101 protein-coding genes, 1 tRNA gene and 1 pseudogene (2 of these 103 running past the window's edge) are annotated in these 114,325 nt (G+C 65.7%); 43 read left to right on the plus strand and 60 right to left on the minus strand.

What is annotated here, in order from left to right; all coding sequences use genetic code 11:
* The 4 genes from pyk to ASF61_RS02140 all read right to left on the minus strand — a co-directional run.
* Window positions 1-119, minus strand: partial view of a pyruvate kinase gene (pyk, locus tag ASF61_RS02125; protein ID WP_056150647.1) — the 5' end (the start) only. It extends 1,336 nt beyond the left edge of the window; only the first 119 of its 1,455 coding nucleotides appear in the window; the start codon lies at window positions 117-119; its stop codon lies beyond the left edge, outside the window.
* Between the two features lie 209 nt (window positions 120-328).
* Window positions 329-1,546 carry a phosphoglycerate kinase gene (locus ASF61_RS02130; protein ID WP_056150650.1) on the minus strand — a complete coding sequence of 406 codons (1,218 nt, stop codon included), beginning with the start codon at window positions 1,544-1,546 and terminating at the stop codon, window positions 329-331.
* 92 nt (window positions 1,547-1,638) lie between these two features.
* On the minus strand, window positions 1,639-1,968 hold the full coding sequence (locus tag ASF61_RS02135; RefSeq protein WP_056150651.1) for an AzlD domain-containing protein: 330 nt from the start codon (window positions 1,966-1,968) through the stop codon (window positions 1,639-1,641).
* Window positions 1,961-2,695 (minus strand): AzlC family ABC transporter permease, encoded by a 735-nt coding sequence (locus ASF61_RS02140; protein ID WP_056151220.1) that lies wholly within the window; start codon window positions 2,693-2,695, stop codon window positions 1,961-1,963. The genes ASF61_RS02135 and ASF61_RS02140 overlap by 8 nt, the downstream gene beginning before the upstream one ends.
* 134 nt (window positions 2,696-2,829) lie before the next feature.
* Between ASF61_RS02140 and ASF61_RS02145 the strand changes: the two genes are divergently transcribed.
* Genes ASF61_RS02145 through ASF61_RS02160 form a run of 4 tightly spaced genes read left to right on the plus strand, consistent with a single transcriptional unit; the run spans window position 2,830 to window position 5,087 of the window.
* Window positions 2,830-3,033 carry a zinc-finger domain-containing protein gene (locus ASF61_RS02145; RefSeq protein ID WP_056150652.1) on the plus strand — a complete coding sequence of 68 codons (204 nt, stop codon included), beginning with the start codon at window positions 2,830-2,832 and terminating at the stop codon, window positions 3,031-3,033.
* Between the two features lie 33 nt (window positions 3,034-3,066).
* Entirely contained in the window at window positions 3,067-3,495 is a 429-nt protein-coding gene (locus ASF61_RS02150) for a nuclear transport factor 2 family protein (RefSeq protein ID WP_056150654.1), read from the plus strand.
* A 9-nt stretch (window positions 3,496-3,504) separates the two neighbouring features.
* On the plus strand, window positions 3,505-4,488 hold the full coding sequence (locus tag ASF61_RS02155) for a YheT family hydrolase (protein WP_056150656.1): 984 nt from the start codon (window positions 3,505-3,507) through the stop codon (window positions 4,486-4,488).
* A 5-nt stretch (window positions 4,489-4,493) separates the two neighbouring features.
* Window positions 4,494-5,087, plus strand: a complete 594-nt coding sequence (locus tag ASF61_RS02160; RefSeq protein ID WP_056150658.1) for a DUF2946 family protein — start codon at window positions 4,494-4,496, stop codon at window positions 5,085-5,087.
* Between the two features lie 941 nt (window positions 5,088-6,028).
* On the opposite strand, the gene ASF61_RS02170 is transcribed toward ASF61_RS02160, so the two are convergent.
* On the minus strand, window positions 6,029-7,750 hold the full coding sequence (locus ASF61_RS02170) for a M48 family metalloprotease (RefSeq protein ID WP_056151223.1): 1,722 nt from the start codon (window positions 7,748-7,750) through the stop codon (window positions 6,029-6,031).
* A gap of 163 nt (window positions 7,751-7,913) precedes the next feature.
* Here ASF61_RS02170 and moaC point away from each other — a divergent pair, with 163 nt between their 5' ends.
* Window positions 7,914-8,441: a cyclic pyranopterin monophosphate synthase MoaC gene (gene moaC, locus ASF61_RS02175; RefSeq protein WP_056150662.1), complete on the plus strand. Its 528-nt coding sequence runs from the start codon at window positions 7,914-7,916 to the stop codon at window positions 8,439-8,441.
* A gap of 152 nt (window positions 8,442-8,593) precedes the next feature.
* Here moaC and ASF61_RS02180 read toward each other — a convergent pair whose 3' ends face one another.
* From ASF61_RS02180 to recA, 5 genes are all read right to left on the minus strand, one after another.
* The gene (locus ASF61_RS02180) at window positions 8,594-9,091 is read right to left on the minus strand and encodes a pilin (protein ID WP_304438285.1); all 498 of its coding nucleotides are present in this window, start codon (window positions 9,089-9,091) and stop codon (window positions 8,594-8,596) included.
* A 230-nt stretch (window positions 9,092-9,321) separates the two neighbouring features.
* Window positions 9,322-10,203 (minus strand): succinate--CoA ligase subunit alpha, encoded by an 882-nt coding sequence (gene sucD, locus ASF61_RS02185; protein ID WP_056150663.1) that lies wholly within the window; start codon window positions 10,201-10,203, stop codon window positions 9,322-9,324.
* Between the two features lie 13 nt (window positions 10,204-10,216).
* Window positions 10,217-11,383, minus strand: coding sequence for an ADP-forming succinate--CoA ligase subunit beta (gene sucC / locus ASF61_RS02190; protein ID WP_056150665.1), 1,167 nt, complete (start codon window positions 11,381-11,383; stop codon window positions 10,217-10,219).
* Window positions 11,384-11,808: 425 nt separating this feature from the next.
* On the minus strand, window positions 11,809-12,264 hold the full coding sequence (gene recX, locus ASF61_RS02195) for a recombination regulator RecX (protein ID WP_056150667.1): 456 nt from the start codon (window positions 12,262-12,264) through the stop codon (window positions 11,809-11,811).
* Between the two features lie 179 nt (window positions 12,265-12,443).
* Window positions 12,444-13,538, minus strand: coding sequence for a recombinase RecA (gene recA, locus ASF61_RS02200; protein WP_056150670.1), 1,095 nt, complete (start codon window positions 13,536-13,538; stop codon window positions 12,444-12,446).
* A gap of 201 nt (window positions 13,539-13,739) precedes the next feature.
* Here recA and ASF61_RS02205 point away from each other — a divergent pair, with 201 nt between their 5' ends.
* The 7 genes from ASF61_RS02205 (at window position 13,740) to ASF61_RS02235 (ending at window position 23,683) form a co-directional block, all read left to right on the plus strand.
* Entirely contained in the window at window positions 13,740-14,450 is a 711-nt protein-coding gene (locus ASF61_RS02205; protein ID WP_056150672.1) for a response regulator transcription factor, read from the plus strand.
* Window positions 14,447-15,985, plus strand: a complete 1,539-nt coding sequence (locus tag ASF61_RS02210) for a sensor histidine kinase (protein ID WP_056150674.1) — start codon at window positions 14,447-14,449, stop codon at window positions 15,983-15,985. Before ASF61_RS02205 ends, ASF61_RS02210 begins: the two co-directional genes overlap by 4 nt.
* Before the next feature lie 2 nt (window positions 15,986-15,987).
* Complete coding sequence (locus ASF61_RS02215) at window positions 15,988-16,248, plus strand: DUF4212 domain-containing protein (protein ID WP_056150677.1); 261 nt, start codon at window positions 15,988-15,990, stop codon at window positions 16,246-16,248.
* On the plus strand, window positions 16,245-18,299 hold the full coding sequence (locus ASF61_RS02220) for a sodium:solute symporter family protein (RefSeq protein WP_056150679.1): 2,055 nt from the start codon (window positions 16,245-16,247) through the stop codon (window positions 18,297-18,299). Before ASF61_RS02215 ends, ASF61_RS02220 begins: the two co-directional genes overlap by 4 nt.
* 63 nt (window positions 18,300-18,362) lie before the next feature.
* Window positions 18,363-20,414: a S9 family peptidase gene (locus ASF61_RS02225; RefSeq protein ID WP_229205670.1), complete on the plus strand. Its 2,052-nt coding sequence runs from the start codon at window positions 18,363-18,365 to the stop codon at window positions 20,412-20,414.
* Window positions 20,411-22,429 carry a prolyl oligopeptidase family serine peptidase gene (locus tag ASF61_RS02230; protein ID WP_229205671.1) on the plus strand — a complete coding sequence of 673 codons (2,019 nt, stop codon included), beginning with the start codon at window positions 20,411-20,413 and terminating at the stop codon, window positions 22,427-22,429. Before ASF61_RS02225 ends, ASF61_RS02230 begins: the two co-directional genes overlap by 4 nt.
* A 39-nt stretch (window positions 22,430-22,468) precedes the next feature.
* The gene (locus tag ASF61_RS02235; protein ID WP_056150681.1) at window positions 22,469-23,683 is read left to right on the plus strand and encodes a 6-phosphofructokinase; all 1,215 of its coding nucleotides are present in this window, start codon (window positions 22,469-22,471) and stop codon (window positions 23,681-23,683) included.
* A gap of 47 nt (window positions 23,684-23,730) precedes the next feature.
* On the opposite strand, the gene purM is transcribed toward ASF61_RS02235, so the two are convergent.
* A complete protein-coding gene (purM, locus tag ASF61_RS02240; RefSeq protein WP_056150683.1) occupies window positions 23,731-24,774 on the minus strand; it encodes a phosphoribosylformylglycinamidine cyclo-ligase in 1,044 nt (347 codons plus the stop codon).
* 288 nt (window positions 24,775-25,062) lie between these two features.
* On the opposite strand from purM, the gene hda reads away from it, so the two are divergent.
* The 5 genes from hda (at window position 25,063) to panB (ending at window position 29,711) form a co-directional block, all read left to right on the plus strand.
* Window positions 25,063-25,749 (plus strand): DnaA regulatory inactivator Hda, encoded by a 687-nt coding sequence (hda, locus tag ASF61_RS02245; protein ID WP_056150686.1) that lies wholly within the window; start codon window positions 25,063-25,065, stop codon window positions 25,747-25,749.
* Window positions 25,746-26,420, plus strand: coding sequence for an HAD family phosphatase (locus tag ASF61_RS02250; RefSeq protein ID WP_056150687.1), 675 nt, complete (start codon window positions 25,746-25,748; stop codon window positions 26,418-26,420). Before hda ends, ASF61_RS02250 begins: the two co-directional genes overlap by 4 nt.
* Window positions 26,413-28,212 (plus strand): polynucleotide adenylyltransferase PcnB, encoded by a 1,800-nt coding sequence (gene pcnB / locus ASF61_RS02255; protein WP_229205672.1) that lies wholly within the window; start codon window positions 26,413-26,415, stop codon window positions 28,210-28,212. Before ASF61_RS02250 ends, pcnB begins: the two co-directional genes overlap by 8 nt.
* Window positions 28,213-28,226: 14 nt before the next feature.
* Complete coding sequence (gene folK, locus ASF61_RS02260) at window positions 28,227-28,739, plus strand: 2-amino-4-hydroxy-6-hydroxymethyldihydropteridine diphosphokinase (protein ID WP_056150689.1); 513 nt, start codon at window positions 28,227-28,229, stop codon at window positions 28,737-28,739.
* Window positions 28,740-28,829: 90 nt separating this feature from the next.
* Window positions 28,830-29,711, plus strand: coding sequence for a 3-methyl-2-oxobutanoate hydroxymethyltransferase (panB, locus tag ASF61_RS02265; RefSeq protein WP_200919783.1), 882 nt, complete (start codon window positions 28,830-28,832; stop codon window positions 29,709-29,711).
* A gap of 204 nt (window positions 29,712-29,915) precedes the next feature.
* On the opposite strand, the gene ASF61_RS02270 is transcribed toward panB, so the two are convergent.
* The 23 genes from ASF61_RS02270 to ASF61_RS02380 all read right to left on the minus strand — a co-directional run bounded on the left by ASF61_RS02270 (window position 29,916) and on the right by ASF61_RS02380 (window position 59,845).
* Window positions 29,916-31,316 carry an aspartate aminotransferase family protein gene (locus ASF61_RS02270; protein ID WP_056150691.1) on the minus strand — a complete coding sequence of 467 codons (1,401 nt, stop codon included), beginning with the start codon at window positions 31,314-31,316 and terminating at the stop codon, window positions 29,916-29,918.
* A gap of 29 nt (window positions 31,317-31,345) precedes the next feature.
* Window positions 31,346-32,716, minus strand: a complete 1,371-nt coding sequence (locus ASF61_RS02275) for a glutamine synthetase family protein (protein ID WP_056150693.1) — start codon at window positions 32,714-32,716, stop codon at window positions 31,346-31,348.
* A complete protein-coding gene (locus ASF61_RS02280) occupies window positions 32,716-33,492 on the minus strand; it encodes a gamma-glutamyl-gamma-aminobutyrate hydrolase family protein (RefSeq protein WP_056150695.1) in 777 nt (258 codons plus the stop codon). The genes ASF61_RS02275 and ASF61_RS02280 overlap by 1 nt, the downstream gene beginning before the upstream one ends.
* Before the next feature lie 84 nt (window positions 33,493-33,576).
* A complete protein-coding gene (locus ASF61_RS02285; protein WP_056150698.1) occupies window positions 33,577-34,422 on the minus strand; it encodes an ABC transporter permease in 846 nt (281 codons plus the stop codon).
* Window positions 34,419-35,312, minus strand: a complete 894-nt coding sequence (locus ASF61_RS02290) for an ABC transporter permease subunit (protein WP_056150700.1) — start codon at window positions 35,310-35,312, stop codon at window positions 34,419-34,421. The genes ASF61_RS02285 and ASF61_RS02290 overlap by 4 nt, the downstream gene beginning before the upstream one ends.
* 9 nt (window positions 35,313-35,321) lie before the next feature.
* A complete protein-coding gene (locus tag ASF61_RS02295) occupies window positions 35,322-36,449 on the minus strand; it encodes an ABC transporter ATP-binding protein (protein ID WP_056150702.1) in 1,128 nt (375 codons plus the stop codon).
* 131 nt (window positions 36,450-36,580) lie between these two features.
* Window positions 36,581-37,951 carry a glutamine synthetase family protein gene (locus ASF61_RS02300; protein WP_056150704.1) on the minus strand — a complete coding sequence of 457 codons (1,371 nt, stop codon included), beginning with the start codon at window positions 37,949-37,951 and terminating at the stop codon, window positions 36,581-36,583.
* Between the two features lie 152 nt (window positions 37,952-38,103).
* On the minus strand, window positions 38,104-40,860 hold the full coding sequence (locus ASF61_RS02305) for a nitrate reductase (RefSeq protein ID WP_200919784.1): 2,757 nt from the start codon (window positions 40,858-40,860) through the stop codon (window positions 38,104-38,106).
* A 31-nt stretch (window positions 40,861-40,891) separates the two neighbouring features.
* The gene (locus ASF61_RS02310) at window positions 40,892-42,142 is read right to left on the minus strand and encodes an NAD(P)/FAD-dependent oxidoreductase (RefSeq protein WP_056150706.1); all 1,251 of its coding nucleotides are present in this window, start codon (window positions 42,140-42,142) and stop codon (window positions 40,892-40,894) included.
* Window positions 42,127-42,474 (minus strand): nitrite reductase small subunit NirD, encoded by a 348-nt coding sequence (nirD, locus tag ASF61_RS02315; protein WP_056150708.1) that lies wholly within the window; start codon window positions 42,472-42,474, stop codon window positions 42,127-42,129. The genes ASF61_RS02310 and nirD overlap by 16 nt, the downstream gene beginning before the upstream one ends.
* 10 nt (window positions 42,475-42,484) lie before the next feature.
* A complete protein-coding gene (gene nirB, locus ASF61_RS02320) occupies window positions 42,485-45,034 on the minus strand; it encodes a nitrite reductase large subunit NirB (protein WP_056150709.1) in 2,550 nt (849 codons plus the stop codon).
* Window positions 45,035-45,051: 17 nt separating this feature from the next.
* The gene (locus ASF61_RS02325; protein WP_056150711.1) at window positions 45,052-46,356 is read right to left on the minus strand and encodes an MFS transporter; all 1,305 of its coding nucleotides are present in this window, start codon (window positions 46,354-46,356) and stop codon (window positions 45,052-45,054) included.
* Window positions 46,357-46,755: 399 nt separating this feature from the next.
* Complete coding sequence (gene cobA / locus ASF61_RS02330) at window positions 46,756-47,541, minus strand: uroporphyrinogen-III C-methyltransferase (RefSeq protein WP_056150713.1); 786 nt, start codon at window positions 47,539-47,541, stop codon at window positions 46,756-46,758.
* 145 nt (window positions 47,542-47,686) lie between these two features.
* Window positions 47,687-48,859 (minus strand): CmpA/NrtA family ABC transporter substrate-binding protein, encoded by a 1,173-nt coding sequence (locus ASF61_RS02335; RefSeq protein WP_056150715.1) that lies wholly within the window; start codon window positions 48,857-48,859, stop codon window positions 47,687-47,689.
* Between the two features lie 394 nt (window positions 48,860-49,253).
* The gene (locus tag ASF61_RS02340; RefSeq protein ID WP_056150717.1) at window positions 49,254-49,883 is read right to left on the minus strand and encodes an ANTAR domain-containing response regulator; all 630 of its coding nucleotides are present in this window, start codon (window positions 49,881-49,883) and stop codon (window positions 49,254-49,256) included.
* Window positions 49,884-49,978: 95 nt separating this feature from the next.
* Window positions 49,979-50,656: a carbonate dehydratase gene (gene can, locus ASF61_RS02345; protein WP_056150719.1), complete on the minus strand. Its 678-nt coding sequence runs from the start codon at window positions 50,654-50,656 to the stop codon at window positions 49,979-49,981.
* A 114-nt stretch (window positions 50,657-50,770) separates the two neighbouring features.
* Window positions 50,771-51,895, minus strand: coding sequence for a molecular chaperone DnaJ (gene dnaJ, locus ASF61_RS02350; protein WP_056150721.1), 1,125 nt, complete (start codon window positions 51,893-51,895; stop codon window positions 50,771-50,773).
* A 226-nt stretch (window positions 51,896-52,121) separates the two neighbouring features.
* On the minus strand, window positions 52,122-54,077 hold the full coding sequence (gene dnaK, locus ASF61_RS02355; protein ID WP_056150723.1) for a molecular chaperone DnaK: 1,956 nt from the start codon (window positions 54,075-54,077) through the stop codon (window positions 52,122-52,124).
* Between the two features lie 67 nt (window positions 54,078-54,144).
* Entirely contained in the window at window positions 54,145-54,684 is a 540-nt protein-coding gene (gene grpE / locus ASF61_RS02360) for a nucleotide exchange factor GrpE (protein ID WP_056150725.1), read from the minus strand.
* 274 nt (window positions 54,685-54,958) lie between these two features.
* On the minus strand, window positions 54,959-56,068 hold the full coding sequence (gene hemH, locus ASF61_RS02365) for a ferrochelatase (RefSeq protein ID WP_056150727.1): 1,110 nt from the start codon (window positions 56,066-56,068) through the stop codon (window positions 54,959-54,961).
* A 93-nt stretch (window positions 56,069-56,161) separates the two neighbouring features.
* The gene (gene recN, locus ASF61_RS02370; RefSeq protein WP_056150729.1) at window positions 56,162-57,808 is read right to left on the minus strand and encodes a DNA repair protein RecN; all 1,647 of its coding nucleotides are present in this window, start codon (window positions 57,806-57,808) and stop codon (window positions 56,162-56,164) included.
* A gap of 31 nt (window positions 57,809-57,839) precedes the next feature.
* Window positions 57,840-58,748, minus strand: coding sequence for an NAD kinase (locus ASF61_RS02375; protein WP_056150731.1), 909 nt, complete (start codon window positions 58,746-58,748; stop codon window positions 57,840-57,842).
* A 164-nt stretch (window positions 58,749-58,912) separates the two neighbouring features.
* Window positions 58,913-59,845: a DUF3667 domain-containing protein gene (locus ASF61_RS02380; RefSeq protein ID WP_056150733.1), complete on the minus strand. Its 933-nt coding sequence runs from the start codon at window positions 59,843-59,845 to the stop codon at window positions 58,913-58,915.
* A gap of 130 nt (window positions 59,846-59,975) precedes the next feature.
* On the opposite strand from ASF61_RS02380, the gene ASF61_RS02385 reads away from it, so the two are divergent.
* The 4 genes from ASF61_RS02385 to gloA all read left to right on the plus strand — a co-directional run bounded on the left by ASF61_RS02385 (window position 59,976) and on the right by gloA (window position 62,562).
* Complete coding sequence (locus ASF61_RS02385) at window positions 59,976-60,230, plus strand: hypothetical protein (RefSeq protein WP_056150736.1); 255 nt, start codon at window positions 59,976-59,978, stop codon at window positions 60,228-60,230.
* Between the two features lie 19 nt (window positions 60,231-60,249).
* Window positions 60,250-61,608: a sorbosone dehydrogenase family protein gene (locus ASF61_RS02390; RefSeq protein ID WP_156369434.1), complete on the plus strand. Its 1,359-nt coding sequence runs from the start codon at window positions 60,250-60,252 to the stop codon at window positions 61,606-61,608.
* A gap of 30 nt (window positions 61,609-61,638) precedes the next feature.
* Window positions 61,639-62,070, plus strand: coding sequence for an OsmC family protein (locus tag ASF61_RS02395; protein ID WP_056150737.1), 432 nt, complete (start codon window positions 61,639-61,641; stop codon window positions 62,068-62,070).
* Window positions 62,071-62,154: 84 nt separating this feature from the next.
* Window positions 62,155-62,562 (plus strand): lactoylglutathione lyase, encoded by a 408-nt coding sequence (gene gloA / locus ASF61_RS02400; RefSeq protein ID WP_082491179.1) that lies wholly within the window; start codon window positions 62,155-62,157, stop codon window positions 62,560-62,562.
* 80 nt (window positions 62,563-62,642) lie between these two features.
* On the opposite strand, the gene ASF61_RS02405 is transcribed toward gloA, so the two are convergent.
* From ASF61_RS02405 to ASF61_RS02420, 4 genes are all read right to left on the minus strand, one after another.
* Window positions 62,643-63,995: a TolC family outer membrane protein gene (locus ASF61_RS02405; protein ID WP_056150739.1), complete on the minus strand. Its 1,353-nt coding sequence runs from the start codon at window positions 63,993-63,995 to the stop codon at window positions 62,643-62,645.
* Between the two features lie 85 nt (window positions 63,996-64,080).
* Complete coding sequence (locus tag ASF61_RS02410; protein WP_056150741.1) at window positions 64,081-64,404, minus strand: rhodanese-like domain-containing protein; 324 nt, start codon at window positions 64,402-64,404, stop codon at window positions 64,081-64,083.
* 9 nt (window positions 64,405-64,413) lie between these two features.
* Window positions 64,414-65,067, minus strand: a complete 654-nt coding sequence (locus ASF61_RS02415) for a protein-L-isoaspartate O-methyltransferase (protein WP_056150743.1) — start codon at window positions 65,065-65,067, stop codon at window positions 64,414-64,416.
* Window positions 65,068-65,241: 174 nt separating this feature from the next.
* Window positions 65,242-65,886: a TetR/AcrR family transcriptional regulator gene (locus ASF61_RS02420; protein ID WP_056150745.1), complete on the minus strand. Its 645-nt coding sequence runs from the start codon at window positions 65,884-65,886 to the stop codon at window positions 65,242-65,244.
* Between the two features lie 473 nt (window positions 65,887-66,359).
* Between ASF61_RS02420 and ASF61_RS02425 the strand changes: the two genes are divergently transcribed.
* Window positions 66,360-68,141, plus strand: coding sequence for a methyl-accepting chemotaxis protein (locus tag ASF61_RS02425; protein WP_229205673.1), 1,782 nt, complete (start codon window positions 66,360-66,362; stop codon window positions 68,139-68,141).
* A 500-nt stretch (window positions 68,142-68,641) separates the two neighbouring features.
* Here ASF61_RS02425 and ASF61_RS02430 read toward each other — a convergent pair whose 3' ends face one another.
* The 3 genes from ASF61_RS02430 to ASF61_RS02440 all read right to left on the minus strand — a co-directional run bounded on the left by ASF61_RS02430 (window position 68,642) and on the right by ASF61_RS02440 (window position 71,692).
* Window positions 68,642-69,742, minus strand: coding sequence for a GDSL-type esterase/lipase family protein (locus ASF61_RS02430; protein ID WP_082491161.1), 1,101 nt, complete (start codon window positions 69,740-69,742; stop codon window positions 68,642-68,644).
* Between the two features lie 2 nt (window positions 69,743-69,744).
* Complete coding sequence (locus ASF61_RS02435; RefSeq protein WP_056150749.1) at window positions 69,745-70,182, minus strand: PaaI family thioesterase; 438 nt, start codon at window positions 70,180-70,182, stop codon at window positions 69,745-69,747.
* Between the two features lie 76 nt (window positions 70,183-70,258).
* Window positions 70,259-71,692, minus strand: a complete 1,434-nt coding sequence (locus ASF61_RS02440; protein WP_229205674.1) for a glycoside hydrolase family 105 protein — start codon at window positions 71,690-71,692, stop codon at window positions 70,259-70,261.
* Between the two features lie 174 nt (window positions 71,693-71,866).
* Between ASF61_RS02440 and ASF61_RS02445 the strand changes: the two genes are divergently transcribed.
* From ASF61_RS02445 to recQ, 6 genes are all read left to right on the plus strand, one after another.
* Complete coding sequence (locus ASF61_RS02445; protein WP_056150751.1) at window positions 71,867-72,883, plus strand: M14 family zinc carboxypeptidase; 1,017 nt, start codon at window positions 71,867-71,869, stop codon at window positions 72,881-72,883.
* A 4-nt stretch (window positions 72,884-72,887) separates the two neighbouring features.
* Window positions 72,888-73,664, plus strand: a complete 777-nt coding sequence (locus tag ASF61_RS02450; protein WP_056150753.1) for an alpha/beta fold hydrolase — start codon at window positions 72,888-72,890, stop codon at window positions 73,662-73,664.
* A gap of 12 nt (window positions 73,665-73,676) precedes the next feature.
* Window positions 73,677-73,991, plus strand: a complete 315-nt coding sequence (locus tag ASF61_RS02455; protein ID WP_056150755.1) for a YkgJ family cysteine cluster protein — start codon at window positions 73,677-73,679, stop codon at window positions 73,989-73,991.
* Window positions 73,992-74,043: 52 nt separating this feature from the next.
* Window positions 74,044-74,829 (plus strand): ABC transporter substrate-binding protein, encoded by a 786-nt coding sequence (locus ASF61_RS02460; protein WP_229205675.1) that lies wholly within the window; start codon window positions 74,044-74,046, stop codon window positions 74,827-74,829.
* 215 nt (window positions 74,830-75,044) lie between these two features.
* Window positions 75,045-75,884: an undecaprenyl-diphosphate phosphatase gene (locus ASF61_RS02465; protein WP_056150757.1), complete on the plus strand. Its 840-nt coding sequence runs from the start codon at window positions 75,045-75,047 to the stop codon at window positions 75,882-75,884.
* A 47-nt stretch (window positions 75,885-75,931) separates the two neighbouring features.
* On the plus strand, window positions 75,932-77,749 hold the full coding sequence (gene recQ / locus ASF61_RS02470) for a DNA helicase RecQ (RefSeq protein WP_056150759.1): 1,818 nt from the start codon (window positions 75,932-75,934) through the stop codon (window positions 77,747-77,749).
* A 7-nt stretch (window positions 77,750-77,756) separates the two neighbouring features.
* Here recQ and ASF61_RS02475 read toward each other — a convergent pair whose 3' ends face one another.
* Window positions 77,757-78,686 carry an AraC family transcriptional regulator gene (locus ASF61_RS02475; RefSeq protein WP_056150761.1) on the minus strand — a complete coding sequence of 310 codons (930 nt, stop codon included), beginning with the start codon at window positions 78,684-78,686 and terminating at the stop codon, window positions 77,757-77,759.
* A gap of 102 nt (window positions 78,687-78,788) precedes the next feature.
* Here ASF61_RS02475 and ASF61_RS02480 point away from each other — a divergent pair, with 102 nt between their 5' ends.
* The 3 genes from ASF61_RS02480 to ASF61_RS02490 are packed head-to-tail and all read left to right on the plus strand — an operon-like array spanning window position 78,789 to window position 82,145.
* A complete protein-coding gene (locus tag ASF61_RS02480; protein WP_056150763.1) occupies window positions 78,789-79,685 on the plus strand; it encodes a DMT family transporter in 897 nt (298 codons plus the stop codon).
* Window positions 79,686-79,704: 19 nt separating this feature from the next.
* Entirely contained in the window at window positions 79,705-81,576 is a 1,872-nt protein-coding gene (locus tag ASF61_RS02485; RefSeq protein ID WP_229205676.1) for an amidohydrolase, read from the plus strand.
* A gap of 56 nt (window positions 81,577-81,632) precedes the next feature.
* On the plus strand, window positions 81,633-82,145 hold the full coding sequence (locus tag ASF61_RS02490; RefSeq protein WP_056150765.1) for a hypothetical protein: 513 nt from the start codon (window positions 81,633-81,635) through the stop codon (window positions 82,143-82,145).
* Window positions 82,146-82,158: 13 nt separating this feature from the next.
* Here the strand turns inward: ASF61_RS02490 and trmB are convergent, their stop codons facing one another.
* Window positions 82,159-82,836, minus strand: coding sequence for a tRNA (guanosine(46)-N7)-methyltransferase TrmB (gene trmB, locus ASF61_RS02495; protein WP_056150766.1), 678 nt, complete (start codon window positions 82,834-82,836; stop codon window positions 82,159-82,161).
* Window positions 82,837-83,072: 236 nt separating this feature from the next.
* On the opposite strand from trmB, the gene ASF61_RS02500 reads away from it, so the two are divergent.
* Both ASF61_RS02500 and ASF61_RS02505 read left to right on the plus strand, forming a co-directional pair.
* Window positions 83,073-84,428: a GH1 family beta-glucosidase gene (locus ASF61_RS02500; RefSeq protein WP_056150768.1), complete on the plus strand. Its 1,356-nt coding sequence runs from the start codon at window positions 83,073-83,075 to the stop codon at window positions 84,426-84,428.
* A 101-nt stretch (window positions 84,429-84,529) separates the two neighbouring features.
* Window positions 84,530-85,918: an MFS transporter gene (locus ASF61_RS02505; protein ID WP_229205677.1), complete on the plus strand. Its 1,389-nt coding sequence runs from the start codon at window positions 84,530-84,532 to the stop codon at window positions 85,916-85,918.
* Here ASF61_RS02505 and ASF61_RS02510 read toward each other — a convergent pair.
* Both ASF61_RS02510 and ASF61_RS02515 read right to left on the minus strand, forming a co-directional pair.
* Window positions 85,906-86,169 (minus strand): hypothetical protein, encoded by a 264-nt coding sequence (locus ASF61_RS02510; RefSeq protein ID WP_056150769.1) that lies wholly within the window; start codon window positions 86,167-86,169, stop codon window positions 85,906-85,908. The genes ASF61_RS02505 and ASF61_RS02510 overlap by 13 nt on opposite strands.
* A gap of 113 nt (window positions 86,170-86,282) precedes the next feature.
* The gene (locus tag ASF61_RS02515; protein WP_162241964.1) at window positions 86,283-87,032 is read right to left on the minus strand and encodes an ABC transporter substrate-binding protein; all 750 of its coding nucleotides are present in this window, start codon (window positions 87,030-87,032) and stop codon (window positions 86,283-86,285) included.
* Between the two features lie 244 nt (window positions 87,033-87,276).
* Here ASF61_RS02515 and ASF61_RS02520 point away from each other — a divergent pair, with 244 nt between their 5' ends.
* Genes ASF61_RS02520 through crtB form a run of 5 tightly spaced genes read left to right on the plus strand, consistent with a single transcriptional unit; the run spans window position 87,277 to window position 93,599 of the window.
* Window positions 87,277-88,215, plus strand: a complete 939-nt coding sequence (locus ASF61_RS02520) for a polyprenyl synthetase family protein (protein WP_056150773.1) — start codon at window positions 87,277-87,279, stop codon at window positions 88,213-88,215.
* Complete coding sequence (locus ASF61_RS23850; RefSeq protein WP_229205678.1) at window positions 88,212-89,891, plus strand: glycosyltransferase; 1,680 nt, start codon at window positions 88,212-88,214, stop codon at window positions 89,889-89,891. Before ASF61_RS02520 ends, ASF61_RS23850 begins: the two co-directional genes overlap by 4 nt.
* On the plus strand, window positions 89,888-91,111 hold the full coding sequence (crtY, locus tag ASF61_RS02530) for a lycopene beta-cyclase CrtY (protein ID WP_056150777.1): 1,224 nt from the start codon (window positions 89,888-89,890) through the stop codon (window positions 91,109-91,111). The genes ASF61_RS23850 and crtY overlap by 4 nt, the downstream gene beginning before the upstream one ends.
* Entirely contained in the window at window positions 91,108-92,607 is a 1,500-nt protein-coding gene (locus ASF61_RS02535; RefSeq protein WP_056150780.1) for a phytoene desaturase, read from the plus strand. Before crtY ends, ASF61_RS02535 begins: the two co-directional genes overlap by 4 nt.
* A complete protein-coding gene (gene crtB, locus ASF61_RS02540) occupies window positions 92,604-93,599 on the plus strand; it encodes a 15-cis-phytoene synthase CrtB (protein ID WP_056150782.1) in 996 nt (331 codons plus the stop codon). Before ASF61_RS02535 ends, crtB begins: the two co-directional genes overlap by 4 nt.
* 40 nt (window positions 93,600-93,639) lie before the next feature.
* Here crtB and ASF61_RS24490 read toward each other — a convergent pair.
* Window positions 93,640-94,029: pseudogene (locus ASF61_RS24490) on the minus strand (sterol desaturase family protein); the annotation flags it as partial.
* Between the two features lie 51 nt (window positions 94,030-94,080).
* Here ASF61_RS24490 and ASF61_RS02545 point away from each other — a divergent pair.
* On the plus strand, window positions 94,081-94,524 hold the full coding sequence (locus ASF61_RS02545; protein ID WP_056150784.1) for a DUF2141 domain-containing protein: 444 nt from the start codon (window positions 94,081-94,083) through the stop codon (window positions 94,522-94,524).
* 12 nt (window positions 94,525-94,536) lie between these two features.
* Here ASF61_RS02545 and ASF61_RS02550 read toward each other — a convergent pair whose 3' ends face one another.
* Window positions 94,537-95,676, minus strand: coding sequence for an MFS transporter (locus ASF61_RS02550; RefSeq protein ID WP_056150786.1), 1,140 nt, complete (start codon window positions 95,674-95,676; stop codon window positions 94,537-94,539).
* A gap of 253 nt (window positions 95,677-95,929) precedes the next feature.
* Here ASF61_RS02550 and ASF61_RS02555 point away from each other — a divergent pair, with 253 nt between their 5' ends.
* Window positions 95,930-96,832 (plus strand): hypothetical protein, encoded by a 903-nt coding sequence (locus ASF61_RS02555; protein ID WP_056150788.1) that lies wholly within the window; start codon window positions 95,930-95,932, stop codon window positions 96,830-96,832.
* Between the two features lie 230 nt (window positions 96,833-97,062).
* Entirely contained in the window at window positions 97,063-97,227 is a 165-nt protein-coding gene (locus ASF61_RS22510; RefSeq protein ID WP_082491163.1) for a transcriptional regulator, read from the plus strand.
* Between the two features lie 28 nt (window positions 97,228-97,255).
* Here ASF61_RS22510 and ASF61_RS02560 read toward each other — a convergent pair.
* Window positions 97,256-97,329, minus strand: a tRNA-Gly gene (locus tag ASF61_RS02560).
* Between the two features lie 134 nt (window positions 97,330-97,463).
* On the opposite strand from ASF61_RS02560, the gene ASF61_RS02565 reads away from it, so the two are divergent.
* Both ASF61_RS02565 and ASF61_RS02570 read left to right on the plus strand, forming a co-directional pair.
* Window positions 97,464-98,582 (plus strand): glycosyl hydrolase, encoded by a 1,119-nt coding sequence (locus tag ASF61_RS02565; RefSeq protein ID WP_056150790.1) that lies wholly within the window; start codon window positions 97,464-97,466, stop codon window positions 98,580-98,582.
* A 101-nt stretch (window positions 98,583-98,683) separates the two neighbouring features.
* On the plus strand, window positions 98,684-99,979 hold the full coding sequence (locus ASF61_RS02570; RefSeq protein WP_056150792.1) for a M28 family peptidase: 1,296 nt from the start codon (window positions 98,684-98,686) through the stop codon (window positions 99,977-99,979).
* Between the two features lies 1 nt (window position 99,980).
* On the opposite strand, the gene ASF61_RS02575 is transcribed toward ASF61_RS02570, so the two are convergent.
* The 12 genes from ASF61_RS02575 to lptE form a co-directional block, all read right to left on the minus strand.
* Window positions 99,981-100,643 carry a DUF799 domain-containing protein gene (locus ASF61_RS02575; RefSeq protein ID WP_056150794.1) on the minus strand — a complete coding sequence of 221 codons (663 nt, stop codon included), beginning with the start codon at window positions 100,641-100,643 and terminating at the stop codon, window positions 99,981-99,983.
* On the minus strand, window positions 100,640-100,996 hold the full coding sequence (locus tag ASF61_RS02580) for a DUF4810 domain-containing protein (protein ID WP_082491181.1): 357 nt from the start codon (window positions 100,994-100,996) through the stop codon (window positions 100,640-100,642). The genes ASF61_RS02575 and ASF61_RS02580 overlap by 4 nt, the downstream gene beginning before the upstream one ends.
* Before the next feature lie 23 nt (window positions 100,997-101,019).
* A complete protein-coding gene (locus tag ASF61_RS02585; RefSeq protein WP_056150797.1) occupies window positions 101,020-101,703 on the minus strand; it encodes a CsgG/HfaB family protein in 684 nt (227 codons plus the stop codon).
* Between the two features lie 436 nt (window positions 101,704-102,139).
* Window positions 102,140-103,765 (minus strand): tetratricopeptide repeat protein, encoded by a 1,626-nt coding sequence (locus ASF61_RS02590; RefSeq protein ID WP_056150799.1) that lies wholly within the window; start codon window positions 103,763-103,765, stop codon window positions 102,140-102,142.
* A 15-nt stretch (window positions 103,766-103,780) separates the two neighbouring features.
* Window positions 103,781-106,006 (minus strand): bifunctional diguanylate cyclase/phosphodiesterase, encoded by a 2,226-nt coding sequence (locus ASF61_RS02595; protein WP_056150801.1) that lies wholly within the window; start codon window positions 106,004-106,006, stop codon window positions 103,781-103,783.
* 4 nt (window positions 106,007-106,010) lie between these two features.
* Window positions 106,011-108,278: an HDOD domain-containing protein gene (locus ASF61_RS02600; protein ID WP_056150803.1), complete on the minus strand. Its 2,268-nt coding sequence runs from the start codon at window positions 108,276-108,278 to the stop codon at window positions 106,011-106,013.
* Between the two features lie 136 nt (window positions 108,279-108,414).
* Window positions 108,415-109,695: a multidrug effflux MFS transporter gene (locus tag ASF61_RS02605; protein ID WP_200919785.1), complete on the minus strand. Its 1,281-nt coding sequence runs from the start codon at window positions 109,693-109,695 to the stop codon at window positions 108,415-108,417.
* A 30-nt stretch (window positions 109,696-109,725) separates the two neighbouring features.
* Window positions 109,726-110,928: a class I SAM-dependent RNA methyltransferase gene (locus ASF61_RS02610; RefSeq protein WP_373994518.1), complete on the minus strand. Its 1,203-nt coding sequence runs from the start codon at window positions 110,926-110,928 to the stop codon at window positions 109,726-109,728.
* Between the two features lie 36 nt (window positions 110,929-110,964).
* Window positions 110,965-111,390, minus strand: coding sequence for a CopD family protein (locus ASF61_RS02615; protein ID WP_056150807.1), 426 nt, complete (start codon window positions 111,388-111,390; stop codon window positions 110,965-110,967).
* A gap of 30 nt (window positions 111,391-111,420) precedes the next feature.
* Window positions 111,421-112,686 carry a glutamate-5-semialdehyde dehydrogenase gene (locus ASF61_RS02620; RefSeq protein WP_056151250.1) on the minus strand — a complete coding sequence of 422 codons (1,266 nt, stop codon included), beginning with the start codon at window positions 112,684-112,686 and terminating at the stop codon, window positions 111,421-111,423.
* A 129-nt stretch (window positions 112,687-112,815) separates the two neighbouring features.
* Window positions 112,816-113,832: a DNA polymerase III subunit delta gene (gene holA, locus ASF61_RS02625; protein ID WP_056150809.1), complete on the minus strand. Its 1,017-nt coding sequence runs from the start codon at window positions 113,830-113,832 to the stop codon at window positions 112,816-112,818.
* Between the two features lie 9 nt (window positions 113,833-113,841).
* Window positions 113,842-114,325, minus strand: partial view of an LPS assembly lipoprotein LptE gene (gene lptE / locus ASF61_RS02630; protein ID WP_056150811.1) — the 3' portion only. 131 nt of this gene lie beyond the right edge of the window; 484 of the gene's 615 nt are visible here — the last part of the coding sequence; its start codon lies beyond the right edge, outside the window — the gene reads right to left on this strand; its stop codon occupies window positions 113,842-113,844.

Consider the following 114,325-nt stretch of genomic DNA (forward strand, 5'->3'; position numbering starts at 1 on the left):
TTGCCGTGCGAGAAGTTCAGGCGAACGACATCGACGCCGGCGCGGATCATCTTGACCAGGACATTGAAATCGGTGGAAGCGGGACCGATCGTGGCGACAATTTTGGTGCTACGGGACATAGTATTCCTTGAGCGAGGTGGTCATGCGAACAGTTTCCGCACCGGGCAGAAACCAGAAAAATGCTGCGTCATCGACAATCAATGTAGCCAGACTACAAAACTTTGTAGCATTCTTACAAAAATCATTGTCAAACACTGACATAACAGCGATTTTACTGGTAAATCACTACACGCACGACCCTGCTATCGACGAAACTTTTCCGACTTATTTATTGCGCTGCAGCGCGCTGGGTCAGGATCTCGACCGCAGGCAAGGTTTTACCTTCCAGGAATTCCAGGAAGGCGCCGCCGCCGGTCGAGATATAGCCGATCTTGTCGGTGATGTCGTACTTGGCGATCGCGGCCAGGGTGTCGCCACCGCCGGCGATCGAGAACGCCTTCGAGTCGGCAATCGCCAGCGCCAGGGTTTTCGTGCCTTCGCCGAACTGGTCGAATTCGAAAACGCCCACCGGGCCGTTCCAGACGATGGTGCCGGCGGCGCCGATCTGGTCGGCCAGCATGGCGGCAGTTTTCGGGCCGATGTCGAGGATCATGTCGTCGTCCGCCACGTCGGCCACGTCCTTGACGGTGGCGGCAGCGGTGGCCGAGAATTCCTTGGCGCATACCACGTCCACGGGAATCGGCACGGTGGCGCCGCGCTTGGCCATGAGCTCGATGATCGCTTTCGCTTCATCGACCAGCTCGTTTTCCACCAGCGACTTGCCGATGTTCAGGCCGGTAGCCTTCATGAAGGTGTTGGCAATGCCGCCGCCGACGATCAGGTTGTCCACCTTGTCGGCCAGCGCTTTCAGGATCGACAGCTTGGACGACACTTTCGAGCCGGCGACGATGGCCAGCAGCGGACGGGCCGGCGCACCGAGCGCCTTGCCCAGTGCGTCGAGCTCGGCCGCCAGCAGCGGGCCGGCAGCCGCCACCGGGGCGAACTTGGCGATGCCGTGGGTCGAGGCTTCGGCGCGGTGCGCGGTGCCGAACGCATCGTTGACATAGATGTCGCACAGCTTGGCCATTTTCTGCGCCAGCTCGTCGGCGTTCTTCTTTTCGCCCTTGTTCACCCGCACATTTTCCAGCAGCACGACCTGGCCCGGCTGCAGATTGTCGAGACCGGCGCCATCGACCCAGTCCTGCTTCAATTCGACCGGCTGGCCCAGCAGTTCCGACAGGCGCGCGGCGACCGGCGCCAGGCTGTCTTCGGGCTTGAATTCGCCTTCGGTCGGGCGACCGAGGTGGGAGGTAACCATGACCTTGGCGCCGGCGGCAGCCGCAGCGCGGATCGCCGGCACCGAGGCGCGGATGCGCGTATCTTCGGTGATCTTGCCCGCATCATCCTGCGGCACGTTCAAGTCGGCACGGATGAATACGCGCTTGCCCTGCAGGGCATTTTGGTCGATCAGATCTTGCAGACGGATAAAATTGAGCACAGCGGACATGGCAACCCGTTAGTTGAGTGATAAGAAGGCGCTATTCTACCGCAAGGCTGGCGTGATTTAATTGTTATTGAAATACAGGAACAGCCCTCGACCTAAACCCAGAAAAGCCTTAACAACGTGAAACACACCATGCCGAAAATAATCGTTTCCAGCATATTGCGACGCAGCAAATAATAGAGTGTGGCTGCGATTCCAGACAGCAATTTGATATTGGTCAAATCAAGCACCACTTGACCGCCCGGCGCCAGCACCAGGTCCGGGCCGATGATGGCGGCCAGCGCGCAGGCCGGTGCGTACCGGAGCATGGCCTGCACCCGCTTCGGAATGTTAATGTGGTGGCCGATCAGCCAGAGCGAACTGCGCGCAGTCGCCGTGGCCAGCACCAGCGCGCCGATCACGATCCAGATCTCGAGATCAGACATGGCCGCTCCCCCGGCGCGCAGTCACGCTCTCGACCAGCATGGCCGCGCCCATGCCGGCCACCACCGCCACCAGCAGGCCCAGTTTATACGGCAGACCGAACGCCGCCACCGCCACCGCACCGGCCACCAGCACGCCGCACAGCGCGGGCACGCCGGCGATCAGGGGAATCATCACGCACACGATGGCCAGCGTGCCGGCAAAGCCGAGCCCCCACTCGGGCGGCACCGTGCTGCCCAGGCAGATGCCGGCGATGGAGCCGACCTGCCACGCCGACCAGTTCGGGTAGATCAGCCCTTTCAGATAGGACAGCTTGCCCGCCTGCGGCGCCGTGTCCGGGTATTTTTGCAGGAACAAGGCCACTGCCAGGTCGCCCGAGATATAGCCGAGCAGCAGGCGCTGGCGCCATGGCAGGTGGGCAAAGTGCGGCGCCAGCAGCGCGGAAAAGATCACGAAGCGCAGGTTGACCACCACGGCCGTCAGAAAGATCACCGAGACCGGTGCGCCGCTGGCAATCAGGGGCAGCGCTGCCAGCTGCGCCGAGCCGGCAAACACCAGCAGGGTCATGGCCAGCGCCTGCGGTACCGACAGGCCCGATTTGACCATCGCCACACCGACCACCAGGCCCCAGGCGGCAATACCGAACAGCGTGGGCAGGCCGGTGCGCAGGGCCTCGCGCCAGGCCTGCGGGTGGTGCCGGTCCAGGGCGTGCAAGGGAGTGTTGGGCATGAAAAAGGTGTGGCATTCCTGCCACATAGCAGGGTTCGCCAAGAAGGGAGAGGCGCTATTTTACCGATGATTTTTGCGCACTGCGCGAATCCGTTAAAATCGTGGTTTTCCCTTGCCTTCGGAGCCCGCATAACATGACCGCCCAACCCACCAACGCAGCCGCCGCAGTTGAACTCGACGGCAAGGACCTGCCGGCGCACTGCCCCAACCCGGCCATGCCGCTGTGGTCGTCGCACCCGCGCGTGTTCCTCGAATTCGACCACCACGGCAGCGCCAAGTGCCCGTATTGCGGCACCGCCTACCGCCTGAAACCGGGCACCGTCGTCGGCCACCACTAAGTCCCTTGTTGCCCATTGCCCGGAATTTGCAGCATGCCCAATAAACGTCTCAAACAGATGAACGGCAGCGCTGCCGAAACCGAAGCGGCGTTCTACGATGCCCTCAACCGGGCCGATGTCGATGCGCTGATGGCCCTGTGGGCCGACGACGACGAGATCGTCTGCATCCACCCGGGCGGCCCGCGCCTGATCGGCCATGCCGCCATCCGCACCGCGTGGGAGGCGATCCTGGCGCAGGGCGGCCTGCAGATCCTGCCGTCGCAGCTGCACGAAACCCACACGCTGATGAGTTCGGTCCACACGGTGGTCGAAGGCACGACTGCCGCCAGCGGCGAGCCGGCGCACCTGCTGGCGACCAATGTCTACAGCAAAACGCCGCGCGGCTGGCGCATCGTGCTGCACCACGTATCGATCGCGCCCGGCCCCGCGCCTGTCGATCCGCAGGCGCAAATCCTGCACTGACCGCCCGCAGTGAACTACCCCGCACCGTTGTGGCTGCCCGGCGGCCACCTGCAAACCATTTATCCCGCCAAGTGCATCGCCAGACCGGCCGTGCGCTACCGGCGCGAGCGCTGGGATGCACCGGACGGCGACTTTATCGACGTCGATGTGGTCGACGGGACGCCGGGCCAGCCGCTGGTGATCCTGTTTCACGGACTGGAAGGCTCGTCCGACAGCCATTACGCGCGCGCGCTGATGGCGGCCGTGGCCGCGCGCGGCTGGACCGGCGCGGTGCCGCATTTTCGCGGCTGCTCGGGCGAGGCCAACCGCGCGCCGCGCTTCTACCACTCGGGCGACGCCGCCGAGGTGGACTGGATCGTGCGCCGCCTGCACGCCCGCCACGCCGGACCATGCTACGCCGTCGGCGTCTCGCTCGGCGGCAACGCCCTGTTGCGCTGGCTCGGCGAATCGCAGCACCAGGCCGATTTCATCGCTGCCGCCTGCGCGATATCGGCGCCGCTGGACCTGGCCCAGGGCGGCGCCGCGCTGTCGCGCGGCTTCAACCGCGTGTACACGCGCATGTTCCTGCAAACGCTCAAGCCCAAGTGCATCGCCAAGCTCGACCAGTTCCCCGGCCTGTACGACCGCGAAGCACTGCGCGCCGCGCGCGACCTGTACGCGTTCGACAACGTGGTGACCGCCCCGCTGCACGGCTACCGCGACACCGACGATTACTGGGACCGCGCCAGCGCCAAGCACATCCTCGGCGACATCACCGTGCCCACGCTGGTGCTCAACGCGAAGAACGATCCCTTCCTGCCCGGCCGCCACCTGCCGCAACGTGCGGCGCCGAAGGTGGTGCTCGCGTATCCTGAACATGGTGGCCACGTGGGCTTTGCGGTGGGCGCACTGCCCGGCAGGCTGGACTGGCTACCGCAGCGCGTGCTGCAGTTTTTCGACGGCGCCGACGATCAACGAGACAGCGAACCTGAAGGACGGCTGAAACATGGGTGAGATGAATGGATGAGATAGTCCGGCAGGCACTGGCCAAGTGGCCCGACGTACCCCATTGCTACGGCTGGCTGGCGCTCGACGCACGCGGCCACTGGCGCATGCGCGACGAGCGCGCCCAGCACCTCGAGCTGCCCGGCGACAAGCTGACCAACGCTGCCCTGGTCGGCTTCATCAACCGCAATTACGCTGCCGACCAACGCGGCTGCTGGTACTTCCAGAACGGTCCCCAGCGCGTGTACGTGCAGCTGGCGGCAACGCCCTACATCGTGCGCACCGATCCTGCCGCCGGCTGGCTGCTGCACACGGGCACGGCGATGCCCGCCATTGAGACGGTGGCGCTGACCGGTGACGGTGCGCTGGTCGTGGCCGGAAACGATGTCGTGGCCCAGCTCGACGACCGCGACATCGCCCAGGTCTTGCCGCGCCTGCGGCTGCACGGCGTACCGGTCAGCGACGAGGCGCTGCTGGCCTGGCTCGACGATCCGGCGGCGCCGCTGATGCTGGCCGATGGCGACCGCCAGCTCGCCGTCGAACGCGTGCACGCCGATCAGCTGGGCCGGCGCTTCGGTTTCATCAGCGTGCCCACTGCTGCCGGCTAGCGGCGCGATGCTTGCCGAACCGGAAGTGCTGCAGCGCTGCGGTGCGCGGTCGGTGCGCGGTCGGTGCGAGGCCGGGCCTGCCGGCACACGTCCCCGTCGCTGCACCCTGCCGGCCTTCGAGGCATTGACACGTCTGCCGAGACTGTCGTCCACGACGGCCGTGGCCCGATGTCGCGCCGTCGCTGCCGCAAGCTGACCAGGCCAAGCGTCGCCTTCCTGCCGACACGGTCGCCTGTGTGACGGCGGTGACCTGACTTTCTGCCGCCGCTGGGCTACGCTGGTCTGCCGACACAGTCGCCTGCGTGATGGCGGTGACCAGACTTTCCGCCGTCGCTGGGGTATGCCGTCCTGCCGACACGGTCGCCTGGGTGATGGCGGTGGACCAGACTTTCCCCATCACTGGGGTACGCCGGCCTGCCCACACGGTCGCCTGCATGACGGCGGAAGCCAGACTTTCCGTCGTCGCTGGGGTATGCCGTCCTGCCGACACGGTCGCCTGGGTGATGGCGGTGGACCAGACTTTCCCCATCACTGGGGTACGCTGGCCTGCCCACACGGTCGCCTGCATGACGGCGGAAGCCAGACTTTCCGTCGTCGCTGGGGTATGCCGTCCCGACGACACGGTCGCCTGGGTGATGGCACTGGACCAGACTTTCCCCATCACTGGGGTACGCTGGCCTGCCCACACGGTCGCCTGCATGACGGCGGAAGCCAGACTTTCCGCCATCACTGGGGTATGCGGTCACGCCGAAACGGTCACCTGTTTGAAGGCGAGGCCGGACTTACTGCCGTCGTTGGCGTACGCTGGCCTGCGGGCACGGTCGCCTGCGTGACGGCGGCGACCGGACTGTCCGTCATCGCCGGGGGACGCAGGCCTGCCCACCTCGTCGTCTCTGCGAAGGCACGAACCGCCGACCGCCAGCGCCATGGCGACGGACGCTCTAGCGCGACCAGCCGTCGCTGTCCGGCCGTTGCCGCAGGCGCTCGAACGGGTCGCTGCGTTGATGCAGGCGGCCCGACGGATCGGTCCAGTCCCTGTCGCTGTCGCCGGCGGCGCCATTGAGACCGTTGGCACCGTTACCGGCGTTGCTGCCGCTGCCACCATTGCCGCCATTACTGCTGCGCAGCTCGGCCTTGAACGCCGGCTGCGACGCCAGGTCTTTCTTGGCCTTGTCGCCCATCGCCTCGCGCTGGCGCGCCTGCCACTCGCGCTCGCGCGCATCGATCAGGGCCTGGTCATAGAACGAGGCGTCGGGCGCCTTGCGCGCCAGACTGAGCTGGTCCAGCGCCGACAGCGTGCCCCCTTGCAGCATGTACGATTCGGCCAGCGCAATGTGCTGCAAGGCGATCTTGCCCTGCTTGGAATACACCTGCGCCAGGTAATCGAAGACTTCCGGTTCGTCGCGGTAAAGCTGGGCCTGGTCGCGCAGGTAGCTGTCCGCCTCGTCGTACTTGCCGGCAGCGATCATGGCTTCGGCATACAGGTGCGATACCGTGCGCGACAGCGGAAACTTCTGCTGCGCTGCTTTGGCTTCGGCCAGGCCCTGGGCAATCGAGGCCGGATCGTCGGTCTTGCCCAGCTTGATTTCGATCGAGGTGGTGACGAAGATCGCATCGGACGCCGGCTTGGGCGCGGCGCTGAACGTGCCGGCCGGCGGCGGCTTGTTGAAGGTACCGCGCGCCTTGTCCAGCCACAGCTGGGCGCTGGCCGGGTCGCCATTCTTGAGCGACCAGAACGCCATGCCATACTGGCCGGCCGTCAGCTGGTAGCGGTTTTCCTGCTTCATCTGCTGTTCGAAGAATTGCCTGGCCTCGGCCATGTCCTGCGCGCCTTGCGCCTGCAACACGCGCGCGCGCGAGCGCACCAGGTAAAACTCCAGGCTGTCGGCGCGCTGTTTATACGGCTGCTCGCGGATGCGCGCCTGGATGTCGGCGATGCGCTCGGTGGTCAAAGGGTGGGTTTGCAGATAGGCCGGCACCAGGTCGCTGTAATTGCGCGTGGCCGACTGCATGCGCTGGAAGAACGCCACCATGCCGGTCGTATCAAAGCCGGCTTCGCCCATGATCTGGAAGCCAATGCGGTCGGCCTCGCGCTCGGCATCGCGGCCGAAATTGAGCTGGCGCTGCATCGCCAGCCCCTGCCCGCCCAGGAACACACCCATTGCCGCATCGCCGCCAGCGCGCGAAGCCAGCGCGGCCAGGATCATGGCCGCCAGCGGGATCAGCGCATCCTGCTTTTGCTGGCCGATCGAGCGGGCAATATGACGCTGCACCACGTGGCCGATCTCGTGCCCCATCACCGACGCCAGCTCCGACTCGCTCTGCGCGGCCAGCAGCAGGCCCGAGTGCACGGCGATGAAGCCGCCGGGCAGCGCGAAGGCATTGAGCTGGGGATCGCGCACCGCGAAAAAGTAATAGTCGTAATTGGCTTCGCCGCGCGCGCCCGGGCGCGCCGCCACCAGCGCGTTACCGAAGTTGTTCAGGTATTCGAGGATGGGGCCGTCGTCGAGGAAATCGCGGTCACGGCGGATGTCGCGCATGATTTCTTCGCCGATCTTGCGTTCCGTAATCGGCGACAGGTCCTGGCGCTCGGCATCGCCCAGCGTCGGCAGGTTGGGAATCCTGGCCGGCGCCAGCGCGGTTTGCGCCAGCGCCAGCGGCATCGCGATCGACAAGGCCGCCACGGCCACGCGCAGGCTCAGGCGCAGGGGACGGCGGGCGCGGGGTAGGAGGCGGTGTTTTGATTTCACGGTGCTATGATACCCGCAACCGGGGCGCCGGCCCACTGCCGCGCCCATCCGAACATCCTCGCCACCGACGCCATCCATGACCGACACCGTATCGCACTCCCCTGCCGTTGCCCCCCTTGACCAGGCCGACCACCTGACCCACTTCGACGCCACCGGCCAGGCCCACATGGTCGACGTCGGCGCCAAGGAACAAACCCACCGCATCGCCGTTGCCTCCGGCACCATCCGCATGAAGCCGGAAACGCTGGCCATCATCCTGGGCGGCACGGCAAAAAAAGGCGACGTGCTCGGCATCGCCCGCATCGCTGCCATCATGGCGGCCAAGCGTACCAGCGACCTGATCCCGCTGTGCCACCCGCTGGCCCTGACCCGCGTGGCGGTCGACTTCGAGACCGACACCGCCCACGCCAGCGTCCATTGCCGCGCGCAGGTGGAGACCTACGGCAAGACCGGCGTCGAAATGGAAGCACTGACCGCCGTGCAGGTCGGCCTGCTGACCGTCTACGACATGTGCAAGGCCGTCGATCGCGGCATGGTGATGGGAGAAATCCGGGTCATGGAAAAGCACGGGGGTAAATCGGGGGACTGGAGTGTGACCAGCTGAGCCGGTCTGAAAGTGGCGCATTGCGCCCAGGAAGCTTGCGGGGAGAACGTACCCGCGATACAGCGACAGGGACGTTACAGCTTTGCCAGAAGGGGAAGTGATACGGGGAGGAACCGGCCTGCCGATCGTCCTCCTCCGTGCCTGTTACTAAATTAGTTGCTTGCAACTGCTGGAGGATTGTTTTTCGTCAGCGCGTCGGAGAATGCCGTATTGGTCACTGCGGTCGTCGCGGTCCAGGTCACACTGGAACTGCCAGCGGTGATGTTAGGCGTAAAGGTGACAGTCTGGCCTTGGGCACCGCTCGCCACACCGTCGGCCAACGTCAGCACGATGATGCCGTCCGTCACCGTGCCGGAGGCGATTTCCTTGGTCTTGTTAATGGTAGGAACACCGTTCGCGCCGGCGTTGCAACCGGCAGCTGAACCGCCAGCTTCCTGCGCGCACATGGCGACAGCGGTCTTCACAGGATCGGCAGCCGACATGATGTTAGCAACCTTGGCCTTGACCGTGTAGTTGCTGTAAGCAGGAATGGCCACGGCGGCCAGGATGCCGATGATGGCGACGACGATCATCAGTTCGATCAGGGTGAAGCCGGCTTGTGCCTGGGACTTCATCGATTGCATGGACTTCATGGATTTCAGCGATTTCATGGTTGCGTCTCCGGGTTGAGAGGGTTGGGTGTCACCACCGCTCTATCGCAAGCGCCGTGCCAGCGCCGCGCCCGGGTAAATCCTGTCACGGGCACGCCAAAACTGCCGTTTTTTGTCAGCCGTGCTGGCGCGATTTGTCAGGCCTGACAATTTTCGTCAATCCTCGTGCGGCCGACATGAAAAAAGGGAGCACGAGGCTCCCTTTTGTTATCCTGCAATCGCGCTGACTGTTACAGCATCGCTTTCAGCAGACGCGCCATTTCCGACGGGTTCTTGGTGACGGTGATGCCGCATGCTTCCATGATGTCCAGCTTGGCTTGTGCGGTGTCGTCGCCGCCCGAGATCAGCGCGCCGGCGTGGCCCATGCGCTTGCCTGGTGGCGCGGTGACGCCGGCGATGAAACCGACCACTGGCTTCTTCATGTTGTCCTTGATCCAGCGCGCTGCGTTGGCTTCGTCCGGACCGCCGATTTCGCCGATCATGATGACCGCGTCGGTATCAGGATCGTCGTTGAACATCTTCATCACGTCGATGTGCTTGAGACCATTGATCGGGTCGCCGCCGATACCGACTGCCGACGACTGGCCCAGGCCCAGTGCGGTCAGCTGGCCGACTGCTTCATAGGTCAGGGTGCCCGAGCGCGAGACCACGCCGATACGGCCCTTCTTGTGGATGTGGCCTGGCATGATGCCGATCTTGATTTCGTCAGGGGTGATCAGGCCTGGGCAGTTCGGGCCCAGCAGCAGAGTCTTGGAACCGGCTTTGGCCATGCGGTCTTTCAGTTCCATCATGTCGCGCACTGGAATGCCTTCGGTGATGCAAATGGCCAGGTCCAGGTCCGCTTCCACGGCTTCCCAGATCGCAGCTGCTGCGCCTGCTGGCGGCACGTAGATCACCGACACGGTGGCGCCGGTTTCTTTTTTCGCTTCGGTGACATTGGCGAAAATCGGGATGCCTTCGAAGTCTTCGCCGGCTTTTTTCGGGTTCACGCCAGCAACGAAGGCGTTTTTGCCGTTCGCGTAGTCGCGGCACATGCGGGTGTGGAACTGGCCGGTTTTACCGGTGATGCCCTGGGTGATGACTTTGGTGTCTTTGTTGATCAGAATAGACATAGTGGTTCCTTAATTATTTACCAGCAGCGGCTGCAACAACGCTCTTCGCTGCGTCTTCCATGGTGTCGGCGGCGATGATCGGCAGACCGGAGTCGGCCAGCATCTTCTTGCCCAGGTCTTCGTTGGTGCCCTTCATGCGGACGACCAGTGGCACTTGCAGCGACACGGCTTTCGATGCGGTGATCACGCCTTCGGCGATCACGTCGCAGCGCATGATGCCGCCGAAGATGTTCACCAGGATCGCTTTCAGTTCCGGGTTTTTCAGCATGATCTTGAACGCTTCGGTCACTTTCTCGGCCGTGGCGCCACCGCCCACGTCCAGGAAGTTGGCCGGTTCGCCGCCGAACAGCTTGATGGTGTCCATGGTGGCCATGGCCAGGCCGGCGCCGTTCACCAGGCAGCCGATGTTGCCGTCGAGCGAGATGTAAGCGAGGTCGAATTTCGATGCTTCGACTTCGGCCGGATCTTCTTCGTCCAGGTCGCGGTAGGCGACGATGTCAGGACGGCGGAACAGCGCGTTCGCATCGAAGTTGAACTTGGCATCCAGGGCGATGACCTTGCCCGAACCGGTCAGGATCAGCGGGTTGATTTCGGCCAGCGACGCGTCGGTTTCCCAGTAGGCTTTGTACAGGCCTTGCAGGTTAGTGACGGCATCGGCGATCGAGCCTTCCGGCACGCCGATCTTGGCGGCGATGTCGGCCGCTTCGGCGTCGGTCAGGCCGACGGCCGGATCGATGGCGATCGAGTGGATTTTTTCAGGGTGCGATTCAGCGACTTCTTCGATGTCCATGCCGCCTTCCGACGAGGCCATCAGCACGACGCGCTGCGACACGCGGTCGGTGACCAGCGAGACGTACAGTTCTTTCTTGATGTCCGCGCCTTCTTCGATCAGCAGGCGGCGTACTTTCTGGCCTTCCGGGCCGGTCTGGTGGGTCACCAGCTGCATGCCCATGATCTGGTCGGCGTATTCCTTGACTTGTTCGATCGACTTGGCAACTTTCACTCCGCCGCCTTTACCACGGCCACCGGCGTGGATCTGCGCTTTTACAACCCAGACCGGGCCGCCCAAGGTTTCAGCAGCTTTGACTGCCTCTTCTACGGTCATGCACGGAATGCCGCGCGGTACCGTCACTCCGTATTTCCGGAGGATTTCTTTGCCTTGATACTCATGGATCTTCATGCTGGCTTCCCTTCTGATGCTGATGTGTATAAATCGGTTAAGACTGCGGAATAGTGTGCTGCTCTAACGGTGAAGCTGTGTTCGGGGGGTGCAGGAGGGGGTGTAACCGGCATCGATACCATGGGGCCCACCACGGCGCAGGTACGCTGTAGCGACGATCGCGCGCGTGCAGGACGCACAACGGGAAACAGGAATCGACAATGACATAAGATGACTACCGCTCGCGCGGCATGATTGGTTAGCAGCCCTGTATATTCTCTTATAAAAAATATACGTTGCCGTAGCTTCTACGGACAACCACCGCACCCACGGTGCTGCAAAAACCGTAAAAGTGTAGCACACACCAGACCGAGTTGATACCGATCATTGCATCGAGCACGCAACCATGGTGGGCGGCGCGGTATACACGTCGCAGATGGCGGTCATCACTGGTCGAAATCGGCCGTGCCCTGCATGGCGGTGCGGATCGCGCGCTGGGAAAAGCCGCGCTGCAGCAGGAAACGCATCTGCTTGTTGCGCTGCTCGGGGTCGGTGGCGACCGCGCCGAACTTGCGTTGCCAGATCTCGCAGCAGCGCGCAGTCTCGGTATCGGCCAGGCCTTCCTTGAGTTCCTGCAGCGCCTCGCCCTGCACGCCGTGGCTTTGCAGTTCGGCCATGATGCGGGCGTTGCCGAAGCGGGCGGCGCGGCGGTGGATCAGCGATTCGGAAAAGCGTGCCTGCGACAGCCAGTTGTTTTTTTCGAGCAGGTCGAGCAGGGCCTCGACGTCGTCGCCGTCTTCCGCATAGCGCGCCAGCTTGCGCGACAGTTCGAGACGACTGTGCTCGCGCTGTGACAGATAGCGCAGGGCGCGGGCCTTGAGGCTGAGGGGAGGACGGGGCATGGTGGGGAACCTCTGCGACAGCAGTTGCGCCGTCGCCCTGCGCAGGCGGGAGCCCAATTGACGGCGTGGACAATTGGATCCCCGCCTGCGCGGGGGTGACGGGACGACTGCCAACGGTTACTACGATTACGACGATTACGACGATTACTACAGTTACAGCAAGACTTTACTGGCTTGGCTTACGCCGCGTCGGCCTCGCCCTTGACCGGCTTGAGCTTGACCACGGTTTCCGGCTTGTCGGCCGCCAGTGGCGGCAGTGCGCGCACGCCCAGCGATTCGCGCACGCGGTTTTCGATTTCCCACGCCAGCTGCGGACGCTCCTGCAGGAAGATGCGGGCATTGTCCTTGCCCTGACCGACGCGCTCGCCGTTGTAGCTGTACCACGAGCCCGATTTCTCGACGATCTTCGCTTCCACGCCCAGGTCCAGGATCTCGCCTTCGCGCGAGGTGCCGGCGCCGTACAGGATGTCGAAGTGCGCTTCCTTGAACGGCGGCGCGATCTTGTTCTTGACGACCTTGACCTTGGTTTCGTTACCGATCACCTCGTCGCCGGACTTGATCGAGCCGGTGCGGCGGATGTCCAGACGCACGGAGGCGTAGAACTTCAGCGCGTTACCGCCGGTGGTGGTTTCCGGGCTACCGAACATGACGCCGATCTTCATGCGGATCTGGTTGATGAAGATGACCAGGGTGTTGGTGCGGTTGATCGAGCCGGTCAGCTTGCGCAGCGCCTGCGACATCAGGCGCGCCTGCAGGCCGGGCAGCGAGTCGCCCATGTCGCCTTCGATCTCGGCGCGCGGCGTCAGCGCTGCCACGGAGTCGACCACGACCATGTCCACCGAGCCCGAGCGCACCAGCGCGTCGCAGATTTCAAGCGCCTGTTCGCCCGTGTCCGGCTGCGAGATCAGCAGTTCGCCCAGGTTGACGCCGAGCTTCTGGGCGTAGGTGACGTCGAGCGCGTGTTCGGCGTCGATAAAGGCGCAGGTGCCGCCCAGTTTTTGCATTTCAGCGATGGTTTGCAGGGTCAGCGTGGTTTTACCCGAAGATTCCGGGCCATAGATTTCCACCACACGGCCGCGCGGCAGGCCGCCGACGCCGAGCGCCACGTCCAGCCCCAGCGAGCCGGTGGAGACGACCTGCACTTCTTCGATCGGCGCACTGGAATCCATGCGCATGACGGAACCTTTGCCGAACTGCTTCTCAATCTGTGCCAGCGCGGCGGCCAGCGCCTTGGCTTTCTCGGATGCGGGTACTACAGCTTTTTTATCGTCCATAATGTGCTTTCAACCAGTGGAGTGGCGACAATGTGTCGGTACAGGCAGTACTGTATAAAAAAACAGTGCTGAGCGCAAGCGCGATTTGATTGAAATGTCGATTAATTTTGCCGGACCACGGCTGCGCGCAAAAATTCGCCATCGTGGGCAAAATCCCACACAATACCGGTTTCAGCTCTTGCAGGCGCCCGGAACAACCCCATGCGAATATTACTTGCCGAAGATGACAGCGTTCTGGCCGACGGCCTCACCCGCTCGCTGCGCCAGTCCGGCTACGCCATCGATTGCGTGCGCAACGGCCAGGAAGCCGACACCGCCCTCTCCACCCAAGAGTTCGATTTGCTGATCCTCGACCTCGGCCTGCCGCGGCTGTCCGGGCTGGAGGTGCTGCGCCGACTGCGCGCGCGCGGGTCGCTGCTGCCAGTGCTGATCCTGACGGCGGCCGACTCGATCGAGCAGCGCGTCAACGGCCTCGACCTGGGCGCCGACGACTACATGGCCAAGCCGTTCGCGCTGTCGGAGCTCGAGGCGCGCGTGCGCGCCCTGACCCGCCGCGGCGCCGGCGGCGGCGCCACCGTGATCCGCCACGGCCCGCTGTCGTACGACCAGGTGGGGCGCAGCGCCTACATCCACGAGCAGATGCTGGATCTGTCCGCGCGCGAGCTGGGCTTGCTGGAAATTCTGCTGGCCCGTACCGGCCGCCTGGTCTCCAAGGAACAGCTGGTCGATCACCTGTGCGAATGGGGCGAGGAAGTGAGCAACAACGCCATCGAAGTCTATGTCCACCGGCTGCGCAAGAAGATCGAGGTGGGCGGCGTGCGCATCGTCACCGTGCGCGGCCTCGGCTACTGCCTGGAAAAATACAGCGATGCGCGCGCCACGGTCGTGGAAGCCGGGGACGCCGTCAAGTGAAGCCTGCGGCGCCCGACGACACGCCGGAGTACCAGCCGCCGGCCGTCGAGCCCGACGAAAGCATGCAACGCTCGCTGTTCGGCGAGATCCTCGACTGGATGCTGGCGCCGCTGCTGCTGCTGTGGCCGATGAGCATCGTGATCACCTACCTGGTGGCCAAGTCGATCGCCAACCAGCCGTTCGACCACGCGCTCGAGGACAGCGTGACGGTGCTGGCGCAGCAGGTGCGCTCGGTCGACGGCAAGCTGATCCAGGGTCTGTCCAGCGCCGCGCGCGACATCTTGCGCGCCGACGATATCGACAATATCTATTTCCAGGTCCAGGACCCGCACGGCAACATCATCGACGGCGACCGCGACCTGCCGCACCCGGGCAGCGATCCCGATGAAGACCTGGTGCGCGCCGGCAGCGTACGCTTTCGCAACGACATCATGCATGGCACGCCGGTGCGCGTGGCCTCGATCCACCTGCGCCTCGAAGCGGGCGCCGATGCCGGCGCCGGCCATCCGCCGCTGGCGCTGGTGCAGGTGGCAGAGACGCTGGAAAAGCGCGCGCGCCTGGCCAACGAGATCATCAAGGGCGTGATCCTGCCGCAGTTCATCATCCTGCCCATCGTGCTGGCGCTGGTCTGGTTTGCGCTGTCGCGCGGCCTGTCGCCGCTGGCCCAGCTGCAGGAGCGGATCCGCGCGCGCGGCTCGGACGACCTCAGCCCCATCGCCGCCAACCTGGTGCCGGAGGAAATCTCGCCGCTGGTCGGGTCGCTCAACGAGATGCTGGAACGGCTAGGCCACACGATCGAGATGCAGAAACGCTTCATCGCCGACGCCGCGCACCAGATGCGCACGCCGCTGGCCGGCATGCGTATGCAGTCCGAGCTGGCGCTGCGCCAGACCGACAGCGGCGAAATCCACCGCTCGCTGGAACAGCTGGCCAAGAGTTCGCAGGCCGCCACGCGGCTGGTCAACCAGCTGCTGGCGCTGGCGCGGGCGGAGAACCAGCCGCAGTCGGGCGCCGCGCTGGTGCCGCTGGAACTGTCGGCGCTCGCGCGCAGCACCGTGCACGACTGGGTGCAGGCGTCGTTCGCCCAGCAGATCGACCTCGGCTACGAAGAACCGCCGGCGCCTGTCCACATCGCGGGCGACCCGACCATGTTACGCGAGCTGCTGTCGAACCTGATCGACAACGCGCTGCGCTACACGCCGGCCGGCGGCAGCGTCACCGTGCGCGTGCGGGCCGACCCCGAACAGCACGCGCTGCTGGAAGTGGAAGACACGGGACCGGGCATTCCGCCGGCCGAGCGCACGCGCGTGTTCGAGCGCTTTTACCGCATCCTCGGCAACACCGCCGAAGGCAGTGGCCTGGGCCTGGCGATCGTGCGCGAAATCGCCCACCAGCACGGCGCCGAGGTCGATGTGTTCAACAACCCGCGCGTGCAGCTGGCGCGCCTGCCGGGCAGCCTGTTCCGCCTGACCTTCCCGCTGCCGCCCGCCCCTGCCGCACCGGATGCGCCCGACGAACCGCCCCACTTTGGATAACCATGGATAAAGCCACCCGCCACCGCCACTGGCAGCAGACGCGCCGCCTGACGGCCGGCCTGTTGCTGCTGTGGCTGGTGACCACGTTTTGCGCGGCGTTTTTTGCACGCGAACTGAACCACCTGTCGGTATTTGGCTGGCCGCTGTCGTTCTACCTGGCCGCACAAGGCGCGTCGCTCGTGTACCTGGCCATCGTCGGCTTCTATGCCTGGCGCATGCGCCGCCTCGACCGCCAGGCGCGCGCCGCTGCGGAGGCGCGATGACGGAGCGCAGCTTCTTCGGCAAACTGCGCCGCTACTACCTGCTGTTTACGGCCGGCTTCGGCGGCTTCCTGCTGGCGCTGATCCTGCTGGAACAGGAGGGCATGCCGCGCATCTGGATCGGCTACCTGTTCATGTTCGCCACCATCGTGCTGTACGCCACCCTGGGCGTGCTCAGCCGCACATCGAATGTGCTCGAATATTACGTGGCCGGGCGGCGCGTGCCGGCCATGTTCAACGGCATGGCCACCGCTGCCGACTGGATCTCGGCGGCCAGCTTCATCAGCCTGGCCGGCGGCCTGTACCTGCACGGCTTCGACGGCCTGGCCTACATCATGGGCTGGACCGGCGGCTACGTGCTGGTGGCGCTGCTGATCGCGCCCTACCTGCGCAAGTTTTGCCAGTACACGATCCCCGACTTCCTGGCCATGCGCTTCGGCGGCGTCGGCGACGACGACAACCGCGCCGGCAGGCTGGTGCGCATCATGGCGGTGCTGGCCACCATCATCGTCTCGTTTACCTACGTGGTGGCGCAGATCTACGCGGTGGGGCTGATCACGTCGCGCTTTACCGGCGTCGATTTTTCGGTGGGGATTTTTCTCGGGCTGGCGTCGATCCTGGTGTGCTCCTTCCTGGGCGGCATGAGGGCCATCACCTGGACCCAGGTGGCGCAATACATCATCATCGTGGTGGCGTTCCTGCTGCCGGCGGTCTGGATGTCGATCAAGCTCAGCGACAACCCGGTGCCGCAGGTGGCCTACGGCAAGCTGCTGCCCAAGCTCAGCGCGCGCGAGGCGGTCTTGCAGGCCGATCCGAAGGAAGCCGAGGTGCGCGCCATCTTCCGGCAGCGCGCCGACGATTACCGCCAGCGCCTGGCCGACCTGCCCGCCTCGTGGGAAGCGGGGCGGCGCAACGCCGAGCGCCGGCTCGACCAGGTCAAGCGCCGCAACGCCTCGCTGTACGAGATCCGCAGCGCCGAGCGGGCGCTGATGGCCTATCCCAAGAACCCGGACATCGCCGCCAGCGAATGGGCCCAGGCGCTTGCCTACAACCTGGCCCGGGCCCGGCCGATCAACCCGCATGCCGAACCCTATGCGGGCGACGCCGCCACCTCCGCCATCAAGCGCAACAACTTCGTCGCGCTGGTGTTCTGCCTGATGCTGGGCACGGTGGCGCTGCCGCACATCCTGATGCGCGCCTACACCACGCCGTCGGTCCACGCCACGCGGCAATCGATGGTGTGGTCACTGTTCTTCATCCTGCTGATCTACCTGACCATCCCGGCCATGGCGGTGCTGGTCAAGTACGACATCTACACGGCGCTGGTCGGCAGCGATTTCAATCACCTGCCGGGCTGGGTATCGTACTGGGCCAACGTGGACAAGCTGACGCCGCTGTTCAGCATCACCGACGTCAACCACGACGGCGTGGTGCAACTGGCCGAGATCACCATCGATGCGGACGTGCTGGTGCTGGCCGCGCCCGAGATCGCCGGGCTGCCGTACGTGGTGTCAGGCCTGGTGGCGGCCGGCGGCCTGGCTGCCGCCCTGTCCACCGCCGACGGCCTGCTGCTGGCGATGTCGAACGCGCTGTCGCACGACATCTATTACAAGATCGTCGATCGCCACGCCTCGACCCAGAAGCGGGTGACGATTTCCAAGCTGCTGCTGCTGGGCGTGGCCTTCATTGCCGCCTACGCCGCCTCGCAGCGGCCGGGCGACATCATCACGCTGGTGGGCGCGGCGTTTTCGCTGGCCGGCTCCACGCTGTTCCCGGCGCTGGTGCTGGGCGTGTTCTGGCAGCGCGCCAACTACCAGGGCGCCGTGGCCGGCATGGTGGCCGGTTTCGGCGTCTGCCTGTATTACATGTTGCACGCCAACCCGGTGCTGGGCGGCAGCGCCGGCGGCCAGTGGTTCCACATTGCGCCCACCTCGGCCGGTATCTTCGGCGTGCCGGCCGGCCTGCTGGTGATGACAGTGGTCAGCCTGCTGACGCCGCCGCAGGATGGACAGACCGGGGCGCTGGTGGACTATATTCGTGCTCCTGAAAAATAATTTCATGGCTTTTGGCAGAGGCCGGTGCTATTGTGGAGCGCTTATCAATTCCACCATATTTTTATGGGCACGCCACGTTCGTTTGCACGGTTGTTCGGCTTCAGCGTCCTGATGGCGCTGGCAGCCGCCGGGTCTCCCCTGACTGCCGCGCAGGCAGCCGATACTGCGGCCACGGCACCGCCGCCGATTGCCGACTTCTTTGCCAACCCTGAATTCAGCGGCGCCCTGCTCTCGCCCAGCGGCAAATACCTGGCGGTCCGCATGGGCGCCAAGGACCAGCGCGACCGCCTGGCCGTGGTCACGCTGGCCGACAACAGCGTCAAGGTGGTGGCGTCGTTCAGCGACGCCGATATCGGTAACTTCCAGTGGGTAAACGACGAGCGACTGGTGTTTACCGCCACCGACCGCACCGTGGGCCAGGGCGATGCGCGCTACGCGCCGGGCCTGTACGCGATCAACCGCGATGCGACCAAGTTCGTCCAGCTGGCCAGCCGCAGCGCCAAACCGTTCATCACGTCCGGCGACAGCCTGGTACGCAGCCGAGACCTGCTGCCGTGGAACACCTACCTGCTGGGCCAGAAGTCGGCGCAGGACAGCGAGTTCGTGTACGTGGAACAGCCCGACATCACGGCGCCCGGGCAGGTGCGCAAGGTCAGGCTGCTGCGCCTGAACACGCTCAACGGGCGCTGGACGCCGGTGCACGGCGCGCCCGACGACAGCAGGCATTGGCTGCTCGACGACAAGGGCGAGCCGCGCATCGTCACCACGTTCAGCAAGGGCGTGGACACAATCATGTACCGCGACCCGGCCACCGATGCCTGGCGCGAACTGGTCCATTACAACGCCTACACCGGCGGCAAGGGCAGCTTCACGCCGCGCGCCTTCGGTCCCGACGGCACGCTGTACGTGGTCACCTACGCCGGCAAGAATACCGCGTCGCTGCGCAAGTTCGACTTCGCCACCAACGAGGTGGCGCAGCAGCCGCTGGTGGTACTCGACGGCTACGACTTCAAGGGCAGCCTGCTGACCGCCCAGGGCAAGCTGCTGGGCGTGCGCTACCTGACCGATGCGCGCGGCACCGCCTGGTTCGACGCCGACATGAAGGCGCTGCAGGCCAGGATCGACGCCATGCTGCCCAACACCATCAACCTGATCGACGCCCCGACCCGGCCCGAAGCACCGTGGATGCTGATCACCGCGTACGGCGACCTGTTCCCGTCGCGTACCCTGCTCTACAACAGCGCTACCGACAAGCTGACCATGGTCGGCATCAGCCATCCGAACATCAAGCCGGAACAGATGGCGCACCAGACCCTGGTGCACTACAAGGCGCGCGACGGCCTCGAGATACCGGCCTGGCTCACCGTGCCCAAAGGCAGCGGCAAGCACCTGCCGCTGGTGGTGCTGGTGCACGGCGGCCCCTATGTGCGCGGCAACAGCTGGGGCTGGGATGCGGCCGGCCAGTTCCTGGCCTCGCGCGGCTACGCGGTGCTGGAACCCGAGTATCGCGGCAGCACCGGCTTCGGCACCCGGCTGTTCCGCGCCGGCTGGAAGCAATGGGGCCTGAAAATGCAGGACGATATCGCCGACGGCGCGCGCTGGGCCATCGCCGAGGGCACGGCCGACCCCAAACGCATCTGCATCGCCGGCGCCAGCTACGGCGGCTACGCCACCCTGATGGGCCTGATCAACGACAAGGACTTGTACAAGTGCGGCATCGACTGGGCCGGCGTGACCGACATTAACATGCTGTACGACGGTCACTGGAACTTCACGTCCGACCTGGCCGAGGAGTGGAAACATTACGGCATGCCGCAATTGGTGGGCGACCAGGTCAAGGACGCCGAGCAGCTGAAAGCGACCTCGCCGCTGCTGCGCGCCGCCGAAATCACGCAGCCGCTGCTGCTGGCCTACGGCGGCGCCGACATGCGCGTGCCACTGCCGCACGGCACCAAGTTCTATAACGCGGTCAGGCAGACCAACCCCAACGTCGAATGGATCGAATACCCGGAAGAAGGCCACGGCTGGGCGCTGCCGAAGAACCGCATCGACTTCTGGGGCCGGGTGGAAAAATTCCTCGATAAGCAGATCGGCCAGGCCGGAGCTGCGCCATGAGGCCGCCGCGTCTCGCGCAGGCCCTGCGCATGGCGGGCGGCATCTGCGCCGCCGTGCTGGCGCTGACCGCAGCGCCAGCCGGCGCTGCAGCGGCAGCGGCGGCGCCGCCGCCGATAGCCGCCTTCTTCAGCAACCCCGCCTTCAATGGCGCCATGCTGTCGCCCAACGGTCGCTACCTGGCCGCGTTCATCGGTGCCGAAGGCCGGCATGACGGCCTGGCCGTGGTGGACCTGGCGGACATGCAGGCGCAGATGGTGGCCCAGTTTGCCGATACCGATATCGGCGAGGCGCGCTGGGTCAACAACGACAGGCTCGTGTTCAGCACGGTCGACAAGTCGCTGGGCCGGCGCGACGTGCGCTTTGCGCCCGGCATTTTTGCCGTCAACCGCAATGGCAAGCAGTTCCGCCAGCTGGCGATGCGCAACAACCAGTTCGTCCGCGACGGCAACGCAACGGAAATGCTGCCCTGGCACACCTACATGATGGACCAGGACGGACCGCAGGACAGCGACGATATCTACGTGATGGACAATGGCATCATCGCGCCCGGCATCCTGGTGTCGGTCGATCTGCTGCGGCTCAACACCAAGAACGGCACCTGGCGCGGCGTCGATCACCCGGGCACGGGGCGCGACTGGCTGCTCGACAACAAGGGCGAACCGCGCCTGATGCATACGCTGGACAAGAACATCCACGCGATCCACTACCGCGATCCGGCCAGCGGGACATGGCGCCAGCTGACCAGCTTTGACGCCTACACCGGCGGCAAGCAGGCGTTCACGCCGCTGGCCTTCGGACCGGACGGCACGCTGTACGTGGTGGCCAACAACGGCAGCGATCACAGCCAGCTGTACCGCTACGACCTGCAAAACAACAAGCTGGGCCAGAGCCTGGTGGCGCTGGACGGCTTCGATTTCCGCGGCCACCTGGTGATCAGCAGGAACACGCTGCTCGGCGTGCGCGTCAATGGCGACGCCGAGGGCACGACCTGGTTCGATCCGGCCATGAAGGCCTTGCAGCAGAAGATCGATGCGCGGCTGCCGGGTATGGTCAACCTGATCACTCCGCCCAAGGCGCCGGAAACCGCGTGGGTGCTGGTGGAATCGTACTCGGACCGCCAGCCGCGCCGTTTCCTCGTCTTCAATACCGAAACCGGCAAGCTCAGCGAAGTAGGCAACCTGGCGCCGGCCATCAAGCCTGCCGCCATGGGGCCGCGCGACCTCGTGTATTACAAGGCGCGCGACGGCCTGACCATCCCCGCCTGGCTGACCCTGCCGCCGGGCGGCAAGGACAAGAATCTGCCGATGGTGGTACTGGTCCACGGCGGCCCGTTCCTGCGCGGCGGCTACTGGAACTGGAATGCGGACGCCCAGTTCCTGGCCTCGCGCGGTTACGCGGTGCTGGAACCGGAGTTTCGCGGCAGCACCGGCTACGGTAACGCCCACTTTGTCGCCGGCTGGAAGCAATGGGGCTTGAAGATGCAGAACGACATTGCCGACGGCACGCGCTGGGCCATCGCCCAGGGCACGGCAGACGCCAGACGCATCTGCATTGCCGGCGCCAGCTATGGCGGCTATGCCACGCTGATGGGCCTGATCAACGATCCCGACCTGTACCGCTGCGGCATCGACTGGGTGGGCGTGACCGACATCGACCTGATGTACAACAGCGGCTGGCGCTACAGCTCGGACCTGTCGGCCGACTGGAAGCAATACGGCATGCCCGAGCTGGTCGCCGACCAGGTCGGGGACGCCGCGCAGATCCGCGCCACCTCGCCGCTGCGGCGGGCCGCCGAAATCCGGCAGCCGCTGCTGCTGGCCTACGGCGGCGCCGACGTGCGCGTGCCGCTCAGCCATGGCATCGAGTTCTACAATGCCGTGCGCAAGACCAATGCCGACGTCGAATGGATCGAATACCCGGAAGAAGGCCACGGCTGGGCGCTGCCGAAGAACCGCATCGACTTCTGGGGGCGGGTGGAAAAATTCCTCGATAAGCAGATCGGCGCAGCGCCCTAGGCAGGGTATAGTCGGGTTTCTTCATCACCGGGAGAGACCATGACTTCATGCAAAATTCTGGTAGCGCAAGGGGGCGGCCCGACCGCTGTGATCAACCAGTCGCTGGCCGGCGTGGTGCTTGAGGCGCGCCGCTTCGGCGACATCGGCCGCGTGTACGGCGCCCTGCACGGGGTGCGCGGCATCGTCGACGAGGACCTGGTCGATCTGAGCTGCGAAACCCGCCACAACCTCGAGATGGTGGCAGCCACGCCGTCGTCGGCGCTCGGCTCCACCCGCGACAAGCCCGATGCGGCCTACTGCGCCGAGATCTTCCGGGTGCTGCGCGCCCACCAGATCGGGCAGTTCTACTACATCGGCGGCAACGATTCATCGGACACCGTGCGCATCGTCAGCGAACAGGCGCAGCAGGCCGGCTATCCGCTGCGCTGCATCCATATTCCGAAAACCATCGATAACGACCTGGTCGGCAACGACCATACGCCCGGCTTCCCGTCGGCCGCGCGCTTTGTCGTGCAGGCGTTCGCTGGCGCCAACCTCGATAACGCCGCGCTGCCCGGCGTGTACGTGGGCGTGGTGATGGGCCGCCACGCCGGCTTTCTTACCGCGGCGGCCGCGCTCGCCAAGAAATTTCCCGACGATGGCCCGCACCTGCTCTACCTGCCGGAACGGGTGTTCTCGCTCGACCAGTTTCTGCTGGACGTCAAAGACGTGTATGCGCGCCACGGGCGCTGCGTGGTGGCCGTGTCGGAAGGCATCCACGATGCCTCGGGCGCAGCGATGGCCACCCTGCTGGCGAAAGAAGTCGAGCGCGATGCCCACGGCAACGTGCAGCTGTCGGGTACCGGCGCGCTGGCCGACCTGCTGTGCGACGCCATCAAGGCCAGGCTCGGCATCAAGCGCGTGCGCGGCGACACCTTCGGCTACCTGCAGCGCTCGTTCCTGGGCTGCGTCTCGGACGTCGACCAGCGCGAGGCGCGCGACGTCGGCGAAAAGGCCGTGCAGTTCGCCATGTGGGGCGGGCGCGACGGCTCGGTGGCGATCCGCCGCACGGGCGACTACGCGGTCGAGTACAGCCTGCAGCCGTTGCAGGACGTGGCAGGCAAGACGCGGGTGATGGACGACGCCTTCATCAGCGCCAGCGGCACCGATGTCACGGACGTGTTTCGCCTGTACCTGCGGCCGCTGCTGGGGTCGGGCATGCCCGATCCGGCCCGGCTGCGGCACGCGTCGGTCGACAAGATACTCAAGCGATAACCGTAAAAAAAGCACGCCGCAGCGTGCTTTTGTGTTCAACCGGGTCGTTACACGACGATGGTCTGGTGCTCGTCGCCGACGCGGGCGCGGATCTTGCCGATCGTGTACACGGTTTCGCCGGCCGCTTCGAGCTGGGCCACTGCTGCTGCCGCATGTTCCTGCGCGACGATCACGGTCATGCCGATGCCGCAGTTGAACACGCGGTGCATTTCGGCGTCGGCCACGCCGCCGTGCTGCTGCAGCCAGGTGAACAGCGGCGGCAGCGTCCACGATTTGCTGTCGAGCTCGGCCACCAGGCCGGGCTGCAGCACGCGCGGGATGTTTTCCACCAGGCCGCCGCCGGTGATGTGGACCATGCCCTTCACTTCCAGCGACGCCATCAGCGCCAGCAGCGGCTTGACATAGATGCGGGTGGGCTGCATCAGCACGTCGGCCAGCTTGCGGCCGTGGAAGTCGCCTTCCAGGTCCGGCTTGGCCACCTCGATGATCTTGCGCACCAGCGAATAGCCGTTCGAGTGCACGCCCGACGAGGCCAGGCCCAGGATTACGTCGCCGGCGGCAATCTTGGTGCCGTCGATGATCTGCGATTTTTCCACGGCGCCCACGGCAAAACCGGCCAGGTCGTATTCGCCGGCCGGGTACATGCTTGGCATTTCAGCCGTTTCGCCGCCGATCAGCGCGCAACCGGCCTGCTCGCAACCCTGCGCGATACCCTTGATGACGTCGGTGGCGATCGCCACGTCGAGCTTGCCGCAAGCGAAATAATCGAGGAAGAACAGCGGCTCGGCGCCCTGCACCAGGATGTCGTTGACGCTCATGGCCACCAGGTCGATGCCGACCGTGTCGTGGCGGTTCAGCTCGAACGCCAGCTTGAGCTTGGTGCCGACACCGTCCGTGCCCGACACCAGCACCGGTTCCTTGAACTTCTTGCTGATCTCGAACATCGCGCCGAAACCGCCGAGGCCGCCCAACACGCCTTCGCGCAGCGTGCGCTTGGCAAATGGCTTGATCGCTTCGACTAAGGCGTCGCCTGCATCGATATCGACGCCGGCGTCACGGTAGGACAGGGAAACATTTGAAGGTTGGCTCATGGTGTATTTCGCAGCGGAGGCGGTAAAATAGAAGGCGGAGACCGTTTTTACAGCGCGGTCGGTCCGCTATTTTATCAAACTGCCCCGTCCATCTGCCGTTTTTAACCGTCAACTTCCATTTTTATGCCCGGTGCGGCCGTTTTCCGGACCGATCGGGCGAAAACAGGCTGCGTTTCTGGCAATTCCGGGGGTTCTACCTTCTATAATGCATCACGTTGACAAGAACAATGACAAAGGGAATACCAAAAGCGACGTTATGCAGATGAGGGAACAGATAAGGGAAACTTCGTGAAGCAGCTGGTGCTCGACCTGGGCGCGGATCAGCCGCACAGCCTCGACGCGTTCGAGGTTGGCCAAAATGCCGAGGCGATGGCGCTGCTGGCGCAGTTCGCCTCGCGCACGGCGCGCGAGCACTTTGCCTACCTGTGGGGCAACGCCGGCGTCGGCAAGACCCACCTGCTCAAAGCCCTGGCCTCGGCCGGCAGCGAAGACCAGCAGCTGCGCGCACGCTATATCTCGCCGTTCTCGATCGAAACCGAATTCGTGTATTCCCCCGACGTGGATCTGTACCTGCTCGACGACTGCGAAAAACTGTCGCCGGTGGCGCAGATCGACGCCTTTGCCCTGTTTAACGAAATCCGCGCCAACCACGCCTTCATGGTGTGCAGCGGCGCCGTGGCCCCGGCCGTGTTGCCCGTGCGCGAGGATCTGCGCACCCGCATGGGCTGGGGCCTGATCTACCAGATCCACGGCCTCAGCGACGACGAAAAGGCTGCCGCACTGGGCGCCGCTGCCACCGCGCGCGGCTTGACGCTGTCGCCGGGCGTGATACCCTACCTGCTATCTCATTTCCAGCGGGACATGAGTTCCCTCTCGACCATGCTCGATTCGCTGGATCAATATTCACTGGAAACCCAACGCCCGATCACGCTGCCGCTGTTGCGCGAGTGGTTGCAGGCGCAAGCACAAGAATGAAAAACCTCGCCTTATTTGACCTCGACCACACGCTGCTGCCCATCGACTCCGACCACGAGTGGGGCGAATTTCTGGTCCGCATCGGCGCCGTCGATGCCGTCGAGTTTGCCCGCCGCAACGACGCCTTCTATGCCCAGTACCAGGCCGGCACGCTCGACCCGGTCGAGTACCTGGAGTTCGCACTCGGCACGCTGGCCCGTTTCCCGCGCGCCAGGCTCGACCAGATGCGGGCGCAATACATGACCGAGGTGGTGGTGCCCCATATCCGCCCGGCCGCACTGGCGCTGCTGAAAAAACACCAGGATGCGGGCGACCTGGTGGCCATCGTCACCGCCACCAACCACTTTGTCACCGAGCCGATCGCCCGCGCACTGGGCGTCGACCACCTGATCGCCGCCATGCCCGAGTACGACGCCGAAGGCAATGTCACCGGCCGTCTGCTGGGCACCCCGACCCAGGGCAAGGGCAAGATCACCCATACCGAAGCGTGGCTGGCCGGCATGGGCAAGACCTTTGCCGATTTCGGTACCGTCCACTTCTACAGCGACTCGCACAACGACCTGCCGCTGATGTCGCTGGTGAGCCACCCGGTGGCCACCAATGCCAACGCCACCCTGAAAACGCACGCCACCGCCCAAGGCTGGCAACTGATTGAACTGTTCAATGATTAAGAAACTGATCCGCAAAATCCTCGGCGCCAAGAGCAAGGTGCGCGATACCAATACCCCGGTGGTGCTGGGGCCGGAGGCGCACGGCATCGATCCGAAACTGCTGTCCAACAACGCGGTGCGCGTGACCAGCACCTTGCAGGAGGCGGGCTTCGAAGCGTTCGTGGTGGGCGGCGCCGTGCGCGACCTGCTGCTCGGCGTCAAGCCCAAGGACTTCGACATCGCCACCAACGCCACGCCGGAACAGGTGCGCAAGCTGTTCCGCCGCGCCTTCATCATCGGCAAGCGCTTCCAGATCGTGCACGTGATGTTCGGCCAGGACCTGCTGGAAGTGACCACCTTCCGCGGCACCACCTCGGACAACGCGCCCAAGGATGAACATGGCCGCGTGCTGCGCGACAACACCTTCGGCTCGCAGGCCGAGGATGCCGTGCGGCGCGACTTCACCATCAACGCCATGTACTACAACCCGGCCAACGGCCAGGTGCTCGACTACCACGGCGGCATCGAGGACATCCGTGCCAGGACGCTGCGCATCATCGGCCAGCCGGAAGCACGCTACCGCGAAGACCCGGTGCGCATGCTGCGCGTGGTGCGTTTTGCGGCTAAACTGAAATTCACGATCGAACCGACCACCGCTGCGCCGATCGCGCTAATGGCGCCGCTGATCGACAACGTGCCGGCCGCGCGCGTGTTCGACGAAATGCTCAAGCTGCTCATGAGCGGCCACGCGCTGGCCTGCCTGCAGCAGCTGCGCAAGGAAGGCCTGCATCACGGCCTGCTGCCGCTGCTCGACGTGGTGCTGGAACAGCCGATGGGCTTCAAGTTCGTCACGCTGGCGCTGGACTCGACCGACGCCCGCATCGCGGCCGGCAAGACCGTCTCGCCGGGCTTCCTGTTCGCATCGCTGCTGTGGCACCAAGTACTCGAGAAATGGACAGCCTACCGCGCGGCCGGCGAGCAGACCATCCCGGCGCTGCACCTGGCCGCCGACGACGTGCTCGATTCGCAGACCGAAAAGCTGGCACTGCAACGCAAGATCGGCACCGACATGCGCGACATCTGGTCGATGCAGCCGCGCTTCGAGCGCCGCACCGGCAAGGCGCCGCACAAGCTGCTCGAACACCTGCGTTTCCGCGCCGGTTACGACTTCCTGCTGCTGCGCTGCGCCTCGGGCGAGCTCGATGCCGAACTCGGTCAATGGTGGACGGCGTTCTACGAGGCCGACGAAGCGGGCCGCGATGCGCTGATCGCCAGCGCCAGCCGCTCCCCGCGCCCTGCCCGGGCTGCTGGCGGTAATGGTGCCAATGGCGGCAATGGCGGCAATGGCACCCGCGCTGGCGGCCGGGGCGCCGGCAACGCCGGCCAGGGCGCGGACGAAGGCGACGATGATTACGCCGCGCCAGCCGCCACCGACGCCGCCCCGAAACGCAAGCGCGCACCGCGCCGCAGCCGCACACGCGGTCCGGCAGCGGCTGCCGAAAGCGGCGCGCAGCTTGCTGGTGCTAATGCTGGCGCTAATGCTGGCGCTGGCGCTGGCGTCGGTGCTGGTGCTGGTGCTGGTGCTGGTGCTGGTGCTGGTGCTGGCGCTGGCGCTGGCGCTGGTGCTGGCGCTAGCGTCGGTGCTGGTGCTGGTGCTGGTGCTGGTGCTGGTGCTGGCGCTGGGGTCGGTGCGAGCGCTGGTGCTGGTGCTGGTGGCGCCGGTGCTGACGCTGCTAAAGCTGGGGCCGCAGGCAAGGCTGGCGCGGCTGTCGGCGTCGGCGCTGGCGGCAGTGCGGGTTCCGACCGCGACTGAGCCAGCGTGCCGGCATGAGCATCACCGATCGCGCGGATGAAGGCGGCTTCGCCTTCACCATCGCCTACATCGGCATCGGCGCCAACCTCGGCGACGCGCGCGCCAACGTGGCCGACGCCATCGCGCGCCTGCAAAAGGTGCCCGGCTGCACGCTGATGGCGACATCGCGCCTGTACCGCACGGCGCCGATCGACGCCGGCGGCGACGATTACATCAACGCCGTGGCCCGCGTCGCCACCACGCTCCCGGCGCACGACCTGCTGCAGGCGCTGCACGGCATCGAACAGGCGCACGGGCGCGAACGCCCGTACCGCAACGCGCCGCGCACGCTCGACCTCGACCTGCTGCTGTACGGCGACGCCGTGATCGACAGCAACGATCTGACCGTGCCGCATCCGCGCATCACGGAGCGCGCCTTTGTGCTGGTGCCGCTCGTCGAGCTGGCGCCGGCGATTCATATTCCGGGCCGCGGCGCTGCGCAAGCCTGCCTGCCTGCCGTGGCCGACCAGGGCATCACACCGCTCTGACCGCATTTTAGAACGACGGGCAAGCACCAGCGCCACGCACACCACTGCAGGCTACACTGACGCGGTCCGCCCCATTTTTAAAGGATTACCATGTCTGGTTATTTGCAAGGAAACGAACTGGCCGCGAGCCAGCAACCGGCCGCCAACGTCCACGCGCCAGCGCCGACCAAGCCGCCCGCCACCAAGACCGTCACCGTCCACACGCTGACCGAGCTGCGCGCGCGCGGTGAAAAAATCGCCATGCTCACCTGCTACGACGCCAGCTTCGCCGCGCTGATGGACCGCTGCGGTGTCGAGATGCTGCTGATCGGCGACTCGCTGGGCATGGTCTGCAACGGCCACCCGTCAACGCTGCCCGTCACCGTGGCGGAACTGGCCTACCACACGGCCGCCGTCGCGCGCGGCAGCAAGTCGGCCATGATCGTGGCCGACCTGCCGTTCGGCGCCTACGGCACCACGGAGACCGCTTACCACAACGCCGTGCAGCTGATGCAGGCCGGCGCCCACATGATCAAGATCGAAGGCGGCGCCTGGCTGGCCGACACCGTGCGCTTCATGACCGAGCGCGGCGTGCCGGTCTGCGCCCACCTGGGCCTGACCCCACAATCGGTGCACCAGCTGGGCGGCTACAAGGTGCAGGGCAAGACCGCCGACAGCGCCGACCTGCTCAAGCGCGACGCCATGGCCCTGCAGGCGGCCGGCGCCTCGGTAGTGGTGCTGGAAGCGATTCCCGCCACGCTGGGCAAGGAAGTGACCGCCCTGCTGGCCATTCCGACCATCGGCATCGGCGCCGGCCCCGACTGCTCGGGCCAGGTGCTGGTCATGCACGACCTGCTCGGCGTCTTCCCGGGCCGCAAGGCGCGCTTCGTGAAAAACTTCATGGACGGCCAGACCAGCATCGACAACGCCATCACCGCCTATGTCACCGCCGTCAAGGACGGCAGCTTCCCCGCTCCCGAGCATTGCTTCTAACCCCCACTTCGGGGTCGGTTCCTGATGCCGTTAAATTAAGGTCTTCATTGCCGTCGTACCCGCGAAGGCGGCACCCAAGTTCTGCGAGAGGCGTCCAAGTGTCAGCCAAATCGGGTCCCCGCCTGCGCGGGGACGACGTTTTTATGCTGACAAAATGAATACCTTTCGCTTAACTTAACGGCATCAGGGCCGGTTCCGAAGTGGTTACAGCCAGCCGCGCTGCTGCAGGTCGGCCTGGGTCAGGTCGAGGCAGTGGCGGATCAGGGCGATCATGTCGTCGATCTGCGTGCGCGTCATGACCAGCGGCGGGGAGATGATCATGCGGTCGCCGACGGCGCGCATGATCATGCCGTTGCCGAACATGTGGGCGCGGCACACCATGCCCACCCCGAGCGCGCTGTCGAACGCGGTGTGCTCGTGCCGGTTGCCGCCCTTGCGGCGTACGAGATCGAGACCCGCGACCAGGCCGCAGCTGTCGGCGTCGCCGACCAGCGGGTGGTGGGCCAGGTCGGCAAAGCGCTGCTTCAGATAGGGGCCGGTATCGGCGGCCACGCGCTCGACCAGCTGCTCTTCTTCCAGGATGCGGATGTTTTCCAGCGCCGCCGCGCAGGCGACCGGGTGGCCCGAATAGGTGAAGCCGTGCTGGAATTCGCCGCCCTGCCCGATCAGTACATCGGCCACGCGGTCGCCCACCAGCACCCCGCCCAGCGGCACGTAGCCGGACGTGACGCCCTTGGCAAACGTGATCAGGTCGGGGCGGATGCCGAACAGGTCGGAAGCGAACCAGCGTCCCAGCCGCCCGAAACCGCAAATGACTTCGTCGGCGATCAGCAGGATGCCGTATTTGTCGCAGATGCGCTGGATCTCGGGCCAGTAGGTGGCGGGCGGGATGATCACGCCGCCTGCGCCCTGCACCGGCTCGCCGATGAAGGCGGCCACCTTGTCCGCGCCCACCTCGAGGATTTTCTGCTCCAGCCAGGACGCCGCCTCGATGCCGAATTCGTCCTCGCTCATGCCGCGCCCCGCCGTCCGGTAATCGGGCTGGCCGATGTGGACGATGCACGGGATCGGCAAACCGCCCTGCGCATGCATGTCGGGCATGCCGCCGAGCGAGGCGCCGGCCATCGTGCTGCCGTGGTAGGCATTGTGGCGGCTGATGATGGTGTGGCGCTCGCTGTAGCCCAGCACATCCCAGTAGCGCCGCGCCATGCGCACATTGGTGTCGTTGGCTTCCGAGCCGGAATTGGTGAAGTACACGTGCTGGAACTGCGGCGGCGAAATCGCCGCCAGCTTGTTGGCCAGCAGGACCGCCGGCACATTGGTGGTGTTGAAGAAGCTGTTATAGAACGGCAGCGTCTCCATCTGGCGGTAGACCGCGTCCGAGATGCTCTTGCGCCCGTAGCCCACGTTCACGCACCACAGGCCCGACATGCCGTCGAGGATCTGGTTACCTTCCGAATCCCACAGGTAGATGCCTTCGCCGCGCACCATCACGCGCGCGCCCTGCTCGCCGAGCGTGCGGTGGTCGGTGAACGGGTGCAGATAGTGCGCCGTGTCGAGTTTCTGGATGGCGGCCGTGTCGTACAGTTCCTTCAGCATGGTCATGCTCTGGTCTCCTTGTCCTTGGTGCCCGGTCAGACGTGCAGCAGCAGGTGCTCGCGTTCCCACGGGCTGATGACGGTCATGAATTCCTGGTGTTCGAGATCCTTGATGGCGGCGTAGACATCGATGAAGCGCTCACCGAGCACGCTGCGCAGCCGGTCCTGGCGGCGCAGCAGTTGCAGCGCCTCGGGCAGCCCTTGCGGGAGCTCTACCTCGAGGTCGTAGGCGCTGTCGGTGGTCATCGGCGTCGGCTCCAGCTGCTCGGTCATGCCCAGGTAGCCGCAGGCCAGCGTGACGGCCAGCGCCAGGTAGGGGTTGGCGTCGGCGCCGATGATGCGGTTTTCCACGCGGCGGTCGTTCACGCCCGATTCGGGCACGCGGAAGCCGACCGTGCGGTTGTCCATGCCCCACTGGATATTGATCGGCGCGGCCGTGTGGCGCACGATGCGGCGGTAGGAATTGACGTACGGCGCCACGATGGCCATCGCCGACGGCATGTAGCGCTGCAGGCCGCCGATGTAGTGCTTGAAGATGGGCGCGGCCGAACCGTCGTCGGCGCTGAAGATGTTCCGGCCGGTCTTGAGATCGACCACGCTCTGGTGCACATGCATGGCCGATCCCGGCTCGCCGGCCATCGGCTTGGCCATGAAGGTGGCGTACATGTCGTGCTTGAGCGCCGCCTCGCGCAAGGTGCGCTTGAAGAAGAACACCTTGTCGGCAAGTCCCAGCGGATCGCCGTGCAGGAAGTTGATCTCCATCTGGCCGGCACCGATTTCGTGGATCAGCGTATCGACATCGAGGTTCATCGTCTCGCAGTAGTCGTAGATGTCCTCGAACAGCGGGTCGAACTCGTTGACGGCATCGATGCTGTACACCTGGCGGCTGGTTTCGGCGCGGCCGCTGCGCCCGATCGGCGGGCGCAGCGGCAGGTCGGGATCGGTGTTCTTGGCGGTCAGGTAGAACTCCAGCTCGGGCGCCACCACCGGCTGCCAGCCGCGGTCCGCGTACAGCTTGAGCACGCGCCGCAGCACCGAGCGCGGCGCGAAGTCCACCAGCCGACCGTCGGCAAAATAGCAGTCGTGGATCACCTGCGCGGTGGGATCGCTGGCCCATGGCACCATGGTGATGGTGGTCGGATCGGCCTTCAGTATCATGTCGCGGTCGGTGCTGGAGATGGCGCGGTCGTAGGCGGCATCGGCCACCGGGTAGTTGCCGGTGACGGTCATGCCCAGCACCGCTTCCGGGATGCGCATGCCGCGCTCCTCTGTGAATTTGGCGCGCGGCAGGATCTTGCCGCGCGCCACGCCGGTCAGGTCAGGCACCAGGCATTCGATTTCGGTGACGTGCTTGTCGTTGAGCCAAACGTCCATGTCGGTGTAAGTGAAGTTCTCGCGTATTGCCATCACATCTCTCCGCTGGTGACTGTGTTCCTGCTTTGTTTATATGCGCGGCAGGCGTCGCCGAAGGCCTGCAGCAGCTTGATCGAAACCGGGTTTTCCATCGCCTGCCATTCCGGGTGCCATTGCACCGCGAGCGTGAAGCCGCGCGCATCGCGCACGCGGAACGCTTCGACCAGGCCATCGTCGGCGCGCGCTTCCACCGCCAGGCGCGGCGCCAGGCGATCGATGCCCTGCCCGTGCAGCGAGTTGACCATGAGCGGTTCGGCGCTGCCCAGCACGCGGGCCAGCACGCCGTCGGGCGCCGGCAGCACCCGGTGCGCTGGCCCATACTGCTGCGCCAGCGCGTCATCCTTGCGCTCGCGGTGGTCGCGCATGCCGGCCACGGCATGCACGGCCTGGTGCAGGGTGCCGCCGAGCGCGACGTTCACTTCCTGCAAGCCGCGGCAGATCGCCAGCAGGGGAATGCCGCGCGCGATGGCGGCGTCGATCAGGGGCAAGGTGGTGGCGTCGCGCGCGGCGTCGCCCGGCAGCGCCGCATCGTGCGGCACCTGGCCGTACCGGGCCGGGGCGACATTGGAAGGGGAACCGGTCAGCAGGATGCCGTCGGCCAGGTCGAGCAGCGCCGCGAAGTCAGTGGCCGCGCCCAGCGCCGGCACGATCAGCGGCGCGCAGCGGGCGCCGTCGGCCACGGCGGCCACGTATTTGCACTGCGCAAAATGAGCGGCATGGGCGCCGGCCTGGCTGACACAGGCGGAAACGAGAACGATGGGGCTGCACATATCGGTTCATGGAATATGAAGCAGTCTCGATCATAAGCCTATTTGGTCATGATTGCCATAAATGCTACTGCCCTGCTGATGCCGTCAATCCTTGCCGGCTGCCGAGACCTGCTTGTGGCGCAGGCGCTCGGCGCGGGCGATGTACAGGCTCGAGGCGATCACGCCGATGCTCACCACCAGGATGGTCAGCGCGGCCACGGCGTTCACGCGCGGGTCGAGGCCCAGGCGCGCGCGCGAGAAGATCACGATCGGCATGGTGGACGACCCGGGGCCGGACAAAAACGCCGACAGCACCACGTCGTCGAGCGACAAGGTGAACGTCAGCAGCCACGCCGAGCCGAGCGCCTGCTTGATGTTGGGCAGCGTGACCAGGAAAAACACCTGGTACGGCCGGCAGCCGAGGTCCATCGCCGCCTCTTCCAGCGACTTGCTCATCTCCTGCAGGCGCGACTGCACCACCACCGCCGCATAGGCCATGCCCAGCAGCGTGTGGCCGATCCAGATCGTGGTCAGGCCGCGCTCGGGAAAACCGAACGCCTTTTGCACCGACACCAGCATCAGCAGCAGCGACAGGCCGATGATCACCTCGGGCATCACCAGCGGCGCGCTGGCCATGCCGGCAAACAGCGTGCGGCCCGTGAAGCGGCGGTAGCGATCGAGCACGAAGGCGGTGAATGTGCCCAGCACCACCGAGGCAAACGCGGTCAGCACGGCAATGCGCAGCGACAGCCCCAGGCCGTTGATGATTTCCGTATCCTGCATCAGCGCCGCATACCACTGCAGCGAAAAGCCGCTCCACACCATGTCCTGGCGCGAGCTGTTAAACGAAAACACCACCAGCACCACGATCGGCAGGTACAGGAACAGGTAGCCGAGCGACAGCCAGCCGCGCCCGAACCAGCGCTGCATGAACGACGTATTGGTTTTCATCGCTGGTCCTCCTGCTCGGCCTTGTATTTATTGAAGATTGCCATCGGCACCAGGATCAGCATGATCACCACCACCGTCACCGCCGACGCCAGCGGCCAGTCGTTATTGGTGAAGAATTCGTCCCACAGCTGGCGGCCGATCATCAGCGTTTCCGGTCCGCCCAGCAGCTCGGGGATCACGTACTCGCCCACCGACGGAATGAACACCAGCATCGAGCCGGCAATGATGCCGGACTTCGACAGCGGCACCGTCACGCGCCAGAAAGCCTGGAACGGCGTGGCGCCGAGGTCGGCCGCCGCTTCCAGGAAGCGCACGTCCATCTTGACCAGGTTGGCGTACAGCGGCAGGATCATGAACGGCAGGTACGCGTACGTCATGCCGATGATCAGCGAGAACGGGGTGTTCATCAGGTGCAGCGGTTCGCCGATGGCGCCGATCGCGATCAGGAAGTTGTTGAGGATGCCGTTGTTGGCCAGGATGCCCTTCCACGCGTAGATACGCAGCAGGAACGAGGTCCAGAACGGCATCATCACCAGCATCAGCAGCACCGGGCGGATGGCGGGCCGGGCGCGCGCCATGAAGTAGGCGAACGGGTAGCCGATGACCAGGCACAGTGCGGTATTGATCGCTGCGAACTTGAGCGAACTCAGATAGGTCAGCACGTACAGGTCATCCTGCAGGATGAACAGGTAGTTCGACAGCTTGACCTTGAGCGTCATGACGCCGTCGGCCATGGTCAGCAGGGTGCCGAACGGGTCGCCGACATCGGCGTCGGCAAAGCTGATGCGCAGCACGATCAGGAACGGCACCAGGAAGGCGAACGTGAGCCACAGCGCCGGCACGGCGATGACGAAGCGGCGCCCGGTCAGCGGATGATTAAAGCGTTTCATGGCGGCGCCCTAGCTGGTCAGCACCACGACATCGGCGCCGTCCCACCACACGTGGACGCGCTGGTCGCGCCTGAGCGCGGCGTCGTCGTGGCGGGCCGCGTTGGTGCGCGACACCTTGACCACCATGCCGGTGTCGAGCTGCACGTGGTACAGCGTCTCGTTGCCGAAGTAGGCCAGCGCGGTGATGGTGCCCTGCACGCAGTTGTAGCCATGCTCGCTGGCGCTGGCGCGCTGCGCTTCGGTCGGCGCCTCGGCCTGTACCGCGATCTTCTCGGGCCGCACGGCCACCGCCACCGGCATGCCCAGCGTGCCGGTAATGCCGTGCGGGATGTAGTGGCGCCCTTCGGGCGACTCGATCATCACGTGGTCCGGTTCATCGACGGTCACGCTGCCGTTGAACAGGTTGACGCTGCCGATGAAGTCTGCCACGAAGCGGCAGTTCGGCGTTTCGTAGATTTCGTCGGGCGCGCCCACCTGCAGGATGCGGCCGGCGCTCATGACGGCGATGCGGGTGGCCATGCTCATCGCTTCGTCCTGGTCGTGGGTGACCATCACGCAGGTCACGCCCACTTCCTCGATGATGCGCACCAGCTCCATCTGGGTGCGCTCGCGCAGCTTCTTGTCGAGCGCACCGAGCGGCTCGTCGAGCAGCAGCAGCTGCGGGCGCTTGGCCAGGCTGCGCGCCAGCGCCACGCGCTGCTGCTGGCCGCCGGACAGCTGGTGCGGCTTGCGCTTGCCATAGTCCGACAACTGCACCAGCGCCAGCATGTGCTCGACCCGGGCAGCGATTTCGCCCTTGGGCAGACCGTCGCGGCGCAGGCCGAAGGCGATGTTGTCCCATACCGACAGGTGCGGGAACAGCGCATACGACTGGAACATCATGTTGATCGGCCGCTGATACGGCGGCACGCCGACGATGTCCTGGCCGGCCAGCACGATCTCGCCGGCGGTGGGCGTCTCGAAACCGGCCAGCATGCGCAGCAGCGTGGACTTGCCGCAGCCCGAGCTGCCGAGCAGCGCAAAGATCTCGCCCTTGTTGATCGCCACGGAGACATCGTTGACCGCGCGCACGCCGTCGAAGTCCTTGACCAGGTTGCGGATCAGGAGAAAAGGTTCAGCAGCTCGCTCTGGGGTCATATTGTAGAAAAATTAATGGTATGCGGGGTGTACGAAGAAACCAGGACCGTAAAGCCCGTCATTCCCGCGATGGCGGGAATGACGCATCAACCGCCGCCGCTTTTCGAAGCCGTGATTATAAATGCAGCGCCTCAAACATGTAGCAACAAGTGTTCCCGCTCCCAGGGGCTGATCACGGTCATGAATTCCTGGTGTTCGAGTTCCTTGATCGCCGTGTAGACGTCGATGAAGCGCTCGCCCAGGATATCGCGCAGCCGGTCTTCGCGGCGCAGCCGGTCGAGCGCCTGGGGCAGGCCTTGCGGCAGTTCGTGGTCATGGTCGCAGGCGCTGCCGGTAACCATCGGCGACGGATCGACCCGGTCCACCATGCCCAGGTAGCCGCAGGCCAGCGTGACGGCCATGGCCAGGTAGGGGTTAGCGTCGGCGCCGATGATGCGGTTTTCCACGCGCCGCTGGGCCGTGCCGGAAAGGGGAATGCGGAAGCCCACGGTGCGGTTATCGATGCCCCACTGGACGTTGATCGGTGCGGCCGTGTGGCGCACCATGCGCCGGTACGAATTGACATACGGCGCCAGGATCGCCATCGCTGCCGGCGTGTATAGCTGCAGGCCGCCGATATAGTGACGGAAGTGCTGCGACGCGGCGCCGTCGGCATCGGTAAAGATGTTGCGCCCGGTCGCCAGGTCGCTCACGCTCTGGTGCACGTGCATGGCCGATCCCGGTTCGCCCGCCATCGGCTTGGCCATGAAGGTCGCGTACATCGCATGCTTGAGCGCCGCCTCGCGCAGCGTGCGCTTGAAGTAGAACAGGTTGTCGGCCAGGGCCAGCGCGTCGCCGTGCTGGAAGTTGATACCCATCTGGCCGGCGCCGGTCTCGTGGATCAGGGTATCGACGTCGAGCTTCATCAGCGCGCAGTAGTCGTAAATGTCCTCGAACAGCGGATCGAACTCGTTGACGGCGTCGATGCTGTACACCTGGCGGCTGGTTTCGGCGCGACCGCTGCGCCCCACCGGCGCGCGCAGCGGCAGGTCGGGATCGATGTTTTTCTCGGTCAGGTAAAACTCGAGCTCCGGCCCGACCACCGGTTGCCAGCCGCGGTCCGCATAGAGCTTGAGTACGCGCCGCAGCACCGAGCGCGGCGCGTAATCGACCAGCGTGCCGTCGGCAAAATAGCAGTCGTGGATCACCTGCGCGGTGGGGTCGAGCGCCCACGGCACGGTGGTGATGCTGCCCGGGTCGGCGCGCAGGATCATGTCGCGGTCGGTGGACGAGATAGCGCGGTCGTAGGCGGCGTTGGCGGTCGGGTAATTGCCGGTGACGGTCATGCCGAGCACCGCCTCGGGAATGCGCATGCCCCGGTCCTGGGTAAATTTCGCACGCGGCAGGATCTTGCCGCGCGCCACTCCGGTCAGGTCGGGCACCAGGCATTCGATTTCCGTGACGCGGTTCTCGTTGAGCCACGCGTCCATATCGGCATCGGAGAAATTTTCACGCAGGGACATGTTCGCTCTCATGGTGGGGATCAAGCGATCGGTAGTCTAATTTACCATATCTGGTAAATGATCAAATCGCCGCTGCGCCACCAATGCGCCACCACTTTGCTGCCGATGCGCCACAAACGCGCCACCGCTGCGCCACCTGTGTCACACCAGCGTTACGCGCGCGCTTCCGCCATTTCCGCCCGCGTCTGCACCAGGATCTTCTTGATCTCGGGGACGCACGAACCGCAGTTGCCACCGGCCTTCAGGCACGCCGTCACTTGCGCCACCGTTTCCAGGTCCTGGTCGGCGATCGCTGTGCAGATGGTGTTGCGGCCCACGCCAAAGCACGAGCACACGGTGGGGCCGGTGTCGGCGCCCTTCTCCACCGGCGCGCCGACCAGCAGGCCGACGCGGTCGATGTCGCTCAACTGGTCCTTGCCGAACAGGCTGGCCAGCCAGGCGCGCGAGGGCATGTCCTGGCGCGGCGAGACGAAGATACACTGGGCGATGCGGTCGTCCACCACGTGCACGGCGCGGTACACGCCGGCGGTCCTGTCTTCGTATTCGAGCCAGTCGGCATCGGGATCGTCCACGCCCAGCAGCGCGCGGGCCCAGGGGCCGAAGTCGGCGATCGTGTTGCGGCCGGCCAGCTCGTAGCGGGCAAACGCCTTGCCCTGGATGCGGGTCCAGTGCGCCACGCTGTCGAGGTTCAGCTCGGTGCGGCTGAGGATGAAGCTGTGCCAGTTGACGCGGAACTGGTCGATGCGCACCGGCGTGTGCTTGAACTCGGGCTCGCCCGAGACCGGATCGACCACCGGGTTGACCAGCGCCCCCACCCGCGCGTCCGAGGCGGTCTGGCCGTTCCAGTGGATCGGGATGAACACGCTGCCGCGCGCGATGCCGCCGCCGTGCTGTACGCGCGCCACCATGGCGCCCCAGGCGGAGCTGATGCGCGCCAGTTCGCCTTCGCGCACGCCGTGCAGCAGCGCGTCCTGCGGGTGGATGTCGACGAACGATTCGGCAACATGATCGGCCAGCGTGGGCGCCTTGCCGGTGCGCGTCATCGTGTGCCACTGGTCGCGCACGCGGCCCGTGTTGAGCGTGAGCGGATAATCTTCGCAGACCGCATTGGCCGGCGCACGGGGCGCGGTGGCGATGAAGCGCGCCTTGCCGTCGCCGTGGGCGAAGCGGCCGTCGGCAAACAGCCGCGCTGCGCTGTGCACCACGCCAGCCGCGTCGCGCCGTACCGGCCACTGCACCGGCTCCAGGTGTTCGTAGGCGGTGCGCGACAGGCCGGCCAGCGCCGACATGTCGAACGCGCGCGGGATGTCAGCGGCATGGTTCCTGAAGCCGCTCAGCCGCGCATGTTCGTCAAACACGGCAGCCGCGTCGGCAAACTCGAAGCCCGCATACCCCATGCGCTGCGCGAACCGTGCGATGATCTTCCAGTCGGCCAGCGCTTCGCCCGGCGCCGGCAGAAAGGCGCGCTGGCGCGAGATGCGGCGCTCGGAGTTGGTCACCGTGCCATCCTTTTCGCCCCAGCCCAGCGCCGGCAGCAGCACGTGGGCACAGGCATTGGTGTCGGTATCGTGCATGATGTCGGACGCCACCACCAGTTCGCATTTCGCCAGCGCGCGGCGCACCTGGTCGGCGTCGGGCAGGCTCACCAGCGGATTGGTGGCCATGATCCACACCGCCTTGACCTTGCCGGCCTCGATGGCCTGGAACAGGTCCACCGCTTTCAGGCCGCCCTTCTCGGCCATGACCGGCGAGTCCCAGAACGTCTGCACCACCTGGCGGTGGTCGGCGCGCTCGAGGTCCATGTGCGCAGCCAGCATGTTAGCCAGGCCCCCTACTTCGCGCCCGCCCATGGCGTTGGGCTGGCCCGTGATCGAGAACGGTCCCATGCCGGGCTGGCCGATGCGCCCGCCGATCAGGTGGCAATTGATGATGGCGTTGACCTTGTCGGTGCCGGCGGACGACTGGTTGACGCCCATCGAGTAGGCAGTGATGGTCCTGGCGGTCGCTGCAAACGCTTCGTAGAATTCGGTCAGCAGCACCGGATCGATGCGGCACACCTTGGCCACGGCCAGCGGATCGGCGCAATCGACGTCGGCCGCTGCCAGCGCGGCCTCGAAACCGCTGGTATGCTGCGCGATGAAATCGGGCGCTGTGGCGCCGATGCGCGACAGGTAGCTGAGCAGGCCGTTGAACAGCCAGACATCGGTGCCGGGCTTGATCGGCAGGTGCAGGTCGGCCAGCTCGCAGGTGGCGGTGCGGCGCGGGTCGATCACCACCAGCTTCATGCCCGGGCGCGCTTCCCGGGCCTTGACGATGCGCTGGAACAGGATCGGGTGGCACCAGGCCGTGTTGGAGCCGATCAGCACCACCATGTCGGCCAGCTCCAGGTCCTCGTAGCACAGCGGCACCAGGTCTTCGCCGAACGCGCGCTTGTAGCCGGCCACCGCCGACGACATGCACAGGCGCGAATTGGTATCGATGTTGGCGCTGCCCACGTAGCCCTTCATCAGCTTGTTGGCGACATAGTAGTCCTCGGTCAGCAGCTGGCCCGAGACGTACAGCGCCACCGCGTCCGGCCCGTGCTGGTCGATCACGGCGCGCCACTTGGCCGCCATCTGGTCCAGTGCCTGGTCCCACGACACGCGGCGCAGGCCGTCGGCCGCGCGCACCTGCGGGTACAGCAGGCGGCCCTCGAGCCCCACCGTTTCGCCGAGGGCGGAACCCTTGACGCACAGGCGGCCCAGGTTGGCGGGATGGAGCGGGTCGCCGGCGATGGCCACCGTGCCATCGGCCTGCTGCGTGGCGGTCACCCCGCAGCCGACGCCGCAATACGCGCACGTAGTGCGAACGGTGCGGACAGCGCCGGCCGGCGTCGGGCGGATGGCAAGGCGGTCTTGGGACAGGTTCACGCGGGGCTTCCTCTCTGATTGCATGGCTGTGCTAGGCGGCCCTGGCGCTGAGCGCCTCGCCGAACAGCAGGTTCTGGCGCATGGCGCTGATGTCGGTGCGGTTCTGGATCAGGCCGAAATACCAGGGACCGTCCTTGACGTCGCCGTACAGCACGGCGCCGGTCACGCGGTTATCGCGCAGCACCAGGCGCTTGTACACGCCGCGCCGGGCGTCGCGCAGCACCAGGTCTTCGCTGCCCTCGCCGCCGATGAAGTCGCCCACCGAGTACAGCTCGACCCCGGTCACTTTCAGCCGCGTGGGCGCGGTTTGCTGGACGTAGCGGCGCACGCCGGCGCCGGCCAGGTGGGCGCCGCACACGCGCGCCTGGTCCCAGATCGGCGCCACCAGCCCGAACGTGGCGCTGCGGTGCTGCACGCACTCGCCCACGGCGTAGATGCGCGGATCGTAGGTCTGCAAGGTATCGTCCACCACGATGGCGCGCTCGCAATGCAGGCCGGCCGCACGCGCGAGGTCGATGTTGGGGCGCACGCCGGCCGTCATCACCACCAGGTCGGCCGGAATCGCGCTGCCATCCGCAAAGCGCACGCCGGTCACGCGGTCGGTGCCGGTGATTTCCGCAGTGGTGGCATTCATCAGGAAGGTCAGGCCCTTCGCTTCCAGCGCCTTTTGCAGCAGCAGTGCGGCCGGTTTGTCGAGCTGCTGGTTCATCAGCGCATCGCCCACGTGCACCACGGTCACCGCCATGCCCTGGCGCTGCAGGCCATTGGCCGCCTCCAGGCCCAGCAGGCCGCCGCCGATCACCACCGCGTGGCGGTGGTGGCGCGCCATGGTCAGCATGGCTTGCACGTCCTGGATGTCGCGAAACGCCAGCACGCCCGGCAGCTGGTGGCCCGGCACCGGAATGATGAAGGGCCGCGAGCCGGTGGCGATCAGCAGGCGGTCATAGCGCACCTGCAGGCCCGAGCGGGCCCGCACGATGCGCCGCTTGCGGTCGATGTGTTCGACCGGGTCGCCCGCATGCAGCGTGATGCCGTGCCGGACATACCAGTCGCGCGTGTGGAGCATGATGTCGTCCATGCTTTTTTCGCCGGCCAGCACCGGCGAGAGCAGGATGCGGTTGTAATTGCCATGCGGCTCGGCGCCGAACACGGTGATGTCATACAGGTCCGGCGCCAGCTGCTGCAGCTCCTCGACCGTGCGCATGCCGGCCATGCCGTTGCCGATCACGACCAGCGATGGCCGGGCGTCGGGGCCAGCCGCCGTGTTCACAGCGCGACCCATACCTTGCCGTCGGCAACGCGCGCCGGATAGGTGCCCACCGAGTGCGCCGCCGATTCCAGGCACTCGCCGGTCTGCAGATCGAAATGCTGCTTGTAGATCGGCGAGGCCACCACGATGCGTTCGCCAAGGCTGCCCACCAGGCCGCGCGACAGCACCGACGCTTGCGAATGGGGATCGTAATTATCGATGGCGAACACGCGCGGGCCGCTATCGTCGACGTGGAACACGGCCACCTGGGCGCCGTTGAGCAAGGCGCACACGCCGGTGTTGGGGACGATGTCGTCGAGCTGGCAGACGGCGGTCCAGCGGTCGGTGTGGATATCGCGGTGCATGGTCTTCTCCTCAGGCGGAAACGGCAATCGGAATCACGCGCTGGCGCTCTTCCACGGTGGCTGGACGGATCTGGCCGCGCTCTTCCATGAACAGCACGTTGGCGTCGCCCTGGTCGCTGTTGACGAAATGACGGAAGCGCTTGCGCGTTGCTGGATTTTCCACCGCAGCCTTCCACTCGCACGCGTAGGTATCGACCACGTGCTGCATGTCCGCTTCCAGCTCGGCGGCGATGCCGAGCTTGTCGTGCACGACCACCTGCTTCAGGTACTCGAGTCCACCCTCGAGGTTTTCGCGCCAGGTGCTGGTGCGCTGCAGGCGGTCGCCGGTGCGGGTGTAGAACATCAGGAAGCGGTCGATGTAGCGCACCAGCGTGGCCTTATCGAGGTCGGTAGCCAGCAGCTCCGCATGGCGCGGCTTCATGCCGCCATTGCCGGCCACGTACAGGTTCCAGCCTTTTTCGGTGGCGATGATGCCGACGTCCTTGCCCTGCGCTTCCGCGCATTCGCGGGTGCAGCCGGAGACGCCGAACTTGATCTTGTGCGGCGTGCGCAAGCCCTTGTAGCGGTTTTCCAGCGCGATGGCCAGGCCGATCGAATCGTCGACGCCGTAGCGGCACCAGGTCGAGCCCACGCACGATTTGACCGTGCGCAGCGACTTGCCGTAAGCGTGGCCCGATTCGAAACCGGCCGCGATCAGCTCTTCCCAGATCAGCGGCAACTGGTCCACGCGGGCGCCGAACAGGTCGACGCGGGCGCCGCCCGTGATCTTGGTGTACAGGCCGTACTTCTTGGCGACCATGCCGACCGCGATCAGGCCATCGGCCGTCACCTCGCCGCCCGGCATGCGCGGCACCACCGAATAGGTGCCGTCCTTCTGGATATTGCCGAGGAAGTAGTCGTTGGTGTCCTGCAGGCTGGCGTGTTCCTGTTTCAGCACGAAGTCGTTCCAGACCGACGCCAGGATGCTGGCCGCCAGCGGCTTGCAGACGTCGCAGCCCAGGCCCTTGCCGTGCCTGGCCAGCAGCGCGCCGAAGGTCTTGATCTGGCCGACCTTGATCAGGTGGAACAGCTCCTGGCGCGAGTAGGCAAAGTGTTCGCACACGTGGTTGTTGACGGCCATGCCGAGCTTTTTCATCTCGGCCTTCATCACCTGGGTCACCAGCGGCACGCAGCCGCCGCACGAGGTGCCGGCGTTGGTGCAGCCCTTGACCTCGCCGATGGTCGTGGCGCCGCCGGCCACCGCGGCGCAGATCGCGCCTTTCGAGACATCGTTGCACGAGCAGATCTGCGCGCCGTCGGGCAGCGCATCGACGCCCAGTGCCGGCTTGGCCGCGCCGTCCGACTGCGGCAGGATCAGGAACTCGGGCGACTCGGGCAGCTCGATCCGGTTGAGCATCATCTGCAGCAGCGTGCCGTATTCGGCCGCGTCGCCCACCATCACGCCGCCGAGCAGGTATTTGCCGCAGTCGGAGACGACGATCTTCTTGTAGATCTGCTTGCGCTCGTCGGTGAACTGGTACGAGCGGCTGCCGGCCACGGCGCCGTGCGGGTCGCCGATGCTGGCCACGTCCACGCCCATCAGTTTCAGTTTGGTGCTCATGTCGGCGCCGGCAAATTCCGCCGCTTCGCCCAGCAGGTGCCTGGCCGCCACGCGCGCCATCTCGTACCCGGGCGCCACCAGGCCGAAAATCAGGCCGCCCCACAGCGCGCACTCGCCGATCGCATACACGTCCGGATCGGACGTGACGCAGTGGTTGTCGATCTCGATGCCGCCGCGCGGACCCACGGTCAGGCCGCACTCGCGCGCCAGCATGTCGCGCGGACGGATCCCGGCCGAGAACACGATCATGTCGGCATCGAGGTGGCCGCCGTCGGCGAACGTCATCCGGTGCGTGCCCTCGACGCCATCGACGATCGCGGTCGTGTTCTTGCCGGTATGGACGGTCACGCCCAGGTCCTCGATTTTCCGGCGCAGCACGCGCGCGCCGCCTTCATCGACCTGCACCGCCATCAGGCGGGGCGAAAACTCCACCACGTGGGTGTCGAGTTTCAGGTCGCGCAGCGCCTTGGCGCATTCGAGGCCGAGCAGGCCGCCGCCGATCACCACGCCGGTTTTCGAACGGGCGCCGCATTCGAGCATCGCTTCCAGGTCTTCGATGGTGCGGTAGACGAAGCAGTCCTTGCGGTCCTTGCCCGGCAGCGGCGGCACGAACGGGTAGGAGCCGGTGGCGATCACCAGCTTGTCGTACGGGAGCACGCTGCCGTCGCCGGTGGTGACGGTCTTGGCGGCGCGGTCGATGGCGGTGGCGCGGGTGTTCAGGCGCAGCACCATGGCCGGCTTGTCGGCGCTGTGGTCAAAGAAGCCGGCTTTTACCAGCGACAGGTCGTCTGCGGTTTTACCGGAAAAGAACTCGGACAGGTGCACGCGGTCGTAGGCGGGACGCACTTCTTCGCACAGCACGGTCACCTGCAGGTCGGCGCTGTTGACGGCGCCGCCGGCCGCGAGCGACTCGAGGAATTTGTGGCCGACCATGCCGTGGCCAATGACGATGATGTTCATGATGGGATCCTTGTCGACTACGCAGCCAGCTTGCTGGCCATGGCGGATTCTTCGCTGGCGGCGCTGGAGAAGCGCGCCGCCAGCGCACACAGGGCGGTGGCGGCGACCACCATGCCGAGGATGGACAGCGTCTGCTGGACGTCGCCCATGCCCTTCATCAGAAAGCCTGCAGCCACTGCGCCGGCATTGCCGCCGGCGCCAATGATGCCGGCCACGCCGCCCAGGGCGCGCTTGTCCACGAACGGCACCACGGCGTAGGTGGCGCCGCACGCCATGTGGGTGAACAGGCCGAAGATCAGCATGGCGCCGATGGCCAGTGCCGCCGTGCCGGCGTGGGCGAACATCAGCAGGCCGGCGCCCTCGCCCAGCATCAGCACGAACAGCAGCGTGACGCGGTGATTGAGGTTGCCGCGGGCCGCAAACTTGTCCGACGCCCAGCCGCCGAGGGCGCGGGCGAACAGCGCCAGCAGGCCGAAGCTGCCTGCCGCCATGCCGGCCTGGCCCAGCGTCAGCTTGAAGTGATCGACATAATAGATGGCAGCGATGTTGTGGATGAAGATCTCGATACCGAAGCAGGCGCCGTAGGTGACGAACAGCAGCCAGACGCGATAGTTGGCGGCGGCCAGCTTGAAGCTCTCCCAGCCGCCCTTCTTGCCGCCCTCGAACGCCACGCCGGCGGCGCGCAGTTCGCTGTAATTACCTTGCGGGCAGTCCTGCGTGTAGCGGTAGTAGACGAAGGCCATGACGATCATCAGCACGCCCGGCACGATCAGCGCGGCGCGCCAGCCCAGCGTCTCGGACACGCCCAGCATCACCATCGCCGTCATCAGGAGCGGCATCACCGCTTGCGCCACGCCGCCACCCGCATTGCCCCAGCCGGCAGCAGCGGCGTTGGCGGTTCCGACCACCTTGGGACCGAACATGACGGACGTGTGGTACTGGGTGATGACGAAGCTGGCGCCGGCAGCACCGATGCCGAGGCGGAAGAACAGGAAGCTTTCGTAGCTCTGGGCAAAAGCCACGCCGATCACGGGGATGGAACCGAGCAGCAGCAGGCCGGTGTAGGTCTTGCGCGGACCGAAGTGGTCGCACAGCGGGCCGACGATCAGCCGCACCAGGATGGTGATGGCGACGGCAGCGATATTGATGTTGGCGATCTGCGCGCCGGAGAGGTGAAATTCCCCCTTGATGACCGGCATCAGCGGTGCGCAGGCGAACCAGGCGAAGAAGCAGACGAAGAACGCCATCCAGGTCAGGTGGAACGCCCGCATCTGCGGCGTCGAGAGCGAGAGAAGCTTGATGCTGTGAGCTTTGCTGGTCATGGTTTTATCCCGTTCAGAAAACAAAAAAGCGCCCGCGCAACCGGGCCAGGAAGACCGGGTTGGGCGGACGCCGTTGTCCTGCCGGTCCGTCGTTGGACCGGCCTTGTATTCATGTGCTGCGCGGAGATCGCCGTTGACCTCTTGCGCTGAGCTGTTGCAAGAGGCGTGCCAGACAGGATGGGATGGGACGACAGAGGGAGCCCCTACTGCGGCGCGTGCCGTGCACCGCCGCTGGTGCAAGCTGGCGGTGCACGGCGCACGTTTCGGGTGCATGGCAGGGTCGGGGGGAGTGCGGGTTCGGTGCGCAGTTGCTGCGTGGTTGCTGCGTGGTTGCTGCGTGGTTGCTGCGTGGTTGCGACGTCGTGGCCTGGTGGTGGCGACGTCGCGGCTGCGTGGTGCTTACCTGGCCGCTGCGTGGACGCTGTCCTGCAGCGGCGCCGCGGCCACCAGGTCCTGCCAGTCGTCGGCACAGCGCACCACGTCGCCCACTACGATGATGCTGGGGCTCCCCAGGCCGCTCGCGCGCAGTGCTGCGGGCAGCGCACCCAGGGTGGTGAGCAGCTGGCGCTGGTGCGCGTGCGTGGCTGCCTGCACCACCGCCACCGGCGTCTCGGGCGCTGCGCCGCCGGCCAGCAGGCCGGCCTGGATGGTGTCCACCCGCGCCACGCCCATGTAGATCACCAGGGTCAGGCGGCTTTGCGCCAGGGCCTGCCAGTTTGGCTCCGACGCCGCGTCCTTGCCGTGACCGGTGACGAAGGTGGCGCCCTGGCTCCAGGCGCGGTGGGTGACCGGCACGCCGATGCTGGTCGGCGCCGCCAGGCCGCTGCTGATGCCGGGGACGACCGTCACTGCAATGCCGTGCGCGCGCAGGGTGGCGCGTTCCTCGCCGCCGCGGCCGAACATATACGGGTCGCCCCCTTTCAGGCGCACCACGTGGTGGCCGGCGCGTGCCTCGGCCACCATCAGCCGCTCGATGAACGCTTGCGGCGTCGAGGCGCAGCCGCCCCGTTTGCCGACCTGCACCACCCGTGCCGACGCCGGTGCATGGTCGAGCACCTGCGGGTTGACCAGGTCGTCGATCAGCAGCACGTCGGCGCGCTCGATGGCGCGCACGGCCTTGACGGTCAACAGTTCCGGGTCGCCGGGGCCGGCGCCTACCAGGGTCACGCTGCCTTGCTTGGTCATGGTCATGCTCCTACGGTGTACAGTGATTAAATAAATGCGGCCTGTGCCGGATATGCCTGGTCGCGCCGGGCCATGGTGGGCGCGGAGGCACGGTCTGCACCGCGACGCCCGGCTCGGAACATGGCGTTCGTGGCAGTCATGGCGTTCAGGCCTTGAGCGTGAACGATGCAGCAAATGCTTTCGGATCCTGGCCATCCCACACGGCGCCATCGATCAGCCTGGAGGTGCGCAGCGGACTGGCGGGCACTGGCGTGTTGGTCATTGCGGCCGCGTCCCGGTACAGGTCGATCTGGTGGACCCTGGTGGCCACCGCCAGGTAATCGGGATCGTCCTTGAGCAATCCCCAGCGGCGGTGCTGGGTCATGAACCACATGCCGTCCGACAGGTAGGGGAAATTCACCTGGCCGTCGTGATAGAACTTCATGTGATGGGCGTCGTCCCAGGTCCTGCCCAGGCCATCCTGGTAACGGCCCACGATGCGCTGGTCGATCGCGTCCTTGCTGGTGTTGACATAGGCTTTATCGGCGATCACCTCGGCCATCTTGTGCCGGTTGGCCAGCGAGGCATCGATCCATTGACCGGCTTCGAGGATGGCGGCCATCATGGCGCGGCAGGTGTTCGGGTATTTTCGGGCAAAGGCCAGGGTGGCGCCGAGCACCTTTTCCGGGTGATCGGGCCAGATGTCCTGGCTGGTGGCGGCGGTGATGCCGGTACCGTCCACGATGGCGCGGTGGTTCCATGGTTCACCGACACAGTAGCCGTCCATGTGACCGGCCCGCATGGTGGCCACCATCTGCGGCGGCGGCACGGTGATGACGCGGGCGTCGCGCAGCGGGTCGATGCCGTGGGCCGCCAGCCAGTAGTACAGCCACATCGCGTGAGTGCCGGTCGGAAAGGTCTGGGCAAACGCATAGTCGCGGCGGTCGCGGCGCATCAGTGCGGCAAGGCTGGGGCCATCGACGGCGCCCTGCCCGGCCAGTTGTTGCGACAGCGTGATGGCCTGGCCGTTGTGGTTCAGTCCCATCAGCACCGCCATGTCGGTCGGCGCACTGCCGATGCCCATCTGTACGCCATACAGCAGGCCGTACAACACGTGGGCAGCGTCGAGGTCGCCGTTGGTCAGCTTGTCGCGCACGCCGGCCCACGAGGCTTCCCTGCTCAGCACGAACTTGACGCCGTATTTCCTGTCGAACCCCAGCACCGAGGCCATCACCACCGACGCGCAATCGGTCAGCGGCATGAAGCCGATCTTCACTGCTTGCTTCTCGGGTCGATCGGACCCCGCTGCCCACACGCCATTTGTTGCCAGACCCACCATGCTTCCTCCTGCGACCAGACTCGCGCCATGAATGATTTTCCTGCGCGTGACATTAACGGTGGCCGCGGCCGGTGGCAAGGCAAAGTCGGCGTTATCCGGTTTTTGTTTCATGGCGTTCCCTGAGCAGTCGGCAAAACCGTTGGGCCAACGAAAAAACGCCTACCCCCGCGAACGCATTCGCAGGATGGTAGACGTCGTTGTCTGGTGACCCCCGCCGCCGTTGGCGGGGTGCGGCAGCGCAGCGTCGCGCTTGGGTTTTATGACATGCAATGTCTGTGCCAGCACGGCTGTCACGGCGGGAGCGCGCGGCGCGCGGCCGCGCTGCACCACGGTTGCGCGCCGCCGGTGCACGGGCGCCTCATTTTGGACGGGAAGAACAACGCCAGCGGCAGATTTACCCGAGCAGATCCTCGACATCGAGGATGCGCTGCGCCACCTCGGACAGCTTGAGGTTCTTGCTCATGGCCATGCTGCGCAGCTTCTGGTAGGCCTGCTCTTCGGTAAAGCGCTGGCGCTCCATCAGCAAGCCCTTGGCCCGCTCGATGACCTTGCGCTCGGCCAGCTTGCTCCGGGTGTCCGACAGTTCGTCGAGCAGCTTCTGTTCGCGCCGGAAGCGCGCCAGCGCGACGTTCAGCACCGGCTTGATGCGCTCGCTCTGCAGGCCGGCCACGATGTAGGCCGAGACCCCGGCAGCGACAGCCGCCTCCATGCTGGCGTTGTCGTCGCTCTCGGTAAACATCACGATCGGGCGGCGCTCGTCGCGGGTGGCGATGACGATGTGCTCGAGCACGTCACGTGCATCGGACTCGGCATCGACGATGATCATGTCCGGCTGCAGCTGGGCTATGCGCTCCGGCAAATACATATCGGCCGGCAGCGAGGCGATGATGTCGTACCCGGCCTCCAGCAGCCCGATGCGCAGCACCCGCGCCCGCTCGACCTGGGCGCGCACGGCGTCGTCATCCTCGTTGCCGGCATGGACGATGGCATTGACGACGACGATGCGCAGGTTACGCGGGGTCATGGGGATAGACGGTGACAGTGCTCTTGATAGTCATGCGCAGATTCTACGGCACAACACCAAATTTTTGCCAGATTATCCCGCCGTTCGATTCTGCTTTATGCAGCAACCGCCTCGTACCGCGCCAGCGACTGCTCCACGCGCGGCGCCAGTTCGGCCAGCGACGACACGTCCATGCCCAGCTCCTGCAGCTTGCCGTCCTGGATGCCGTACACCCAGCCGTGCACGGTCAGTTCCTGGCCGCGGTCCCAGGCGTCCTGGACGATGGTGGTGCTGCAGACGTTGGAGACTTGCTCGATCACGTTCAGTTCCACCAGGCGCTCCGAGCGGCGCTGCTCGTTGACCACGGTACCCATGTAGCGCTCGTGCTTCTGGTGCACGTCGTGGACGTGGCGCAGCCAGTTGTCGACCAGGCCGACGCGGGTGCCGGTCATGGCTGCGTGCACGCCCTTGCAGCCGAAGTGGCCGACCACGATCACGTGCTTGACCTTGAGGATGTCGATGGCAAACTGCAGCACCGACAGGCAGTTCAGGTCCGAGTGCACGACCACGTTGGCGATATTGCGGTGCACGAACACATCGCCCGGCGCCAGGCCCAGCAGCTCGTTGGCCGGCACCCGGCTGTCCGAGCAGCCGATCCACAGGTACTCGGGAGCGGCCTGGTTGGCCAGCCGCTTGAAGAAATCGGGATCGCGCTCGACTTCCGAGGCCGCCCAGCGCCGGTTGTTTTCCAGCAGGCCGCGCAGGGGGGAAGCGCTGTGTTCCAGGTCTTTCATGGGTGTCCTCTCACATCTCACAGTAGCACCGCCGCGCCACCCGGAATGGGCGGCGCGGCGGCGGGATAATACCGGTGCTGCGTGACACGTGCATGTCACGCCGGGTGGCGATTTTTACTCAAAAAAATCTTTCACCTTGTCGCGCCAGGTCTTGGTCTGCGGGCTGTGCTTGTTGCCGCCTTCGGTGGTCGATTTGTCGAACTCGCGCAGCAGGTCTTTTTGCTTCTCGGTCAGCTTGACCGGCGTTTCGACCGCCACGTGGCAGAACAGGTCGCCCGCGAAACCGGAACGCACGCCCTTGATGCCCTTGCCTTTCAGGCGGAAGGTCTTGCCCGACTGGGTGCCTTCGGGAATCGTAAACGACACTTTACCAGACAGGGTCGGCACTTCGATCTCGCCGCCCAGTGCAGCCTTGGTAAACGAGATCGGCATTTCGCAGTGCAGGTCGTCGCCTTCGCGCTGGAATACCGGGTGCGGCTTGATGTGGATTTCCACGTACAGGTCGCCCGACGGCCCGCCGTTGGTGCCCGGCTCGCCGTTGCCCGACGAGCGGATGCGCATGCCGTTGTCGATGCCGACCGGGATTTTCACTTCCAGGGTCTTGTTGCGCTTGATGCGGCCCTGGCCCGAGCAGGCCGGGCATGGTTCCGGGATGATCTTGCCGGTGCCATGGCACTTGGGGCAGGTCTGCTGGATGCTGAAGAAGCCCTGCTGCATGCGCACCTGGCCGTGGCCGGCGCAGGTGGTGCAGGTGACCGGCGACGTGCCCGGCTTGGCGCCGCTGCCGTGGCAGGTGTCGCACTTGTCCCAGGACGGTACGCGGATGGTGGTATCGAAGCCGTGGGCGGCCTGCTCGAGCGTGATTTCGAGGTTGTAGCGCAGGTCGGCGCCCCGGTAGACCTGCGGACCGGCGCTGCGGCCACGGCCGCCGCCACCGAAGATGTCGCCGAAAATGTCACCGAAGGCATCGCCGAAACCACCGCCGCCGAAGCCGCCGCCACCACCCATGTTCGGATCGACGCCGGCGTGACCGTAGCGGTCGTACGCTTCGCGCTTGTCCGGGTTGGTCAGCATTTCGTATGCTTCCTTGACTTCCTTGAACTTTTCTTCCGCGTCCTTGTCATCCGGGTTACGGTCCGGATGGTATTTCATGGCCAGCTTGCGGTAGGCCTTTTTGATTTCGTCTTCCGACGCGTTTTTTGCGACACCGAGTGTCTCGTAGAAATCACGCTTTGCCATATTGGTCGGGACCTTGCTGTATTAAATATTCGGTAGTAACGATACGAAAAAGCCGAGCCGGCAGCGTGGGTCACGCCCGCTCGGCTCGGCGGAATACTGGCGTCGGGAGATCTCCCGAACCGCCGCGCCGTCGCCCCGGCGCAAGCGGGGGCCCAATCTTGCGTGTACGTCAGCGAAAACTGGATCCCCGCCTGCGCGGGGATGACGGACTTGCTGCTGACAACAATTACTTGCTGTCCTTGACTTCCTTGAAGTCGGCGTCCACCACGTCGTCCTGTGGCTTGGCCTGTTCGGCACCGGCGCCTGCTGCGCCCTGGGCGCCGGCACCGGCACCCTCACCGCCTGCTGCCTGCTGCGCCTGCATGTCGGCATACATCTTCTCGCCGAGCTTTTGCGACGCGGTAGTCAAGGCAGCGACCTTGGCGTCGATGTCGGCCTTGTCGCCCGACTTGATCGATCCTTCGAGGTCGGTGATGGCCGTTTCGATCGCTTCCTTCTCGGCCGCTTCCAGCTTGTCGCCGTGTTCGGTGACCGACTTGCGGGTCGAGTGCACCAGCGCGTCGGCCTGGTTGCGCGATTCGGCCAGTTCCTTCACTTTCTTGTCTTCTTCGGCGTTGAGCTCGGCGTCTTTCACCATCTTCTGGATTTCCGCTTCGGTCAGACCGGAGTTGGCCTTGATCGTGATCTTGTTTTCCTTGCCGGTGGCCTTGTCCTTGGCGCCCACGTGCAGAATGCCGTTGGCGTCGATGTCGAAGGTCACTTCGATCTGTGGCGTGCCGCGTGCTGCGGGCGGGATGCCTTCCAGATTGAATTCGCCCAGGCCTTTGTTGCCGGCCGCGATTTCACGCTCACCCTGGTAGACCTTGATGGTCACGGCAGGCTGGTTGTCGTCGGCGGTCGAGAACACTTGCGAGAACTTGGTCGGAATCGTGGTGTTCTTGTGAATCATCTTGGTCATCACGCCGCCCAGGGTTTCGATACCGAGCGACAGCGGGGTCACGTCCAGCAGCAACAGGTCCTTGCGGTCGCCCGACAGCACCGAGCCCTGGATCGCGGCGCCCACGGCCACGGCTTCGTCCGGGTTCACGTCCTTGCGGGGATCCTTGCCGAAGAACTCCTTCACTTTTTCCTGCACCTTCGGCATACGGGTCATGCCGCCGACCAGGATGATGTCGTCGATGTCCGATACCTTGACGCCGGCATCCTTGATCGCGGTGCGGCATGGCTCGATGGTGGCGTTGATCAGCTCTTCCACCAGCGACTCCAGCTTGGCGCGGGTCATTTTCAAGGTCAGGTGGACCGGCGCGCCGTTCGCCATGGCAATGTACGGCTCGTTGATCTCGGTCTGCTGCGACGACGACAGTTCGATCTTGGCGCGCTCGGCCGAAGCCTTGATGCGCTGCAGGGCGATCGGGTCTTTTTTCAGATCGATGCCGTTGATCTTCTTGAATTCGTCGATGATGTAGTCGATCACGCGCTGGTCGAAGTCTTCGCCGCCGAGGAAGGTGTCGCCGTTGGTGGCCAGCACTTCGAACTGCTTCTCGCCATCGACGTCGGCGATCTCGATGATCGAGACGTCGAACGTGCCGCCGCCCAGGTCATACACGGCGATCTTGCGGTCGCCCTTTTCGTTCTTGTCCAGGCCAAATGCCAGTGCGGCAGCGGTCGGCTCATTGATGATGCGCTTGACGTCCAGACCGGCGATGCGGCCGGCGTCCTTGGTGGCCTGGCGCTGCGAGTCGTTGAAGTACGCAGGGACGGTAATGACCGCTTCGGTCACTTCTTCGCCCAGGTAGTCTTCAGCGGTTTTCTTCATCTTGCGCAGCACTTCAGCCGAGATTTGCTGTGGCGCCAGTTTCTTGTCGCGCACGCCGATCCACGCATCGCCGTTGTCGGCCTTGGTGATCGAGTACGGCATCAGGCCGATGTCTTTCTGCACTTCCTTCTCGTCGAACTTACGGCCGATCAGGCGCTTGACCGCGAACAGGGTGTTCTTCGGGTTGGTCACGGCCTGACGCTTGGCCGGCGAGCCGACGAGAATTTCACCATCTTCTTGATAAGCAATGATCGACGGCGTCGTCCGCGCGCCTTCGGCGTTTTCGATTACCTTTGGCTGACCGTTTTCCATGACGGAAACGCAGGAATTGGTGGTTCCCAGATCGATACCGATAATTCTACCCATGATTTTCTTCCTCTTTGCTATGTTCAGATGGTACTAATATGTGGAATTGCTTGATGTTTTCAAGTGTTTACTTTGCTTGCGCAGCGGTCACGATGGCCGGACGCAGCAGGCGGTCGGCGATCATATAACCTTTTTGCAAAACTGCTACAACGGTGTTGGCTTCCTGGTCGGCCGGCACCACGGCCACGGCCTGGTGCTTGTTCGGGTCCAGCTTGTCGCCCTGCGCCGGCATCACTTCCAGCAGGCGGTTTTTCTCGAAGGCGGCATTGAGCTGCTTGAGGGTCATTTCCACCCCTTCCTTCAGCGATTCGAGCGAAGGCGACTCGACTTTCAGGGCCATTTCCAGGCTGTCCTTGACCGGCACCATGGCTTCGGCAAAACTCTCTACCGCAAACTTGTGGGCCTTGGCCACGTCTTCCTGGGCGCGACGGCGCATGTTTTCGCAATCGGCCTTGGCGCGCATGAACGCGTCGTGGGTTTCCGCCAGGCGCGCTTCGGTACTGGCCAGTTGCTCTTCCAGGGAAGATTGCTGGTCCGGAGTCGATGGCGCGGCCGTCTCGGCGGCGGCTTCTGGATGAGGGACTGCTTGATTTTCCTGATCTTGCATCTAAAGACTCCTACGATCGTGTTTGTTTGACATTACATTCATGACTGCACTGGCCCTAAGTGGAGCACGATCGCCGCATTTCAAGGCCCGGCGCAACACAGTGACGATGTAACAAGCTGGGTATTTTAACAGGCTGGCACTCACCGGCTGCAAGTGCTGATGATGGCGGGCGCCGGTCGTGGCGCCGTTGGTGTGGCTTTTTCGCAGGCGCGCAGGTTTTTTTGGCGCGCAGCGCACTGCCGCTGCGCGCCCGGCGCTGGCACGACCGGGGGGATCAGTCGGCGGCGCCGCGCGCCAGGGCTGCGGCGCGGCCCACTTCGGCGTCCTTGCGGCGCGCCTCGTGCTCGGCAGGACCGGCCTGGGTCGGCCAGCCGATCATGTGGTGTTCGGCTATTTCCGCCAGTGCCGCAATCCATTTGCGCGACGCGTTCAGGCACGGGATGTAATGGAACTCGCGGCCGCCGTTCTGCTCGAAATCGTGGCGCACTTCCATCGAGATTTCTTCCAGCGTCTCCAGGCAGTCGCTGGTAAAGCCCGGGCACAGCACGTCGATGCGCTTGACGCCGTCGCGCGCCAGCTGCGCCACGGTCGGCGCCGTGTACGGCTGCAGCCACTCGGCCTTGCCGAATCGCGACTGGAACGTCACCAGGTACTGCTCCGGTTTCAGGCGCAGCGCGGCCGCCAGCAGGCGCGCCGTCTTCAGGCATTCGCAGTGGTAGGGGTCGCCGAGCATCAGTGTGCGTTTGGGCACGCCGTGGAAGCTCAGCACCAGCTTTTCCGGCCGGCCATGCTGGTCCCAGTGCGCCAGCACCGAGTCGCGCAGCGCATGGATATAGCCGTCGTCGTCGTGGTAGTTGCGCACGAAGCGCAGTTCCGGGATGTTGCGCACCGAGCCGTAATGCTGGAACACGGCGTCGTAGATCGAACCGGTGGTGGTGCCCGAGTATTGCGGATAGGCGGGCAGCATCAGGATGCGGTCGTGGCCGTCCGCTTTCAGCTTGTCGAGCACGTCCGGCAGCGACGGCGAACCGTAGCGCATCGCCATGGCCACCGTCAGATCCTGGTGGCCGCGGTCTTCGAGGGCAGCGATCAGCTTGCCGGCCTGGGCGTCGGTATTGACTTTCAGCGGCGAGCCTTCGGCGGTCCAGATGGTCGCGTACTTCTTGGCCGACTGGCCCGAGCGGAAGGGCAGGATGATCAGGTGCAGGATGAACCACCAGATCGCGCGCGGCACTTCCACCACGCGGCGGTCGGACAGAAATTCCTTTAAATAACGCCGCACGGCCGGGCGGGTGGGCGCATCGGGCGTGCCCAGGTTGACCAGCACCACGGCGCTGCGGCCCACGGTGCCATGTTTATACGGAGGTTCTTTTTTGAATGTCATCTGGCGGGCGGCTGTGAATATGGATTAACCAGCCATTATAAATAAGAAACCGCGCAAGCCGCGGACACCACGCCGGCCCGCCGCGCGAGCCGGTCAGGACGCCAGCAGCTCGCGCGCGTGCTGGCGCGTGGTGGCGGTAATTTCCAGGCCGCCCAGCATGCGCGCCACTTCCTCGACACGGGCACCGGCATCGAGCACGTCGATGCGCGAGGCCGTCTTGCCGTTGGCCAGCGTGCGCTTGGCTACCTGGAAATGCTGGCCGCCCTGGCTGGCCACCTGCGGCAGGTGGGTTACGCACAGCACCTGCCGCTCCTGGCCCAGGCGCCGCAGCAAGCGCCCCACCACCTCGGCCACGGCGCCGCCGATGCCGCTGTCGACTTCATCGAAAATCAGGGTCGGCGTGGTGGCCGCCTTGGACGTGATCACGGAAATGGCCAGCGAAATGCGCGCCAGCTCGCCGCCCGAAGCGATCTTGGCCAGCGGCCGCGCCGCCACGCCCGCGTGGCCGGCCACCAGGAATTCCACCTGCTCGACGCCGTGTGCGCCCGGTTCGACCGGATTCAAGGCAATCTCGAAACGCCCGCCCGTCATGCTCAGCTCCTGCATCGCCTTGGTGACCGCGTCGGCCAGCTGGCGGCCGGCGCGGGCGCGCACGGCGCTCAGTTTTTTCGCCACGTCCAGGTAGGCGTCCTTGAGCTGTTGCGCGTGCTTGCGCAAGCCGTCGATGTCGCTGGCATCGGCCAGCTGCGCCAGGCGCTCGGCCTGTTTCGCATATTCCTGCGGCAGCTCGTCCTCGGTGACGCGGAACTTGCGCGCAGCCGAGTGGATCGCGTCCATCCGCGCTTCCACCGTGCGCAGCCGCTCGGGGTCGAGATCGACGCGGTCGAGGTAATCGTTGATCGCGTACACGGCTTCCTGTAACTGGATGCGCGCCGGCTCGATCAGATCGACCACCGTCTGCAGGCCGGCATCGACTGCCGCCAGCTTGCCCAGCTTCTGATTGAGCGACGACAGCTGCGAGATGATCGGGTGCTCTTCCGCCTCGGACAGCACGGCCAGCGCCTCCTGCGCGCCTTCGAGCAGGCTGGCCGCGTGCGAGAGCCGGCTTTGCTCGTTGGTGACCTCGGCCCATTCGCCCGGCTTGACGGCCAGCTTTTCCAGTTCGTTGACCTGCCATTCGAGCCGTTCGCGCTCGTACAGTACGTTGGCGGCGTTGGTTTCGAATTCCTCCAGCTGTTTCGCCACCGCGCGCCAGGCCTTGTAGGCGGCTGCCACGCTGCGCGTATCGGCGCCGGCCTGGCCGTCGAGCAGCGCCCGCTGGGCGTCGGCCTTCATCAGCGACTGGTGCGCGTGCTGGCCGTGGATGTCCACCAACAGGTCGCCCAGTTCGCGCAACTGGGCGGCAGTCGCTGCCACGCCGTTGATATAGGCCTTGCTGCGGCCGGCGTTGTCGATCACCCGGCGCAGCAGGGCGCCGCCCTCGTCCACTGCGAATTCGTGCGTCTGCAGCCAGGCGGCAGCCAGTGCCGAGGGCGCAAAATCGGCCGTGATGTCGGCCTTGGCCGCGCCCTCGCGCACCACGCTGGCGTCGCCGCGCCCGCCCAGGGCCAGGGTCAGTGCATCGATCAGGATCGATTTGCCGGCCCCGGTTTCGCCGGTGAAGACGGTAAAGCCTGCGGAAAATTCCAGTTCGATCGAATCGACAATGACGAAATCACGGATGGACAGGGTGCGGAGCATGGATGCCTGAAAGTGTGGTTGAACCGAACGGTTAGGTGAGTTTGCCTTCGCCCGACGGGTACTCGTTCCAATGGAGTTTTTCGCGCAGGGTATTGTAGTAGCTCCAGTTTTCCGGGTGCAGGAAGTTGATCGTGTGCGGCGAACGCCGGATCACGATCTGGTCTTGCGGCATCAGGCTGGCAAAAGTCTGCATGTCGAAGTTGACGCTGATATCGCGCCCGCGCACGATTTCCACCATGATCTCGCTCGACTCGGGCAGCACGATGGGCCGGTTCGACAATGCGTGCGGCGCGATCGGCACCATGGCGATGCCGCCCAGCGCCGGGTGCAGCAGCGGCCCGCCGGCCGACAGCGCATAGGCGGTGGAACCAGTGGCAGTGGAAATGATCAGGCCGTCCGAGCGCTGGTTGTACATGAACTGGCCGTCGACATCGACGCGCAGCTCGACCATGCCGGCGCCGGCGCCGCGCGACACCACCACGTCGTTGACGGCCAGGCCCAGGTGGATGCTCTGCCCTTCGCGCCGCACGCTGCCTTCGAGCAAGGTCCGGCGTTCGGCCTTGAAGCTGCCGGCCAGCATGCGCGTGAGCGGCTCGAACATGCCGTCGAGCGGGATGTCGGTAATGAACCCCAGCCGGCCCTGGTTGATGCCGATCAGCGGCACGTCGAACGGCGCCAGCTGGCGGGCGATGCCGAGCATGGTGCCGTCGCCGCCCATGACGATGGCCAGGTCGGCCTCGGCGCCGATCTCGGCAGCCGTCATGGCCCGGATCCCGGAAAAATGCGGCGCCAGGTCGGCAGCCGTCTGCTCCTCGAACGCCACCGTGTAGCCGCCGTCGCGCAGGAAATCGATCACGCTGCCCACCGAGGCAGCGATGCCATCGGTATTCTTGCGCACGACCAGTGCGATGGTGTGAAAGGCGGCGTGCTTGGTAGTCATAACAATCTCGGCAAAAAGTTGGCGGCGGCGACACGCAGCAGCGTAACCGATTACGCCCGCTTCTGCCATCACCGGCACCGGCTTTTGCTGTACATATGAACAGTATTTCGCGCAGTATAGTGCGCACCTGCAGGAACCGCAAGCGCCGCCTGCCCGGTGCGCGCTCAGTGAACGCTGAGCAGGCCGACCATGGCGCAGGCGAGCACTGCCAGCGCGATGGCCAGCGTGAAGCACAGCATCAGCACCAGCCAGCGCCAGACGGTGCCGAAGCGGCTGCGGTGGTACACGCGGCGCATGGCCCACGGCAGGTAGGCGAGCAGCCACAGCCAGAGCACCATGCGCAGCGGCTGTATATTTATCAACAGCATCAGCGAAAAGGTCAGGAACGCAAAGGCGTTGGTGTGCAGCGCGAACAGCATGTGCTCGCCAAACCTGCGGCCGGAACCGAGGTACAGCATCTTGAGCAACAGCGCAAAGACCGGCATCAGGCAAAAGATCGCGCACGGGGCATAGCGGAAGATGCCGTCCTTGAACAGCTGCACCTGCTCCTGGCTGGACATGCGGCTGAGCAGTTGCCACTTCGCTTGCAAGGTGGGCCAGCCGTCCAGCGCGGCCCGGACGCTCTCGCTGTCGTCGGCGCCATCGCCGGCCTTGTCAGCCGCCGTGTGACCGGCCTTATCGGCGGCCTGGTTGCCGGGGTGCACCGCGACTGCCGCGCTGTGCTCGCCCGCCTGGTGCGCCTGGTCCTCCGTGCTGGAGTCGAAACCGCCGCCAAGCTTGAGCAGCAAGAAGAAAATCAGGCTGAAGGTCAGGTAGATGCGCAGCGGCTGCACGTAGCGCACGCGGCGTCCCCGCATGTATTCGTTGGTCAGTTCGCCCGGGCGCAGGATCAGGCGCCTGAGCGTGGCCCACAGCTTGCCCTCGAGCGCCACGTAATGGCCGATGAACTCGTGCAGGAATTCGCGCGTGCTGGCGTGATGCAGATGGGTTTCCTGGCCACAGTGGGCGCAAAAATGACCGCTGACCTCGGCTTCGCAGTTCGGACACGATCTGACCGGCGCATGGGCGTCGATGACCGGATTCACAGCAATGCTCATGCAACCACTCGCAAGGGAAAAGATGTCCAAATCATAAACGACTTCGCTGCGAAGTTGTCGAAATTCAAGGTGGCGACCACCGTGATTACAAGTCGCTAATATCGTTAAAACAACGAATCAGGGAGAAATCATGTTGAAACAGGCCGATATCAATACCGACGACAAACTCAAGGACGACGGCAAGCCGCGCATGCCGCACGAGCGCGACGAATCGCCCGAGGGCCGCCAGCCCGCCGAGCGCAGCATCATGAAACAGGCCGCGGCCGACGTCGACAGCGGCATGGTCGATACCGACCTGCGCAACAAGCCGGGCGTGGAAAAGGTCAAAACCCCTGCCCCGCGCGAAGCCACCGCCAAGCCGCTGCCAGACACCAAGCAAGACTGACCCGAGGATGACCGACTCCATGAACCACGCTGCCCGCACTGCCCTGTTCACCCTCACCGCGCTGGCCTCGGCCGCCGCCCTGGCACAATCGCCCGCGCCGTCTGCGGCCGCAGCACCGTCGTCGGCCTACCCGGTCGGCTTCGGCCCCAATCCGGTGCTGCCCAAGCCCGACAAGTCGCTGATCCCCACCGTCAACGTGGCGCCGGTCGACCGCTGGACCGCGCAGGAAGCGCCGCGCGCTGCGGCCGGCTTTACCGTCACCGCCTATGCGCGCGACCTCGACCACCCGCGCTGGCTGTACACGCTGCCCAATGGCGACGTGCTGGTCGCTGAAACCAATGCCCCGCCCAAGCCCGACGACAGCAAGGGCATCAAGGGCAAGATCATGCAGCACCAGATGAAAAAGGCCGGCGCCGTCACCCCGTCCGCCAACCGCATCACGCTGCTGCGCGGCGTCGACGCCAGGGGCGTGGCGCAAACCCGTACCGTGTTCCTGCAAAACCTCAATTCGCCGTTCGGCATGGCGCTGGTCGGCAACAACCTGTACGTCGCCAACAGCGATGCGCTGGTGCGCTTCCCGTACAAGGAAGGCGATACATCGATCGCTGCGGCCGGCACCAAGGTGATGGACCTGCCGGCCGGCACCCGCAACCACCACTGGACCAAGAATGTCATTGCCAGCCCGGACGGCAAGTCGCTGTACGTCACGGTCGGCTCCAACAGCAATGTCGGCGAAAACGGCATGGAAGAGGAAGAAGGCCGCGCCGCGATCTGGCAATTCGATATCGCCAGCGGCAAGGGCCGCCTGTTTGCCAGCGGCCTGCGCAATCCGAACGGCATGGGCTTCGAACCGCAGACCAAGGCGCTGTGGACGGTGGTCAACGAACGCGACGAACTCGGTAACGACCTGGTCCCAGACTACATGACCTCGGTGCGCGACGGCGGCTTCTACGGCTGGCCGTACAGCTACTTCGGTCAGAACGTCGATACCCGCATCAAGCCCGCCAGGCCGGAACTGGTGGCCAAGGCCATTGCGCCCGACTACGCGCTGGGCGGCCACACGGCCTCGCTGGGCCTGGTCTTCTACGACGGCAAACTGCTGCCCCAGGCTTACCATGGCGGCGCCTTCATCGGCCAGCACGGTTCGTGGAACCGCAAGCCGTACAGCGGCTACAAGGTCGTCTACGTGCCGTTCGCCAACGGCAAACCGTCGGGTCCGCCGCAAGACTTCCTGACCGGCTTCCTCGACGCCAAGGGCAAGGCGCAGGGCCGTCCGGTCGGCGTGGCCATCGACAAGCCGGGCGCGGTGCTGGTGGCCGACGACGTGGGCAATATCATCTGGCGCGTGGCGCCGGCGGCCACAACCGCCAGCAACTAATTTCTACACTGACCAAGCAAGGAGAATCACATGAGCAGTCAACACAGCGGTTCGGCAGTCTGGAGCGGCGGCCTCAAAGACGGCATCGGCAGCATTTCCACCCAGACCGGCGTGCTGAAAGAAGCCCCGTACGGCTTCAAGGCCCGTTTCGAAGACGGCCCCGGCACCAACCCCGAAGAACTGATCGGCGCCGCCCACGCGGGCTGCTACACGATGGCGCTGTCGGGCGTGCTGGCCGAGGCCGGCATGACCGCGCAAAAACTGGAAACCACGGCAGCCGTCACGCTCGACAAGGTCGATGGCGGTTTCGCCATCACCAAGGTGCACCTGACCCTGCGCGCCACCATCGCCGGCGCCGACCAGGCCAGGTTCGAGGAAGCGGCCAACAAGGCCAAGGTCAACTGCCCGGTCTCCAAGCTGCTCAACGCGGACATCACGCTCGACGCCACGCTGCAGCCCTGACGGCATCGGCAGGCTGGCGCGGACGTGCAGCAGCGTCCGCGCAAATCGCATAAAATCGTCGCTTGTTCATCACGAAAGACCATGATGCGTATCCTGCATACGATGTTGCGCGTTGGCGATCTCCAGCGCTCGATCGATTTCTACACCAAGGTGCTGGGCATGAAGCTGCTGCGCACCAGCGACAACCCGGAATACCAGTACACGCTAGCCTTCCTCGGCTACGGCGCCAACCCGGACCACGCCGAGCTGGAACTGACGTACAACTACGGCACCACCAGCTACGACATGGGCACGGCCTACGGCCATATCGCCATCTCTGCCGAAGACATTTATGCCGCCGCTGCAGCCGTGCGCGCCAATGGCGGCGCGGTCACCCGCGAGCCGGGTCCCGTCAAGGGCGGCAATACCGTGATCGCCTTCGTCACCGACCCGGACGGCTACAAGATCGAACTGATCGAACGCCGCTTCGACGGCGCCGGCGCCGGCCTGTAACAGAAGCCTTGCGAAAAAAATGGCGGACTGCGGTCCGCCATTTTTTTGCCGCGCCGCGCAGCGCTGCTGCGCGCCAGCGCCTAGTGCTGCAGCAGCGCGTTAATCGGCATCAGGTCTTCCTCGCGCAGCGTGCCGGCCGCCGAGCGCAGGCGCAAGCCGTTCATGACGGTGTCGTAGCGCGCCTTGGACAGGTCTTTCTGGGTTGCGTACAGCTGGCGCTGGGCATTGAGCACGTCGATATTGATGCGCACGCCGACCTGGTAGCCGAGCTTGTTGGAATCGAGCGAGGACTTGCTCGAGACTTCCGCCGCTTCCAGCGCCTTGACCTGCGCCAGGCCGCTGTTCATGCTCAGGAAGGCCACGCGGGCGTTTTGCGCAGCGAGCCGCTTGTTCGCTTCGAGCTCGTTGCGCGCCTTGTCTTCCAGCGCAATCGCTTCGCGCACCTGGCTGGTAACGGCAAAGCCGCTGAACAGCGGCACCGTCCAGGTGACGCCGATGGCATTGTTCTTCTGGGTGCCGTAGGCGGTCGTGTTGGTGTGGCTGGTGGACGCCGCCAGGTTCAGGGTCGGCATATGGCCGGCGCGGTTGCGTTCGATTTCGCGCCGCGAGATTTCCACCTGCAGCTGCGCAGCGATCACGGAAAAGTTCTGGCCTTCTGCCGAGCTGACCCACGGATCGATGGCGGCCGGTTCCGGCGCCGCGATGGTGATGCCGGCGCGCAGGGGCGCCAGTTCGCCGGTGGGCTGGCCGGTGATCACCTGCAGGGCGGTGCGCTTGTTGTCGAGGTCGGTGATGGCAGCAAATTCCTGCGCCACCACCAGGTCGTAGGCCGCTTGCGCCTCGTGGGTGTCGGTGATGGTCTGGGTGCCGACCTCGAAGTTGCGCTTGGCCGAGGCCAGCTGCTCGGTGGTCGCGGTCTTCTGCGCCTGGGTGGCGGTCAGGTTGTCCTGCGCCGTCAGCACGTCGAAATAGGCTTGCGCCACGCGGGTGATCAGGTCTTGGCGCGCCTGGGCAAAGGTGGCTTCCGAGATGGCCTGGGTCAGCTTGCTTTGCTGGTAGGTCTGCCACGCGCCCCAGTTGAACAGCGGCTGGCTCAGCGTGACGGAATAGCTGTTGACGTGATTGTCGGTGTCCTGGCGGCTGGCAATGCCAGGCACGCCGCCGACCACCGTCAGTTGACCTTCGTTGAACGGGCGGAAATCGCCGTTGTTGCGGGTATTGCTTCCCTGCGCCGAGACGAACGGCAGCAAGCCGGCGCGCCCCTGGGTCGTGCGTTCGCGCCCTGCATCAAGCGAAGAGCGGGCGCTGGCGTACGTGGCGTCGTTCGCCAGCGCTTGCTGGTACACTTGGATAAGATCGGCAGCCTGTGCGCCAGGCAGAGCCAAGGTCATCAAAGTGCTGGACAGCAGCACGGCGATTAGGGATTTCTGCATTGCTAACTCCGTTGGAGACTACTCGGTTGGTCGTATCGGATCACGTTCGCGCAGCGCCGCCTGCAGCCGGCGCCCGCGTTTTCTTTTAATACTTTTTCATCGTACCATCGACCTGCACGGCCCAGCCATGGATGCCGCCTGTCAGATTTGTCATCTTGACGAAACCGTTGCGTTCAAGGAACGCTGCCACGTTCAGGCTGCGCGCGCCGTGGTGGCAGATGCAGACGATCTCGGCATCCTCGTCGAGGTCGTCGATGCGCGCCGGGATAGTGTTCATCGGCATCAGCACCGACCCCTCGATCCGGCAATGATCGAATTCCCACGGCTCGCGCACGTCCAGCAGCACCGGCTTGGCGCGCGTGTCGTCGGCCAGCCAGGCCGCCAGTTCCGGCGCGGTGATCATCTGCATGCCGCCCCCTCAGAACTTGAACGCCGACGGCTTGGCCGCGAGCTGCAAGGGCTTGACCGACGTCTCGAACAGCGTGCGCGTGTCGTAGCCGGCCTCACCGGTACGGGTGACCAGCTGCGCCTTCATCGCCGGCGCCTGGCCGATGATGACAGCCAGGCGGCCGCCCACCTTGAGCTGCTTGAGCAGCGCTTCCGGCAGTTCCGGCAGCGAACCCGACACCACGATCACGTCGAACGGCGCACCCTTGGTCCAGCCCTGGGCGCCATCGCCCAGCTCGACCGTCACATTGGTCACGCCGTTGGCGGCCAGGTTCTGTTCGGCCAGCGCCTTGAGTTCCGGCGAAATTTCCACGGTGGTCACATGGCGGGCGCGGTGCGCCAGCAGGGCGGCCATATAGCCCGACCCGGTACCGATTTCCAGCACGGCCTCGTGTTTCTTGAGCATCACGTCTTGCAGCAGGCGCGCTTCGATCTTCGGGTACAACATGCTCTCGCCGCCTGGCAATGGAATTTCGGTATCGACAAATGCCAGCGCCTTGTGGGCGACCGGCACGAAATTCTCGCGCTTGACCACGTGCAGCAGGTCCAGCACTTCGGTGTCGAGCACGTCCCAAGGGCGGATTTGCTGTTCGATCATGTTGAAGCGGGCTTGTTCAATATTCATCTTAAGACTCGGTCGGGATTAAATAATCCGTCATTTTATCGTTGAACTGGCGTGGAGGGACATATTAACGATATGACGGGCGTAACGCGGAAAATTGCGACAGGCTGCAATTTGGAGGGGCTGAAGCGGCGGAAAGCGGTGACAGCGGTGGACCGCCCTGCCAGCGGGCGCCGCTCACTTGGCGGGCGCGGCCAGGCCGGCCAGATTGGTCGTGATAAACATGTCCATGTAGGCATGGGGATCGACCGCCGGCATTTCGCAGGCGGGCATGAAGGACTGGGTCCACATCATGAGCATCATCACCGGCGCCACCAGCACCGGCGTCATGACGTCGGGATCGATGGCGCGGAACTCGCCGCGCGCGATGCCGCGCACCAGCACACTGCGGATCAGGCTGGTGCCGCGCGCGACCACCTCTTCGTTGTAGAACTGCGCCAGCTCCGGAAAGTTGTTACCTTCGGCGAACATCAGCCTGGTGATGCCGGCCAGCTGGGTGGAGCAGCACTGGTTCCACCAGCGCATCAGCAACACGCGCATCAGTTCTGCACTATGGCCTTCGAAACCGGCAGCGTCCTGCTCGGCCTCGCCGATCACCTCGACAATGGTGCCGCGCACCACGGCCTTGAACAGCTCTTCCTTGTTGGTGAAATACAGGTACAGCGTGCCCTTCGACACACCGGCGCGCCGGGCCACGTCTTCGAGCCGGGTTGCGGCATACCCGCGCTCGACGAACTGGTCGAGTGCAGCAGCGAGCAATTCCTGCGGACGGGCATCCTTGCGCCGCTCCCAGCGGGGCTTGTTGTCTTCGGGGGCTTGCATGGGATGCTTTCAACTTACTTACTTATAAGTCATTAATATAAGCGCCAGCTTTCGCAGCGTCAAGGCTGGCCAGTTGTACCCACCTGACCGTACTGCCCGACTGCCTTAAACCCTTGGCAACAATGTCAAACTACGCGCGCGAAAGTGTCGCAAAAACGCCTTGAAGTGTCCGCATTTCATTTGCCCAGCAGAAATTAATCAGCTAGACTGATGCCGTTCGCTGTCCCACTGCCATTGTTCTAAGACTGCGGACATGCAAGTCGAAGGCCCTAGCCCTGCCGCCGTGACCGAAACCTTTATGTGGCCTATTCCCTTGCCGCATCGCTGACTACTGCCATCCCGGCAGACAGCGTCGAGGCCGATTTCCCGCAACCGACCCCGTCGTTCGCAGTCCGTTGCCGCTGTTGACACCGCAATCCTGCTTCCGTTGACCGTATTTTGGCCTGGCGACACCTCTCGAAATGGAACACACCATGTTTGCAAACCTCACTATCCGTACCCGCCTGATCGGGACCATGCTGTTGCTCGGCGCCTTGATGATCTTTATCGGCGTGCGTGGCATTTCGGCGCTGCGCAACACCAATGACGTGCTGCAGAGCGTCTACGAAAATTCGATGATGTCGATGAAGGCGATTGCCGACGCCCAGATCCAGATCGACCGTGCGCGACTGTCGGTCGACCGCGTCGCGCTCAAGCCCGATGCAGCCAACGTCGACGAGATCCTGACCCGCACCCAGGGCTTCCTCGAGGCCAGCGACAAGGCCTGGGCACGCTACACGGCGCTGCCGTTCGGCGACGGCGAAAAAGCACTGGCCGACCAGGCCGGTGCGGCGCGCACGGCGCTGATCAAGGACGGCATCCAGCAGGCGATCAAGGCGCTGCGCGAAAAGAACCAGGCCGAGATCGACCGCATGATGCTGAGCGAAGTGACGCGCCTGTTCCGCCTGTACACCGACAGCGCCGAAAAGCTGGCCGTGTTCCAGCTCGAGTCGACTGCCAAGCAGTACCACGACAGCCAGGCTGCGTACAACCGCAACATGACGTTTGCCATCGCCGCCATCGTGCTGGGCCTGCTGGTGGCGCTGGTGTCGTCGGTGCTGCTGCTGCGCGCCGTGATGACGCCGCTGAATGCAGCGCTCGGCCACTTCACCGCCATCTCCGACGGCAACCTCGCCAATACCATCGACCTCGGCCGCAAGGATGAAATGGGCGCCCTGATGACGGGTCTGCACCAGATGCAGGACCGCCTGGCCGACACCGTGCGCAGCGTGCGCGACGGTAGCGACGCCATCGCTACCGCCAGCAACGAAATCGCCGCCGGTAACCTGGACCTGTCGCGCCGTACCGAGCAGCAAGCCGCCAGCCTGGAAGAAACCGCCTCGTCGCTGGAGGAACTGACCTCGACCGTCAAGCAGAACTCGGACAACGCCCGACAGGCCAACCAGCTGGCCGGTTCCGCTTCGGACATCGCCGTCAAGGGTGGCGAACTGGTCTCGCGCGTGGTCGATACCATGGCCTCGATCACCGAATCGTCGGACAAGATTGCCGACATCATCGGCGTGATCGACGGCATCGCCTTCCAGACCAACATCCTGGCGCTCAATGCAGCGGTCGAAGCAGCCCGTGCCGGCGAACAGGGCCGCGGCTTTGCGGTGGTCGCCACCGAGGTGCGCAACCTGGCGCACCGCTCGGCCAGCGCCGCCAAGGACATCAAGCAGCTGATCACCGATTCGGTGGAAAAAGTGGGCACCGGCAGCGCGCTGGTGAACGAAGCGGGCGCCACGATGACGGAGATCGTCAGCAGCGTGCGCCGCGTGACCGAGATCATGGGCGAGATCAGCTCGGCAGGACGCGAGCAGGAACTGGGCATCGAGCAAATCAACACCGCCGTGGCCGAGATGGACACCGTCACCCAGCAGAATGCCGCCCTGGTCGAAGAAGCTGCCGCCGCCTCGCAGGCGATGCAGGAGCAAGCCGTGAAACTGGCCGACATGGTCAGCGTATTCCGGGTGGCCGGCACCCCGGTGGCCGGCAATCCGGTGGCCGGCACGCCGGTGGCGGGCAAGCCAGCAGCAGCCATCTCCGCCACCCCGCGCCCGGCGCCGGCCAAAACGGCAGCACCGCTGCCCCGCCCTGCTGCAGCCCGTCCGGCCATCGCCAGATCGGCCGCCAAGCCAGCTGCACCGAAGCCGGCCAGCAACCCCGCCCGCAACAAACCGGCCGCCAGCAGCGACGGCGACTGGGAAGAGTTCTGATCATTCAGGAACGGTTCGGGGTCAGATCCTGATGCCGTTAAGTTAAGGTCTTCATCTCCGTCGCACCCGCGAAGGCGGGTGCCCAAGTTCTGCGCGATGCATCGACATGTCAGCAAATTGGGTCCCCGCCTGCGCGGGGACGACGTTTTTATGCTAACAAAATTAATACTTTTCGCTTAACTTAACGGACTTAGGATCCGATCCCATGCCGTTAGTTAAGGTCTTCATATCCGCCGTATTCGCGAAAGCGGGTACCCACGTTCTGCGCGATGCGTCGCAATATCAGCAAATTGGATCCCCGCCTGCGCGGGGACGACGTTTTTATGCTAACAAAATTAATATTTTTTGCTTAAGGTCTTCGTATCCGTCGTACCCGCGAAGGCGGGTACCCAAGTTCTGCGCGATGCGTCGACATGTCCGCCAAACCGGGTCCCGCCTGCGCGGGGACGACGTTTTTGTGCTGAACGGCATTAGGATCCGACCCCGCAGTTTTGCGCTGATTACCAGCCCATCTTCTGGCGGATGAAGGCGGTCAGTTTGGCGGCGTTGGCTTGATGGTGTTTGACGCGCGGGTGTTTGTCGTAGCCGGTGTAGTCGAAGAACAGCGTGTCGATGCGCTCGTCTTTTTCGGCGTGCAGCTGCGCTACTGCGCTGCGGATGTAGCCGGGCCACTGACTGCCCGGGCTGACCGCATCCATGCTGCCGAGCGCGCAGACGATGTAGGCGCGCGGGTATTCGGCGCGGATCTTTTTCACGAAATCCTTGTAGGCGGCGATGCGCTGGGCGTCGGTCGGGATCGGCTGCAGGCGTTTTTCGCGGTCGATCAGCCATTTGTCGTTCTGGAACAGGTTGATCACCACCACGTCCGGGGTCCACTGGCTGAAATCCCAGCGGCTGTCGTTGTTGCCCACCGCGCTCAGCTGGTCATAGAACTGCGGCATGATGAACGGGAACCAGCTCACCATCACGCCGATGCCGCTTTGCGACACCACGTGCATCTCCGCGTCGAGCGCGCGCGCGGTGATGGCGTCGTAGGCCATGAAGTTGTTCTTGTCCCGGGTCTTGTCGTCGGGACCGTCGTCGGGCGCCTCGTTGCCCATGCCGCTCGTGATCGAGTCGCCGAAAAAGGCGATCCTGCGCGTCTTGCGCGGCGGCGGCGCCAGCAAACTGCCGTCATCGGCCAGTTGCAGTCCGCGGAACACGGTCGCGCCCTCCTCCCCTTCGGTACGCTTGGTGATCAGGAAGCGGTGCGGGCCGGCCGGCAGGCCGGTTGCCACCGGGTAGGTCTTGCCGCCCTGGACAGCGCTGATGATGACCGGCTGGTCCAGCTTGCCGTCGATGAAGACGTTGAACCAGTTCTTGCCTTGCTGGTCGTCGAGCGTGACGGCCAGGCTGCTGCCGGTGAAATTGCCTTCGATGCTGGTGCCGGGCCAGGAGAGCACCGGGGCGGCCTTGTCGGCGAAGTCGATGCGGCCCGTGTATTGCAGTCTGGCGTCATCGGCGCCAACGGTCACGGCGGCCCAGGCGCTGCCAAGGCAGCTGGTGGAGAGCAGCGCGGCCAGGCTGGCGGCGCGGAGAAATGGTCGGGTCAGTGTCGGCATGGTCAGTCGCGGCGCAAAATGAAACAGGTGGCGGTGGCGTGGGCAAGCAGCTTGCCGTCGGCGGTCTTGAGCGTGCCTTCGGAGACCCCGAGGCTGCGCGAGAGGTTGATGATCTTGCCTTCGACCAGCAGGGTCTCGCCCTGCGGCACCGGGCGGAACATTTTTACGCTGAGGTCGGTGGTACCGTAGTTGACACCGGCCTCCAGCATCGAGTGGACCGCGCAGCCGGTGGCCGAGTCGAGGATGGTGGCGGCAAAGCCGCCGTGCACGCCCCCCATCACATTGATGTGGCGCTGGTCGGCGCGCGCGGTGCCGACGATGTGGCCGGCCCGTGCTTCGGTGATTTCCATCGGCACGGTGTCGGACATCGGTGGACGGGGAAACTTGCCGGCAATTGCCGCTTGCAGCAATTCGAGACCGGTCATTTGTTCAGGGCGCATGCAGTATTCCTTGGAAAGTCAGAGATCGGATAGCGACCGCTACTATATCCGACCTCCGGACTTTGCCGCGACGATCTCAGTGATCGCTGATGGCCTTGCCGTGCTCGCGCGGCACGTAGTGGTAGGTACGCAGCTTGTACTGGATGTCGATCTCGGGGTTTTTCAGCAGCCGCAGCATTTCGGCGCCCGCCAGCAGCACCGGCCCGTAGCCATGCATGGCATCGACACTGGTCGGACGGTTGTAGTAATACACCTGGTCGCTGGCAAAGGTGGTGCCCACGCACGTGCCCTCGACCTGGCCGCGGGCGTTGATGCGCGTGCTCAGCCCCACCCAGCCAGCCTGGGCGATGGAGCCGTAGGTGGTCGGGCTGATCCAGCCCTCGTTGATCGCATGGGCGAATACGTAGGTGAAAATCGCGGTGGCCGAGGTTTCCAGGTAGGAGTCGTTCCGGTCGAGCATCTGGTGCCACAGGCCGGTGCCGGACTGGGTTTCGGCGATGCCGTGCAGGCTGGCGCGCAGCTGCGCCAGCACCTTGTCGTACGACGGATGGTCTTTCGGCAGCACGTCGAGCAGGTCGCTCATGGCCAGTACGGCCCAGCCGTTGGCGCGCGCCCAGTAAAAGCGCGGCGCGTCGGGATTATTGGCGTTCCAGCCGTGGGTAAACAAGCCGTTCTGCGGGTTGTAGAGGTGCGCAGCCATGGTCAGCACGTTCGAGGCGGCATCGTCGAACCAGGCCTTGTCGCCGGTCAGGTGGCCCATCTCGGCCAGCGCCGGGATGCCCATATACATATCGTCGGCCCACAGCGACGACGCCTGCGGCCGCTTGCGGGCAAACGTGCCGTCGGCCAGCCGGTACTGCTGCTTTTGCACGTAGCTGCTGCAGGTATCGATCATGTCTTTCAGATCGGGGCCCACCTTGGCGAAGCGGGCGCGCACCAGCGCCGCGCACATCGAGCCGCTGTCGTCGAGCGACATCGGCTGCAGGAAGCGGGTAAAACTGTTGGCGCGACCGAGCTTGAACTGGTCTTCCTGGGCGCGGAAATACGGTTTGCTGTCCTTGAAAAACTGGAAGTGGCGGCGTGTCATGTCGGTGTAGCGCTGGTCGCCGGTCACCTGGGCCGCCTTGAGCAGGCCCGAGTGGATCACCCCCATTTCATAGACCATCAGGCCGAAATCGTTGGGCGACGGTGCGAACACGGCGCCGGCCACCGGTTTCTTCAGGTCGGTGATCGGCTGCTTGCTGGTCTTGTCGACGATGCGGGTGGGAGTGATGCTGTCCACGTAGCCGCGCACCCGGTCCAGCGCGCCCGTGATCTCGGCGACCGTGGGCTTTTTGTACGGCACCGGGTAGCTGCCTTCGCTGCTGTCGTCGGCGTTCTTGTTGTCGGTATTGCGGAACGGGCCGCCCGGCTGGATGTCGAGCGCCGTGGCAGCCTGGACCGAACCAGCGCCTGCCGTGGCCAAGATTGCCGTGAGCAACAGCGCCATGCGGCTTGAAACGTGTGTCATCGTTTACCCTCTTCTCATTATGAATTGAAATCTCCACCGGGAAGGCTAGGGAAGGTAAACGATTTCGTCAAGCGACTTTTTGCTGGCCAGGCGGTAATTGCCCGGTCCGCCTGGACCATGGCGCCACAACGATTTCAGCTACACTGGCATCCCCAGCTTCCAGCGTCCCTGCACATGCCCGAGAAGAATCTGCCCGAACTGATCACCCTGAAACGCCTGATCGACGCCGGCGGCAAGCATCTGCAGGTCGATACCCATTGCACCATCGCCATGGACGGCCGTCATTTTCCCGTGTATGCGATCGCGCTGGGCAATCCCAGCCCAGACGTGCCGGCACTCGGCTTCTTCGGCGGCATTCACGGCCTCGAGCGCATCGGCACCCAGGTCATTTTATCGTTCATGGAAAGCATCCTGGCGCGCTTACGCTGGGACAGCACGCTGCACCAGCAGCTCGAATCGATGCGGCTGGTGTTCATGCCGCTGGTGAATCCGGGCGGCATGTGGCAAGCCACGCGCTGCAATCCGCAAGGCGTGGACCTGATGCGCAATGCGCCGCTGTCGGCCGTGGACCGGGTGCCGTTCATGCTTGGCGGCCAGCGCTACAGCCGCCGCCTGCCCTGGTACCGCGGCCCGGCCGGCGCGCCGATGGAGCCGGAAAACCTGGCCGTGTGCAAGGTGGTCGAAGGTGAACTGCTGAGCCGGCAGTTCAGCATGGCGCTCGACTGCCATTCGGGCTTCGGCCTGCGCGACCGCATCTGGTTCCCGCACGCCCACACGGCCGCACCGATCGCCCACCTGGCCGACATCGGCGCGCTGGAAGCCCTGTTCAGCGAGAGCTACCCGAACCACAACTACGTGTTCGAGCCGCAAAGCCGGCAATACCGCACCCACGGCGACCTGTGGGACTACCTGTACCTGAACGGCACCAGTTACACCGAGCGCACTTTTTTGCCGCTGACGCTGGAGATGGGTTCGTGGCTGTGGGTCAAAAAAAACCCGCGCCAGCTGTTCGACCGGGTGGCCATGTTCAATCCCACCGCCACCCACCGCCTGCAGCGGGTGCTGCGCCGGCACCTGATCTGGTTCGATTTCCTGATGCGGGCCGTCAACAGTCACGGCCGCTGGGTGCCGGACGGGCTGGCGCGCAAGCAGCAGCAGCGCCGCTCGCTCACGCAGTGGTACGGCGCCTGACATCATGAGCACCTGGATCCTGCTGCGCGGCCTGATGCGCGAACAACGGCACTGGGGCCGCTTCCCCGGCCAGCTGTCGCGCGCGCTGCCCGGCGCCACCCTGGTCACGCCCGATCTGCCGGGCAACGGCGTCCAGTACGCCGCCACCAGCCCGACCTCGGTGGCCGACATGGTGGCGGCCTGCCGCGCCGACCTGCGCGCGCGCGGCGTGCGGCCGCCCTACTCGCTGCTGGCGTTGTCGCTGGGCGGCATGATGGCGGTGGAATGGGCCAGCCGCCATCCGGACGAGCTGACGCGCGCAGTGCTGGTCAATACCAGCATGCGGCCATTCAGCCGCTTCCACCAGCGGCTGCGCTGGCGCAATTACGGTGCGATCGTGCGCATGCTGCTCGATGGCGGCGTGGCAGCGCAGGAGCGCCTGATCCTGCGGTTGACCAGCCGCCATGGCGACAACGCCGAGCGCGACGGCCTGCTGCGCCGCTGGCTGGCCTACCAGCAGCAATTCCCCGTCAGCCGCGCCAACGCGCTGCGCCAGCTGCTGGCCGCAGCCCGTTACCGCGCCCCGGCCACGCGCCCGGCCCTGCCGCTGCTGGTGCTGTCGTCGAGCGGCGACCAGCTGGTCGATCCCGACTGTTCGCGCCAGCTCGCTGCAGCCTGGCGCACCGAGCACCGCATCCACCCCAACGCCGGCCACGACCTGCCGCTCGACGACGGCGACTGGGTAGCCCAGCGGGTGGCAGCGTGGGTGGGCAGCGCAGACCTGGCCGCCGAAGCGCGGTAAAATACCGCCCCTATGTCCACCGCCGCCACCGCCACCTCCACCACTACGGTCGTCGCCGGCAAGGCCGTTGCCTGCCGTCCGCACTGCGGCGCCTGCTGCACGGCGCCCTCGATCACTAGTCCGATTCCGGGTATGCCCGATGGCAAGCCGGCCGGCGTGCGCTGCGTCCAGCTCGGCGACGACCAGCGCTGCCTGATCTTCGGCCGTCCCGAGCGGCCAGCGTTTTGCGGCGGCCTGCAACCGTCAACCGACATGTGCGGCGACAGCAGGACCTACGCCATGCACTGGCTGGCCGCACTGGAACGCGCCACCGCCCCAGATAATTGACGACGAAGCAATAAGCCGCTACTTTGGCGGAAACTTCCCTCCAGGCCGCCCGATGACCGTACCGATCCGTATCCTTGCCGCAGCGTTGACCATGTCGATGGCAGCGCCATGCGCGGCGCTGGCGGTGCCGGCCGAGAAGCCGGTTGCTGCCAGCGCCAACAACAGCGCCATCACGCCAGCGCCGGGCGTACCGGCCGCCATCCGCTACATCCGCAAGGTCGAAGACGCGCCCGGCGAAACGGTGGTGTCGCGCCGCTCCGGTTTCCAGGAGGCGCTGGGGGCGGCGCTGGGGCGCCAGCTGGCGCGGCCGGTGCGCCTGATGCCGTTGCCGCGCAAGCGCATGATGGCTGCGCTCGAAGCGGGCGAAGGCGATATCGTGTGCGGCTACTCGCCAGCCTGGTTCCAGGGCAAGGTGGACTGGACCCGGCCCTTCATTCCCACGTCCGAAGTGCTGATCGCCTCGCGCCGGGTGCCGGCGCCCACCTCGCTCGACGACATCCGCGGCAAGACCGTGGGCACGGTGCTCGGCTTTAACTACCCGCTGGTCCAGAATCGCCTTGGCGACGGTTTCGTGCGCGACGATGCGCCGTCGCTCGAGCTGACGCTGCGTAAATGGCAGGCCGGGCGCTTCGATTACTTCCTGGCCACCGGTGTCACGGTCGAGCGCCAGTTCGCCAGCGGCGAGCTGGACGCTGGCTTCAGCCAGCTGGTGATCAGCGAGGAAAAAACCGGCTGCGCCGTGGCCCGCAAGGGCAGCCTGCGCGCAGACCAGGTCAATGCCGCCATCGACGCCATCGAGAAAAGCGGCGAACTGGCGCGGCTGCTGCGCCTGCGCTGACCTGCACCCGTCAAGCGAATTTGCTGCATCGCATCCTCCCCTTCCCTGCAGCATGGCTGCGCACCGCCCGCCAAAGTATTTCCGCATTGCACCATCGAACATTACCGCTTAGTCAGATTGCAAATAGTGCTCGCCGAACATGGTATTCTTCGCCCCCGGCGTCTCTGCATTTGCAGCCATTCCCCCTCCTTCCAACCCTTACACTAGTTAACTACATGGATATTGTTCTCGTCATTAAAGCCATCATCATGGGCGTGGTTGAAGGTCTTACGGAATTTCTGCCGATCTCTTCTACCGGTCACCTGATCCTGACCGAGCACCTGCTGGGGTTTGCAGGCATGGAAGACAAAATGAAGGTGTTCGAAATCGTGATCCAGGCCGGCGCCATGATGGCGGTGATCTGGGAGTTCCGCGCCCGCATCGGCCTGGTCTTGTCCGGCCTGTTCAGCGATCCGGTGCAGCAGCGCTTTGCCATGAATGTGCTGATCGCCTTCCTGCCGGCCGCCATCCTGGGCCTGCTGTTCTCGTCGGCCATCAAGGCCCACCTGTTCGCGCCGATCCCGGTGGCAGCGGCGTTCATCATCGGCGGTATCATCATCCTGTGGGTGGAAAAGCGCGCCAAGACCAACCCGGCTGTTGAACGTATCACCTCGCTCGACCAGATCACCCCGGTCGACGCGCTGAAAATCGGCATCGCCCAGGCGTTCGCCCTGATCCCGGGCACCAGCCGTTCGGGCGCCACCATCATGGGCAGCATGATCTTCGGCTTCTCGCGCCAGGTGGCCACCGAGTTTTCGTTCTTCCTCGCCATTCCGACCCTGATCGGCGCCACCGTCTATTCGCTGTACAAGGACCGCGCGCTGCTGTCGATGGATGACCTGTCGTTCTTCACCATCGGCACCGTGGCCGCCTTCATCTCGGCCTTCCTGTGCATCCGCTGGCTGCTGCGCTATATCATGACCCATACCTTCGTGATTTTTGCCTGGTACCGGATTGTGTTTGGCCTGATCGTCCTCATAACCGGTTATTATGGCGTGATCGTCTGGGCCGACTAACTGACGCCTCGTCATTCAATTTTATTTGTTGTGGGAACTAGCAGTACATGAATCAGGACAACCAGGAGCGCGCGCTCCACCTGCTGGAAACCGTGTTCGGCTACCCGGCCTTTCGCGGACAACAGGCGGAGATCGTCGATCATGTCAGCAACGGCGGCGACGCCCTGGTCCTGATGCCCACCGGCGGCGGCAAGTCGCTGTGCTACCAGATTCCGGCCCTGCTGCGCGACGGCGTGGGCGTGGTGGTCTCGCCCCTGATCGCGCTGATGCAGGACCAGGTCGATGCGCTCGAGGAAGTGGGCGTGCGCGCCGCCTTCCTCAATTCCACCCAGACCTACGAAGAAGCGAGCCGCATCGAGCGGCTCGTGCGCACCGGTCAGCTCGACCTGGTGTACGTGGCGCCCGAGCGGCTGATGACCGAGCGCTGCCTGAACCTGTTCCAGGATTCGAAGATCGCGCTGTTTGCCATCGACGAGGCGCACTGCGTGTCGCAATGGGGCCATGATTTCCGTCCCGAGTACATCCGCCTGTCGGTGCTGCACGAGCAGTTTCCCGATGTGCCGCGGATCGCCCTCACCGCCACGGCCGACCCGCAGACGCGCGCCGAGATCGTCCACCGGCTGCAGCTCGGTGACGCGGCGCAGTTCGTCTCGTCGTTCGACCGCCCCAATATCCGCTACCAGATCGTCGAGAAAACCAACGGCCGCAAGCAGCTGCTCGACTTCATCACCACCGAGCACGCGGGCGACTGCGGCATCGTCTACTGCCTGTCGCGCAAGAAGGTCGAAGAGACCGCCGAGTTCCTCAACGAAAACGGCATCCGCGCACTGGCGTACCACGCCGGCATGGACCACGCCAAGCGCGCCGCCAACCAGGCCCGCTTCCTGCGCGAGGAAAACATCGTCATGTGCGCCACCATCGCCTTCGGCATGGGCATCGACAAGCCCGATGTGCGCTTCGTCTGCCACCTCGACCTGCCGAAAAGCATCGAGGGCTATTACCAGGAGACCGGGCGCGCCGGCCGCGACGGCGGCGCCGCCAGCGCCTGGATGGCTTACGGCTTGCAGGACGTGGTGCTGCAGCGGCGCATGATCGACGAGTCGGAAGCGGACGAAACCTTCAAGCGCGTGCTCGGCAACAAGCTCGACGCGATGCTGGGCCTGTGCGAAACGCTGAGTTGCCGCCGCGTGCGCCTGCTTGATTATTTCGGCGAACAGTCCGGCCCGTGCGGCAACTGCGATACCTGTTTGATCCCGCCCGTCTCGTTCGACGGCACGGTGCCGGTGCAAAAGCTGCTGTCGGCCGTGTACCGCGTCGACCAGCGCTTTGCCGCCGGCCACGTGATCGAGGTGCTGCGCGGCGTCGAGACCGAGCGCATCAAGACCTGGCACCACGACAGCCTGTCCGTGTTCGGCATCGGCGCCGACCGCAGCGAGCACGAATGGCGCGCCATCCTGCGCCAGATGATCGCGCTGGGCCTGTTGACGGTCGATCACGAGCAATACAGCTCGCTCAAACTGACCGACGCCGCGCGCCCGGTCTTGAAAGGCGGCCAGAAGGTGCAGCTGCGCCAGTATCAAAAGCCGGTCAAGCAGAAGACGCCGCGCGCCACCAAAGGTTACGTCGAGAGCGACCTCTCGCCGCGCGAGGAAAAAGTCTTCGAACGGCTGCGCACCTGGCGCATGGCCACCGCGCGCGAGCACAATGTCGCTGCCTACATCATCTTCAACGACGCCACCCTGCGCGAAATCGCCAAGGCGCGGCCGACAGCGCTCGACGACCTGCGCGGCATTTCCGGCGTCGGCGAGAAAAAACTGACCTCGTACGGCGACCAGATCGTCGAACTGATCCGCGAATTCGAATAAGTCCGACTCAGCCCGTCACCACGCTGCGGTACCGTCCCGGCGCGGCGCCCACGGCGTCGCGGAAGCGATGGCTGAAGTGGCTGAGGTCGGCGTAGCCGCAGGCATCGGCGACCTGCTGCAGCGGTTGCGCCGTGTGCTGCAACAGGCTGCGCGCCAGCTCAATGCGGCGCGCCGCGATCCACGCGGCCGGCGTCATGCCAAACGACAGCTTGAACATGCGCAGCAGGTGGTACTCGGACAGGCAGGCCAGCTGCGCCAGCGTCTGCACGGTGATCGCCTGCGCCAGGTGGGCCTCGATGTAATCGGCCAGCTGGCGCCGCACGGCCGGCGCCAGGCCGCCGCGCACGCGGCCCTGGTGGCGCGGCAGCGCTTGCGCGTGCAGCAGGTGCGACAGCGTTTCGTGGCTCATCTGGTTGGCGCGCAGTTTGGCATCGGCGCCGTCCCAGTCCATGCCGGCCAGCGCTGCGCACAGCTGGCCGATGCGCGCGTGCTCGAAATAGGTGCGGTCGGCCAGCGTCAGGGCGCGCGGCTCGCGGTCCAGTTCCACCACCGCGCGGCGCGTAAAATGCTCGGGCAAAAAATACACGTGCAAAAAGCGCACGGCGCCGCGCACGGTCCAGCGCGATTCGTGCCAGTCCGGCAGGGTGCACAGCCGCTGCGGCGCGCCGAACCGGCCGGGCAGCTTATCGCGCTCGGTGCGGTAGCCGCCACCCATGTAGTACGACAGCGTGTGGTGGCCGGGCTGGCAGTACGCGGTTTCGGCGCACGGCGTATCGCGCCGCCAGATCGCCAGCGCCAGCTCGTCGCCGAGCCAGGCAAAGCGTTCGAGCTCGGCGTCGGTCTCGGACATGGTCTTGAACACCGAATGCGACAGCCGGCCCTCGGGCAAGCTATGCGGTGACATCAGGGTGGCGGGCAGGTCGGGGCGGCGGGACATGGCAGAAAGTCTAGCACGGTCCTTCGCGCCAGCCAGCGCTGCGGCGGCACGATGCGCAATTTCAGACAAGCGCCGCCGGCGCCCTGCCGTCATGCTGGCGCCATGAATACTTTTCTCTACCTGCTCACCGTCCTGATCTGGGGTACCACCTGGATCGCCATCACCTTTCAGCTGGGCGTGGTGCCCGCGCCCGTGTCGATCGCCTACCGCTTCTGGATCGCCGCTGCGCTGCTGCTGGCGGCCCTGCTGGTCACGCGCCGGCGCTGGTGGCCGCCGCGCCAGGCCTGGCCTTACCTGTTCGCGCAGGGCATCGCGCTGTTCTGCCTGAACTTCCTGTGCTTTTATTATGCCGCGCTGTACATCACCAGCGGCCAGGAAGCCGTGGTGTTTTCCACCGCGCCGCTGTGGATCGCGCTGGCCGGGCGGCTGTTCCTGGGCCGGCCGCTGCGGGGCCCGGTGATCGTGGGCGCGCTGTTCGGCCTGGCCGGCATCGTGCTGCTGTTCGCGCCGCAGATGCAGGGCCACTGGAACGACCGCGGCGTGCTGCTGGGGCTGGGCCTGTCGCTGGGCGGCACCTGGTGCTTCGCCTGCGGCAACCTGCTGTCCTCGCGCATGCAATCGCTGGACCTGACGCCGTGGCTGACCAACACCTGGGCCATGCTGATCGGCGCCACCACGCTGGGCGTGGCCGCGCTGGCGCTGGGCATGCCGTTCGCCCTCGATCCGTCGCCGCGCTACCTGTGGGCGCTGCTGTACCTGGCCGTCGCCGGCTCGGTGATCGGGTTTACCGCCTACCTGCTGCTGGTCGGGCGCATCGGACCGGACCGCGCTGCCTATTCCACGGTATTATTCCCCATCGTCGCGTTGACGATTTCAACCATGTACGAAGGCTACCAATGGACGCCGCTGGCGCTGTGCGGGCTGGCGCTGGTCCTCGCCGGGAATGTGCTGGCGTTTTTGCCGCCATCGCTGCAGGCCCGTTTGAAGGCAGCGTTCTGACGCCGATTTTGGAGACTGCATGACCCGACCCGGTTCGTTCGCCGTGCTGGCGCTGGCGCTGGCCCTGACGCTGGCCCACGCTGCACCTGCTGCACCTGCTGCACCTGCTACCATCGCGGCCGCCAAGCCTGTGGCGACGCCCTTAGTGTCGCCCATATCTACCCTCGTAGCCGATACCATCTACCGCAACGGCTACATCTACACGGTGGACGCCAACGACAGCGTGCAGCAGGCGCTGGCCGTGCGCGGCGGGCGCATCGTCTATGTCGGCGACGATGCCGGCGCCGCCAGGCTGCAAGGCCGGCGCACCACCGTGATCGACCTGGGCGGCAAGATGCTGATGCCGGGCCTGGTCGATGGGCACCTGCACCCTCAGTCGGGCGGCAGCCGCCTGCTCAACTGCAGCCTCGACTACCTGCCGCTGACGGTGGCGCAGTTCCAGCAGCGCATCCAGGCCTGCCTCGACAGCGATGTGCGCCTTGGCAAAGGCGATCCCCAGCGCTGGCTGGTGGTGGTCAACTGGTTCCAGCAAGGCATGCTGCCCGACGGCGTGACGACCAGCGCTGCCACGCTCGACGCGCTCAAGACCGACCGCCCGATCCTGGTGCGCTCGTCGTTCGGCCACTCGCTGCAACTGAACTCGAAAGGGATCGCGGTGGCCGGCATCACCGTTGCCACGCCCGACCCGGCCGGCGGCAAGATCGCGCGCGACGCCGGCGGCCAGGCCACCGGGCTGCTGGAAGACGCGGCGCAGGACCTGGCGATGAACCTGCTGCCGCCGCTGACGGTGGCCGAGAACCTGGCCGCGTCGGCCAAGGCGCTCGAAGCGATGCGCCGGCAAGGCATCACCTCGTTCCTCGACGCCTATACCGATCCCGAAACCATGACCGCGTTCACCACGCTGCAACGGCAGGGCAAGCTGACCGCGCGCGCCCACTTCGCGGTGCTGATCGACCTGGATAAGGGCAACACGCCGCAGCGCGCGGTGGCCGAGCTGCTCAAGCAGAAAAAACAGTTCGACCAGGGGCCGACCAGGGTGGCGCCGTCGCTGCAGGTCCGCCACGCCAAGCTGTTCATGGATGGCGTGATCTCGGCGCCGGCGTTTACCGGCGCCATGCTCGCACCGTACTGGGTCAACAAGGGTACGGAACAACAGCCGGACTGGCAGCCGGGCAGCAGCAACGGCCCGGCCACGTATTTTTCACAGGCGGCGCTGCGCTCCACGCTCGACGTGCTGGCGCGCGCCGGCATCGACCCGCACCTGCATGTCGATGGCGACCGCGCCGTGCGCGAAGCGCTCGATGCGGTGGCCTGGCTGCGCGGCACGCCGGCCGGCAAGCAGGTCCGCCCGGCGCTGGCCCACGACGAAATCGTCGATCCGGCCGACTATCCGCGCTTCGCTCAGCTCGATGTGACGCCGGTGCTGTCGTTCCAGTGGGCCAAGCCGGCGCCCGATACGCTGGGCGCCCTGAAACCCTACATGGGACCGCAGCGCTACCGTCTCGTGCAGCCGCAGTCGGCGCTGCTCGATGCCGGCGCGCGCATCGCCTATGGCAGCGACTGGCCGGTCGATCCGCTCGACCAATGGTTTGCCTTGAAAGTGGGCGTGACGCGCACTGCCGCACCGGACGCCGGCGCCGAGTATGCCGGCCGCCTGGGCGACACGCCGGGTCTGCCGCGCGCAGCGGTCCTGCGCGCGATCACGCTCAACGCCGCCTACACGCTGCGCCAGGAACGGCTGACCGGGTCGCTGGAAGCGGGCAAGCTGGCCGACCTGATCGTCCTCGACCGCAATTTCTTCACCATTCCCGCCGAAGACATCGCCAACATCAAGGTGCTGCAGACCGTGGTCGGCGGCAAGGTGGTGTACCAGTCGCCGGCAATGCGCTAGCACCGATCGCGATCGGTTAAGATGGCGGCCTGATTTTCTTGTGCCGCCTCCTGTCCATGCAACTCGCCATCTCCGTCCTGATCATTGCCGCCACCGCGCTGGTCGTCTACTCGATCATCCGGTCCAACCCGGCGCACAAGGTGGCGCTGCCGCCGCGCCCGAGCGCGCCCTACACGCCGGTGCTGCCGGACGCACCGGCCGTCCACCACTGGTCCGATGGCGGCCGTTTTTTGGTGGAGGTGGTCAACGAGTCGCGCTACCAGCCCGTGCTCGCGGCCCTGGCCGGCACCGATGGCGACGCGGCTGCGCGCGCGCCGTACACGGCAATGCTGTTCTGCGACGACCGTAACGCCTACGAAGACGCGGCGGTGGCTGTATTCCTGGAGGGGCAGATGGCCGGTTACCTGGGAGCGAAGGAGGCGCTGAACTTCCGCGCCCGCCTCAAGCGCGACGGCTACGCCGGCCAGCTGACCAGCTGCGCTGCGCAGGTGCGCGGCGGCGGCTTGTGGCAGAACGCGCGCCTGGCCTACCACGTGGTGCTGGACCTGGAACCGCTGGACAAGCGGTAAGCGGGGGCACTGCTTATTTTTTGGAGAACACCAGGTCCCACACGCCGTGACCGAGCTTGATGCCACGGTTTTCGAACTTGGTCAGCGGCCGGTAGGCCGGCTGCGGCGCGTAGCCGTCGGCCGTATTCTGCAGGCCCTCTTCCGCACCGAGCACCTCGAGCATCTGCACCGCGTAGTCTTCCCAGTCGGTGGCGCAGTGCAGGTAGCCGCCCGGCGCCAGCTTTTGCACCAGCAGCTTGACGAACGGCGCCTGGATCAAACGGCGCTTGTTGTGGCGCGCCTTGTGCCACGGGTCGGGGAAGAAGATGTGCACGCCGTGCAGCGAGCCGTCCGGAATCATGTGGTTGAGCACCTCGACCGCGTCGTGCTGGATGGCCCGCAGATTGGTCAGCTGCTGCTCGCCGATCAGCTTGAGCAGGCTGCCCACGCCCGGGGTATGCACTTCCACGCCGATGAAATCCTTGTCCGGCATGGCGGCCGCGATGTGGGCCGTGGTGGCGCCCATGCCGAAGCCGATTTCCAGCACCGTCGGCGCCTGGCGGCCGAAGACCCGGGCGTAGTCGAGCGGCGCTTTCTCGTACCCGATCAGGAACTGCTGCTGCTCTTCGAGCGCGCGCGCCTGCGCCGTGGACAGGCGGCCGGCGCGGGTGACGAAGCTGCGGATGCGGTGTTCGGTCGGGTCGTACAGCATGCCCCGCGCTGGAGGCTGTTTTGGAGTATCGGAAGACATGGTGGCAGTGCGGTAAAAGTGTGAGGCGGCATTATATCAGCGCCGCTTCGCGGTGCCGCTGCCGCTGCCGACAGCGGCCGCCACTAAACAATGTCTCGATGTTATCAATCGATTGACACTCGGTGCGAGTTGGGGTCTAATCGCAGCATTCGTTTGAAATCGTTTTCAAGCCCTCCTCCACACTGCCGATTCCTCCCATGACCGACACCAGCCACCTGTACGCCCAGTTCCCGCCATCGTTTACCTGGGGCATCGCCACCAGTGCGTTCCAGATCGAAGGCGCCGCCACTGCCGATGGCAAGGGTGCGTCGATCTGGGATACCTTCAGCCATACCCCGGGCAAGATCATCGACGGCACCAACGGCGACGTCGCCTGCGACCACTACCACCGCTATGCCGAAGACGTGGCCATCATGGCCGGCCTGGGCGTGGACGCCTACCGCTTCTCGATCGCCTGGGCGCGCGTGCAGCCGCAGGGCAAGGGCGCCTGGAACGAAGCCGGCTTCGCCTTTTACGACCGGCTGCTGACCGAACTGGAACAGCGCGGCATCGGCGCCCACGTGACGCTGTACCACTGGGACTTGCCGCAAGGCCTGCAGGACGAAGGCGGCTGGCTCAACCGCGATACCGCCTACCATTTCGCCGAATACGCGGCCGAAGTGGCGCGCCGCTTCGGCCACCGCGTCAAGACGATCGCCACCCATAACGAACCGTGGTGCACGGCCAATCTCGGCTACGGCAACGCCCAGTTCGCGCCGGGCGTGGCCGACCTCAAGCAGTCGGTGCAGGTTTCGCACCACCTGCTGCTGTCGCACGGCCTGGCCATGCGCGCGATGCGCGCGGTGGGCAGCCCGGCCCAGCTCGGCATCGTGCTGAACCAGTGGCCGGCGCACCCGGCCACCGACAGCGCAGCCGACATCGCGATGGCCGACTTCGAATATGCGCGCTCGGTCGAATGGTTCATGGACCCGATCTTCAAGGGCCATTACCCGGCGCTGGCGCTCGAGGTGTACGGCGAGAACGGCCCGGACCTGCAGGACGGCGACCTCGACATCATCCGCGGCAAGCTCGACTTCATGGGCCTGAACTACTACTTCCGCTCGTTCTGCAGCGCCGAAGTGCCGCCGCGGCAGCCCGAAAACAAGCTGGGCACCACCGACATGGGCTGGGAGATCTATCCGGACGGCCTGACCGAGCTCTTGCTCAAGCTGCACGCCGACTACGACCTGCCACCGATCTACATCACCGAAAACGGCATGGCCAACCCCGACACCGTGGTCAATGGCGAAGTGCCGGACGAAGCCCGCATCGACTTCGTGCTGCGCCACCTGAAAGCGGTCAACGACGCCCGCCTGCAGGGCGTCGATGTGCGCGGCTATTTCCTGTGGAGCCTGCTCGACAACTTCGAATGGAATTCCGGCTACGCCAAGCGCTTCGGCATCGTCCACGTCGATTACACGACCCAGCAGCGCACACTCAAGCACAGCGCCCACTGGTACCGCGACTTCGTGGTCCAGCAGCGCGCCGCCGGCAAGCTCGAACAGGCCGCGTAAGCCCGCACCTCCCCCTCCGGCCGGCTGCGCCGGAGGACCAGCGCAGCCGGCCGCAGAGCCGGCGTGCAAGCTATACTGCCAAGAGAATAACGAGGACGACAATGCACCAGGAATCCACGCAGCCGGCGCCAGCGCCGCTGCCGCCAGCGCCATCGACACCGCAGCGCCTGCCGCCGGGCGCCGAACACCCGTCGCTGCTGGCCGCGATGTTCCGCCCCGGCACGCCGATGCTGTGGGTGCCGAGCAGCTATTTCGCCATGGCGCTGACCTACATGATGCTCACCAGCGTGACGTCGATCATGTTCAAGAACCTGGGCATGGACAACGGCGAGGCTGCCGCCTACGCGAGCTACCTGATCCTGGCCTACACCATCAAGCCGCTGTTCGCGCCGTTCGTGGAAATGTACCGGACCAAGAAATTCTTCGTGCTGTGCACGCAGATCATCGTCGGCGTCGGCTTTGCCGGCGTGGCCCTGGCCATGTCGCTGCCCGATTACATGGTGGTGATGGTATTCCTGTTCGGCCTGCTGTCGCTGGTGGGCGCCACCCAGGACATCGCCTCCGACGGCGTGTACGTGACCTCGCTGGACTCGCGCGCGCAATCGCTGTTCTGCGGCATCCAGAGCCTGAGCTGGAACATCGGTCCCATCGTCGCCTCGGGCGGCATGGTGTACCTGAGCGGCTGGCTGCACACCCATTACTTCGGCCACGCGGCCGGCGAGTTCGGCCCGCAATGGATCGAGTCGTGGCGCGTGATCTTCTTCATCGTCGCTGCCATCATCATCGTCTCGGCGATCTGGCACGCGCGCGTGATGCCGGACGGCGCCCGCGCCGCCAACGCGCCGCGCTCGGTCGGCGAGGCCGGCTACATCTTGTGGGACTCGTTCGTCACCTTCTTCCAGAAGCGCGACGTCTGGCTGATGGTGGGATTCGCGTTCCTGTTCCGTCTCAGCATCGGCCTGCTGGAAAAGATCGGCCCGTTCTTCATGGTCGATCCGGTCGCCAAGGGCGGCCTGGGCCTGTCGAATGAAATGCTGGGACTGGTGTACGGCACCTACGGCCTGATCGCCGTGCTGGTCGGCTCGCTGCTGGGCGGCATTTTCGTCTCGCGCCGGGGCTTGCCGGCCACGCTGTTCATCCTGTGCTGCGCGGTCAACATCCCGAATGTGACGTTCCTGCTGATGAGCATGTACCAGCCGGAAAGCCTGTGGGTGATCAGCGCCGGCGTGGCCATCGAAAAATTCTTTTACGGCTTCGGCTCGGTCGGTTTCATGATCTACCTGATGCAGCAGCTGGCGCCCGGCAAGTACAGCACCACCCACTACGCCTTCGGCACCGGCCTGATGGGCCTTTGCATGATGGTGACCGGCGTGGTCAGCGGCCACCTGCAGCAGGCGCTCGGCTACGTGCACTACTTCTGGCTGGTGATGGCAGCGACCATCCCGTCATTCCTGGTGACCTGGTTCGCCCCGTTCCATCACAAGGACTGAGCCCGGGATTGCGCCGCTGCCAGGTCCTCGGCGCGCACCTTGCGCTCGGGACCGAGCACGCGGGCAATCACCTGCGGGTTGATGCCGATGTTTTGCAGCATCTCGACCGCGCCCGGGGTGCCGACGTCGCGCTGCATCTGCAAGGCTTGGCGCACGATGAAATCGAAGGAATGCCAGCCTGCCGTCTCCGACGTTCTGGACATCATCGACGTTTCCGGCCGTCGTTGCCGTCTGTCGAGCTCGGGTGTCATGGCGCTCTCCTGTTGAACCAGGCTACAGCTTAGCGCAAGCCGTTCGGTCTTGCACGTCCGACACTACCGTGCCCGCTTACTTGCATCGGCTTACCTTGACCGGCCCTGCGCGCCTATCTGCACTCGCCCTCGCCTGGCGGCGGTTCGGCGCCGGGCACCTGCAAGCCGTTTTTGGCGCCCAGCCGGCGCAGTTCGCCGCTGCCGATCATCTGCCCGAGCAGGCCGTTGTACTGGCGGCGCGCAGCAGCGAATTTGGCGGCGCGGGGAAACGCCAGGTAGCTGTCGATGTAGCCGATATCCGGGCACAAGGCCGTCACCGACTGCGCCAGGCCCAGTTCGCGCACCAGCGTTTCCGTGTGCGGCCGGTTGCCGGCGAACAGGTCGACCCGGCCCAGCGCCAGCATGCGCAAGCCGTTGTCCACCTGCGGTACCTCGCTCAGCTCGAACGTTTGCCGGGCGGCGTCGAACTGCGCGCCGTAATGCCAGCCGCGCACTGCCGCCACCCGCAGTCCGGCCAGGCTGCCGAAGTCGCCGCGCCAGGTGGCGCCGCCCTGGCGGCGGGCATAGAACACCAGGCGGTCGCGATAGAACGGCTGGTCCAGGAAATCGAAGCGGGTCAGCCGTTCGGCCGACCGGTAGGGGCCGATCAGGATGTCGGCCTGGCCGCGCTCGACCATCGCCTGCGCACGCGGCCACGGATAGAACTGGAACCGGACCGTATCGCCGGCGCGGGCCGCCAGCGCGCGCAGCACGTCCACCGCCAGGCCTGTCGGGCGGCCCTCGGCATCCTGCTCGAACAGCTGGCGAAACGTGGCGCCCACCGCCAGACGCTCGACGGCAACAGCCGGTCGCGTCACGACCATGCCAATTGCCATGCCCAGCAGTATGGCCGGCAGCCATTGATAGCCCCGCTTACAGCGCATCGGTGATCTTTCTGAGTGGAAAGCATTTAATATTAGCATAGCAATACGGGACGGCTTGAACCGGAATTTTCGTGATCGCACGATTGGAACAAGCCCACCGGATCGATAAAGCTTGAGTATGATGAAGCCACGAGTTTTTATGCCGTTTTAATCAACAAAAGCACACAACACAAGGAGATGCGCCATGGCTACCCAGACCTCGCGGTCCAGCAGCGCCGGTATCGAGCAAAGCCATGATTCGGCACCGGACATGGAAACCATCCGGCGCCAGATCGAAGAACGGCTGTCCGAGGCCCTGCCCGACCATGGCCGCGCCGATCCGCTCACGGCCGCCATGCGCGCCGCCACGCTGGGTACCGGCAAACGCATGCGCCCGCTGCTGCTGATGCTGGTGGCGCGCGACCTCGGCTGCAACTCGCCGGCCCTGCTCGACGCGGCCTGCGCGGTGGAACTGGTGCACGCAGCCTCGCTGATCCTCGACGACCTCCCTTGCATGGACGACGCCAAGCTGCGCCGCGGCCTGCCCACCGTGCACCGCCAGTTCGGCGAACACGTCGCCATCCTGGCCTCGGTCGCGCTGCTGAGCCGCGCGTTCCAGCTGCTGTCGCAGGCGCCCGGGATTCCGGCCCACGTGCGCACCCGGCTGGTCGGCGCGCTGGCCGACACGGTCGGCGCCCAGGGCCTGGTGCGCGGCCAGTTCCTCGACCTGCACGGCAATCCGCAGCGCTCGCTCGACGACATTGCCCGCACCAACGAACTGAAAACCGGCGTGCTGCTCGGCCTGTCGGTGGAAATGGCCGCCATCATCGCCGAGGCGGACGAGCGCGTGCTGCAGGCACTGCGCGCGTTCGCGCTGTCGGCCGGCCAGGCGTTCCAGATCAAGGACGACCTGCTCGACGACGCCGGCGCCGCCATCACCGGCAAGGACGCCGGCCAGGACGCCGGCAAAGCCACGTTCAACGCCACCCTCGGTCGCGAGCGCACGGCCGGCCGCCTGGCCGACCACCTGCGCGAAGCCGACACCTACCTGAGCGACGCCATCGGCGGCATGCAGGGCACGCGCGGCCTGGTCGGCACGCTGTTCCGCAACGCCGGACCGCAGGCCGCCGCGCACGCCTCGTGACCGCTGGGCAGGAGACGGCACGCCCGGCGCCCCCTGCCGGGCGGCACCAGGCAGGTCCAACTCGTCAGCCGGGTCAGGCGCGCCATTTTGGCGTGGTGGCGCCAGCCTTTCCCAGCCATTTCAGCGCGCTGGCAGCGCTCGCGGCCGAGCTGGTGCGGCGCGGCCACCGCGTGACCTTTCTGCACCGCCCCGATGCGGCGGCCTACCTGGCGGGCTGGCTGTCGGCCGAGGTGACTGCCGGTCCGGGCGCCGCTGCGGCAGCGGCCCACCGTGATGCGCTGCGCCAGCACGGCGGGCGGGCGGCTGGCCCGGGCCCCGATGGTTTCGATACTGGCGTCCGTGGACGCAGCGGCGTGGATGGCGCCATCGTGCCCGGCATCGGTTTTCATGCATTGGGCGTCCAGCGTTTTCCGCCCGGGTCGCTGGCGGCCGCGCTGCGTCGCGCTGCCAATCCCGGCAGTCCGCTCGGCCTGCGCCGGGTGATCCTCGACATGGCCGACGCCACCACCATGCTGTGCGAAGAACTGCCGGCCGCCATCGCTGCCCTGCGCATCGACGCCATCCTCGGCGACCAGATGGAAGCGGCGGCCGGCCTGGTGGCCGAAGCGCTGCAGCTGCCGTTCGTCTCGGTCGCGTGCGCCCTGCCCGTCAACCGCGAGCCGGCCGTGCCGTTGCCGGTGATGCCGTTCGCCTACGACGCCAGCCCACGCGGCCTGCAGATGGTGGCCGGCAGCACCGGCGTGTACGACTGGATCATGACGCCACACCGGCGCGCCATCGAGACGCAGGCGCGGCGCCTGGGCCTGGCCGCGCGCGGCGCCATGCACGAGTGCCTGTCGCCGCTGGCGCAGATCAGCCAGACGATTGCCGGCTTCGACTTCCCGCGCCAGCAGCTGCCCGCCCACTTCCACCACGTGGGACCGCTGCGCGCCGTCGCACAGCCGCCGCACACGGCACAACCCGCCGCAGGGACCGCTGCCACGATGACATCTGCTGCCGCTGCTGCACCTGCCGCACCTGCTCCCCCTGCTGCCCGGATTGCGCCGACAGCGGCCGGCACGGACCGGGGCGCGCCGCATGCAGCCGCTGCGCCCAATGTGCCCAATGCCCCCACCATCACGCCGCTGCCCGCCTTCGACCCGGGCCGGCCGCTGGTGTTTGCCTCGCTCGGCACCTTGCAGGGCCAGCGCTTCGGCGCTTTCGAGCGCATCGCCAAAGCCTGCCGCGCGCTCGACGTGCAACTGCTGGCCGCCCACTGCGGCGGTCTCGACGATCGCCAGGCGCTGGCCATCGAGCGCGCCGGCACGCCCGGCGCCACCACCGTCTGCGCGTTTGCGCCGCAACAGGCGGCGCTGGCGCGGGCCGACGCCGTGATCACCCACGCCGGCCTCAACACCGTGATGGATGCGATCGGCACCGCCACGCCGATGCTGGCGCTGCCGATCGCCTTCGACCAGCCCGGCGTGGCCGCGCGCGTCTGCCATGCCGGCATCGGCCGGCGGGCGTCGGCACGGATCAGCAGCGCCGGTACGCTGGCCGCCCACCTGCGCGCCCTGCTCGACGATCCGTCCTACCTGCGCAGCCTGGCGCCGCTGTCGGCCGAACTGGCGCAGGCCGGCGGGGTGGTGCGCGCGGCCGACATCGTCGAGCAGGCGCTGGCCGGAGCAGCGTCATGATCACCGCGCCACGTGAGACCGCTGCGACCGGCGCCACAGGTGCCACAGGTGCGACACACTACGACCTGATCCTGGCCGGCGGCGGCCTGGCCAACGGCCTGATCGCCTGGCGCCTGCGCACAACGCGCCCCGACCTGCGCATCCTGCTGCTCGAACAGCATGAACGTATCGGCGGCAACCACACCTGGTCGTTCCACGACAGCGATCTCGACGACGCCCAGCGCGCCTGGCTGGCGCCGCTGGTGTCGGCGCGCTGGCCGCGCTACGAAGTGGTCTTTCCGGAATTGACGCGCACCCTGGAAGGCGGTTACGCCAGCATCGCGTCCGACGATTTCGCCCGCGTGCTCACGCCAGCGCTGGGCGACGCGCTGCGCACCAACATGACCATCGCCGCACTGACGCCGACCACGGTCACGCTGGTCGATGGCACGGTGCTGCACGCCGGCGCCGTGATCGATGGCCGCGGCCCGCTGCCCAGCGCCCGGCTGGCGCTCGGCTACCAGACCTTCCTCGGCCAGGAAGTACGGCTGGCCGCGCCGCACGGGCTGACGGCGCCGGTGCTGATGGACGCCAGCGTGGCCCAGCAGGGCGGCTACCGTTTCGTCTACGTGCTGCCGTTCGGGCCCGACCGCCTGCTGATCGAGGACACCCATTACGTCGATGCGCCCGAGCGCGATCCGGCGCGCCTGCGCGCCAACATCGCCGCCTACGCCGCCGCGCGCGGCTGGACCATCACCGACGTGCTGCGCGAGGAACGCGGCGCGCTGCCGATCACGCTGGCGTCCGACCACGACGGCTACTGGGACGACCTGCGCGGCCAGCCCAGCGCCGGCCTGCGCGCCGGCCTGTTTCACCCGACCACCGGCTACTCGCTGCCGCACGCGGTGCGGCTGGCCGAGTGCATCGCGGCACAAGCGGACCTGCGGGCGCCGGCGCTGTTTGCCGCGATCCGCGCCCACACCGGCGCCGCATGGCGCCGCCAGCGCTTTTTCCGGCTGCTCAACCGCATGCTGTTCCTGGCCGGCGAAGCCGACCACCGCTGGCGCGTGATGCAGCGCTTTTATACGCTGCCGGCGCCGCTGATTTCCCGCTTCTACGCCGGCCGCCCGACACTCGGCGACCAGCTGCGCGTGGTGTCCGGCAAGCCGCCGGTGCCGGTCGGCCAAGCCGTGGCAGCCGCCCTCAAAACTCAACCCCAACAGATCAGGAACTTCGCATGAACCAAGCAAAACAGGCCGTGGTGATCGGCGCCGGCTTCGGCGGCTTAGCGCTCGCCATCCGCCTGCAGGCCGCCGGCATCCAGACCACGCTGCTCGAACAGCGCGACAAGCCGGGCGGCCGCGCCTATGTGTACCAGGACCAGGGTTTTACCTTTGACGCCGGCCCGACCGTGATCACCGATCCGTCGGCGCTGGAAGAATTGTTCACGGCGGCCGGCAAGCGCCTGTCCGACTACGTCGACATGCTGCCGGTGACGCCGTTCTACCGCCTGTGCTGGGAAGACGGCAGCCACTTCGATTACGCCAATGACCAGGAAGCGCTGGACCGCCAGATCCACGCCCGCAATCCCGACGACGTGGCCGGCTACCAGCGCTTCCTGGCCTATTCGAAAGCCGTGTTCGACGAGGGCTACCTGAAGCTGGGCGCGGTGCCGTTCCTGTCGATCCGCGACATGGTGGCTGCCGGCCCGCAGCTGGCCAAGCTCGAAGCGTGGAAAAGCGTGTACGGCATGGTGTCGCGCTTCATCAAGGACGAGCAGCTGCGCATGGCGTTCTCGTTCCACTCGCTGCTGGTCGGCGGCAACCCGTTTGCCACCTCGTCGATCTACACGCTGATCCACGCGCTCGAACGCAAGTGGGGCGTGTGGTTCCCGCGCGGCGGCACCGGTGCCCTGATCAACGGCCTGGTCAAACTGTTCGAGGACATCGGCGGCAAGATCGAGCTCAATGCCAAAGTGGCTGCCATCGACACGTCCGGCAACCGCGTGACCGGCGTGCGCCTGGAAGACGGCCGCGCCTTTGCCGCCCAGGCGGTGGCGTCGAACGCCGACGTCGTGCACACCTACGGCAAGCTGCTCGGCCAGCACCCGCGCGGCGCATCGCACGCCAAAACGCTGGCCGGCAAGCGCCATTCCAATTCGCTGTTCGTGCTGTACTTCGGCCTGAACCACCACCACAGCCAGCTGCAGCACCACACGGTGTGCTTCGGCCCGCGCTACCAGCCGCTGATCAAGGAAATCTTCAACGGTACCTCGCTGGCCGAGGACTTTTCGCTGTACCTGCACGCGCCGTGCGTGACCGATCCGTCGCTGGCGCCGCCCGGCTGCGGCAGCCACTACGTGCTGGCGCCGGTGCCGCACCTGGGCAATGCCGACATCGACTGGACCGTCGAAGGTCCGCGCTACCGCGACCGCATCCTGGCCTACCTCGAAGAACGCTACATGCCGGGCCTGCGCAGCCAGCTGGTGACCAGCCGCTTCTTCACGCCGTTCGATTTCCGCGACCAGCTCAACGCCCACGTCGGCTCGGCCTTCTCGCTCGAACCGATCCTGACCCAGAGCGCCTGGTTCCGCCCGCACAACCGCGACGCCGACCTGGCCAACCTGTACCTCGTGGGCGCCGGCACCCATCCGGGCGCGGGCGTGCCGGGCGTGGTCGGCTCGGCCAAGGCCACGGCGGGCCTGATGCTGTCGGACCTGGCGCAGGGGGCGCGATGAGCGAAGCGCTGATGGACCACGCCACCGAGACCATCAAGGTGGGGTCGAAAAGCTTTGCGGCGGCCGCCACGCTGTTCCCGGCCGACGTGCGGCGCAGCGTGCTGATGCTGTATGCCTGGTGCCGCCATTGCGACGACGTGATCGACGGCCAGGAACTCGGCTTCGCGCCCGCTGCGACGGCGCCCGTCCACGATGCCCAGGCCGAGATGGCCAAACTGGAGGAACAGACGCGCCGCGCCTACGCCGGCGAGCCGATGACGGAACCGGCGTTTGCCGCGTTCCAGGAAGTGGCGCTGGGCCACGCGATTACGCCGCAGTACGCCTACGACCACCTGGCCGGCTTTGCCATGGACGTGGACGACGCCCGCTACGACACCATCGACGATACGCTGCGCTACTGCTACCACGTGGCCGGCGTGGTGGGCCTGATGATGTCCACCATCATGGGCGCCAAGGATGCCGATGTGCTAGACCGCGCCTGCGACCTGGGCCTGGCGTTCCAGCTGACCAATATCGCGCGCGACATCGTTGCCGACGCGGCGATCGGCCGCTGCTATTTGCCGGCCGCCTGGCTGCGCGAAGCGGGCATTCCGCCGGCCGAGCTGGCGCTGCCGCAGCACCGGGCGGCGCTGGCCGGCGTGGCGGCCCGGCTGGTCGATTACGCCGAACCGTATTACGACTCGGCCAACGAAGGCATCGTGGCCCTGCCGCTGCGCTCGGCGTGGGCGATTGCCACCGCGCGCAATGTGTACCGCCAGATCGGCATCGAGGTCAAGGCGCGCGGCGCCCATGCGTGGGACGAGCGCGTGGGCACGTCGAAGGCGGCCAAGCTGTGGCTGTTGCTGAAAGGCGGCGCGAGCGCGCTTACTTCGCGCTGGCGGACGATGCAGCCGCGTCCTGCGGGCTTGTGGCGGCGTCCGCCGCCGGAGCGGCGCCGCGCTGCTGACGGCCTTCGAGCGCCCCGCCGTGCAGCACCTGCAGCTGGCGCTTGAGCTCGGCGACGGGCGGCGCATACAGAAACCCGAACGATACCGCGCCATGCTTGCCGGGCACCGCGTGATGCATGCGGTGGGCCTGGTACAGGCGCTTGAGGTAGCCGCTGCGCGGCACATAGGTAAACGGCCAGCGGCGGTGCACCAGGCCGTCGTGGGCGATGAAGTACAGCGCGCCGTAGGCGGTCATGCCCGCGCCTATCCATTGCAGCGGTGCATAGCCCTCGGTGCCGAACCAGATCAGGGCAATCGCCACGCCGGCAAACACCACGGCGTACAGGTCGTTTTTCTCGAACCAGCCGGTGCGCGGCTCGTGGTGCGAGCGATGCCAGCCCCAGCCGAAGCCGTGCATGATGTACTTGTGCGCGACGATGGAAAACACTTCCATGAACAGCACGGTCAGTACTACGATAGCCGCATTCAATACCATACACCCGCCCCACTGATGACACAGACAACACAGACAACACAAGGAAACCACATGCGAGCAGCCTACCACAAGCCCCGACTTTCCCGCTTTCCGCGCGCCATGCTGTGGCTGGCGTGCGCCGCATTTGCCGGCTCGGCTGCAGCAGCCAGCGTCGAGATCAAGGTCAGCGGCACCGCTGGCGGCAAGGGCAAGATCAATGCCGCCGTCTGCGACAAGGAACACTTTCTGAAGGACTGCGCCTATTCGGGCTCGGCCCCGGCCCAGGCAGGCCAGACCACCGTCACCATCGACAACGTCCCGAAGGGCACGTGGGCGGTGCTGGTGTACCAGGATGAAAACCAGAACGACAAGCTGGACCGCAACTTCATCGGCATCCCGAGCGAAAACTATGCGTTCAGCCGCAACGCGCGCGGCAAGTTCGGCCCGCCCGACTTCAGCGACGCCGCCATCGAGATCGGCGACGACAAGCTGGTGGTGCCGGTCACGCTCAAATAAGTCTGCGGCCCGCTACGCCTTTGCCGCGCCGCCCAGGCGCGCGCTGGCCGCGATCACCAGCATCGCGCAGCCGAGGCCGACAAACGCCAGGTTCAGGCTCGACGCATGGGCCACGAAGCCGATCACGGCCGGCCCGGCCAGGATGCCGGCGTAACCGAGCGTGGTGATGGCGCCGATCGCCAGCCCGGCCGGCATGGCTCGCTGGTTGCCGGCTGCCGTAAACAGGATCGGCACCACGTTCGAGGCGCCCAGGCCCACCAGCAGAAAGCCCAGCAGCGCCAGCGGCGCCGACGGCGCCACCACGGACGTAAAGAAGCCGACCGCGCCGCACAGGCCGCCCAGCAGCATCACCCGCTTGCCGCCGAGCCGGGCCACCACGCGGTCGCCGGTCAGGCGGCCGATGGTCATCGCCACCGCAAACGCCGCGTAGCCGAGGCCGGCGCGCGCGGCGTCCATGCCCTGCTCGGCCGTCAGCAGCAGCGCGCTCCAGTCGAGGATGGCGCCTTCAGCCAGGAAGCACAGGAAACACAGCAGACCGATAAAGATCACGGCGCCATGCGGCACCACGAATACCGGACCGTCGCGGTCGGCCGCCTCCGGCTCACGCAGGAAATGCGGCGCGCCGCCCAGCAGCGCCAGCGCCACCAGCACCGCCACGATCACGGTGGCTGCCACCGGGCTCAGACCGAACCACAACATGGCCGCCATCAGGCCGGCGCCGACGAAGCCGCCGACGCTGAACAGACCGTGGAAGCCCGACATCAGCCGCCCGCCGCTCTCGCGCTCGACGATCACGGCCTGCACATTCATCGACACGTCGAGCGCACCGAGCGAGGCGCCAAAGCCGAACAGCGTGGCACCCAGCGTCAGCGGCGTGGGTGCGAACGCCAGCGCCGGCATGATCAGGCACACGCACAGGCCCGACACCAGCATCACGATGCGGCAGCCGAAGCGCGAGGTCAGCAAACCGATGGCCGGCATCGCCATCAGGGAACCCGCCCCCAGGCACAGCAGCAGCAGGCCGAGGTCGGCTTCGCCCAGTCCCAGCCGCTGCTTGGCAAACGGCACCAGCGGCGCCCAGGCCGCCATGGCCAGGCCGGCGGCAAGAAAGGCAAGACGGGTAGACAAGCGCTGCTGGGGACCGACAAGCATGGGCATTCCGTAAAAGTTAGTCGAGGTGAGCCGTGGAGTATACGGCAACACCATGACCGGCGTACGACTTGTAGCGAAACGCGGCCAGCCAGACGAGCCGCTTGGACCGTGGAACGGCAGGTGGACGCCTGCGCCACCGCCCGCAAGCATGGTCAGCCAAACAACGCCCAAGGTTGGTGCGCGAACATACACGGTCGCCGCCTTGGCGCATGATCGGTCCTGCTTGAACACGAATTCATTACAAGGAGAAATCATGCATGCACAACCAGCAGGGCCAGCAGGACCAGCAGCCACGGTCGTCAGCCGCGAATCCAGTGACAATTTATCCTCGGGCGTTTCTTGGGGGGCCATCCTGGCCGGTGCGGCTGCTGCCGCGACCCTGTCGTTCATCCTGCTGATCCTCGGCACGGGCCTCGGCTTGTCGTCGGTCTCGCCCTACGAGTATAACAATGGCGGCGCGCTCGGCGGCGCTGCCATCGCCTGGATCGCTTTCACCCAGCTCGCTGCAGCAGGTATCGGCGGTTATATGGCTGGCCGGCTGCGCGTCAAATGGGCCGGCGTACAAAGCGATGAAGTCCACTTCCGCGATACTGCCCACGGCCTGCTGGCCTGGGCCGTGGCTACCCTGGTCACCGTGGCCGTGCTGGCCGGTGGCGTGCGTGCCGTGATTGGCGGCGCCATCGACACGGCCGGCGCCGCTGCACCAGCGGTCACTGCAGGCGTTGCCGCAGCCGGCAGCAAGGATGACGGCAGCCACTACTTCTCGGACATGGTGCTGCGCTCGCCGGGCGGCACGCCAGCGACCGACGCCGAACGCGCCGAAATCAACCGCATCCTGCTGGCCGATATCGCCAATGGCAAGATCAATGCCGACGACCGCAACTACATGGCCCAAATCATCGCCAAGCGCACCGGCCTGACCCAGGCCGAAGCCGAACAGCGCGTCGACCTGATCTACGCCCAGGCCAAGCAGGCCGCCGCCGACGTCAAGGCCAAAGCCAAGGCTGCCGCCGAAGAAGCCCGCAAAACCGCCGCCCACTCGGCCCTGTGGATGTTCGTGGCCCTGCTGCTGGGCGCCTTCGTTGCCAGCCTGCTGGCCACCGTCGGCGGCCGCCACCGCGACCACGCCCGCGTGTTCGTCCGTACCACCATTTAAGACAAGGAGACCACCATGCGCTCGATCCTGCTGCTGTTACTCGGCATCCCGCTGCCGATCGTGATCCTGATCGCGTTGTTCGTACATTGATTGTTTGCTGACGACGCTTGATTCATCGATGTCACGTGTAGCGCCCCCGTGGTTGTTGGACTGCGGGGGCGTTTTGCCGTCCACCACCAAGGTTTGGGGCGAGGGTTTCCCAAGTGCGAGTGAAAGTGTATGCTGGGGTAATGACGAAGCGCGACGAGAAAATTGAATCGTTCCGGCAGGATTCCCTGAAAGCATGGGACGAATTCCTGGCCAGCGGCTTGCACGTCAGCACCGACGAGGCCGATGCCTGGCAGGCGCAACTGGCTGAGGGAAACGACGTAGAGCCGCCGGAATGTCGCCGCTGATCAGATGCCTGCGGTGATATTGGTATTCTGGAGCGGGTGAAGGGAATCGAACCCTCGTATGAAGCTTGGGAAGCTGCCGTTCTACCATTGAACTACACCCGCGTGCTGCGCATTCTACGCGCTGGCGTTAAACAATGCCAGCTTCGCCGCTAAACACCGCCGTTCCGCTGGCGATGGCTTGTCCGCCGCGTACCCCGCCGCTACAGTGGCGGTGTTCAACCTGCGCCACGACCACCATGCCGATCAAAACCACCCTCGCCGCCTGCCTGCTCGCCGTTACAACGGTGCTGGCCGCCGGCGCCAACGCTGCCACCGTGCGCACCGCTCCCGTCGATCCCGACGCCACGCCGAAAACCCGCGCCATCTACAGCTATCTGCGCGCCACCTGGGGCAAGGCGGTGATTGCCGGTCAGGCCGACCTCAGCTGGGACGACAGCATCGACATGGCCGAGCGCGTGCATGCCGACACCGGTAAATACCCTGCCCTGATCGGTTACGACTTCATGGACTACGGCAGGACCGGCGCCGGGCTGTCGGGCCAGCACCAGGTCGAAGAAGCGATCGCGTTTGCTGCACGCGGCGGGCTGGTGGCGTTTCACTGGCACTGGCGCGATCCGTCCCTGCTCAGGACGGACCGGGTCAACCAGGCGCAGTTCTATGCCGGCGGCGACGATCCGGCCAGGCGCACCGGTTTCACCATCCCGATGGCCAATGGCGACCTTGACCGCAACAGCCCGGCATTCGCGCAGCTCGACGACGGCATCGACCTGGTGGCTGCGCAACTGCGGCGGCTGCAGGATGCGGGCGTGACCGTGCTGTGGCGGCCGCTGCACGAGGCGGCCGGCAGCGATGGCCAGGGCTGGTTCTGGTGGGGGCGGGCGCGCAGCGATGGCGAGTCGGCGGCCGCCGCCCATATCGCGCTGTGGCGTCATCTGTACGACCGGCTCGTGCACGTGCATGGTCTGCACAACCTGATCTGGGTGTGGAACGGCCAGGACGCGCGCTGGTATCCGGGCGACGACGTGGTCGATATCGCCGGCTACGACATCTACGATACGACCGACAACCGCAGCTACCGCTCGCAGCTTGCCACCTACCGCAAGACGGCCGCCATGACCGGCGAACCCAAGCCGGTGGCGCTGACCGAAACCAGTTACATCCCCGACCCGGACGCGATGGCCAGCGATGGCGCCTGGTGGTTGTGGTTCATGGTGTGGAACGACGGCAGCGGACCGGCAGGCGTGAGCAATGCCGATAATTTCTGGACCGGCGAGCAGTACAACAGCAACGCCCACAAGATCAAGGTGTACCAGCACCCGAACGTGATCACGCTCGACAAGCTGCCGCGCTTCTGAGCGCGACCGGTGCCACGCAGGCCGCGCACGCTTGAACTGTTCAAGCGCAGCGCAACTGATGCAAAATGGCAAAGACCTCATCACTTGCAAAAGGATCTTCCATGACATCAGCCGTCAAGCTGCCACTTGTGCTCGGTATTGCGCTGGCGTTCGCCGCCCCGTTGGCACTGTCCCAAGCGCCGGCCTCCCCGGCACCGGCGCCTGCCGCAATGCCGGCCGATCCGGTCGCCGCCCTGGTCGGCCAGCTGGAGCTGGAAAAGTACAAGGCCACCATCAAGGGCCTGACCCAGTTCGGCGACCGCCGCCAGGGCACCCAGCGCAACCGCGACGCGCTCGACTGGATCGAGGCGCAACTGAAATCCTACGGCTGCACCAATACCGAACGGCTGCAATACCAGTACACGGAACTGGCCAAGGATGCGCCGCGTCCGAAGCGCGCAGCGGGCATGGCCAGCGGCGGCGCCGGCGGCCCGCCGGGCCAGGGCGGCAGCACGCTGTTCGGCAACCGCATCAAGACCGGCGTCAATACCGATCCGCTGCAGCAGCCCGACGAAAAACTGCGCGCGCTGAACGCCGAACAGACGCCGGTGGGCACGTCGCTGCGCGAGAACCTGTATTGCACCAAGGTGGGCAGCAAGCACCCGGAAGAGATGTACATCGTCAGCGCCCACATGGACGGCATCGGCTTCGGCGAGGCGGCCAACGACGATGGCTCGGGCACGGCGCTGGTGATGGAACTGGCGCGCATCTTCAGCGCACCGGGCGTGGAAACCGATCGCTCGATCCGTTTTATCCTGTGGAACAACGAGGAAACCGGCTTGAACGGCGCGGCGGCCTATGTCGAGCAGCGCAAGGGATTGCAGGGGATCGAGTCGCCGATGGGATCAGGTAAATACCCGGAGCCGAAGTGGCTCGGCATGATCCAGCACGACATGATGCTGTTCGACCATGGCATGCCGTTCCAGAAGATCGACGGCCATGGCAAGCCGGTGGTCGATGAACACGGCCAGCCGGTGTTCGTGGCGCCGCCCGAGCAGCGCCTGGAAGCGGACGTCAACATCGAATACCAGTCGCAGTCGAAGCAGGCCGAGGGTTCGGCCAAGCTGGCCTGGCACTTCCGCAGCGCCAACGACAAGTACGCCACGCACTACCCGGCCGCAGTGGGCTTCCACATGACCAATACCGATTCGACGCCGTTCATGGACCTGGTGCCGTCGATTTCGCTGCGCGAGAACGAGCGTGGCCAGCAGATCGGCGCCGGCTGGGATCCGCACTGGCACCAACCGACCGACCTGTACAAAAACTTCTCGGACAAGGACTTCATGCTGGGACTGAACGCCGCCCAGACCACGCTGTCGGGCGTGGCGCAGCTGGCCGGCGTGCGGATCAGGAAGTGAGTTATTGCGTCAGGTAGCGTTCCGAGCGCGGGCCGTACAGGATGCCTTGCGGTCCGCCTGCCGTCAGCAGGCGCGTATCGGCCACGCCGGCAATCGGGTGCGAGGTATCGCTGGTGCTGTGGATGATCTGCTTGATCGCGGCAGCCACCAGCGCGCCGACCAGGCCGCCCCCGCCGCCGTTGTTGCCCTCGTTGCTGGCGGCGCTGGCCTTGCCGTCCCACAGCAGCGTTCCCGTTTTCAGGTCTACCAGTTTCGCTTCCACCGCGACCACGGCCACGCTGTCGAGCACCGTGTAGGTGGCGCCGTAACGGGTGATGGTGATGTACAGGCCGGCATCGGCGCCGAAGATCTCGTTGAGCTTTTTCGGATCGAGACCATGGATGTCAGCGGCCGTGGTCATGCCGTTCTGCTTGAAGGTTTCCGCGACCACGGCCACCGGCATCACGTAGTAGCCGCTCTCGGCCAGCGGATACGTCACCTGGGCGTACACGCTGTTGCTGGCGTTGACTTCCGGCGAGTTGTTCAGCGGTGGCAGCACCACGATCGAACGCGGCTTGGCGGCCTTGAACGCGGTGTAGTCGTAGCCGGCCTGCTTGGTGGCGCAACCGAACATCAGCGCCGCAGCGCCCAGGCAGGCACCCAGTTTGAATAAACGAGCGATCATGACTTGTCACCTTTCTGTACTTTGGCCAGCAGGAAGTCCATGTATGGCGCCGATTCCGGGAACAGCTTTTTTTCATCTTCGAACTGCGCGACCATCTGGTCGGGCTTGCCGGTGACCGAGTACAACATGCCCAGGTGGGCATGGAAGCCCGGCGGCGCGCTGCCGCCCTTGGCGCTGAACAGCATCAGGTCTTTTTCCATCGCGGCGATCTGCTGCTCGGGGCTTTCGCCTTTCAGGTACTGGTACACCTGCGGCTGGTAACCGCCCCACTGGTACAGGGTCTTCGGCGGCGTGGCGCAACCGGTCAGCAGCACGGCGCCGGCCAGCGCCAGCACGCCTGCAGTTTTCTTCATTACCGACTTCGTCATCGCGGGCCTCATTGTGCTTGCAGTTTCAGGGCGCCGGCATCGACGCCGGCCACCAGGCGGTCCACCGCTTCGCGCATGGCCAGGTCCAGCACCTTGCCGTTGAGCGTGGAGTCGTAGCTGGCGGTGCCGCCAAAGCCCAGCACTTCGCGGTTCGACAGGCTGTATTCGCCGGCGCCGGAGGCCGAGTACACGACTTCCGAGGTCTTGATGTTGACCACGTTGAGCGTGACCTTGGCGTACGCGACCTGCGTCTTCCCGCGACCCACGATGCCGAACAGCTGGTGGTCGCCCACTTCCTTGCGGCCGAACTCGGTCACGTCGCCGGTGATGACGAAGTCGGCGCCCTTGATCTGCTGGCCTTGCTGCTTGAAGCCGGCTTCCTGCTTCAGTTCGTTCAGGTTGTCGCGGTCGAGCACATTAAAACGGTTGGTCGATTGCAGCTGGGCGATCAGGATGGTTTTCGACTGGCCGCCCAGGCGGTCCACGCCGTCCGAAAACACGCCGCGCATGAAGCTCGAACGGTTGTCGAACTTGCCGACCGCGATCAGGGTGCGCGGACCGACATACGGTGGCGGCGTGACAGCGCTGGCAGGAATGGCGACAGCCACGGCGCGCGACGACTCGGTGGCGCAGCCGGCCAGGGTGGAGAGAAGCAGCGCGGAAACCAGTGCGCCGGCGAGACGAGTATTCATGAAACTCCCAGATTGAACGGTGGATAAGATTTATTTGTAACAAGAATTTTTCTTTTCGGAAATTATACGCATTGCACAAGCATAAAATCTCACCAATTCTCACCACTGGCGTTTATCGGCACGATTGCGGTGTTTCTACAACAGTGCATCCAGTGCAACGCCGCCGCAGGGTCTGGGAGATCAGGATGCCGGTCAGCGACAGGCTGCCAACTGCGATGCCCCGGCAAGCGCCGGCGGCGACGGCGACGTTGCGGGCCAGCGGCCATGCGGCCTGAGCTGTGCGTTGTGGTCGTGCGTTGTAGTCGTGCGTTGTAGTCGTGCGTTTCGGGATGTGCCTCTCGGGACGTGCCTTTCGGGGCGTGCCTTTCGGGGGCGTGCGTACGGGGTCGTGTGTATCGGGGCGTGCGTCCCCGGGTCTGCTTCAGGCGGTCGCGATTCAGGCGGACGTGATGGCGGCGTCGCTGACGGCCGCTGCGGCGCCAGCCAGGCTGCTGCGCGCCTGCGCCAGCTGACCGGGATCGAGGCGGGCGGCTGCGCTGGCCAGGTAGCGGGCAGCGTCCGCATGGCCGCTGCGCTGGGCCAGCGCCAGCCAGGTCCAGGCCTGGACGGCGTCGGCAGGGACGCCCTGGCCGGCCAGGTACATCAGTCCCAGGTTGAACTGGGCGCGCGCGTGGCCCTGGGCGGCCGCCGCGGCGTACCAGCGCAGCGCCTCGGCGTAATCCTGGGTCACGCCCTGGCCATTGTCGTACCGCAGGGCCAGCGCGAACTGGGCCAGCGCGTGGCCCTGGCGCGCGGCACGCGCATACCAGTGGCCGGCTTGCTGCGTGGACGACTGCGGACCGTCGTCGCGGTCGCACAGCAGGCCCAGGTGATACTGGGCAGCCGCATACTCCTGTTCGGCCGCGCGCCGGTACCAGCCGTAGGCCTGGCGCAGGTCGGCCGGCGCGCCGCGTCCCGTCTCGTAGCGCAGGCCGAGGTCGAACTGGGCGCGCAGGTGGCCCTGCTCGGCGGCCTTGCGGTACCAGTGCGTGGCGGCGACCGGGTCGGCCGGCACGCCCAGGCCGGCGTCGTGCAGCTGGCCCAGGTGGTACTGGGCGCCGGGGAAGTTCTGCGCGGCTGCCTTGCCGTACCAGGCGTGGGCTTCGGCATAGTCCTGCGCCACCCCCTGGCCATGGTGGTAGCGCAGCCCGAGGTTGTTCTGCGCGCCCGCGTGGCCCTTGCCGGCCGCCTTGCGGTACCAGTCGAGCGCCTTCTGTTCGTCGCGCGGCACGCCCTGGCCGTTATCGTAGATCAGGCCCAGGTTGAACTGCGAGCTGGTATGGTCCTGCTCGGCCGCGCGCCGGTACCAGAGGATGGCTTTCTGGCTGTCCTGCGCCACGCCGTCGCCCTTGTCGAAGCGCAGCGCCAGGTTGAACTGGGCCGGCGCGTAACCCTGCTCGGCGGCCTTGCGGTACCACGACATGGCCTGCCCCACGTCGGCCATCTCCGGCGTCAGGCCCTGGCTGTTTTCGTAGCGCAGCCCGAGCTGGTACTGGGCGCGTGCATAGCCCTGCTCGGCCGCCTTGCGGTACCAGTGCAGCGCCTGCAGCGGATCCTGCGGCACGCCCTTGCCGGTGTCGTACATCATGCCGAGGTTGTTCTGGGCTGCTGCGTCGCCCTGGCTGGCGGCCTTGCTGAACCAGTGCATGGCCAGGCTGGTGTCGGTCGCCACGCCCTGGCCCCTGGCGTACAGCCAGCCGAGGTTGTACTGGGCGGCGGCATAGCCCTGGTCGGCGGCCAGCTGGTACCAGGCGGCGGCTTCCTGGAAGTCCTGCGCCACGCCCTGCCCTTTCTGGAACATCACGCCCAGGTTGTACTGCGCCTGCGGCATGCCCTGCAGCGCGGCCTGGCGGTACCACACCACGGCCAGCTCGTAGCTCGGCGCCACGCCCTGGCCGTTGAAGTACATGAAGCCCAGGCTGTGCTGGGCGGCAGCCACGCCGCGTTCGGCCTGGGCCTTGGTGCGCAGGAATTCTGCGCTCGGCGTCTGGTTGCCGCTGCCGGGAGGTGGAGGACTGGTCATCGCCACGCGCCGCCGTTATGCCTGCGCCGCCATCAGCACCGGCTGCGCCAGCGCGGCGGGGCGTGCCTGGTCCAGCACCTCGATGAAGCGCGGCAGCGGAATCGGCCGGTGGTACAGATAGCCCTGCATGGTGGAGCAGCCGTGCGCCTGCAGGTAGCGCGCCTGCACGGCGGTTTCCACGCCCTCGGCCACCAGGTGCAGGCCGAGGCCGCGCGCGATCGAAATGATCGCCAGGATCACCGGGTAGTGGCCCTGCTCGTCGTGGATCTCCTTGACGAACGACTGGTCGATCTTGATGGTGTGGATCGGGAAGCGGTGCAGATACGACAGCGACGAATAGCCGGTGCCGAAATCGTCGATCGCCACCGACACGCCCAGTTCGCACAGCTTGTTGAGCTGCTCGATGGCGTCCTGCGGGTTGCGGATGCAGATGTTCTCGGTGATTTCCACTTCGATCTGCGCCGGCGCGATGCCGTAACGCGTGAGCGCGCCGCGCATCTTCTCGAAAAAGTCGCCGCGGTCGAGGTATTGCGGCGACAAGTTCAGCGACAGCCGCACATGCTCGCCGCCGGCCGCATTCCAGCGCGCCAGGTCGCGGCACAGCGCGCCCAGCATCCAGTCCGAGATCGGCAGCATCAGGCCGTTGTCTTCGGCGAACGGCAGGAACTCGCCGGCCGACAGCACGCCGCGCTGCGGATGGTTCCAGCGCATCAGGCCTTCGGCGCCGACGATGCGGCCGGTGGCGATGTCGATCTGCGGCTGGTAGTACATTTCCAGCTGGTTCAGCTCCAGCGCCTGGCGCAGGCTGCGCTCGAGCGCGATCTTCTGGTGCGACATCTCCTGCATCGACGGGTGGTAGAAGGTATGGCCGTTCTTGCCCAGCGCCTTGACCTGGTACATCGCGATGTCGGCGTGGCGCAGCAGTTCGTCGATCCCTTCGCCATCGTGCGGATACACGGCGATGCCGATCGAGGCCGAGATATGCACCTGGTGGCCGTCGAGGTCAAATGGCGCTTCCAGGCTCTCGATGAAGCGTTCGGCGATGTCGCGGGCCTCCTGGCGGTCCTGCAGTTCCGGCAGCACGATGGTGAACTCGTCGCCGCCCTGGCGCGCCAGCGTGTCGCCGCGCCGCAGGCAGTCCTTGAGGCGGCGCGCCACTTGCTGCAGCAGCTCGTCGCCCTTGACATGGCCCAGCGTATCGTTGACCAGCTTGAAGCGATCGAGGTCGATGAACATCACCGCCAGTTCGGCCAGCTTGCGCTTGGCCTGGATCACGGCCAGGCCCAGGCGGTCCTTGAACAGGATGCGGTTGGGCAGGTCGGTCAGGATGTCGTGGTAGGCCTGGTACGAGATCATCTCTTCGGCACGCTTGCGGTCGGTGATGTCGCGCGCCACGCCGTAGGTGCCATAGCAGTCGTGCGGGCCGATGGCGTGCGGCGCCATCGAGGTGAGCGTGATGCTGAACGTGCGCTCGATGCCGTGCTTGCTCTTGAGCCGCAGTTCGGCCGTGCGCGCGGCGGCGTCGGTCGCGCGGCCCTTGCCCTGCCCCTTGCCCGGACCGGCACCATGGCGCTCGCCGAAAGCGTAGCGGGCGCGGTCCTGGTCCTCGTCGTGCACCAGCGCCGAATAATGGCGCCCCATTACCTCGTCGCGCTCGAACCCGAGCAGTTGCTGGGCGCGGTCGTTGACGAAGGTGATGCGGCCGTCGTGCGCCAGCGTATAGATGATGTCGGGCGAGCTGTCCACCAGGTAGCGGTACATCTTTTCCGACGTTTCCAGCTGGGCGGCGATGCGTTCGTTCTCGATCGCCAGGCGGCGCTTCTGCAGCACGTTGCCCACCGTCTTGAACAGCTCCTCGCGGCTGTAAGGCTTGCGCAGGTAGTCATAGGCGCCGCGCTTGAGGGCGCCGATGGCGGCGTCGATGCCCACCTCGCCGCTCATCACCACCACGTCGCCGTCGATGCCGCGCGCGTTCATGAAGTCCATGATGTCGTGGCCGCTCATGTCGGGCAGGCGCAGGTCGAGCAGCACCAGGTCGAAGCGCTGCTGCGCCAGCTGGGTCAGCGCCTCGGCGCCGCAGGTGGCCGTGACCAGGTGATAGTCGTGCCCGTCGTGACTGCGCAGTAGTTCGTAGAGCGACGACAGCAGGCGCGGCTCGTCGTCCACCAGCAGCAGGCGGGGACGCACATCTTCGGAAAGGACGACGGGGATGGGGGCGTCCTGGAAATTCAGGTTCATCATGGCCTTAAACAGAATCCATCAACCGGGGGGGTTGGCCGGCGCTGGAACTTGCGGTAGAGGGAACTGCGGGCAGCAGGATTTCGAAGGTGGTGCCGCTGTTGCTCGAGCGGCAGGCGATCAGCCCCTGCATCCTGCTGACCAGGCCGTGGACGATCGACAGTCCCAGCCCGTGGTGGGCGCCTTCCTTGGTGCTTTTCACCGGCGCGAACAGGTTGGCCAGCAGCTCGGCCGACAGGCCCGGGCCGGTGTCGGACACGACCAGCTCCAGGTACAGCCTGCGCTCGCGGTTGACCAGGCCGCGGTTGGCGATCTCGATGCGCCCGCCGTCCGGCATGGCTTCCACCGCGTTCTTGACCAGGTTGACCAGCACCTGCTTGAGCAGGTCGGCGTCGCCTTCGATGGCGCCCGGACCTTCCTGCATGCGCACCACCATCTGCACCGAGGCCGGCACGAAGCCGGTGGCGCGGAACAGGCGCAGCACGTCGTCCACCACCCCGGCCACGTCGGTGCCCTTGCCTTGGCCGGCGCCCGATGCGCTACCCGGTTGCAGGTCGGCCAGGCCGTTGATCAGCTGGCCCACGCGGTCGATCTCGTCGTTCAGGATCGACAGCTCGCCCACCACCGGTTCGCGCCGCGCCAGCTTGCTGTCAAGGACGGACAGGTAGTTCTTGATGATCGACAGCGGATTGTTCACTTCGTGCACCACGCGGCGCGACGCTTCGCGGTATTGCTCGGCCACCTGCGCCAGCTGGCGCCGCGCGTGGCCGCGTTCGGACAGCGCCGTTTCCAGCGCGGCGGCAGCCTGGGTGGCGAACGACTGCAGGAAGCGCTCGCGCTGCCGGCAGCTCGCCAGGCGCCAGGCCGGCAAGCCGCCGATCAGCACGCCCAGACAGCGCTGGTTGGCCACCAGCGGCAAACAGACCAGCGCCTCGCTGCCGAGGATGCGGAACAACTGTTCTTCGGCCAGCGGCAACGGCGCGCCGCTGCTGCCGTCATGGCTGCCATTGCCACCACTGTCACCATTGCCACCACGGTTGCCGGCATCGCCGGCCGCGTGGCCATCGCGGCACACGTAGGCGGGCGTGCGGGTGCGCGCCGCCTGCGCCACCCGGCCGCCCTGGGCCGGGTCCAGCGCCAGCATGAACTGGGCCAGGCGCCCCGGCTGATTGCCGGTGGCAGTGCCGAGCAGCGCCTGGCCGGTCGGGTTTTCCAGCATGACCAGCACGTTCTCGAAATCGAACAGCACGCGCGCCGAACGCGTCACCGCATCGAGCAGGCCGGCTTCGCCTCCTTCGCCCACCTTGCGTCCGAACGTCTGCGCCATTTCCGACACCAGCATCATGTTGCGCACTTCTTCCGACAGCCGCTGCTGCACCGGATCGACCGCCAGCGGTGCGCTGGCCGGCGGCGCGACGATGTCGTCGGCGCCGGCCAGGTCGATGCCCAGGTAGTCGGCCGACTGCTGTACCTGGCGCGCGGCGCTGGCGCCGATGCGCGCCAGCGCCGCGTCATCGAGCCCGCACAGCTGCGCCGCGTCGCCGATGGCGTCGAGTTCGTCGCCGTGGCTGCACAGCAGGTGCGCCAGGCGCACCATGCGGATCAGCGGGTGGGCGGCGGCCAGGCGCGCGGCCGGCTCGTGGTGGTACAGCACGCTGTCGGCCAGGAAGGAGTCGAGCTGCCAGCGCTCGATCAGCCAGGCGCCCGCTTCGGCATGGGTAATCTGCAGGGTACGCTGCTCGACCGCGCACAGGCTTTCATCGTCGCGCGCCATGAAGTTGACCGCATATTCGCGCGGCGCAGTCGCCAGCAGCGCCAGGCGTCCGACATTGTGCAGCAGCCCGGCCAGGTAGGCTTCCTCGACCTGCGGGTACTCCATCGCGCGGGCCAGGTCGCGCGCGATGACGGCCGTGGTGAGCGCGCTTTTCCAGAAAGCGCGCAGGTCGGTGCTGCCGGAATGGGGAAAGCTGTTGAAGGTCTGGAATACCGATTCGCTGATGACCAGGGTCTTGATCATGTCGGTGCCGAGCGCAACGAGCGACTGTTCCAGCCCCGGCGCGCGCGCACCGCTGCCATGGCGGTGGTAGGCCGAGCTGCTGGCCACCGTGAAGATCTTGCTGGCCATGGCGGGATCCTTGGCGATCAGCGCGGCCAGTTCGGGCATGCCGGCATCGTCAGCCTGCAAGTGCTCGATCAGCTTGATCAGTATCTGCGGCATTGCCGGCAGGCGCGCGATCAGCAGCCGGTGGCGGATATCAAGGTCGGGTTGCAGCATCGTCTTATACCAATAATCAAGTCAAACCGGAAACGAATAATGCCGAGAAAGAATTTATATTAGCATACAGCATGATATCAACTTAGCATTTGCTAGCCTACGGTGCGCACTGCGCACCATTTCCTCATGTAAACGACTATTGTCCCGGATGGGGTAAGAGGATGCGCCGGTAACGCCGCGCAGTCAACCACAAAACCAGCGCGGAGCCGGTAAATACCAGTTGTCCGAGGGCTAATGACAACACCGAGTGCGCCAACGCGGGGGCAATCACGCCGGCAACGATGGCGCCCATCAGCGTGGTGGCAAAGGATTGGCACGAGGCCACGGTGCCGCGGATGTGGGGGAACAGGTCGAGCGCGAGCAGCGTGGCGCCCGGTGCCACGATCGACATGCCGAACGTGTAGAACAGGATCGGCAGCACGGTCCACGGCAGCGCCGGCGGCAGGAAGACGTGGTACGCGGTATTGCACAGGACCGAGGCGATCAGGAAGCAGAAGCCGATGCCGATCTGGCGCGTGAACGAGATTTTGCCGGCGATGCGGTTGGCCACCAGCGCGCCGAGGAAGATGCCGCTCACCGACGGAATGAACAGCCAGCCGAACTGGCTGGCGCCGAGCCCCAGCGCATCGGGCAGGAACTCGGGCGCTGCCGCGATGTACAGGAACAGGCCGCCGAAATTGAGCGCCACCACGCCCGACTTCAGGTGAAACAGCGGCGAGCGCATGATCTCGGCGTAGTTGCGCGCCAGGTGGCGCGGGTTGAACGGCTGGCGCTTGTGGAGCGGCAGCGTTTCCGGCAGCTTGCGGTAGCAGTAGATAAACAGCAGCACGCTGTACACGAGCAGCGACAGGAAGATGGCGCGCCAGTCGAACAGCGTGACAATCCAGCCGCCGAGGATCGGCGCAATCGCCGGGGCGATCGAGAAGATCATGGTCACCAGCGACAGCAGGCGGGCGGCAGCCGCATCGGAATACAGGTCGCGGATGATGGCGCGCCCCACCACCACGCCGGCGCCGGCCGACACGCCCTGCAGCACGCGGAACGCCCACAGATACGGCACCGAGTGCACCGAGGCGCAGCCCAGCGTGCCGATCGCGAACAGTACCAGCGAGACCAGGATGACGTTGCGGCGGCCAAACGCGTCGGACAGCGCGCCATGCCACAGCACCATGCCGGCAAAGGCGAGCATGTAGAAGGTCAGGCTTTGCTGCACCTCCAGCGGCGTCGCACCCAGCGTGGCCTGGATATTGGGGAACGCCGGCAGGTAGGCGTCGATCGAGAACGGCCCGAGCATCGACAGCAGCGCCAGGATCACGGCCAGCGCCGTGGCGCTGAGCACCTTGGGGGTGGACGGCGGCGGTGGCGGCACCTGCTTGACCGGATCGGGGAGGACGTTATCGGGCGGGGTCGGGTACATGGTTTCCTCGGCAGGCTGCCGGCTGCGACATCAGATGTCTTTGGGTTTGGCGGCTTCGCGGCGGTTGAAGCCGGCCACCATGTCGAAGCGGAACAGGCGGCATTCGAGCGCGCCGTTGAAGAACGGCGTCTTGCGCGATTCTTTCAGGCGCAGCATCTTGGGCAGGCCCAGGTCGGCCGTGAACAGGTACACGGTCCAGCCGGCGAAGCGCTGCTTGAGGGTGCCGCTGAAGTCTGCATAAAAGCTCTTGGCCAGTTCGTCCTCGCCCAGCGAGCTGTCGCCGCGCACGCCGATCCGCTCGCCGTAGGGCGGGTTGGTCAGCATGATGCCCGGCTGCTCGGTCGGCGCCTTCACTTCCTGCGCCTCGACCTGCTTGAGCGGCACGTCGAACATGATGCCGGCCGCGCGCAGGTTGTGGCGCGTCATGGCCACCATGTCGCCCGAGATGTCGGAGCCGAAAATCGTCGGTTCGGCCGGCAGCGCATTGGGCTTGATGGCGTGCTTCATGGCGGCCCACGGCGCCGGATCGAAGTCGTTGAACGCTTCGAAGGCGAAGCGGCGGCGCGCGCCGGGCGGCACGCCCTGCACCATCTGCGCCGCTTCGCACAGGATGGTGCCGGAGCCGCACATGGGGTCGAACAGCGGCATGCCCGGCTTCCAGCCGGCCACGCGCAGCAGGCCTGCCGCCAGGTTTTCGCGCAGCGGCGCGTCGCCCGTTTCTTCGCGCCAGCCGCGCTTGAACAGCGCCTCGCCCGAGGTGTCGAGGTAGATGATGAACTGGTGCGCGTCGAGGAAGCCGACGATGCGCATGTCCGGCGCGCGCGTATCGACCGATGGGCGCTTGTTGTACAGGTCGCGGAAGCGGTCGCAGATCGCATCCTTGATCTTGAGCGTGGTGAACTCCAGGCTTTTCAGCGGCGACTTGACGGCCGTGACATCGACGCGGATCGTGTGGTCGTAGCTGAACCAGTCCTCCCACGGCTGCGCCAGCACCAGGTCATAGATGTCGTTCTCGGTCTTGTAGCCGGTAACGGCCATGCGCATCAGCACCCGCGAGGCGATGCGCGAGTGCAGGTTGATGCGGTAGGCGTCGAGCAGCTCGCCCGAGCAGTGCGCGCCGCCGGGCACCTGGTTGTGCACCTTCATGGTGGTGCTGTGCTGGGCGATTTCGCCCAGTTCTTCGGCCAGCGCCGCTTCCATGCCGCGCGGGCATGGGCAAAAATAGGAAGCCATCTTGGAGTACCTTTTATCCGTTGGTTGGGTGGCTGGTCAGAAGGGTTTGACCACCACGAGAATGATAATTGCCAGCAGCATGAACACCGGCACTTCGTTAAACACGCGGAACCACTTGTGGCTGCGGGTATTGACGCCCTGCTCGAATTTTTTCAGGAGGCGGCCGCACGCATGGTGGTAGCCGATGATCAGCGCCACGAACAGCAGCTTGGCGTGCATGAAGCCGGGCATGCGTCCGCCATCCTGCAGGTACAGCAGATAGACCAGGATGGCGCCGAACACGATGGCCGGCACCGCGATCCACATCGAAAAGCGGTACAGCTTGCGCGCCATCAGCAGCAGGCGCTCGGTGACGGCGGTATTGGACTCCATCGCCAGGTTGACGAAGATGCGCGGCAGGTAGAACACGCCGGCCATCCAGGCGATGACGAAGAAGATGTGCAGCGATTTAATCCAGAGCATGGCGATCCTTTGGGTGAGCTTGACGACCGGTTATTGACGGATTTCGCCGTGACCGAACACGACGTACTTCAGTGAAGTCAGCCCTTCCAGCCCGACCGGTCCGCGCGCGTGCAGCTTGTCGTTGGAGATGCCGATTTCCGCACCCAGGCCATATTCGAAGCCGTCCGCGAAGCGGGTGGACGCGTTGACCATCACCGAGGCCGAATCGACTTCGCGCAGGAAGCGCATGGCGGCGCTGTAGTCCTCGGTAATGATCGCTTCCGTGTGTTTCGACGAATATTGGTTGATGTGCTCCATCGCCGCGTCGATGCCATCGACGATCCTGACGGCCAGGATGGCGGCCAGGTATTCGGTGGACCAGTCCTCTTCGGTGGCGGCGCTCAGGTGCGGGTAGCCGGCCAGAATCGTGTGCGCTTCGGCGTCGGCGCGCAGCTCGACCTGCCTGGTCGCATACAGCCTGGCCAGCTCGGGCAGCACGCTGGCGGCAATGCTGCGCGAGACCAGCAGCGTTTCCATGGTGTTGCAGGTGCCGTAGCGGTGGCACTTGGCGTTGAAGCCGATGGCAACCGCTTTTTGCAGGTCGGCCTTGTCATCGATGTAGACGTGGCAGATGCCGTCGAGGTGCTTGATCATCGGGACCGTGGCTTCTGCCATCAGGCGCGCGATCAGGCTCTTGCCGCCGCGCGGCACGATCACGTCCACGTACTGCGGCATGGTGATCAGCGCGCCGACGGCAGCGCGGTCGGTGGTATCGACCACCTGCACGCCGTCCTCGGGCAGGCCGGCGCCGAGCAGCCCCTCTTTGACCAGTTGCGCCAGCGCGCGGTTGCAATGGATCGCTTCCGAGCCGCCGCGCAAGATGGTGGCGTTGCCGCTCTTGATGCACAGGCCCGCCGCATCGACCGTGACGTTGGGGCGCGACTCGTAGATGATGCCGATCACGCCCAGCGGCACGCGCATCTGGCCTACCTGGATGCCGCTGGGGCGATATTTCAGGCCCGAGATTTCGCCGATCGGATCGGGCAGCGCGACGATCTGGCGCAGCCCTTCGACCATGGTGTCCAGCGCCTGGTCCGACAGCGCCAGGCGGTCGAGCATGGCCGGGGCCAGGCCGCTGGCGGCCGCCGCGTCCAGGTCGCGCCGGTTGGCCGCGCGCAGGGCGTCGGCCTCGCGCTCGATGCCGTCGGCGATCAGGGTCAGGGCGCGGTTGCGGGTGGCGCTGTCGGCCCGCGCCATCGCGCGCGACGCGTCGCGCGCCTGCCGGCCCAGTTGTGCCATGTACTGCCCGATGTCCAGCTTGGTGTCCAGCTCAGTGTCCAGCTCAGTATCCAGTTTGATATCCATTATTGTCTCAATCAGCGTTTCGCCCCACGTCCGTCATTGGCCGCTTTTGCAGCGTGCTTTTGCAGCGTGCTTTTGCATCGCTCACCCGCGCGCCACCTTGAGGCCCAGCTGCAGCATCGCATCCCAGGCGTCGCCGCTATGCGCCGGCGCGCGCAGGCCCTTGATCATCTTGTCCACCTGCGCGGCATCCTTCATGGCCGCTTCCAGCGTGGCCAGCGAGATGCGCCGCAGCGCCGGATCCATCATGCGCTCTTTCGGTCCCCAGATGCGGTACTCCTTGAGCAGCGCGCCGAGCGGCCGGCCCTGCGCCATGCCCGCCTTGAGCTTGAGCAGGGTGCGGATTTCTTCGGACACGGCCCACAGCACCAGCGGCAGCGCCTCCCCTTCTCCCTTCAGGCCTTCGAGCATGCGCACCAGGCGCGCCGGGTCGCCCAGCAGCATCGCCTCGCTCAGTTTGAACACGTCGTAGCGCGCCACGTTGAGCACGGCGTCGTGCACCTGCTCGTACGTCAGCTTGCCCGGCTCGTGCAGCAGCGCGAGCTTCTGGATTTCCTGGTGCGCCGCCAGCAGGTTGCCTTCCACGCGGTCGGCGATGAAGTCGATGCTTTGCCGATCCGCGCCCTGCCCCTGTGCGGCCAGGCGCTGGCCGATCCAGTTGGGCAGCTGCGCCCGTTCGATCTGGGGAATGTCGATGTACACGGCCGCCTGCTGCAGCGCCGCCACCCAGGCTGCCTTCTGGGTCTGCCAGTCGAGCTTGGGCAGGGTGATCAGCGTCAGGTTGTCCGGGCTCAGGTCCTTCACATACGCTTGCAGCGCGGCGCCGCCATCCTTGCCCGGTTTGCCGGTCGGGATGCGCAGCTCGATCAGTTTTTTATCGCCGAACAGCGACAGCGCCTGGTTCGCTGCCAGCAGTTCGCCCCACTTGAAGCTGCGCTCCACGGTCAGCACGTCGCGCTCGGAGTAGCCTTGCGCGCGCGCGGTGCGGCGGATCTTGTCGGCCGCCTCCAGCGCCAGCAGATGCTCGTCGCTGGTGATCACGTACAGCTGCGACAGCGCCTTGTTCAGGTGACCGTCGAGCGCGTCCAGGCGCAATTGCATCGGGCCGCCCTACAGGATCGGCACGGCCGGCGCGGCGGACGGATCCTGCGGCGCCGGGCCCGGCGCCGGCACCGACATGCGCACCGTTTTCACGGCCGCCAGGCGGCGCATCATCTGCTGCACCAGGTCGGTCTGCATGTCCTTGTACAGCAGCGCTTCTTCCTGCTCCTTGGCCAGCAGCTGGGTTTCGTTGAAGTCGATCGGCCGGCTCAGCGAAATCCTGGTCGGGCCCAGCAGCTCGTTGCCCTGGCGGTCGAGCACGCGGAACACGATCGTGTACTGCAACAGGTACTGGCGTACGCGGCCATTGCTGTTCAGCGACAGGATGGTCTTGGTGCGCGTGGTTTCCGGATTGGTCAGCACTTCGACCACGCCATCGGCATCCTTGGCGCTGTTGACCACGGTGGTGCTGCCGTTGACGCGGATATTGCGTTTCAGGTCGATCGCCAGCGGCGACGAATCCGGCAGGCCGATATACATGGTCGGGAACGGC

It is taken from the genome of Duganella sp. Leaf126 (genome assembly GCF_001423125.1).
Taxonomy (GTDB): Bacteria; Pseudomonadota; Gammaproteobacteria; order Burkholderiales; family Burkholderiaceae_D; genus Rugamonas.

Excerpts from the sequence above, each read along its gene's own strand:
- ASF61_RS02130 (WP_056150650.1), bottom strand. The coding sequence starts at position 1,546 with ATGTCCGCTGTGCTCAATTTTATCCGTCTGCAAGATCTGATCGACCAA.
- ASF61_RS02135 (WP_056150651.1), bottom strand. The coding sequence starts at position 1,968 with ATGTCTGATCTCGAGATCTGGATCGTGATCGGCGCGCTGGTGCTGGCC.
- ASF61_RS02140 (WP_056151220.1), bottom strand. The coding sequence starts at position 2,695 with ATGCCCAACACTCCCTTGCACGCCCTGGACCGGCACCACCCGCAGGCC.
- ASF61_RS02145 (WP_056150652.1), top strand. The coding sequence starts at position 2,830 with ATGACCGCCCAACCCACCAACGCAGCCGCCGCAGTTGAACTCGACGGC.
- ASF61_RS02150 (WP_056150654.1), top strand. The coding sequence starts at position 3,067 with ATGCCCAATAAACGTCTCAAACAGATGAACGGCAGCGCTGCCGAAACC.
- ASF61_RS02160 (WP_056150658.1), top strand. The coding sequence starts at position 4,494 with ATGGATGAGATAGTCCGGCAGGCACTGGCCAAGTGGCCCGACGTACCC.
- ASF61_RS02170 (WP_056151223.1), bottom strand. The coding sequence starts at position 7,750 with ATGCCGCTGGCGCTGGCGCAAACCGCGCTGGCGCCGGCCAGGATTCCC.
- moaC (WP_056150662.1), top strand. The coding sequence starts at position 7,914 with ATGACCGACACCGTATCGCACTCCCCTGCCGTTGCCCCCCTTGACCAG.
- ASF61_RS02180 (WP_304438285.1), bottom strand. The coding sequence starts at position 9,091 with ATGAAATCGCTGAAATCCATGAAGTCCATGCAATCGATGAAGTCCCAG.
- sucD (WP_056150663.1), bottom strand. The coding sequence starts at position 10,203 with ATGTCTATTCTGATCAACAAAGACACCAAAGTCATCACCCAGGGCATC.
- sucC (WP_056150665.1), bottom strand. The coding sequence starts at position 11,383 with ATGAAGATCCATGAGTATCAAGGCAAAGAAATCCTCCGGAAATACGGA.
- recX (WP_056150667.1), bottom strand. The coding sequence starts at position 12,264 with ATGCCCCGTCCTCCCCTCAGCCTCAAGGCCCGCGCCCTGCGCTATCTG.
- recA (WP_056150670.1), bottom strand. The coding sequence starts at position 13,538 with ATGGACGATAAAAAAGCTGTAGTACCCGCATCCGAGAAAGCCAAGGCG.
- ASF61_RS02205 (WP_056150672.1), top strand. The coding sequence starts at position 13,740 with ATGCGAATATTACTTGCCGAAGATGACAGCGTTCTGGCCGACGGCCTC.
- ASF61_RS02215 (WP_056150677.1), top strand. The coding sequence starts at position 15,988 with ATGGATAAAGCCACCCGCCACCGCCACTGGCAGCAGACGCGCCGCCTG.
- ASF61_RS02220 (WP_056150679.1), top strand. The coding sequence starts at position 16,245 with ATGACGGAGCGCAGCTTCTTCGGCAAACTGCGCCGCTACTACCTGCTG.
- ASF61_RS02225 (WP_229205670.1), top strand. The coding sequence starts at position 18,363 with ATGGGCACGCCACGTTCGTTTGCACGGTTGTTCGGCTTCAGCGTCCTG.
- ASF61_RS02230 (WP_229205671.1), top strand. The coding sequence starts at position 20,411 with ATGAGGCCGCCGCGTCTCGCGCAGGCCCTGCGCATGGCGGGCGGCATC.
- ASF61_RS02235 (WP_056150681.1), top strand. The coding sequence starts at position 22,469 with ATGACTTCATGCAAAATTCTGGTAGCGCAAGGGGGCGGCCCGACCGCT.
- purM (WP_056150683.1), bottom strand. The coding sequence starts at position 24,774 with ATGAGCCAACCTTCAAATGTTTCCCTGTCCTACCGTGACGCCGGCGTC.
- ASF61_RS02250 (WP_056150687.1), top strand. The coding sequence starts at position 25,746 with ATGAAAAACCTCGCCTTATTTGACCTCGACCACACGCTGCTGCCCATC.
- pcnB (WP_229205672.1), top strand. The coding sequence starts at position 26,413 with ATGATTAAGAAACTGATCCGCAAAATCCTCGGCGCCAAGAGCAAGGTG.
- folK (WP_056150689.1), top strand. The coding sequence starts at position 28,227 with ATGAGCATCACCGATCGCGCGGATGAAGGCGGCTTCGCCTTCACCATC.
- panB (WP_200919783.1), top strand. The coding sequence starts at position 28,830 with ATGTCTGGTTATTTGCAAGGAAACGAACTGGCCGCGAGCCAGCAACCG.
- ASF61_RS02270 (WP_056150691.1), bottom strand. The coding sequence starts at position 31,316 with ATGACCATGCTGAAGGAACTGTACGACACGGCCGCCATCCAGAAACTC.
- ASF61_RS02275 (WP_056150693.1), bottom strand. The coding sequence starts at position 32,716 with ATGGCAATACGCGAGAACTTCACTTACACCGACATGGACGTTTGGCTC.
- ASF61_RS02280 (WP_056150695.1), bottom strand. The coding sequence starts at position 33,492 with ATGTGCAGCCCCATCGTTCTCGTTTCCGCCTGTGTCAGCCAGGCCGGC.
- ASF61_RS02285 (WP_056150698.1), bottom strand. The coding sequence starts at position 34,422 with ATGAAAACCAATACGTCGTTCATGCAGCGCTGGTTCGGGCGCGGCTGG.
- ASF61_RS02290 (WP_056150700.1), bottom strand. The coding sequence starts at position 35,312 with ATGAAACGCTTTAATCATCCGCTGACCGGGCGCCGCTTCGTCATCGCC.
- ASF61_RS02295 (WP_056150702.1), bottom strand. The coding sequence starts at position 36,449 with ATGACCCCAGAGCGAGCTGCTGAACCTTTTCTCCTGATCCGCAACCTG.
- ASF61_RS02300 (WP_056150704.1), bottom strand. The coding sequence starts at position 37,951 with ATGTCCCTGCGTGAAAATTTCTCCGATGCCGATATGGACGCGTGGCTC.
- ASF61_RS02310 (WP_056150706.1), bottom strand. The coding sequence starts at position 42,142 with ATGGGTCGCGCTGTGAACACGGCGGCTGGCCCCGACGCCCGGCCATCG.
- nirD (WP_056150708.1), bottom strand. The coding sequence starts at position 42,474 with ATGCACCGCGATATCCACACCGACCGCTGGACCGCCGTCTGCCAGCTC.
- nirB (WP_056150709.1), bottom strand. The coding sequence starts at position 45,034 with ATGAACATCATCGTCATTGGCCACGGCATGGTCGGCCACAAATTCCTC.
- ASF61_RS02325 (WP_056150711.1), bottom strand. The coding sequence starts at position 46,356 with ATGACCAGCAAAGCTCACAGCATCAAGCTTCTCTCGCTCTCGACGCCG.
- cobA (WP_056150713.1), bottom strand. The coding sequence starts at position 47,541 with ATGACCAAGCAAGGCAGCGTGACCCTGGTAGGCGCCGGCCCCGGCGAC.
- ASF61_RS02335 (WP_056150715.1), bottom strand. The coding sequence starts at position 48,859 with ATGGTGGGTCTGGCAACAAATGGCGTGTGGGCAGCGGGGTCCGATCGA.
- ASF61_RS02340 (WP_056150717.1), bottom strand. The coding sequence starts at position 49,883 with ATGACCCCGCGTAACCTGCGCATCGTCGTCGTCAATGCCATCGTCCAT.
- can (WP_056150719.1), bottom strand. The coding sequence starts at position 50,656 with ATGAAAGACCTGGAACACAGCGCTTCCCCCCTGCGCGGCCTGCTGGAA.
- dnaJ (WP_056150721.1), bottom strand. The coding sequence starts at position 51,895 with ATGGCAAAGCGTGATTTCTACGAGACACTCGGTGTCGCAAAAAACGCG.
- dnaK (WP_056150723.1), bottom strand. The coding sequence starts at position 54,077 with ATGGGTAGAATTATCGGTATCGATCTGGGAACCACCAATTCCTGCGTT.
- grpE (WP_056150725.1), bottom strand. The coding sequence starts at position 54,684 with ATGCAAGATCAGGAAAATCAAGCAGTCCCTCATCCAGAAGCCGCCGCC.
- hemH (WP_056150727.1), bottom strand. The coding sequence starts at position 56,068 with ATGACATTCAAAAAAGAACCTCCGTATAAACATGGCACCGTGGGCCGC.
- recN (WP_056150729.1), bottom strand. The coding sequence starts at position 57,808 with ATGCTCCGCACCCTGTCCATCCGTGATTTCGTCATTGTCGATTCGATC.
- ASF61_RS02375 (WP_056150731.1), bottom strand. The coding sequence starts at position 58,748 with ATGACTACCAAGCACGCCGCCTTTCACACCATCGCACTGGTCGTGCGC.
- ASF61_RS02380 (WP_056150733.1), bottom strand. The coding sequence starts at position 59,845 with ATGAGCATTGCTGTGAATCCGGTCATCGACGCCCATGCGCCGGTCAGA.
- ASF61_RS02385 (WP_056150736.1), top strand. The coding sequence starts at position 59,976 with ATGTTGAAACAGGCCGATATCAATACCGACGACAAACTCAAGGACGAC.
- ASF61_RS02390 (WP_156369434.1), top strand. The coding sequence starts at position 60,250 with ATGAACCACGCTGCCCGCACTGCCCTGTTCACCCTCACCGCGCTGGCC.
- ASF61_RS02395 (WP_056150737.1), top strand. The coding sequence starts at position 61,639 with ATGAGCAGTCAACACAGCGGTTCGGCAGTCTGGAGCGGCGGCCTCAAA.
- gloA (WP_082491179.1), top strand. The coding sequence starts at position 62,155 with ATGCGTATCCTGCATACGATGTTGCGCGTTGGCGATCTCCAGCGCTCG.
- ASF61_RS02405 (WP_056150739.1), bottom strand. The coding sequence starts at position 63,995 with ATGCAGAAATCCCTAATCGCCGTGCTGCTGTCCAGCACTTTGATGACC.
- ASF61_RS02410 (WP_056150741.1), bottom strand. The coding sequence starts at position 64,404 with ATGCAGATGATCACCGCGCCGGAACTGGCGGCCTGGCTGGCCGACGAC.
- ASF61_RS02415 (WP_056150743.1), bottom strand. The coding sequence starts at position 65,067 with ATGAATATTGAACAAGCCCGCTTCAACATGATCGAACAGCAAATCCGC.
- ASF61_RS02420 (WP_056150745.1), bottom strand. The coding sequence starts at position 65,886 with ATGCAAGCCCCCGAAGACAACAAGCCCCGCTGGGAGCGGCGCAAGGAT.
- ASF61_RS02425 (WP_229205673.1), top strand. The coding sequence starts at position 66,360 with ATGTTTGCAAACCTCACTATCCGTACCCGCCTGATCGGGACCATGCTG.
- ASF61_RS02430 (WP_082491161.1), bottom strand. The coding sequence starts at position 69,742 with ATGCCGACACTGACCCGACCATTTCTCCGCGCCGCCAGCCTGGCCGCG.
- ASF61_RS02435 (WP_056150749.1), bottom strand. The coding sequence starts at position 70,182 with ATGCGCCCTGAACAAATGACCGGTCTCGAATTGCTGCAAGCGGCAATT.
- ASF61_RS02440 (WP_229205674.1), bottom strand. The coding sequence starts at position 71,692 with ATGACACACGTTTCAAGCCGCATGGCGCTGTTGCTCACGGCAATCTTG.
- ASF61_RS02445 (WP_056150751.1), top strand. The coding sequence starts at position 71,867 with ATGCCCGAGAAGAATCTGCCCGAACTGATCACCCTGAAACGCCTGATC.
- ASF61_RS02450 (WP_056150753.1), top strand. The coding sequence starts at position 72,888 with ATGAGCACCTGGATCCTGCTGCGCGGCCTGATGCGCGAACAACGGCAC.
- ASF61_RS02455 (WP_056150755.1), top strand. The coding sequence starts at position 73,677 with ATGTCCACCGCCGCCACCGCCACCTCCACCACTACGGTCGTCGCCGGC.
- ASF61_RS02460 (WP_229205675.1), top strand. The coding sequence starts at position 74,044 with ATGACCGTACCGATCCGTATCCTTGCCGCAGCGTTGACCATGTCGATG.
- ASF61_RS02465 (WP_056150757.1), top strand. The coding sequence starts at position 75,045 with ATGGATATTGTTCTCGTCATTAAAGCCATCATCATGGGCGTGGTTGAA.
- recQ (WP_056150759.1), top strand. The coding sequence starts at position 75,932 with ATGAATCAGGACAACCAGGAGCGCGCGCTCCACCTGCTGGAAACCGTG.
- ASF61_RS02475 (WP_056150761.1), bottom strand. The coding sequence starts at position 78,686 with ATGTCCCGCCGCCCCGACCTGCCCGCCACCCTGATGTCACCGCATAGC.
- ASF61_RS02480 (WP_056150763.1), top strand. The coding sequence starts at position 78,789 with ATGAATACTTTTCTCTACCTGCTCACCGTCCTGATCTGGGGTACCACC.
- ASF61_RS02485 (WP_229205676.1), top strand. The coding sequence starts at position 79,705 with ATGACCCGACCCGGTTCGTTCGCCGTGCTGGCGCTGGCGCTGGCCCTG.
- ASF61_RS02490 (WP_056150765.1), top strand. The coding sequence starts at position 81,633 with ATGCAACTCGCCATCTCCGTCCTGATCATTGCCGCCACCGCGCTGGTC.
- trmB (WP_056150766.1), bottom strand. The coding sequence starts at position 82,836 with ATGCTGTACGACCCGACCGAACACCGCATCCGCAGCTTCGTCACCCGC.
- ASF61_RS02500 (WP_056150768.1), top strand. The coding sequence starts at position 83,073 with ATGACCGACACCAGCCACCTGTACGCCCAGTTCCCGCCATCGTTTACC.
- ASF61_RS02505 (WP_229205677.1), top strand. The coding sequence starts at position 84,530 with ATGCACCAGGAATCCACGCAGCCGGCGCCAGCGCCGCTGCCGCCAGCG.
- ASF61_RS02510 (WP_056150769.1), bottom strand. The coding sequence starts at position 86,169 with ATGACACCCGAGCTCGACAGACGGCAACGACGGCCGGAAACGTCGATG.
- ASF61_RS02515 (WP_162241964.1), bottom strand. The coding sequence starts at position 87,032 with ATGGTCGTGACGCGACCGGCTGTTGCCGTCGAGCGTCTGGCGGTGGGC.
- ASF61_RS02520 (WP_056150773.1), top strand. The coding sequence starts at position 87,277 with ATGGCTACCCAGACCTCGCGGTCCAGCAGCGCCGGTATCGAGCAAAGC.
- crtY (WP_056150777.1), top strand. The coding sequence starts at position 89,888 with ATGATCACCGCGCCACGTGAGACCGCTGCGACCGGCGCCACAGGTGCC.
- ASF61_RS02535 (WP_056150780.1), top strand. The coding sequence starts at position 91,108 with ATGAACCAAGCAAAACAGGCCGTGGTGATCGGCGCCGGCTTCGGCGGC.
- crtB (WP_056150782.1), top strand. The coding sequence starts at position 92,604 with ATGAGCGAAGCGCTGATGGACCACGCCACCGAGACCATCAAGGTGGGG.
- ASF61_RS02545 (WP_056150784.1), top strand. The coding sequence starts at position 94,081 with ATGCGAGCAGCCTACCACAAGCCCCGACTTTCCCGCTTTCCGCGCGCC.
- ASF61_RS02550 (WP_056150786.1), bottom strand. The coding sequence starts at position 95,676 with ATGCTTGTCGGTCCCCAGCAGCGCTTGTCTACCCGTCTTGCCTTTCTT.
- ASF61_RS02555 (WP_056150788.1), top strand. The coding sequence starts at position 95,930 with ATGCATGCACAACCAGCAGGGCCAGCAGGACCAGCAGCCACGGTCGTC.
- ASF61_RS22510 (WP_082491163.1), top strand. The coding sequence starts at position 97,063 with ATGACGAAGCGCGACGAGAAAATTGAATCGTTCCGGCAGGATTCCCTG.
- ASF61_RS02565 (WP_056150790.1), top strand. The coding sequence starts at position 97,464 with ATGCCGATCAAAACCACCCTCGCCGCCTGCCTGCTCGCCGTTACAACG.
- ASF61_RS02570 (WP_056150792.1), top strand. The coding sequence starts at position 98,684 with ATGACATCAGCCGTCAAGCTGCCACTTGTGCTCGGTATTGCGCTGGCG.
- ASF61_RS02575 (WP_056150794.1), bottom strand. The coding sequence starts at position 100,643 with ATGATCGCTCGTTTATTCAAACTGGGTGCCTGCCTGGGCGCTGCGGCG.
- ASF61_RS02580 (WP_082491181.1), bottom strand. The coding sequence starts at position 100,996 with ATGAAGAAAACTGCAGGCGTGCTGGCGCTGGCCGGCGCCGTGCTGCTG.
- ASF61_RS02585 (WP_056150797.1), bottom strand. The coding sequence starts at position 101,703 with ATGAATACTCGTCTCGCCGGCGCACTGGTTTCCGCGCTGCTTCTCTCC.
- ASF61_RS02590 (WP_056150799.1), bottom strand. The coding sequence starts at position 103,765 with ATGACCAGTCCTCCACCTCCCGGCAGCGGCAACCAGACGCCGAGCGCA.
- ASF61_RS02595 (WP_056150801.1), bottom strand. The coding sequence starts at position 106,006 with ATGATGAACCTGAATTTCCAGGACGCCCCCATCCCCGTCGTCCTTTCC.
- ASF61_RS02600 (WP_056150803.1), bottom strand. The coding sequence starts at position 108,278 with ATGCTGCAACCCGACCTTGATATCCGCCACCGGCTGCTGATCGCGCGC.
- ASF61_RS02605 (WP_200919785.1), bottom strand. The coding sequence starts at position 109,695 with ATGTACCCGACCCCGCCCGATAACGTCCTCCCCGATCCGGTCAAGCAG.
- ASF61_RS02610 (WP_373994518.1), bottom strand. The coding sequence starts at position 110,928 with ATGGCTTCCTATTTTTGCCCATGCCCGCGCGGCATGGAAGCGGCGCTG.
- ASF61_RS02615 (WP_056150807.1), bottom strand. The coding sequence starts at position 111,390 with ATGCTCTGGATTAAATCGCTGCACATCTTCTTCGTCATCGCCTGGATG.
- holA (WP_056150809.1), bottom strand. The coding sequence starts at position 113,832 with ATGCAATTGCGCCTGGACGCGCTCGACGGTCACCTGAACAAGGCGCTG.